This is a genomic window from Ruegeria sp. BG3 (assembly GCF_056538485.1).
The window spans coordinates 57,672-173,014 of sequence record NZ_JBQFTE010000005.1; the positions used below are offsets into that span (position 1 = coordinate 57,672).

Annotated in this window: 97 protein-coding genes, 1 tRNA gene and 4 pseudogenes (2 of these 102 cut by a window edge); 39 read left to right on the forward strand and 63 right to left on the reverse strand. The window is 57.1% G+C overall.

Features of this window, described 5'->3' with window-relative positions; genetic code table 11:
• Together ACR0AI_RS09350 and ACR0AI_RS09355 are read left to right on the forward strand one after the other, a co-directional pair.
• A protein-coding gene (locus tag ACR0AI_RS09350; RefSeq protein WP_480673723.1) for a proton-conducting transporter transmembrane domain-containing protein crosses the window boundary here: on the forward strand, positions 1–1,381 show its 3' portion. The gene continues 170 nt to the left of window position 1, outside the view; 1,381 of the gene's 1,551 nt are visible here — the last part of the coding sequence; its start codon lies off the left edge, out of view; its stop codon occupies positions 1,379–1,381.
• 15 nt (positions 1,382–1,396) lie between these two features.
• A complete protein-coding gene (locus ACR0AI_RS09355; protein ID WP_480673721.1) occupies positions 1,397–3,802 on the forward strand; it encodes a YbcC family protein in 2,406 nt (801 codons plus the stop codon).
• A gap of 42 nt (positions 3,803–3,844) precedes the next feature.
• Here the strand turns inward: ACR0AI_RS09355 and ACR0AI_RS09360 are convergent, their stop codons facing one another.
• The 13 genes from ACR0AI_RS09360 to hutI all read right to left on the reverse strand — a co-directional run bounded on the left by ACR0AI_RS09360 (position 3,845) and on the right by hutI (position 18,735).
• Entirely contained in the window at positions 3,845–4,990 is a 1,146-nt protein-coding gene (locus tag ACR0AI_RS09360; protein ID WP_480673719.1) for an iron-containing alcohol dehydrogenase, read from the reverse strand.
• The gene (locus tag ACR0AI_RS09365; RefSeq protein ID WP_480673717.1) at positions 4,987–6,369 is read right to left on the reverse strand and encodes an aldehyde dehydrogenase family protein; all 1,383 of its coding nucleotides are present in this window, start codon (positions 6,367–6,369) and stop codon (positions 4,987–4,989) included. Before ACR0AI_RS09365 ends, ACR0AI_RS09360 begins: the two co-directional genes overlap by 4 nt.
• 93 nt (positions 6,370–6,462) lie before the next feature.
• Entirely contained in the window at positions 6,463–7,824 is a 1,362-nt protein-coding gene (locus tag ACR0AI_RS09370) for a glutamine synthetase family protein (RefSeq protein ID WP_480673715.1), read from the reverse strand.
• Positions 7,825–8,009: 185 nt separating this feature from the next.
• The gene (locus ACR0AI_RS09375; protein WP_480673713.1) at positions 8,010–8,771 is read right to left on the reverse strand and encodes a methyltransferase domain-containing protein; all 762 of its coding nucleotides are present in this window, start codon (positions 8,769–8,771) and stop codon (positions 8,010–8,012) included.
• Positions 8,768–9,388, reverse strand: coding sequence for a pimeloyl-ACP methyl esterase BioG family protein (locus tag ACR0AI_RS09380; RefSeq protein ID WP_480673711.1), 621 nt, complete (start codon positions 9,386–9,388; stop codon positions 8,768–8,770). Before ACR0AI_RS09380 ends, ACR0AI_RS09375 begins: the two co-directional genes overlap by 4 nt.
• Complete coding sequence (gene bioA / locus ACR0AI_RS09385) at positions 9,385–10,671, reverse strand: adenosylmethionine--8-amino-7-oxononanoate transaminase (RefSeq protein WP_480673709.1); 1,287 nt, start codon at positions 10,669–10,671, stop codon at positions 9,385–9,387. The genes ACR0AI_RS09380 and bioA overlap by 4 nt, the downstream gene beginning before the upstream one ends.
• Positions 10,668–11,288, reverse strand: coding sequence for a dethiobiotin synthase (bioD, locus tag ACR0AI_RS09390; RefSeq protein WP_480673707.1), 621 nt, complete (start codon positions 11,286–11,288; stop codon positions 10,668–10,670). Before bioD ends, bioA begins: the two co-directional genes overlap by 4 nt.
• Complete coding sequence (locus tag ACR0AI_RS09395; RefSeq protein WP_480673705.1) at positions 11,285–12,418, reverse strand: 8-amino-7-oxononanoate synthase; 1,134 nt, start codon at positions 12,416–12,418, stop codon at positions 11,285–11,287. Before ACR0AI_RS09395 ends, bioD begins: the two co-directional genes overlap by 4 nt.
• Positions 12,415–13,395 (reverse strand): biotin synthase BioB, encoded by a 981-nt coding sequence (gene bioB, locus ACR0AI_RS09400; RefSeq protein ID WP_480673703.1) that lies wholly within the window; start codon positions 13,393–13,395, stop codon positions 12,415–12,417. The genes ACR0AI_RS09395 and bioB overlap by 4 nt, the downstream gene beginning before the upstream one ends.
• Before the next feature lie 126 nt (positions 13,396–13,521).
• Complete coding sequence (hutU, locus tag ACR0AI_RS09405) at positions 13,522–15,204, reverse strand: urocanate hydratase (protein ID WP_480673701.1); 1,683 nt, start codon at positions 15,202–15,204, stop codon at positions 13,522–13,524.
• Positions 15,201–15,992, reverse strand: a complete 792-nt coding sequence (gene hutG / locus ACR0AI_RS09410; RefSeq protein WP_480673699.1) for an N-formylglutamate deformylase — start codon at positions 15,990–15,992, stop codon at positions 15,201–15,203. The genes hutU and hutG overlap by 4 nt, the downstream gene beginning before the upstream one ends.
• A complete protein-coding gene (gene hutH, locus ACR0AI_RS09415) occupies positions 15,992–17,530 on the reverse strand; it encodes a histidine ammonia-lyase (protein WP_480673697.1) in 1,539 nt (512 codons plus the stop codon). Before hutH ends, hutG begins: the two co-directional genes overlap by 1 nt.
• Positions 17,527–18,735, reverse strand: coding sequence for an imidazolonepropionase (gene hutI, locus ACR0AI_RS09420; protein ID WP_480673695.1), 1,209 nt, complete (start codon positions 18,733–18,735; stop codon positions 17,527–17,529). Before hutI ends, hutH begins: the two co-directional genes overlap by 4 nt.
• 82 nt (positions 18,736–18,817) lie before the next feature.
• On the opposite strand from hutI, the gene ACR0AI_RS09425 reads away from it, so the two are divergent.
• Together ACR0AI_RS09425 and ACR0AI_RS09430 are read left to right on the forward strand one after the other, a co-directional pair.
• A complete protein-coding gene (locus tag ACR0AI_RS09425; protein WP_480673693.1) occupies positions 18,818–20,176 on the forward strand; it encodes a formimidoylglutamate deiminase in 1,359 nt (452 codons plus the stop codon).
• Positions 20,177–20,254: 78 nt separating this feature from the next.
• Positions 20,255–20,956, forward strand: a complete 702-nt coding sequence (locus ACR0AI_RS09430) for a GntR family transcriptional regulator (RefSeq protein WP_480673691.1) — start codon at positions 20,255–20,257, stop codon at positions 20,954–20,956.
• Positions 20,957–20,974: 18 nt separating this feature from the next.
• On the opposite strand, the gene ACR0AI_RS09435 is transcribed toward ACR0AI_RS09430, so the two are convergent.
• Positions 20,975–21,931 carry a LysR family transcriptional regulator gene (locus ACR0AI_RS09435; protein ID WP_480673689.1) on the reverse strand — a complete coding sequence of 319 codons (957 nt, stop codon included), beginning with the start codon at positions 21,929–21,931 and terminating at the stop codon, positions 20,975–20,977.
• 358 nt (positions 21,932–22,289) lie between these two features.
• Between ACR0AI_RS09435 and ACR0AI_RS09440 the strand changes: the two genes are divergently transcribed.
• From ACR0AI_RS09440 to ACR0AI_RS09450, 3 genes are read left to right on the forward strand one after another with little or no spacing between them, the layout of a single operon-like run.
• The gene (locus ACR0AI_RS09440; protein ID WP_480673687.1) at positions 22,290–26,027 is read left to right on the forward strand and encodes a beta strand repeat-containing protein; all 3,738 of its coding nucleotides are present in this window, start codon (positions 22,290–22,292) and stop codon (positions 26,025–26,027) included.
• A gap of 60 nt (positions 26,028–26,087) precedes the next feature.
• Complete coding sequence (locus ACR0AI_RS09445; protein ID WP_480673685.1) at positions 26,088–27,839, forward strand: type I secretion system permease/ATPase; 1,752 nt, start codon at positions 26,088–26,090, stop codon at positions 27,837–27,839.
• Positions 27,836–29,206, forward strand: coding sequence for an HlyD family type I secretion periplasmic adaptor subunit (locus ACR0AI_RS09450; protein ID WP_480673683.1), 1,371 nt, complete (start codon positions 27,836–27,838; stop codon positions 29,204–29,206). The genes ACR0AI_RS09445 and ACR0AI_RS09450 overlap by 4 nt, the downstream gene beginning before the upstream one ends.
• A gap of 77 nt (positions 29,207–29,283) precedes the next feature.
• Here the strand turns inward: ACR0AI_RS09450 and ACR0AI_RS09455 are convergent, their stop codons facing one another.
• A complete protein-coding gene (locus ACR0AI_RS09455; protein ID WP_170472485.1) occupies positions 29,284–29,901 on the reverse strand; it encodes a TetR/AcrR family transcriptional regulator in 618 nt (205 codons plus the stop codon).
• 147 nt (positions 29,902–30,048) lie between these two features.
• Here ACR0AI_RS09455 and ACR0AI_RS09460 point away from each other — a divergent pair, with 147 nt between their 5' ends.
• From ACR0AI_RS09460 to ACR0AI_RS09475, 4 genes are all read left to right on the forward strand, one after another.
• Positions 30,049–30,978: an AEC family transporter gene (locus ACR0AI_RS09460; RefSeq protein WP_480673681.1), complete on the forward strand. Its 930-nt coding sequence runs from the start codon at positions 30,049–30,051 to the stop codon at positions 30,976–30,978.
• Between the two features lie 105 nt (positions 30,979–31,083).
• Entirely contained in the window at positions 31,084–31,917 is an 834-nt protein-coding gene (gene fghA, locus ACR0AI_RS09465) for an S-formylglutathione hydrolase (RefSeq protein WP_480673679.1), read from the forward strand.
• Between the two features lie 3 nt (positions 31,918–31,920).
• Complete coding sequence (gene sthA / locus ACR0AI_RS09470; protein WP_480673677.1) at positions 31,921–33,378, forward strand: Si-specific NAD(P)(+) transhydrogenase; 1,458 nt, start codon at positions 31,921–31,923, stop codon at positions 33,376–33,378.
• Positions 33,375–33,830 carry a YaiI/YqxD family protein gene (locus ACR0AI_RS09475; RefSeq protein WP_480673675.1) on the forward strand — a complete coding sequence of 152 codons (456 nt, stop codon included), beginning with the start codon at positions 33,375–33,377 and terminating at the stop codon, positions 33,828–33,830. Before sthA ends, ACR0AI_RS09475 begins: the two co-directional genes overlap by 4 nt.
• 84 nt (positions 33,831–33,914) lie before the next feature.
• Here the strand turns inward: ACR0AI_RS09475 and ACR0AI_RS09480 are convergent, their stop codons facing one another.
• Positions 33,915–35,156, reverse strand: a complete 1,242-nt coding sequence (locus ACR0AI_RS09480; RefSeq protein ID WP_480673673.1) for an MFS transporter — start codon at positions 35,154–35,156, stop codon at positions 33,915–33,917.
• Between the two features lie 149 nt (positions 35,157–35,305).
• Here ACR0AI_RS09480 and zapE point away from each other — a divergent pair, with 149 nt between their 5' ends.
• A complete protein-coding gene (gene zapE, locus ACR0AI_RS09485; protein ID WP_480673671.1) occupies positions 35,306–36,364 on the forward strand; it encodes a cell division protein ZapE in 1,059 nt (352 codons plus the stop codon).
• Positions 36,365–36,438: 74 nt separating this feature from the next.
• Here the strand turns inward: zapE and ACR0AI_RS09490 are convergent, their stop codons facing one another.
• From ACR0AI_RS09490 to ACR0AI_RS09505, 4 genes are read right to left on the reverse strand one after another with little or no spacing between them, the layout of a single operon-like run.
• Positions 36,439–37,713: a bifunctional folylpolyglutamate synthase/dihydrofolate synthase gene (locus tag ACR0AI_RS09490; protein ID WP_480673669.1), complete on the reverse strand. Its 1,275-nt coding sequence runs from the start codon at positions 37,711–37,713 to the stop codon at positions 36,439–36,441.
• Positions 37,710–38,642 carry an acetyl-CoA carboxylase, carboxyltransferase subunit beta gene (gene accD, locus ACR0AI_RS09495; protein ID WP_480673667.1) on the reverse strand — a complete coding sequence of 311 codons (933 nt, stop codon included), beginning with the start codon at positions 38,640–38,642 and terminating at the stop codon, positions 37,710–37,712. The genes ACR0AI_RS09490 and accD overlap by 4 nt, the downstream gene beginning before the upstream one ends.
• A 60-nt stretch (positions 38,643–38,702) precedes the next feature.
• A complete protein-coding gene (locus tag ACR0AI_RS09500) occupies positions 38,703–39,593 on the reverse strand; it encodes a CPBP family intramembrane glutamic endopeptidase (protein WP_480673665.1) in 891 nt (296 codons plus the stop codon).
• The gene (locus tag ACR0AI_RS09505) at positions 39,586–42,693 is read right to left on the reverse strand and encodes an ABC transporter transmembrane domain-containing protein (protein ID WP_480673663.1); all 3,108 of its coding nucleotides are present in this window, start codon (positions 42,691–42,693) and stop codon (positions 39,586–39,588) included. Before ACR0AI_RS09505 ends, ACR0AI_RS09500 begins: the two co-directional genes overlap by 8 nt.
• A 204-nt stretch (positions 42,694–42,897) precedes the next feature.
• On the opposite strand from ACR0AI_RS09505, the gene ACR0AI_RS09510 reads away from it, so the two are divergent.
• The 3 genes from ACR0AI_RS09510 to ACR0AI_RS09520 all read left to right on the forward strand — a co-directional run bounded on the left by ACR0AI_RS09510 (position 42,898) and on the right by ACR0AI_RS09520 (position 45,634).
• On the forward strand, positions 42,898–43,659 hold the full coding sequence (locus tag ACR0AI_RS09510) for a DUF6478 family protein (protein ID WP_480673661.1): 762 nt from the start codon (positions 42,898–42,900) through the stop codon (positions 43,657–43,659).
• 11 nt (positions 43,660–43,670) lie between these two features.
• Positions 43,671–44,030 (forward strand): hypothetical protein, encoded by a 360-nt coding sequence (locus ACR0AI_RS09515; RefSeq protein WP_480673659.1) that lies wholly within the window; start codon positions 43,671–43,673, stop codon positions 44,028–44,030.
• 77 nt (positions 44,031–44,107) lie between these two features.
• The gene (locus ACR0AI_RS09520) at positions 44,108–45,634 is read left to right on the forward strand and encodes an MFS transporter (RefSeq protein ID WP_480673657.1); all 1,527 of its coding nucleotides are present in this window, start codon (positions 44,108–44,110) and stop codon (positions 45,632–45,634) included.
• A 31-nt stretch (positions 45,635–45,665) separates the two neighbouring features.
• On the opposite strand, the gene ACR0AI_RS09525 is transcribed toward ACR0AI_RS09520, so the two are convergent.
• Genes ACR0AI_RS09525 through gpmI form a run of 3 tightly spaced genes read right to left on the reverse strand, consistent with a single transcriptional unit; the run spans position 45,666 to position 49,651 of the window.
• Positions 45,666–47,003, reverse strand: a complete 1,338-nt coding sequence (locus tag ACR0AI_RS09525; protein WP_170377303.1) for a S41 family peptidase — start codon at positions 47,001–47,003, stop codon at positions 45,666–45,668.
• 6 nt (positions 47,004–47,009) lie between these two features.
• Positions 47,010–48,140 carry a murein hydrolase activator EnvC family protein gene (locus ACR0AI_RS09530; RefSeq protein WP_480673655.1) on the reverse strand — a complete coding sequence of 377 codons (1,131 nt, stop codon included), beginning with the start codon at positions 48,138–48,140 and terminating at the stop codon, positions 47,010–47,012.
• Positions 48,137–49,651 carry a 2,3-bisphosphoglycerate-independent phosphoglycerate mutase gene (gene gpmI, locus ACR0AI_RS09535; RefSeq protein ID WP_480673653.1) on the reverse strand — a complete coding sequence of 505 codons (1,515 nt, stop codon included), beginning with the start codon at positions 49,649–49,651 and terminating at the stop codon, positions 48,137–48,139. The genes ACR0AI_RS09530 and gpmI overlap by 4 nt, the downstream gene beginning before the upstream one ends.
• Positions 49,652–49,864: 213 nt before the next feature.
• On the opposite strand from gpmI, the gene ACR0AI_RS09540 reads away from it, so the two are divergent.
• Together ACR0AI_RS09540 and ACR0AI_RS09545 are read left to right on the forward strand one after the other, a co-directional pair.
• The gene (locus ACR0AI_RS09540) at positions 49,865–50,998 is read left to right on the forward strand and encodes a DUF819 family protein (protein WP_480673651.1); all 1,134 of its coding nucleotides are present in this window, start codon (positions 49,865–49,867) and stop codon (positions 50,996–50,998) included.
• A gap of 3 nt (positions 50,999–51,001) precedes the next feature.
• On the forward strand, positions 51,002–52,423 hold the full coding sequence (locus tag ACR0AI_RS09545) for a pyridoxal phosphate-dependent decarboxylase family protein (RefSeq protein ID WP_480673649.1): 1,422 nt from the start codon (positions 51,002–51,004) through the stop codon (positions 52,421–52,423).
• Here the strand turns inward: ACR0AI_RS09545 and ACR0AI_RS09550 are convergent.
• The 4 genes from ACR0AI_RS09550 to ACR0AI_RS09565 form a co-directional block, all read right to left on the reverse strand.
• Positions 52,420–54,090: a sulfatase-like hydrolase/transferase gene (locus tag ACR0AI_RS09550; protein ID WP_480673647.1), complete on the reverse strand. Its 1,671-nt coding sequence runs from the start codon at positions 54,088–54,090 to the stop codon at positions 52,420–52,422. The two genes, ACR0AI_RS09545 and ACR0AI_RS09550, sit on opposite strands and share 4 nt — an antisense overlap.
• A gap of 63 nt (positions 54,091–54,153) precedes the next feature.
• Positions 54,154–54,390, reverse strand: a complete 237-nt coding sequence (nqrM, locus tag ACR0AI_RS09555; protein ID WP_170377292.1) for a (Na+)-NQR maturation NqrM — start codon at positions 54,388–54,390, stop codon at positions 54,154–54,156.
• Positions 54,391–54,405: 15 nt separating this feature from the next.
• A complete protein-coding gene (locus tag ACR0AI_RS09560) occupies positions 54,406–55,431 on the reverse strand; it encodes an FAD:protein FMN transferase (RefSeq protein ID WP_480673644.1) in 1,026 nt (341 codons plus the stop codon).
• A gap of 66 nt (positions 55,432–55,497) precedes the next feature.
• Positions 55,498–55,683, reverse strand: a complete 186-nt coding sequence (locus ACR0AI_RS09565; protein ID WP_480673642.1) for a hypothetical protein — start codon at positions 55,681–55,683, stop codon at positions 55,498–55,500.
• A gap of 112 nt (positions 55,684–55,795) precedes the next feature.
• Here ACR0AI_RS09565 and ACR0AI_RS09570 point away from each other — a divergent pair, with 112 nt between their 5' ends.
• On the forward strand, positions 55,796–56,320 hold the full coding sequence (locus ACR0AI_RS09570; protein WP_170472451.1) for a CBS domain-containing protein: 525 nt from the start codon (positions 55,796–55,798) through the stop codon (positions 56,318–56,320).
• 43 nt (positions 56,321–56,363) lie between these two features.
• On the opposite strand, the gene ACR0AI_RS09575 is transcribed toward ACR0AI_RS09570, so the two are convergent.
• Positions 56,364–57,107, reverse strand: coding sequence for a metallophosphoesterase (locus ACR0AI_RS09575; RefSeq protein ID WP_480673640.1), 744 nt, complete (start codon positions 57,105–57,107; stop codon positions 56,364–56,366).
• Positions 57,108–57,232: 125 nt separating this feature from the next.
• Between ACR0AI_RS09575 and ACR0AI_RS09580 the strand changes: the two genes are divergently transcribed.
• Together ACR0AI_RS09580 and tviB are read left to right on the forward strand one after the other, a co-directional pair.
• Positions 57,233–58,246: an SDR family NAD(P)-dependent oxidoreductase gene (locus ACR0AI_RS09580; RefSeq protein WP_480673638.1), complete on the forward strand. Its 1,014-nt coding sequence runs from the start codon at positions 57,233–57,235 to the stop codon at positions 58,244–58,246.
• A 15-nt stretch (positions 58,247–58,261) separates the two neighbouring features.
• Positions 58,262–59,545 (forward strand): Vi polysaccharide biosynthesis UDP-N-acetylglucosamine C-6 dehydrogenase TviB, encoded by a 1,284-nt coding sequence (tviB, locus tag ACR0AI_RS09585; RefSeq protein ID WP_480673636.1) that lies wholly within the window; start codon positions 58,262–58,264, stop codon positions 59,543–59,545.
• Positions 59,546–59,593: 48 nt separating this feature from the next.
• Here the strand turns inward: tviB and nqrF are convergent, their stop codons facing one another.
• The 6 genes from nqrF to ACR0AI_RS09615 are packed head-to-tail and all read right to left on the reverse strand — an operon-like array spanning position 59,594 to position 65,466.
• Positions 59,594–60,817 (reverse strand): NADH:ubiquinone reductase (Na(+)-transporting) subunit F, encoded by a 1,224-nt coding sequence (gene nqrF / locus ACR0AI_RS09590; protein WP_480673634.1) that lies wholly within the window; start codon positions 60,815–60,817, stop codon positions 59,594–59,596.
• Between the two features lie 10 nt (positions 60,818–60,827).
• Positions 60,828–61,436 (reverse strand): NADH:ubiquinone reductase (Na(+)-transporting) subunit E, encoded by a 609-nt coding sequence (gene nqrE / locus ACR0AI_RS09595; RefSeq protein ID WP_170377273.1) that lies wholly within the window; start codon positions 61,434–61,436, stop codon positions 60,828–60,830.
• A complete protein-coding gene (locus ACR0AI_RS09600; RefSeq protein WP_152460184.1) occupies positions 61,436–62,089 on the reverse strand; it encodes an NADH:ubiquinone reductase (Na(+)-transporting) subunit D in 654 nt (217 codons plus the stop codon). Before ACR0AI_RS09600 ends, nqrE begins: the two co-directional genes overlap by 1 nt.
• Positions 62,089–62,916: a Na(+)-translocating NADH-quinone reductase subunit C gene (locus ACR0AI_RS09605; protein ID WP_480673632.1), complete on the reverse strand. Its 828-nt coding sequence runs from the start codon at positions 62,914–62,916 to the stop codon at positions 62,089–62,091. Before ACR0AI_RS09605 ends, ACR0AI_RS09600 begins: the two co-directional genes overlap by 1 nt.
• Positions 62,909–64,117, reverse strand: coding sequence for an NADH:ubiquinone reductase (Na(+)-transporting) subunit B (locus ACR0AI_RS09610; RefSeq protein ID WP_170472437.1), 1,209 nt, complete (start codon positions 64,115–64,117; stop codon positions 62,909–62,911). Before ACR0AI_RS09610 ends, ACR0AI_RS09605 begins: the two co-directional genes overlap by 8 nt.
• Positions 64,118–64,122: 5 nt before the next feature.
• On the reverse strand, positions 64,123–65,466 hold the full coding sequence (locus tag ACR0AI_RS09615) for a Na(+)-translocating NADH-quinone reductase subunit A (protein WP_480673630.1): 1,344 nt from the start codon (positions 65,464–65,466) through the stop codon (positions 64,123–64,125).
• Between the two features lie 296 nt (positions 65,467–65,762).
• Here ACR0AI_RS09615 and ACR0AI_RS09620 point away from each other — a divergent pair, with 296 nt between their 5' ends.
• Positions 65,763–66,878, forward strand: a complete 1,116-nt coding sequence (locus ACR0AI_RS09620) for a THUMP domain-containing class I SAM-dependent RNA methyltransferase (protein WP_480673628.1) — start codon at positions 65,763–65,765, stop codon at positions 66,876–66,878.
• A gap of 104 nt (positions 66,879–66,982) precedes the next feature.
• Positions 66,983–67,059: transfer RNA gene (locus tag ACR0AI_RS09625), tRNA-Pro, on the forward strand.
• Between the two features lie 406 nt (positions 67,060–67,465).
• Here the strand turns inward: ACR0AI_RS09625 and ACR0AI_RS09630 are convergent.
• Positions 67,466–67,825 (reverse strand): hypothetical protein, encoded by a 360-nt coding sequence (locus ACR0AI_RS09630; RefSeq protein WP_480673626.1) that lies wholly within the window; start codon positions 67,823–67,825, stop codon positions 67,466–67,468.
• Positions 67,826–67,928: 103 nt separating this feature from the next.
• Positions 67,929–68,690, reverse strand: a complete 762-nt coding sequence (locus tag ACR0AI_RS09635) for an FkbM family methyltransferase (RefSeq protein WP_480673624.1) — start codon at positions 68,688–68,690, stop codon at positions 67,929–67,931.
• A 46-nt stretch (positions 68,691–68,736) separates the two neighbouring features.
• On the opposite strand from ACR0AI_RS09635, the gene ACR0AI_RS09640 reads away from it, so the two are divergent.
• Complete coding sequence (locus ACR0AI_RS09640; protein WP_480673816.1) at positions 68,737–68,934, forward strand: SOS response-associated peptidase family protein; 198 nt, start codon at positions 68,737–68,739, stop codon at positions 68,932–68,934.
• A gap of 178 nt (positions 68,935–69,112) precedes the next feature.
• Here the strand turns inward: ACR0AI_RS09640 and ACR0AI_RS09645 are convergent, their stop codons facing one another.
• From ACR0AI_RS09645 to ACR0AI_RS09660, 4 genes are all read right to left on the reverse strand, one after another.
• Entirely contained in the window at positions 69,113–69,991 is an 879-nt protein-coding gene (locus ACR0AI_RS09645; RefSeq protein ID WP_480673622.1) for a peroxiredoxin family protein, read from the reverse strand.
• Positions 69,992–70,106: 115 nt separating this feature from the next.
• Positions 70,107–70,769 (reverse strand): peroxiredoxin-like family protein, encoded by a 663-nt coding sequence (locus tag ACR0AI_RS09650; protein ID WP_480673620.1) that lies wholly within the window; start codon positions 70,767–70,769, stop codon positions 70,107–70,109.
• A gap of 261 nt (positions 70,770–71,030) precedes the next feature.
• Complete coding sequence (locus ACR0AI_RS09655; RefSeq protein ID WP_480673618.1) at positions 71,031–71,600, reverse strand: carboxymuconolactone decarboxylase family protein; 570 nt, start codon at positions 71,598–71,600, stop codon at positions 71,031–71,033.
• Positions 71,601–71,624: 24 nt separating this feature from the next.
• Positions 71,625–72,533 (reverse strand): MBL fold metallo-hydrolase, encoded by a 909-nt coding sequence (locus tag ACR0AI_RS09660; protein ID WP_480701304.1) that lies wholly within the window; start codon positions 72,531–72,533, stop codon positions 71,625–71,627.
• Positions 72,534–72,678: 145 nt separating this feature from the next.
• Between ACR0AI_RS09660 and ACR0AI_RS09665 the strand changes: the two genes are divergently transcribed.
• Complete coding sequence (locus tag ACR0AI_RS09665) at positions 72,679–73,575, forward strand: LysR substrate-binding domain-containing protein (protein WP_480673614.1); 897 nt, start codon at positions 72,679–72,681, stop codon at positions 73,573–73,575.
• A gap of 319 nt (positions 73,576–73,894) precedes the next feature.
• On the opposite strand, the gene ACR0AI_RS09670 is transcribed toward ACR0AI_RS09665, so the two are convergent.
• Complete coding sequence (locus ACR0AI_RS09670) at positions 73,895–74,509, reverse strand: hypothetical protein (RefSeq protein WP_480673612.1); 615 nt, start codon at positions 74,507–74,509, stop codon at positions 73,895–73,897.
• Positions 74,510–74,843: 334 nt separating this feature from the next.
• Here ACR0AI_RS09670 and ACR0AI_RS09675 point away from each other — a divergent pair.
• Positions 74,844–75,743: pseudogene (locus tag ACR0AI_RS09675) on the forward strand (histone deacetylase family protein).
• A gap of 909 nt (positions 75,744–76,652) precedes the next feature.
• On the opposite strand, the gene ACR0AI_RS09680 reads toward ACR0AI_RS09675, so the two are convergent.
• The 5 genes and pseudogenes from ACR0AI_RS09680 to ACR0AI_RS09700 form a co-directional block, all read right to left on the reverse strand.
• Entirely contained in the window at positions 76,653–76,820 is a 168-nt protein-coding gene (locus tag ACR0AI_RS09680; protein WP_480701306.1) for a hypothetical protein, read from the reverse strand.
• Between the two features lie 130 nt (positions 76,821–76,950).
• Positions 76,951–77,409: a hypothetical protein gene (locus tag ACR0AI_RS09685; protein ID WP_480673608.1), complete on the reverse strand. Its 459-nt coding sequence runs from the start codon at positions 77,407–77,409 to the stop codon at positions 76,951–76,953.
• A gap of 131 nt (positions 77,410–77,540) precedes the next feature.
• Positions 77,541–77,881: pseudogene (locus ACR0AI_RS09690) on the reverse strand (transposase); the annotation flags it as partial.
• Between the two features lie 692 nt (positions 77,882–78,573).
• Complete coding sequence (locus tag ACR0AI_RS09695) at positions 78,574–78,948, reverse strand: DUF4345 family protein (protein ID WP_480673606.1); 375 nt, start codon at positions 78,946–78,948, stop codon at positions 78,574–78,576.
• Positions 78,949–78,965: 17 nt separating this feature from the next.
• Complete coding sequence (locus ACR0AI_RS09700) at positions 78,966–79,889, reverse strand: SDR family NAD(P)-dependent oxidoreductase (protein WP_480673604.1); 924 nt, start codon at positions 79,887–79,889, stop codon at positions 78,966–78,968.
• A 105-nt stretch (positions 79,890–79,994) separates the two neighbouring features.
• Between ACR0AI_RS09700 and ACR0AI_RS09705 the strand changes: the two genes are divergently transcribed.
• On the forward strand, positions 79,995–80,915 hold the full coding sequence (locus ACR0AI_RS09705; protein WP_480673602.1) for a LysR family transcriptional regulator: 921 nt from the start codon (positions 79,995–79,997) through the stop codon (positions 80,913–80,915).
• Between the two features lie 138 nt (positions 80,916–81,053).
• Here ACR0AI_RS09705 and ACR0AI_RS09710 read toward each other — a convergent pair whose 3' ends face one another.
• The 6 genes and pseudogenes from ACR0AI_RS09710 to ACR0AI_RS09735 form a co-directional block, all read right to left on the reverse strand.
• Positions 81,054–81,308 (reverse strand): SH3 domain-containing protein, encoded by a 255-nt coding sequence (locus tag ACR0AI_RS09710; protein WP_480673814.1) that lies wholly within the window; start codon positions 81,306–81,308, stop codon positions 81,054–81,056.
• 290 nt (positions 81,309–81,598) lie between these two features.
• Positions 81,599–82,828 carry a serine/threonine transporter SstT gene (sstT, locus tag ACR0AI_RS09715; RefSeq protein WP_480673600.1) on the reverse strand — a complete coding sequence of 410 codons (1,230 nt, stop codon included), beginning with the start codon at positions 82,826–82,828 and terminating at the stop codon, positions 81,599–81,601.
• Between the two features lie 614 nt (positions 82,829–83,442).
• Positions 83,443–83,796 (reverse strand): annotated as a pseudogene (locus tag ACR0AI_RS09720) (DUF3987 domain-containing protein); the annotation flags it as partial.
• A gap of 146 nt (positions 83,797–83,942) precedes the next feature.
• Entirely contained in the window at positions 83,943–85,358 is a 1,416-nt protein-coding gene (locus ACR0AI_RS09725) for an FAD-binding oxidoreductase (RefSeq protein WP_480673598.1), read from the reverse strand.
• A gap of 116 nt (positions 85,359–85,474) precedes the next feature.
• Positions 85,475–85,732, reverse strand: a complete 258-nt coding sequence (locus tag ACR0AI_RS09730; RefSeq protein ID WP_170376838.1) for a DUF4242 domain-containing protein — start codon at positions 85,730–85,732, stop codon at positions 85,475–85,477.
• Between the two features lie 27 nt (positions 85,733–85,759).
• Positions 85,760–89,359: an adenylate/guanylate cyclase domain-containing protein gene (locus ACR0AI_RS09735; RefSeq protein ID WP_480673596.1), complete on the reverse strand. Its 3,600-nt coding sequence runs from the start codon at positions 89,357–89,359 to the stop codon at positions 85,760–85,762.
• A 509-nt stretch (positions 89,360–89,868) separates the two neighbouring features.
• Between ACR0AI_RS09735 and ACR0AI_RS09740 the strand changes: the two genes are divergently transcribed.
• Together ACR0AI_RS09740 and ACR0AI_RS09745 are read left to right on the forward strand one after the other, a co-directional pair.
• Entirely contained in the window at positions 89,869–91,608 is a 1,740-nt protein-coding gene (locus tag ACR0AI_RS09740; protein ID WP_480673594.1) for a sigma-54-dependent Fis family transcriptional regulator, read from the forward strand.
• 148 nt (positions 91,609–91,756) lie between these two features.
• Positions 91,757–93,556, forward strand: a complete 1,800-nt coding sequence (locus ACR0AI_RS09745; protein WP_480673592.1) for an NAD(P)-binding domain-containing protein — start codon at positions 91,757–91,759, stop codon at positions 93,554–93,556.
• A 239-nt stretch (positions 93,557–93,795) separates the two neighbouring features.
• Here ACR0AI_RS09745 and ACR0AI_RS09750 read toward each other — a convergent pair whose 3' ends face one another.
• The 6 genes from ACR0AI_RS09750 to ACR0AI_RS09775 form a co-directional block, all read right to left on the reverse strand.
• Positions 93,796–94,482: an ABC transporter ATP-binding protein gene (locus ACR0AI_RS09750; RefSeq protein WP_480673590.1), complete on the reverse strand. Its 687-nt coding sequence runs from the start codon at positions 94,480–94,482 to the stop codon at positions 93,796–93,798.
• Positions 94,479–95,228, reverse strand: coding sequence for an ABC transporter ATP-binding protein (locus ACR0AI_RS09755; protein WP_480673588.1), 750 nt, complete (start codon positions 95,226–95,228; stop codon positions 94,479–94,481). Before ACR0AI_RS09755 ends, ACR0AI_RS09750 begins: the two co-directional genes overlap by 4 nt.
• Positions 95,225–96,202, reverse strand: a complete 978-nt coding sequence (locus tag ACR0AI_RS09760) for a branched-chain amino acid ABC transporter permease (protein ID WP_480673586.1) — start codon at positions 96,200–96,202, stop codon at positions 95,225–95,227. Before ACR0AI_RS09760 ends, ACR0AI_RS09755 begins: the two co-directional genes overlap by 4 nt.
• Positions 96,199–97,119, reverse strand: coding sequence for a branched-chain amino acid ABC transporter permease (locus ACR0AI_RS09765; protein ID WP_209255376.1), 921 nt, complete (start codon positions 97,117–97,119; stop codon positions 96,199–96,201). Before ACR0AI_RS09765 ends, ACR0AI_RS09760 begins: the two co-directional genes overlap by 4 nt.
• A gap of 51 nt (positions 97,120–97,170) precedes the next feature.
• The gene (locus ACR0AI_RS09770; protein ID WP_480673583.1) at positions 97,171–98,304 is read right to left on the reverse strand and encodes an ABC transporter substrate-binding protein; all 1,134 of its coding nucleotides are present in this window, start codon (positions 98,302–98,304) and stop codon (positions 97,171–97,173) included.
• Between the two features lie 505 nt (positions 98,305–98,809).
• Entirely contained in the window at positions 98,810–99,478 is a 669-nt protein-coding gene (locus tag ACR0AI_RS09775) for a TetR/AcrR family transcriptional regulator (RefSeq protein WP_480673581.1), read from the reverse strand.
• A 68-nt stretch (positions 99,479–99,546) separates the two neighbouring features.
• Between ACR0AI_RS09775 and ACR0AI_RS09780 the strand changes: the two genes are divergently transcribed.
• Genes ACR0AI_RS09780 through ACR0AI_RS09795 form a run of 4 tightly spaced genes read left to right on the forward strand, consistent with a single transcriptional unit; the run spans position 99,547 to position 103,503 of the window.
• Positions 99,547–100,902 (forward strand): flavin-containing monooxygenase, encoded by a 1,356-nt coding sequence (locus tag ACR0AI_RS09780; protein ID WP_480673579.1) that lies wholly within the window; start codon positions 99,547–99,549, stop codon positions 100,900–100,902.
• Positions 100,899–101,801: a bile acid:sodium symporter family protein gene (locus ACR0AI_RS09785; RefSeq protein ID WP_480673577.1), complete on the forward strand. Its 903-nt coding sequence runs from the start codon at positions 100,899–100,901 to the stop codon at positions 101,799–101,801. Before ACR0AI_RS09780 ends, ACR0AI_RS09785 begins: the two co-directional genes overlap by 4 nt.
• Positions 101,798–102,736, forward strand: coding sequence for an SDR family oxidoreductase (locus tag ACR0AI_RS09790; RefSeq protein ID WP_480673575.1), 939 nt, complete (start codon positions 101,798–101,800; stop codon positions 102,734–102,736). Before ACR0AI_RS09785 ends, ACR0AI_RS09790 begins: the two co-directional genes overlap by 4 nt.
• The gene (locus tag ACR0AI_RS09795) at positions 102,733–103,503 is read left to right on the forward strand and encodes an SDR family NAD(P)-dependent oxidoreductase (protein ID WP_480673573.1); all 771 of its coding nucleotides are present in this window, start codon (positions 102,733–102,735) and stop codon (positions 103,501–103,503) included. The genes ACR0AI_RS09790 and ACR0AI_RS09795 overlap by 4 nt, the downstream gene beginning before the upstream one ends.
• 128 nt (positions 103,504–103,631) lie before the next feature.
• Here the strand turns inward: ACR0AI_RS09795 and ACR0AI_RS09800 are convergent.
• From ACR0AI_RS09800 to ACR0AI_RS09815, 4 genes and pseudogenes are all read right to left on the reverse strand, one after another.
• Positions 103,632–103,964: pseudogene (locus tag ACR0AI_RS09800) on the reverse strand (DDE-type integrase/transposase/recombinase); the annotation flags it as partial.
• A 446-nt stretch (positions 103,965–104,410) separates the two neighbouring features.
• Positions 104,411–104,737, reverse strand: a complete 327-nt coding sequence (locus ACR0AI_RS09805) for an ion channel (RefSeq protein WP_480673571.1) — start codon at positions 104,735–104,737, stop codon at positions 104,411–104,413.
• 32 nt (positions 104,738–104,769) lie between these two features.
• Positions 104,770–105,996, reverse strand: a complete 1,227-nt coding sequence (locus ACR0AI_RS09810) for an HlyD family secretion protein (RefSeq protein ID WP_480673569.1) — start codon at positions 105,994–105,996, stop codon at positions 104,770–104,772.
• The gene (locus tag ACR0AI_RS09815; RefSeq protein ID WP_480673567.1) at positions 105,989–106,327 is read right to left on the reverse strand and encodes a hypothetical protein; all 339 of its coding nucleotides are present in this window, start codon (positions 106,325–106,327) and stop codon (positions 105,989–105,991) included. Before ACR0AI_RS09815 ends, ACR0AI_RS09810 begins: the two co-directional genes overlap by 8 nt.
• 437 nt (positions 106,328–106,764) lie before the next feature.
• Between ACR0AI_RS09815 and ACR0AI_RS09820 the strand changes: the two genes are divergently transcribed.
• Genes ACR0AI_RS09820 through arcC form a run of 5 tightly spaced genes read left to right on the forward strand, consistent with a single transcriptional unit; the run spans position 106,765 to position 112,859 of the window.
• Positions 106,765–108,252 (forward strand): YfcC family protein, encoded by a 1,488-nt coding sequence (locus ACR0AI_RS09820; protein WP_480701308.1) that lies wholly within the window; start codon positions 106,765–106,767, stop codon positions 108,250–108,252.
• Between the two features lie 9 nt (positions 108,253–108,261).
• The gene (locus ACR0AI_RS09825; RefSeq protein WP_480673563.1) at positions 108,262–109,641 is read left to right on the forward strand and encodes an amino acid permease; all 1,380 of its coding nucleotides are present in this window, start codon (positions 108,262–108,264) and stop codon (positions 109,639–109,641) included.
• Entirely contained in the window at positions 109,638–110,864 is a 1,227-nt protein-coding gene (locus tag ACR0AI_RS09830; protein WP_480673561.1) for an arginine deiminase, read from the forward strand. The genes ACR0AI_RS09825 and ACR0AI_RS09830 overlap by 4 nt, the downstream gene beginning before the upstream one ends.
• Positions 110,865–110,918: 54 nt before the next feature.
• Complete coding sequence (gene argF, locus ACR0AI_RS09835; RefSeq protein WP_480673559.1) at positions 110,919–111,917, forward strand: ornithine carbamoyltransferase; 999 nt, start codon at positions 110,919–110,921, stop codon at positions 111,915–111,917.
• 3 nt (positions 111,918–111,920) lie between these two features.
• Positions 111,921–112,859 carry a carbamate kinase gene (arcC, locus tag ACR0AI_RS09840; protein WP_480673557.1) on the forward strand — a complete coding sequence of 313 codons (939 nt, stop codon included), beginning with the start codon at positions 111,921–111,923 and terminating at the stop codon, positions 112,857–112,859.
• A 1,058-nt stretch (positions 112,860–113,917) separates the two neighbouring features.
• On the opposite strand, the gene ACR0AI_RS09845 is transcribed toward arcC, so the two are convergent.
• Positions 113,918–114,064: an Lrp/AsnC family transcriptional regulator gene (locus ACR0AI_RS09845; RefSeq protein WP_480673555.1), complete on the reverse strand. Its 147-nt coding sequence runs from the start codon at positions 114,062–114,064 to the stop codon at positions 113,918–113,920.
• Positions 114,065–114,305: 241 nt separating this feature from the next.
• Here ACR0AI_RS09845 and ACR0AI_RS09850 point away from each other — a divergent pair, with 241 nt between their 5' ends.
• Together ACR0AI_RS09850 and ACR0AI_RS09855 are read left to right on the forward strand one after the other, a co-directional pair.
• Positions 114,306–114,944 carry an alpha/beta fold hydrolase gene (locus ACR0AI_RS09850; protein WP_480673812.1) on the forward strand — a complete coding sequence of 213 codons (639 nt, stop codon included), beginning with the start codon at positions 114,306–114,308 and terminating at the stop codon, positions 114,942–114,944.
• On the forward strand, positions 114,941–115,343 hold the 5' portion of the coding sequence (locus ACR0AI_RS09855; RefSeq protein WP_480673553.1) for an RraA family protein. 200 nt of this gene lie beyond the right edge of the window; only the first 403 of its 603 coding nucleotides appear in the window; it begins with the start codon at positions 114,941–114,943; the stop codon falls past the right edge of the window. Before ACR0AI_RS09850 ends, ACR0AI_RS09855 begins: the two co-directional genes overlap by 4 nt.

Consider the following 115,343-nt stretch of genomic DNA (forward strand, 5'->3'; position numbering starts at 1 on the left):
CGGCTCCGGAACCTCTGGTTTGATCGGGTTTTGGGGAGTTGGCCTCTCCGTAAGGCTTGATGCGGTCAGCGCCACCATGCTTGTTCTAGTCAGCTTCATCGGATGGGTCGTCCTGCGCTACTCGGCCACATATATGGATGGAGAGACCCGTCAGGGCGCGTTCACCGGTTGGATGTCGGCAACACTCGCCTCGGTTCTGTTGCTGGTGATGTCGGGCAACCTGATCCAATTGCTTGCCGCGTGGATTGCGACCAGCCTGCTGCTTCACCAACTGCTACTCTTCTACCCCGATCGAACCACAGCCCGACGGGCAGCGCGGAAAAAGGCTGTTGTGGCGCGTATCAGTGAAGGCGCGCTGGCCCTCGCGGTGGTCCTGTTGATCGCAAACTATGGCACTACGGACATAGTCTCGATCCTGTCTTCGGCCGAACCAAACGGGCTGACCATCGCCGCTGCCCTGCTGATCGCGCTGGCCGCCATCATGGCCTCGGCCCAGTTCCCGGTCCACGGTTGGCTGACCGAGGTGATGGAGGCCCCGACCCCTGTCTCGGCCCTTCTGCATGCGGGCGTCATCAACGCTGGAGGGTTCCTGCTGATCCGCTTTGCCGACGTGATGCTGGCGGCACCGGGCATCATGGCGCTGCTGGTGATGCTTGGCGGGTTCACCGCGCTGTTCGGCGGTCTGGTGATGCTGACGCAACCGGCGGTGAAGACCTCGCTGGCGTGGTCGACCATTGCCCAAATGGCCTTCATGATCATGCAATGCGGGCTGGCCCTGTTTCCGCTGGCACTGCTACACATCGTGGCGCATTCGCTCTACAAGGCGCATGCTTTCCTCAGCGCGGGAGAGGCCGTGCGCAACGTAGCAGCCATCCGCAGGCCCGGCCCAGTCGCTGTGCCAAGCGCGCGGAACGTGTTGCTGGCATTTGCCACCGGCATCCTGATCTACGGCATCGTCGCCATGACGTTCGGCGTAGACGGCAAATCCGTTCAGGCGATTGCCCTTGGCGTGATCCTGATCTTCGGCGTCGCCTATCTGCTGGCGCAGGGCTTTGCCGATGCCGCACCCGGCGCGTTGACCCGTCGTACTGTTGTCTATGCTGGCGTAACCTCAATCAGCTACTTCGTCTTGCAGATCATCGCCGTGCATCTGACCAAGGGCGCCTTGCCCGCAGCGCCTGCGCCCGGGCCGTTGGAGTGGACGTTGATCATTCTCGCCCTGATCAGCTTTGGCGCGGTCGCTCTGGCGCAATCCACCTTCCCGCTTTGGGCCTCGCACCCGGCGGCGGCAGGCATTCGGGTGCATCTTTCAAACGGGCTCTATGCCAACGCAATCTTTGACCGGCTGCTGGACGGATGGTCCAAGCGCCAAACCGTGTAAGAAGGGTTTCTCAAAATGTATATGAAGCACGAAAGCTATCCTGCAGCCCTCCTAGAACTGGTCGCACTGGCCAATGACGCGGTGCGTCAAATCCCGCCGCTGTTCCCGCTTACCTCCAACGTCGCGGTGAACCCATTTCTGGGGCAAACACAAGAGACGCTGGCTGTGACGTCCGCCCGGTTGGCACGGGTTGCGGGCACGCGGATCACTCCGAACCGGGCGGTATTTGCGCAGAAACTGGCAAGCGGAGAGATTTCTGAGGTCGATCTGCGGGATGCCCTCGCCAGCGTCGAAAGCCGCTTTGACGCACCCAGTTTCGAAGATCTGCAAGCTGCGCTTGGGTCCGAGACCGCGAAGCTGTCTCCCCTGCCCACGGTTGCCGATTTGGCCGCCGAGGTCTCCGGGATCGACTGGCCCGGTCTGATTGACGAACGGATCGGGGCCTGGGCCGCCAGCCATTTCGATCAGGGTCAGGCCCTGTGGCAACCCAACCGCACAGGCGGTGCCTATAGCGCGTGGCGCGAGTTCGCATCTCGCGATCTGACCCCGGAAATTCACGGCTTGAAAGGGTTCGGAGCCTTCGTGGCTGGCACCAACCGCTCGCAATGGCGGGCGATTGGCCGCGCCTCTGAGGCACTGGGTGTCACCCCTGAGGCGGCAAGCACCGCCTTCCATCGCTGGCTGATGACACTGGGCGGTTGGGCGCAATATGCCCGCTATCTGCTGTGGCAGGCCGAGTTGAAAGGGCAGACGGATACGAGCACAACCGAACTGCTGGCCATTCGCATGGTGTTCGAAGAGGCTCTGTTTGGTCTTTACCACGATCAGATTGCCGATCGCTGGGCCGAAACCATTGCCCAGCATGAGGCCCCCATCACTCCGACTCGTGATCTGGTGATCGACGCGGTGCTACAGGACGCTTCGGAGCGCGCGCAACAACGCAAACTGGCGCAAACCCTCAGCGCACGTCAGCCGCGCAAGGTCGAAGGCCGTCCCGAGGTGCAAGCGGCCTTTTGCATCGACGTCCGTTCCGAAGTCTTCCGCCGCGCGCTGGAGTCGCAGGACAGCGGGATCGAGACCATTGGTTTTGCTGGCTTCTTCGGCCTCGCCAGCGCCCACAAGGCAGCCGGTTCCGACGTGACTGAAATACGGGGGCCAGTCCTGTTGAATCCGAACGTGTGCTCCCACGCGGCCGAGGGCGCGCAGGCCGACCTGAACCGCCGCTACACCGCACGGGCCAAACGGGCCTGGGGCCGGTTCAAACTGGCCGCCGTCTCCTCATTCGCCTTTGTCGAGGCAACAGGTCCGGTCTATGCGGGCAAACTGCTGCGTGACGCTCTGGGCAAGGGCCACGGGACCGCGAAGTTCGACCCCGCGCCGAAGCTTGACGACGGGATCGACCTGCCTACACGCGTCGCCTCGGCCAAGGCCATCCTTGGGGCGATGTCTCTGACTAGCAACTTCGCTCGTATCGTGATGCTCGTCGGTCATGGCGCGGATGTGACGAACAACCCCCATGAAAGCGCCCTGCAATGTGGCGCCTGTGGCGGTCATGCCGGTGACGTCAGCGCCCGCCTTCTGGCCGGGTTGTTGAACGATCATGCGGTACGTGAAGGGCTGCGCGCCGAGGGGATCGACATCCCTGCGGACACGCTGTTTCTGGCGGCTATGCACCACACCACAACCGACAAAGTCTCCCTGTTCGATCAGGATCAGGCGACGGGTCAGTGGGCCGCGCAGATTGCACAGTTGAAAACCTGGCTGACCTCGGCCGGGCAACTCGCGCGGTCCGAGCGCGCCGCGCGTCTGCCGCGTGCCAAAGGGGCGAATGACATCGCCCGCCGCGCCACCGATTGGGCTGAGCTGCGCCCCGAATGGGGTCTGGCCGGATGCCGCGCCTTCATTGCCGCGCCGCGGTCCCGGACTGATGGCACGGGTCTTGCGGGCCAGTCCTTCCTGCACAGCTATGACTGGCGCGCGGATGAGGGCTTTGGCGTGTTGGAACTGATCATGACCGCCCCGGTCGTGGTCGCCAGCTGGATCAGCCTGCAGTACTACGGCTCAACCGTTGCGCCCAGCCTGTTTGGCGGCGGCAACAAACTACTGCACAACGTGGTTGGCGGCATCGGCGTGGTCGAGGGAAATGGCGGCGCGCTGCGCCCCGGTCTGCCCTGGCAATCTGTGCATGACGGAGAAGCGCTCCAGCACGATCCGCTGCGGCTGTCGGTCATCATTGAGGCCCCACGGGAGGCGATGAACGACATCCTCAGACGTAACGAAACCGTGAAAGAGCTGTTCGACAATCGCTGGCTGCACCTGATCGCGATGGATGAAAACGGCGATCTGGCATGGCGTTACACCAAGGATCTGGAATGGGTCGCGATGGCGCGGGCCGAGATCAGCGCCATGGCGGCTGAGTAACACCTAAGAGACCCGGCGAGGAAATCCGCCGGGCCTTCTCACCTAAAGCGCGGCGTGGAACAGTTGCGTCAGGTTGTCTTTCGTCAGCTCAATCGGATTGCCCCCGCAGGAGGGGTCAATGATCGCACCTTCGACCAGTTCCGGAATACGATCCTCAGTCACGCCCAGTTCCGACAACTGACGCGGGATCCCAAGCGCATTATTGAACTCCTGCACGAAGGCGCGGAAGCCGTCGAAGCCGCCCTCGATCCCCAGATAGGCGGCGGCCTGTTGGAACCGATCCGCGATGGCGGGTGCGTTGAATTCCAGCACCACGGGCATGCAGACCGCGTTTGTCGTGCCGTGATGAGTGTTGAACACCGCGCCAATCGGATGGCTCATGGCGTGGATCGCGCCGAGGCCCTTTTGAAACGCCGTCGCCCCCATGGCCGCCGCGCTCATCAACTGCGCGCGCGCCTCAATATCGGTGCCATCCGCATAGGCGCGCGGCAGATAGTCCTTGACCAACCGCATCCCCTCAAGCGCGATGCCCTGAGACATCGGATGGTAGTGCGGGCTGGAATAAGCCTCGACACAATGGGCAAAGGCGTCCAGCCCGGTGCCTGCTGTGATGAATTTCGGCATACCCACAGTCAGTTCCGGGTCGCAAATCACCACGGTTGGCAAAACCTTGGGGTGAAAGATGATCTTCTTGGCATGGGTCTGGGAATTGGTGATGACACTGGCACGTCCTACCTCGGAGCCCGTACCGGCAGTTGTCGGCACCGCGATGATAGGCGCGATGACGTCGGCATCCGCACGGGTCCACCAGTCGCCGATATCTTCAAAATCCCAAACGGGGCGCGTTTGACCCGCCATGAAGGCAACCATCTTACCCAGATCCAGGCCCGAGCCGCCTCCAAAAGCAATCACCCCGTCATGCCCGTCCGCGTTGTAGGCCGCGACACCGGCATCGAGGTTCTTTTCATTCGGGTTTGGATCCACATCGCTGAACAGACCACGACCCAGCCCGGCGGCCTCAAGAATATCCAATGTCGCCGTGGTGATCGGCAAATCGGCCAACCCCTTGTCCGTCACCAGCAGAGGGCGCTTCATCCCTGCCGCCGCACAGGCCTCAGGCAGTTCGTTGATGCGGCCAGCGCCAAATTTGATCGCGGTCGGGTAGGACCAGTTTCCAACAAGGCTCATGATGTTACCTTCTTCAAATGGTAGGATTTTGGGCGGGTCAGGTTGTGATAGCCGATGACCGACAGGCCACCCCCTCGCCCGGTATTCTTGCAGCCGGTCCAGCACAGACCCGGGTCCAGATAGTCGGCCCGGTTCATAAATACAGTGCCGGTTTCGATCTGATCACCCACTCGCGCGGCCCGGTCCACGTCACAGGTCCACAAGCTGGCGGTCAGGCCGAATTCGCTGTCATTCATTAGCCCGATGGCCTCTTCGTCAGAGGGCACTTTCATAATCCCCACGACCGGCCCAAAACTCTCATCCCGCATCACGCGCATATCATGGGTGACGTTGGTCAAGATCTGAGGCGTCAAATAGGCGCCACCGTCATCCTCGGGGAACCTCTCGATATGGGCCACCGCGCCATCCGCTACAGCCTCGGCAATCTGAGCGCGCACTTCATCGGCAAAGCGCACATTGGCCATCGGGCCCAGCGTTGTCTCAGAGTCCAGAGGATTACCCAGATTGTAGCCCTTCACAATCTCGACCGCCTTGGCAACGAAATCATCGAAGAGGCTTTCATGCACATAGATTCGCTCAATTCCGCAACAGCATTGACCCGAGTTGAACATCGCCCCGTCGATCAAGGTATCCACCGCGACATCCAGATCGGCATCCTCCATGACATAGCCCGGATCTTTCCCGCCAAGCTCGGTTCCGACACCGGTAAACGTGCCCGCGGCTGCACGTTCCATCGCCTGCCCTCCGCCGACCGAGCCAGTGAAGTTCACGAAATCAAACGCATTGCCCGCGATCAGATCGTTGGTCACATCATGGCTAAGGAACACATTCTGAAACACATCCTCCGGCACACCGGCCGCGTGGAACGCCTGCGCCATCCTCTCGCCCACCAACAGCGTCTGACTGGCATGTTTCAGGATCACGGTATTCCCAGCAATCAGCGCCGGAGCCACCGTGTTGATCGCCGTCATATAGGGATAGTTCCAGGGGGCCACCACAAAGACCACCCCATGCGGAACGCGCTTGATGTACCGTCGAAACGTCTCATCCTCACCCACCGCAATATCGGCAAGCGCGCTTTCAGCAATATCCGCCATATGGCTGGCGCGTTCATTGAACCCACCAAATTCACCACCATAGCGTACAGGGCGGCCCATCATATGCGCAAGCTCAGGCACGATCTCATCATTCATCGCACCCACAGCCGCCACACCGGCCATCACCAGATCAACCCGCTCCTGCAAAGACCGCGCCGCCCAAGCAGCCTGTGCCGCGCGCGCCCGAGCCGCCGCCTCAAACGCCGCGTCCCGCGATAGCACCTCCCGCTCCGCATAAACCGACCCATCAATCGGCGAGACACATTTCAACATCTGCCCCATAGTCACTCCATTTCCGACAAAAACAGGATCCCTGCTTCTTCTGTTCAAAAATACCTCGGGGAGCGCGAGGGGCTGGCCCCTCGCTCCTGCCTTCTAAGCGCGCTCAAACCCACGAGCAACTTCCCAATCAGTCACCACACGCGCAAATTCTTCGATCTCCACCTCAGCGGCCCGAGCGTAGTGATCCACCACCTCATCCCCCATAGCAGTCCGCAACATGGCCGAACCACGCAAAGCGCCCAATGCCGCACCAAGATTGCCGGGGATCATCCCCGTATCGCCCTGGTAAACGTCGCCGGTTGCCGCAGGTTGCAATTCCAATCCCTCTTCAATGCCGGCAATTCCCGCCGCCAGCATTCCAGCCATCACCAGATACGGGTTCATATCTGACCCCGGGATTCGACATTCCACCCGAATGGCCTTGGTCCCATCTCCACACAGGCGAAAGCCAGCCGTACGGTTGTCTACGGACCAAATGATCCGTGTCGGCGCAAAGGTACCCTTCATGAAGCGTTTGTAGCTGTTGATATAAGGGGCCATGAAATACGTGTAATCCGGGGCGTATTTCAGCAGGCCAGCCAAATAGCTTTTCATCACATCCGACATGCCAAGCGGATCACTTTCATCATAGAAAGTAGGCGTGCCGTCCTTCCACAGGGATTGATGCACGTGGCTGGAGCTGCCGACCTTGTCGTGATGCCATTTCGGCAGGAAGGTCGCCGCATGACCACGCTGCCAGGCGATCTCTTTCACCGCATTCTTGGCGATCGAGTGGTACTCGGCCGTGTCCATCGCAGGCGCGTATTTGATGTTCAGCTCTTCTTGCCCGGTTTCGGCCTCACCTTTCGAGTTCTCAACCGGTATCCCCGCATCCCACAGATGGTTACGGATCGGGCGCATCACATGCTCTTCCTTGGTGGTCTGGAGGATATGATAATCCTCGTTGTAGCCTGAAATCGGCTCGAGATCGCGAAAGCCGTTTTTGCGGATTTCATCGAAACTCTTCTCGAAAAGGAAAAACTCCAGCTCTGTCGCACACATCGCCTCATAGCCCATGGCTTTCAAGCGGTTGACCTGCGCCTTCAACATCGCCCGAGGCGCGTGCGGCACCTCTTCATGCGTGTGATGGTCGAGAATATCGCACATCACCATCGCAGTGCCCTCAAGCCACGGAACCGGGCGCAAGGTCGAAAGATCGGGCTTCATGACATAGTCGCCATACCCCCGCTCCCAGCTGGTCGAGGCGTAGCCATCCGGTGTGCCCATCTCAAGATCAGTGGCCAGCAAGTAGTTGCAGCAATGGGTTTCTTCCCATGCGCCCGCAACGAAATGACCCGCGTGAAAGCGCTTGCCCATCAGACGGCCCTGCATGTCGACAAAGCACACCAGAACGGTGTCTACCTCACCCGCTGATACCTGTGTTTTGAGATGTTCGAATGTAAGTGTCGCGGTCATTCTGCCCCCTCCTTCAAATTCCTGATGGCGGGCCACAGCAACGCCAAAATCTCAAATGCTACCGTGGCGACCTGTGACCGCGAACGCAACAGATCATTGCGACGTTTCGGTATGAGATTTCACAATCTGCGCCTGAGTGACTGCAAACGCTGAAAAGACGGACGCGAGGTAGTAGCCGCAAGGCTTCAGTACTGCGGCTTGCGCGCGACGATCCAGACGGGGTGATAGCTGAGAGAGACGCCGTTTTTGGTCTGGAATTGGCGTGTGTACTCTGCCTCAAACCTGGCGAGTGCGGATTTGGTCCAGACGCTTTGCGCGCGCCCGTTGACGCCTGTCTTGCGCAGATGGCGCAGAACATGGCGCGGCGTGGGGAAGTACGAAGGACGAAGGGCCTCGCCTGTCGAAAGCACCTCCAGATGCGCCCTAACGGCGGCAGCCATTTGGTCAGGGTTGCACAAACCGGGGGCACGGGCCGAGGTGCCGATTTGGTTCAGTTCTCTATATTGTTGCGGCCCAAAGCCCGAAATCACCAACCAGCCACCAGGCGCCAGAGACCTCGCCGCCCGTTCCAAAAACGCCTGTGGGTCTTCCATCCACTGGATCATCGACGCCGAGGCAAATAGATCAGCCTTCTCGGGCCAGATGACCTGCCGCGCGTCCCCGCAGACAAATTGCGCGCCAATCTCATCTGCTGTTTGGCGGGCTTCGGGTGCGACATCATTCAATGTGAGGCAGCCGAAACTATGGTTCTGACACAGAAGCCGCGTGAAATGCCCCGTTCCGCACCCCAGCTCAAATCCGCGTTCAAACTTGGCCGGAGCGCCGTGTCGGCGCATCTCTTCCACCAGTTTCTCGGCCACCCAGGCCTGTTGGCTGGCGGTGTCGTGATAGCTTTGAAAGCTGCGGCTGAAGCTACGCTGAACCTGATCCGAGAGTTGCACTGTCATGCCAGCCACTCCGCCCAGCTTTGCCCCGCGCGGAACGGGAAATGAGGACCTTCGACCGTTCGAACACTATCAGAGCGTGAGGCCCATGCGGCATGTTGCGCGTTTGTTGACACGATGCGGTCTCGGGTGGGAACCCAAATACGATCAAAACCCGGATCTGCAGCTGGGCCACGGTCGATCACCGCGCGCAACTCGGCCCGAGCCGACGGGATATCCAGTTCGTCAACATCACCGCTGACGCCCGCGCGACGACAGAATTTGGCAAAGCTGGCCGGAGACAATTGATCTGCCGTTGCGCGGATCATATCGGGCGCGATCCCATGCTCGGCACTTGCCGGGTTCAGCGTGCCGCTGACTGCAACCAAGCGGTCCGGGCGCATCCCTGTTTGGTTCAGCCAATGCGCGGCCGAGGCGACGCCGAAAGAGAAGGCCAGCAAGTCTACGCCGTCGAACCGCGACAAGTCCGGCAGCGGGTCATCCAGCCGGGTATAACGCTCAACGAAAAGCACATTTTCCCCACCTGTGAGGCCAGAAAACGGCGCAGAGCCCAACGCCCACCCCCCGAACACGAGGATCAGATCGGGGTTATCCGAGCGTGCCAGCCAGCGATGCCTCATCCGACCCCTCCGGCGAGATCGACCATGGCGGCAGTGACGCGGCTCAACTCATCAGGCGAGATGATGTAGGGCGGCATGCAGTAAATATTATGCCCAAACGGACGCAACCAGACGCCGGTCTTAGGGGCGAGGCCATGGGCCACGGCAGGATCGACACGGTCCTTCATCTCGATCACGCCGATGGCGCCCAGAACCCGCACATCCGCAACACCGGGCAAGTCACGAGCCGGAGCGAGTTCGACCTGCATCTGTTGCGCGATCCCTGTGACCTCGGCCCGCCAGTCGCGTTGGACCAACTGATCGAGGCTGGCAACACCCGCAGCGCAGGCCAGAGGGTTGGCCATATAGGTCGGGCCATGCATCAGCACTCCGGCCTCGCTTTCGCCGATACCGTGCGCAACCGCCTCGGTCGCGACGGTGGCGGCCAGAGTAATGTGCCCACCGGTCAGGGCTTTGCCGAGGCACAGGATGTCGGGCACCACATCCGCGTGGTCCATGGCAAACAGCTCACCACTGCGGCCAAAGCCCGTGGCGATTTCATCGAAGATCAGCAGCACGTCATGCGCGTCACACAGCGCCCGTGCCCCCTTCAGCCAGTTCGGATGGTAGAAATACATCCCACCCGCACCCTGCACGACAGGCTCCAGGATCAGCCCCGCGATCCTGTCGCCTTTTTCATCCAGCAACTGTTCAAGTGCCCTCAGCCCGTTTTCGGCAGCATCCTCCGACCAGTCTTGATCGAACCGGATTGTCGGGCGCGGCAGAAAATGCTGGATGGACAGAGCGCCCTTGAACAGCCCATGCATCCCGTTCACCGGGTCGCAAACGCTCATCGCTTTCCACGTGTCGCCGTGATAGCCGCCCCGGATGGTGGCGAACTCTGACCGTGCGCTTCGGCCTTTTGCGATCTGGTACTGCACCGCCATTTTCAACGCGACTTCGATGGCGACCGAGCCGCTGTCACTGTAGAAGATGCGATCCAAAACCTCAGGCAGCATTCCGATCAGCCTGCGACCCAGCTCAACGGCGGGCTCGTGCGTCAGACCTCCGAACATAACATGCGGCAGTTGCGCCAGTTGGGCCTGCATCGCCTCGATAATGGCCGGGTGGCGATGGCCGTGAACGGTACACCACCAGGAGGACATGGCGTCGATCACCTGCCCGCCGTCCTCACGCGTCAGCCAGACGCCCTCGGAGCCGGTGATCAGATGCATCGGGCCGGGATCCAGCACATGGGTGTAGGGGTGCCACAGGTGGCGGGCGTCAAACTCCAGCGGGGTCATAGAGCCCTCCGGATCGTATTAAGGTCGATGGTCTGGAACGCATCCGACAGGTTTTCACGGGTCAGATCAGAGAGATAGGGCAGCCGCCCCAAATGGCGGGTCTTGCACATCTGCGCGATGGTTTGTTCGACCTCCGGTTCGGGATCGCCAACGAAGGCAACGCCAACGACATCGCACCCCGCATTGCGTAGGGCCATAAGGGACAAAGCCGTATGGTTGATCGTGCCAAGCGCCGTGCGTGCAACCAAGACCACCGGGGCTTGCCATTGCGCGAAGAGGTCCAGATAGAACACCTGCCGGTTCAGAGGGACCATCACCCCCCCTGCCCCTTCTACAACCAGAGGGCCATCGACCTGCGGCAGCGCCAGTTGGGAAAGGTCGATCTCGACCCCCATTTCCTCGGCGGACAGATGCGGAGAGGCGGGCATGTTCAGACGGTATGCCTCAGGCAGGACCTCGGCCCAAGACAGGTCGCGCACGATGTCGGTGTCGGTCGCATCCTCAAGCCCGGATTGCACCGGCTTCCAATAAGTGCCCCCCAAAGCGGCGGTCAGACCGGCAGAAAACACAGTCTTGCCGACGCCCGTGTCGGTTCCGGTGATGATCAGCGCGCTCATGCGGCCTCCGATTGATATACCGCCAAGGCTTTGAACAGGGACGAGATATCGGCGCGATCCACGTTGCAGGTGATGGATATCCGCAACCGCGACGTTCCGCGCGGTACGGTTGGCGGGCGGATGCCCCTGACATCGAACCCTTGCGTCTGCAAGCCCTGAGCCATCGTCATCGTGCGCGCGTCATCGCCCAGAATGACAGGAATGATCTGACTGTTGAGCGCAGCCTCGGGTATCCCAATTGCGCGCGCCGAATCATGGGCAACGCCAATGTGCTTCTGGGCGGCTTCGACCAGACCTGTCTGAGTAGCTAGCATCCCGAGGGCCGCACGAACCAAAGCAGCATTCAGAGGCGACGGCGCGGTGGCAAAGATGAAGGGCCGCGCGCGGTTGATCAGCGTGTCGATCATGACCTTGGGGCCGCAGATTAGCCCTCCGGCCACGCCCAAACCTTTGCCGCAGGTGTGCAACGTCAACAGAGGACAGTCGAGGTCATGCGCCATCCCCCGCCCCTGAGGTCCGAACACGCCGGTCGCATGGGCTTCGTCCACGACCAAAACGGCGTCTTCTTCCCGCGCCAAGCCCGCCAGATCGGAAAGAGGGGCCAGATCCCCTTCCATCGAATAGACGCTCTCGACTGCGATCCAAATTTGGCCCGCGCCGCCCTCGGTTCGCCACTCCTGCGCCTTTTCACGCGCGTCCTCGATATCATTATGCCGAAACGACCGCTGATCGGCTCGGCATGAGCGCATGCCCTCATGCGCGCTGGCATGAACCAGGGCGTCATATAGAACCAGATCCTCGGCCGCAGGAAGGGCTGCGAAAATCGCCTGATTGGCCTGAAAGCCGCCCCCCATGAACAAGGCAGCCTCGGCCCCGAAAAAGGTGGCTGCCTCGGCCTCAAGCGCTTCATGCTCGGTGTGGTTGCCGCGCAATAACCGCGAGCCGCTAGAGCCAACCGGAACACCGCGCGCCAAGGCTTCTTGCGCGGCCTCTTGCAGTAGTTGCGATCCGGCGAGGCCCAGATAGTCATTCGACGCGAAATCCAACCCCGACGCAGGCGTTAGGACCCGGCGGCGATGCCGGGCCTGCAATGCGCCGAGCATAGATTCGAGCCGAGCAGCAGCCTTCATTCAGCGGCTTCCCGGCCCGCCTGATCGCCGGCTTTCTCGGCCTGTAGACCAAGTTTGGCGAACAGGACCATATCGGTGTCCTCTTCGGGGTTTTCGGCCGTCAGCAGTGTTTCGCCAACGAAGATCGAGTTCGCACCGGCGAAGAAACACATCGCCTGCATCTCGTCGCTCATCTCGCTGCGGCCTGCGGACAGGCGAACGTAAGAGGTTGGCATCAAGATACGCGCCGTCGCGATGATGCGCACAAAGTCGATCGGGTCGATCGGCTCGGCATCGGCCAGAGGTGTGTCGGCCTGCGGCATCAGCATGTTGATCGGAACCGAATCCGGCGCAGGCTGCATGTTGGCCAGCGTCAACAGCATATCGATGCGGTCGCCCGTATGCTCACCCATGCCCAGAATGCCGCCGGAACACACTTTGATCCCCGCTTCCTGCACTCGGTTCATCGTATCGATCCGGTCGGCGAAGGTCCGGGTTGTGATGACTTCGGAGTAGTAGCGCTCGGACGTGTCGATATTGTGGTTGTAGTAGTCCAGCCCCGCATCGCGCAGCTGCACGACCTGAGTGTCGTCCAGCATGCCCAGCGTCATGCAAGACTCCATTCCCATGGCCTTGACGCCTTCGACCATCGCGACCAAAGCTGCCATGTCCCGCGCCTTGGGCTCACGCCAAGCAGCGCCCATGCAGAATCGCGTCGCGCCGCCATCCTTGGCCTTCTTCGCCTCGGTCAGAACACGCTGCACCTCGATCAATTTGGAAGCAGGTAGGGTCGAGCCATTGCGCGCCGATTGCGAGCAATAGGCACAATCCTCGGCGCAGCCTCCGGTTTTGATCGACAGCAGTTTCGAGGTCTGGATTTTGTTGGGATCGAAATGCTCACGATGGACGGTTTGCGCCCGGAACAACAGATCCATCAGCGGAAGATCATGAACAGCTTGCGCGGATTTTTTGGTCCAGCCGGAATGAGGGATGATCATTTTATCTATAAAACTCTCGGCAGCTTGCGTTGCGTCGAGTTTATTATCTACAAAATGTCACGACGCAACCCGGCATGCATCACAAGTTCAATATGACGCATCAATTCGCTGATCGCTGACCGAGGTCTATCCCAGAATACCCGGCAACCGCAGCCCGTGTTCGCGGGCGCAGGCCTTGGCATCCTCATAGCCCGCATCCGCGTGACGCCACACACCTGAGGCCGGATCGTTCCACAAAACCCGCTCCAACCGTTTGGCCGCTGCATCGGTGCCATCCGCGCAGATCACAACGCCCGCGTGTTGGCTGAAGCCCATCCCGACCCCACCGCCATGGTGCAAAGACACCCATGTGGCGCCCGAGGCCGTGTTCACCAGCGCATTCAGCAACGGCCAGTCCGAAACAGCGTCCGAGCCATCCTTCATCGCCTCGGTCTCACGGTTCGGTGACGCCACGGACCCGCTGTCGAGGTGATCCCGACCAATGACAACCGGGGCCTTTAGCTCTCCGGTGCGGACCATTTCGTTGAAGGCCAGCCCGGCCTTGTGACGATCCCCAAGACCGATCCAGCAGATCCGCGCAGGCAGGCCTTGGAAGGCGATACGCTCCTGCGCCATGTCGAGCCAGTTGTGCAGATGGGTGTCCTCGGGGAACAGCTCTTTCATTTTGGCATCGGTTTTGTAGATATCCTCGGGGTCGCCAGACAGGGCGCACCAGCGGAACGGGCCGACCCCGCGGCAAAACAGCGGGCGAATATAGGCGGGCACGAAACCGGGGAAGGCAAAGGCGTTCTCGAGCCCTTCGTCCTGCGCCACTTGGCGAATGTTGTTGCCGTAATCCAGCGTCGGCACGCCCGCGTTCCAGAAATCGACCATCGCAGCAACATGTTGCTTCATCGAGGCGCGCGCTGCGGTTTCAACCGCTTTGGGATCGCTTTCGCGTTTGTCCTTCCACTGAGCCATGGTCCAGCCCAGCGGCAAGTAGCCGTTGACCGGGTCATGGGCGCTGGTCTGGTCGGTGACGATATCGGGGCGCATGCCGCCGGCTTGCATCCGGGCGTAAATCTCGGGGAAGATCTCGGCAGCATTGCCCAACAGGCCGACGGATTTCGCCTCACCCGCCTTGGTCCAGCGGTCGATCATCTCAAGTGCTTCGTCCAGCGTTTCGGCCTTTTCATCCAGGTATTTGGTGCGCAGGCGGAAGTCGATGCTGTCGGGGTTGCATTCAACTGCCAGACAGCAGGCCCCGGCGAAAACCGCCGCCAAAGGCTGCGCGCCACCCATTCCACCCAAACCGCCAGTCAGGATCCATTTCCCGGTCAGATCACCGCCATAGTGCTGACGACCGGCCTCGGCGAAGGTCTCATAGGTACCCTGCACGATGCCCTGCGTGCCGATATAGATCCACGAGCCAGCGGTCATCTGGCCGTACATCATCAGACCCTTCTTATCGAGCTCGTTGAAGTGATCCCAATTGGCCCAATGCGGCACGAGGTTGGAGTTCGCGATCAACACCCGAGGCGCATCCGTATGCGTCCGCACAATGGCCACGGGTTTGCCGGATTGCACAACCAGCGTTTCATCCTCATCCAGATCATTGAGGCTGGCCACGATCGTATCAAAGTCGTTCCACGTCCGTGCCGCGCGCCCGATGCCGCCATAAACAACCAGCTCATGCGGGTTCTCGGCCACGTCCGGATGCAAGTTGTTCATCAGCATCCGCAGCGGCGCTTCGGTCATCCAGCTTTTGGCGTTCAACTCTGGCCCGGTGGGTGGATAGATATCACGGGTGTTCTTGCGAGGGTCGGTCATGATGCAAGCTCCAATGCTGTGTCTTGGACGGCGTCCAGAATGTCGAATAGCCAGCGGCGCAAACGGTCGGCTTTGCGGTCGTCATAGGACCATGGCGGGCGCTCGGTCGTCAGGTAGGAGGATTGGGCCAGCTCCATCTGAATGGCGTGGAGACCCTCGGCCGGGCGGCCATAGTGGCGCGTCGTCCAGCCGCCTTTGAACCTTCCGTTCAAGACGGTGCTATAGGGTGATGAAGCGGCAAACTCATGGGCCGCTGCCTCGATCTCAGGCGCGCAGGTCGTGCCGTTATTTGTGCCCAGATTCATATCGGGCAAAACTCCGTCAAACAGGTACGGAATGGTGCTGCGGATCGAGTGGCAGTCATAGAGGACCGCAATGCCGTGGATCGCCCTAACCCGATCCAATTCGGCGTTTAGCGCTGCATGGTAAGGCGCGTGAAACACGGCGAGGCGATCTGCGATGTCTTTGTCGGATGGCGGCTGATCCCAGACCCCATTCCCATCGAAATCGGTCAGCGGAACCAGTGTAGTCGTGTTCTGACCGGGATAGAGCGACACGCCCGACGGATCGCGATTGGCGTCGATCACATAGCGGTGGAAACTCGCTCGAACCGTCGTCGCCCCGGGCAACAACCCGTCGTAGAGCGTGTGGACATGCCAATCCGTATCCGTCAGCGCCCTGCCCTGCGCGTTCAGCTTGGCCTGAATCTCGGGCGGTACATAGGTGCCCGAATGGGGCAGGCCCAGAACGATGGGGCTGTCGCCTCGGGTGACTTCAAACGGATCCATCACGCGCCCAGCTCTGGCATGGCAACACTTGTGTTTCGCGCTATCTCGCCACTAGAAATCAGGATTGAGGCTGCCTCGATATCCGGCGCGGTATAGCGGTCGTCCCCCAAAGGCGGCACCACAGCGCGTAACCGGGCCATCACGCCTTGTAGCGTCTCACTAGTGGGCAATGGCGCGCGGAATTCGATCCCCTGCGTGGCGCAGAGCAGTTCGACCCCCAGAATACGCTCCAGATTGGTGACCATCTGACCCAGACGCCGCGCGCCATGGGCCGCCATTGAGACATGGTCCTCCTGATTGGCCGAGGTCGGCGTCGAATCCGTCACGCAGGGATTGGCGAGATGTTTGTTTTCGCTCATCAAAGCCGCCGTCGTGACCTCGGCAATCATCAGGCCCGAGTTCAGCCCGGGATTGGGGGTCAGGAACGGCGGCAGATCAAAGCTGAGGACGGGGTCCACGATCAGCGCGATGCGGCGTTGGGCGATGGCTCCGATCTCGGCCACAGCCAGCGCGATCATATCGGCGGCGAACCCAACCGGTTCGGCGTGAAAGTTACCGCCCGAGACGATCAGCCCGGCCTCGGACAGAACCAGAGGGTTGTCGGTGGCGGCGTTCGCCTCAAGCTCAAGCGTCGTGGCGGCTTGTCGGATCACGTCCATTGCCGCACCGACGACCTGCGGTTGGCAGCGGATGCAATACGGGTCCTGCACGCGGGTATCGCCGTCGCGGTGGCTTTCGCGGATCACCGATCCGGCCAGCAGGGCGCGCATGGTGGCTGCGGCCTCAATCTGGCCGCGATGGCCGCGCAAGCTGTGTATTTCAGGCTGCAACGGCGCGGTGGATCCCATGATGGCGTCCGTGGTCAGAGCCGAAGTAACCAGCGCGCTCTGCGCCGCTTGCCACGCCCCGAACAGGCCCGCCAAAGCAAAAGCGGTCGAAAACTGGGTGCCGTTGATCAGCGCCAGGCCTTCTTTCGGGCCAAACTCAACCGGCGTCAGGCCAGCTGCCGCCAGCGCCTCAGCACCCGGCATGACCTTGTCGCCATATTCGGCCTCACCCGCGCCCATCATGACAGCGGCCATATGGGATAGCGGAGCCAGATCACCAGAGGCCCCGACCGAGCCCTGCGCTGGGATCACAGGCGTGACGCCCCTGGCCAGCATCGCCTCAAGCATCGCGATCAACTCCAGTCGCACGCCCGAGGCTCCGCGCCCGAGGCTGAGCAGCTTCAAAACCATCATCAACCGTGCATGCGCCCGCGGGATCGCAGGGCCGACGCCGCAGCAATGCGACAGGATCAGATTGCGCTGCAAGGTCGCCGTATCCTCGGCCGCAATCTTGACATTGGCAAGCTTGCCGAAGCCTGTGTTGACGCCGTAGACTGCGGCCTCACCCGCAGCGGCATCCGCGATGCGCGCGTGGGCAGCCAGAATGCCGGGATGGCATACCGGATTTAGCTGCACGGCGCATTCGTCTAAGAACACCTGCTCCAACTGCGCCAGAGAAACAGCGCCGGGTGTAAGGGTCAGGGTGGTCAAACTGCGCCTCCGAAAATGCGAGCGTGTAGCGGGTTGAAGCCGATGCGATAGGACAGCTCGGCCGGGTGAGTGACGTTCCAGATCGCCAGATCAGCGCGCATGCCGGGTGCAATCTGGCCGCAATCGTGCAAACCCAGCGCGCGGGCCGCGTTGAGGGTCACGCCTTTCAGCGCCTCTTCGGGCGTCATGCGGAACAGGGTGCAGCCCATGTTCATCGCCAAAAGCAGAGAGGTCATTGGGGCAGATCCCGGATTACAATCCGTCGCCAAAGCCATCGGGACATTGTGCTTGCGCAGCAGGTCAATAGGCGGAGATTGCGTTTCGCGCAGGGTATAGAAAGCACCAGGCAGGATCACACCAACCGTGCCCGCGCGCGCCATCGCCGCTGCGCCCTCATCATCGAGATACTCGATATGATCCGCAGACAGTGCGCCATAGCTGGCCGCCAGCTTTGCGCCGCCCAGGTTGGACAACTGTTCGGCGTGCAGTTTGATCGGCAAGCCAAGCTCACGCGCCACATCAAACAACGGCACGAGCTGGTCGGGCAGAAAGGCAATTCCTTCGCAGAAGGCATCAACTGCATCAACCAGCCCCTCGACATGGGCGGCCCGCAGAGTCGGAATGCAAACCTCAGTTATATATTCGTCCGGATTGCCCTTGTACTCCACCGGCACCGCATGGGCGCCAAGGAAACTGGTTACGACCCGCACCGGACGGTGGTCTTGCAAAGTCCGCGCGGCGCGGAGCATGGTCAATTCGGTCTCGCAATCCAACCCGTAACCGGACTTCACCTCGATGACCGAGACACCTTCGGCCAGCATCGCGTCTACACGCGGCAGCGCCTGCGCAACCAAGTCATCCAGACTGGCCTCACGCGTGGCCGTCACGGTCGAGATGATCCCCCCGCCGGCGAGGGCAACCTCTTCATAGCTCGCCCCATTCAAGCGCATCTCAAACTCGACCGCGCGGTGGCCACCGTGGAAAACATGCGTGTGGCAGTCGATCAGAGCGGGTGTCACCAGACGCCCTGCGCAGGACGTCTCGGACAACCCGGCATAGGCTTCGGGCAATGCGGCCTGCGGCCCAACCCATCCGATTTTGTCGCCTTCGATCACAATCGCTGCTGACTCGATCATCCCATAGGGCGCGCCATTCTCCACCATGGTTGCGGCGCTCAAGTCCTTCAGGATGTGGGTTGTAGGCATTTGATTCTCGCAGTGGATGCAATTCTCTCTTTTCTAGTACATTCCAATGTGTTTTATGTCTATCCATAAAATGGAGAGCCGAATGACCATCTTCGCGAAGCGCGCATTGCTACCAACGGGTTGGGCAGAAAATGTCAGGCTGGATCTGAAGGACGGGCACATCGCCACTGTGGTCGCAGGCGCCAAAGCGCAGGACGCAGATGTCACGGTCGACACCCTGTTGCCCGCGCTCGCCAACCTGCACAGTCACGCCTTTCAGCGGGCCATGGCTGGCATGACCGAATACCGACGCGCCGGGCGCGACAGCTTTTGGACATGGCGCGATGTGATGTATCGCTTCACTGCACAATTGACGCCTGATCAGATTCAGGCCATCGCGGCACTAGTCTATATGGAGATGCAGGAGGCCGGGTTCGCTTCAGTCGGAGAGTTTCACTACCTGCACCATCAACCCGGCGGCGCGCCCTATAAGCGGCTGGCCGAGCTATCCGACCGCATCATGGAAGCCGCCGTCGATACAGGCATCGGCCTGACGCATCTGCCCGTCCTCTACTCCTATGCCGGGGTCGGAGAAGTCCCCTTGGAACCCGGCCAACAGAGGTTCGGCAACGACGTGACGCGTTTCCTGCGACTGGTGGACGAGGCCAAAGCGGCCAGCGCTTCACTTCCCAAGGATGTCCGGGTCGGTATTGCCCCACATTCGCTGCGCGCGACCTCACCCGCCGATCTGAAAGAAGTGCTGAGCTATCACACCGGTTTGGTCCATATCCATATAGCCGAGCAACCCAAGGAGGTTACGCAGGTGCAGGCTGGCCTGGGCGCGCGCCCGGTCGAATGGCTGCTGGGCAATGCCCCGGTCGACAGGCAGTGGTGCTTGATCCACGCCACCCACATAACGGATGAAGAGACGCGCGCATTGGCGGCCTCCGGCGCTGTCGCTGGCCTTTGCCCAATCACAGAGGCCAATCTGGGCGACGGCCCGTTCAATGGCGCGACGTATCTGGCCGCAGGCGGCGCATTCGGTGTGGGATCGGATTCGAACGTGCGGATTTCACTGACCGAGGAGCTTCGGATGCTGGAGTACTCCCAACGCCTGCACGACCTGTCGCGCAACGTGCTGGTGGTTGGCGAAGGGTCCGTCGGACAAGCCCTCTATTGCGGAGCCGCGACGGGTGGAGCGCAAGCGCTGGGCCGAAATGCGGGGCAGATCGCCGAGGGCGCTTTGGCCGACCTCGTTGCAATCGACAGCAGTGATCCGGCGCTGTGCGCTTTGCGACCGGACCAGTTGCTGGACGGGCTTGTGTTTGCCGCGCAAGACAGGGTTGTGACCGACCTCTGGTCGGCTGGACGACATAAGGTCAAGGAGGGGCAACACGTAGCACGCGACCAGATCGTGACGCGATACAGAAAAGCCATAGCCGAGATACTGCCTCACTTGTAACGCTCGGCATCCTCTTTACGCGAGGGTCACCTGCGATACATATTATGAATAATCTTATTGAGGAAACGGGATCAGATCTTGACGGAACAGAAGAACATCGGTTTTCAGGATATCCGTGACGAGGTGATCAACCGTATCCAAAGCCGCATCTGGCCTCAGGGAAGTTTGCTTCCGACCGAGCTGGAACTGGCCGCCGAGTTCGGCTGCGCCCGCGCCACCGTGAACCGCGCGCTGCGCGAATTGGCGGAACAGGGCATCATCACCCGCAAGCGCAAAGGCGGCACCCGGGTCGTCACGACCCCGGTCAAACAGGCAAAACTGCCAATCACCGTTGTCCGCCAGACGATCGAGGAGATGAATGCCGAATACCGCTATGCGCTTGTCAGCCGCACGCAGATCGACTGCCCCGCGTGGCTGCAGGCCAAGCTGGGCCTGCAGGAAGGCGCGCAAATCCTGCATTTGCAGTGCATGCATCACGCCGACAACCGCCCCTTTCAGTTTGAAGAGCGTTGGATCAGCGTTGATGCCGTACCTCACGTGGTTAACGAGAGCTTTCTTACCACCGGCCCCAATGAATGGCTGCTATCCGAGGTTCCCTTTTCCAATGCTGAGATCGCCTTCTCGGCGGTTCCGGCCACCGGGCAGTTGCAGGACTTTCTGTCAGTGCCACCGGGCACACCGTTGTTCCAACTGGAACGCACGACATGGTTCCAAAGCAAACCGGTCACATTCGTCAGAATGACCTTCCATCAAGGTTATCAGATGCGGACGACGTACTAACCCCTTTGCCGAAAACGCTCAGACCGTCGCTGGCTGTTTCGGCGGATCAACTTCCTCGGGTTGATAGGTCGGGATCACTCCGATCGGGGGTTTTTCGCAAATGTATTCTCCGATCCGCGCCAGCATCGGTTTGCGCGGGCAATTCGGTCGCGTCGCCGCCCCCAGATCGCGCAGATGGCCTGGCGCTTGGAACGGAATAAAGCAAAGCGGCCAGTTATCCCGCTTGAACTGCTCGGCGGCCAGAGCAGAGACAATCGTACAATCGTCTGAGTGGCAGATATGACGGCAGATCGTCTCGAACCGCAAAGCGGTCAGATCAAAGCGCTTACTGATACGGCTGGTGGGATCCTGCTTGGGCAACCGATCTTCCAGCGCATAGCCGAAGCTATGGGGCAAACGGATGAAATCATGCACTGGCACCTCATCGGCAGAAATCGAAGGCAGAGTATGCAGCGGATGCCCCTCGCGCAGCGCCAGAAACAGAGGCTCGGACCAGATCGAGGTGAAATCCAGCGCGTCGCTGTTGTTGATCTTGGCCACCAGCGCCAGATCCAAAGTGTGGTCTTCGACCATCTGCAACATGTTTTGCGGCAAGTCTTCGATCATTGTCACCCGCATGCGCGGAAACAAAGTGCTGAACAGCTCTGAGAAATACTGCGTCAGATATGGGGCCAGTGTGGGAGTCATGCCGATGGTGAAGGGCACCGCCTCGGGGTCGCGGAACTCGGTTGCTGTGTCACGGATCTTTTGCGCGTCATTCAGCATCCGAGTTGCGATGTCAACGATCCGCGCGCCGCAGGCTGTCGGGCGGACCTCATTGTTCAGGCGCAGGAATAGCTCGACCCCCAGCTCCTGTTCGAGTTTCTTGATCTGGTTGGACATTGCCGGCTGAGACACGTTGCAGGCCGAAGCGGCCTGACTGAACTGGCCGTGCTTGGCGATGGCAATGACGTATTCCAAGTCTCTCAGGTTCATGGTGGGGCAATTCAAACAAATAAATAGACCAAGGTACCTGTGACACTACGCGCTGCCCTCTTGTTTCAGAAGCCCGGACAGTGGTTTGAGGTGAATTTGACCCCCACAATTCGTCACAAATAGGTGAAACTTAGTCATCAAATAAGTGAGCGACCCGCGTTTTCCCATCGCATCGCCGTTTGAATCAAGGCTGCGGCCCGTGAAGACTTCACGAAATTCGTGACTATTCGCGCTGGTTATACCCCCGATTTGGACCATGAATTTCCGCTGACCACGGTCCAGGCCTACTGATTTGTTTCGTCGGTTGCCCGATCGAATGGGCCACCTGCATCACGCAACAAACCAGACGGAGTGACCCATGCTGTCCCAATTCGTAGAAAGCCTGCGCGCCCGTCTCTTGACCACGTCAACACTGGCGCAAGAGACCACACGTGACGGCCAAACCCTTTTCAACAACTTCTTCCAGAACTCGATCGTGGATGACACGCCCGCCTTTGTTCTGGCCAATGACTTTTCACGCCTGCTGAACTTTGGCGAGATCGTCACCAATAACGCCGTCGCAGCCGTTCAGGCGCAGGGCGAGGATGTTGACGTATTCAACTTCCGCTCGGGCGTCATTGAGGCGAATAACGGCCCCGATGCACTGGCGACCGGCGTTCAGGTCACCGGCAGCGCAGCCGTGCGCAACTTCGGTGAGATCTCGGGCGACTTTAACGGTGTTCAGTTTGCAGACCCTGACAGCTCGGGCAGCCTGGACAATTTCCGTGGTGGTGTGATCTCATCCGACAGCCGCGCCGTGGACATTCAGGGCCAGGGCATTGATGTTCGCAACTTCGGCGACATCCTTGGCACCGGAGATCAGCGCAACGGCACGATCTACACCAACAGCACCGCCGAGGATATCTCGATCTCGAACTTCACGGGGGGAACCGTGGATGCCGGTGAGGGCAATCAGGGCGCCGGGATCTCGCTTCAGGTCGGGGATGAGGTTGGCGACCGTGTGGAAACCGATATATTCAACGGCTTTGGCGGCACCATTCAGGGCCGTGGTCAGGCGGCGTCGAACACCGGTCTGGCCGGTGACGGTATCCGCATCAACAACGGTGCCGAAGGTACGATCCTCGAGACCGAGATCCTCAACAGCGGGCTGATCACATCAGAAAGCACCCAAGGCACCGCAGCCGGTATCCGCATCGCAGATGGCGCAAGCGCCGAGGGCGAGATCCTGAACACCTCGACCGGGGTGATCGAAGGTGCTGCAAACGGGCTCTACATCGGTCAGGGCACGCATGATCTGGATGTTCTGAACTTCGGCACGATCCAATCCGACAGCCGCGCGGTGAATATCGACGGCACGGGTGTGAACCTAGTGAACGGCGGCGATATCCTTGGCACGGACAGCCAGCGCAACGGCACCGTCTATGCCGACGGCACCGCCGATGATTTCGCAGTCGACAACCTGGTCACCGGCACGATCGACGCGGGTGAAGGCAATGAAGGGTCGGGCTTTGGCGTTGAAATCGGCGGAACTGCGGATGGCGCATCCTCGTTCACGCTGGACAATGCCGGCACCGTTCAGGGTCGCGGTAATGCAGCGGCAGGCTCCAACGCGGCAGGCGACGGTATCCGGGTCGGCAATGTGGGCAACATTGGCGTCACCGATGCGGTCATCAACAACTCGGGCACTATCGACTCGGAGGGTGCAAACGGCACCGTTGCCGGTGTGCGTTTCGTCAACGGTGTGTCCTTCCAGGGTGAGTTCAACAACTCGGGCCAGATTTCGGGCGTTCAGAACGGCGTCTATTTCGGCAACCCGGTTGCCGGTGAAGGTGCGGATCACACCGGTGGTGTGTTCAACAACCTCGAAACCGGGGTGATCTCGTCCGACAGCCGCGCGTTCAATATCGACGGCATCGGGTTGGAAGTGAACAACGCAGGCGAGATCGTCGGCACCGACAGCCAGCGCAACGGCACCGTCTATGCTGATGGCACTGCGCAAGACTTCACCTTCAACAACAAAGAAACCGGCGTCGTCGATGCGGGTAAAGGCAATGAAGGTTCGGGCTTTGGCGCCGAGATCGCAGGCGAGAATGCGTTCACGCTGAACAATGACGGTCTGATCCAGGGTCGCGGCAACGCGGCGGCGGGCACCAATGCCGCAGGTGACGGTATCCGCATCGGCAATGTCGGCAACGCTGGCACGTTCACCGGCTCCATTACCAATGCAGGCACCGTCCTGTCGGAAGGTGCAAACGGAACCGTCGGCGCGTTCCGCGCGGTGAACAACGTCAACTTCCAGGGCCAGTTGGTCAACGAAGAAGGCGGTGTTTTCGCGGGTGTACAAAACGGCGTCTACTTCGGGACCGGCGATCACACGGGCGGCTCGTTTGTGAACCGTGGAACAGTCACGTCGGACAGCCGTGCGGTGAACATCGATGGCGAAGGGCTTGAGGTCGTCAACGAAGGCGAAATCCTGGGCACCGGCAACCAGCGCAATGGCACCGTTTATGCCGATGGCACTGCCGACAACTATACCTTCAACAACACCGGTCTGGTTGATGCGGGTCTGGGCAACAACGGCTCGGCCGTGTCGCTGCAAACCGGCGATGTCGAAGGCGATATCGTGTCGGCGGCGGTTCTGAACGAAGGCACCCTGCAAGGTCGCGGCGACGCGGTTGAGGGCAATCAGGTCGGTGATGGCCTGCGCCTGTTTACCAGCCAGTCCGAAGCCGGATTTGCCGGAGTAGTCGTCAACGCAGGCCTGATCGCAGGGTCCGAGACCTCGGACGCCGCCGCAGGTATCCGCGTTGACGGTGGCCTGAACCTTCTTGGGGCGATCCTGAACGAAGGAGAGATCCGCGGAACGGTCAATGCAATAGACGCTTCGGATGCGGGTGACGTGACCATCGTCAATGACGACGAAGGCGTGATCAACGGCAACGTTCTACTGGGTGCTGGCGATGACATCTTTGTCGATCTGGGCACCACCAACGGCAATATCGATGGTGGCGCAGGCGACGACGTTCTGATCGCTGGCGATGCGGACAATGTTCTGACCGGTGGTCTGGGCAATGACTTCATCGACGGTGGCGACGGCATCGACACGGCCGATTTCTCGGATCTGGATGTCGCGGTCGAGGTGCAATTGGGCGCCAATGGCAATGGCACAGCAACACGCGACACGGGCTTCAATGTCTCGGTCAAGGACGCCGTGGTCTCTGCCCCCGGTCAGTTCGGAGCGGATATCGCCAATGGTGCGGCTTTTGTGGAACAGGCGCTTCAGGGCAACCTGTACTACAACATCCACACATCGGATTTCCCCGGTGGTGAAATCCGCGGGCAGCTGCTGGTGGACAGTGTCGAGACCGAGCATGGCATCCGCACCGTCACCCTGAGCGGCGGTCTGGACGCGGCGCAGGAACCGGGACCGACCTCGGACAGCGAAGCCACTGGCGAGGCCTCTCTGGTCATCACCCAGAACCTGAATACAGGTGAGGTGACCTATTCCAGCGAGCTGAGCGTTGTGGGCCTTAACGAAGCCGACCTGAACACCCCGATCCCGGGTGTTGTCTCGGCCATCCATCTGCACAACGCGCCGGCTGGTAACAATGGCCCGGTCGTGCAGGACACGCTGGTGGATGCGGGTGCCACGCTGGACGTGAACGCCACAGGCGGCACAGGTGTCATCGGTCAGGACGTCATCGACAACCAGATCGAGGTCGATGTTCTGCAGTCGATTGAGAATGTGATCGGGTCCGACGATGGAGACATCATCATCGGCAGCGATCTCGACAACAAACTCAGCGGTGGTGACGGCGATGACCTGATCTCGGGTGAGGGTGGCAATGACATCCTGATCGGTGGCGCAGGCTCGGATACCTTCACCTTCGGCGCGAACTTCGGGGATGACGTGATCCAGGACTTCGAAGTTGGCCTCGACCAGCTGCAGTTCGGTGACTTCGGTCCCGACTTCGGCGGCGCGGTGAATGTCGCTCAGGATGGCAACGACGCTGTGATCTCGTTCGGAACCGAAGGCTCGGTCCGTCTGGCGGGCGTCAACACCACCGACCTGACCGAAGACGACTTCGTCGCTTAATCGAAAACGGACGGGGCGGGTCACACCGCCCCGTTTGCCAAACCGGAAAAGGGCAAGACGATGTTTCAGAAATCCAACCCCGTACAAACCGCATGGGCCTCGTTGCGCAAAGGGTTTGTTGCCGTCGCTTTCTTCAGCCTGTTTCTCAACCTGCTGATGCTGGCCGGGCCGCTTTACATGCTGCAGGTCTATGACCGGGTCCTGACCAGCCAGAATGTCGACACGCTGATCGCGCTGACCCTTTTGCTGGGCGGCGTCTTTGTCGTGATCGCCTGTCTCGACCTGATGCGGATGCGCATCCTGGGCCGTCTGGCCGCCCGGTTCGAGATGGCCGTCGGCGCGCCTGTTCTGGGGGCCGCCATGCGCCGCCGGGTTCAGGGCGAGGCACAAAGCGCCGAGAATCTGGTCGATGACGTCAACGGATTTCGTGAGTTCATCTCGGGCTCGACCCTGACCGCTTTTTTCGATGCGCCGTGGATCCCGATCTACCTGCTGGTCCTTTATGTCCTGCACCCGCTGCTGGGTCTGCTGGGACTGGCCGGAGCCGTCACCCTGACCGTCATGGCGCTGATCAACAACGCCCGCGCGCAAAAACCGATGCGAAACGCGGCCGAGGCCCGAGGGCGCTCGGACGCGCTGTTCAAGACCTCGGATCGCAATGCTGAACTGGTCCACGCGCTGGGCATGAAATCCGATCTGGTGCGCCGCTGGACCGCCCTCCAAATCGACGCCCACGCGCACAAAACACGCGCAGCTGATCGTATCGCCGGTTTTTCGGTATTGTCGAAGACCATTCGCATGGGCCTGCAATCAGCCATTCTTGGCCTGGGCGCGGCCCTTGCCATTACAGGCGAATCCACCGCTGGCGTCATGATCGCCGCCACCATCGTGTTAGCACGCGCGCTGGCGCCGATTGATCAGCTCATCGGCCAATGGCGTGGTTTTCTGGCCGCGCGCGGTTCCTACGCCAAGATCAAAGCGCTGACAGAGGAGTTCGCCGAAGACGCTTCCAATCTGCATCTGCCGCGCGCCTTCAAAACGCTGGACGCGAAAATCGCTCAAGCCGGGCCGCCGCGCGCGATCAATGCCACCATTCGGGGTATCGACTTCGATCTGGCCGCGGGCGACGTTCTGGCTGTCATTGGCCATAGCGGCTCTGGCAAGACGACGCTGGGTAAGATGCTGGCCGGGATCTGGCACCCGCAACGGGGTGAGGTTCTGCTGGATGGCAGCCCGATGTCGAAATGGAACGCCGAGGATCTGGGCAAACAGATCGGCTACCTGCCGCAGGATGTCGAGCTATTCGACGGCACGATCCGCGAAAACATCGCGCGCTTTTCGGTCGCCATCGACGACGCTGAGGTTTTCCGCGTCGCGCAGGAGGCTGGCATTCACGAGATGATCAGCGCCCTGCCCGAAGGATATGAAACGCGCATCGGTCAGGGGTTCTTCCTGTCCGGCGGTCAAAGACAGCGTTTGGCCCTGGCCCGCGCGCTCTATGGTGATCCGTTTGTGCTGGTACTGGACGAACCGAACTCGGACCTGGATGCCGAAGGGGAACAGGCCTTGCGCGATGCCATTCTGGCCACTCAGGCCCGTGGCGCCATCGCCATCGTAATGACCCACCGCCCCGCAACCTTGCAGGCCGCCAACAAGGTCATGGTCATGCGCAACGGGTCCCAGACCCAGTTTGGCGACAAGGACGACGTGCTGAAAGTCAATCGCCGCAATGTTCTGGATAGCTCGGGCAAGGGCACCCGCCCGACCCCTCAGCCAGTTCCCGAAACGCAAATCACAGGAGCAGCCCAATGACACAGATTGTCCCGCACAACGCCTCTCGCAATGCGCTGTCGCTGAATGAGGCAGAGTTCATCGACATCTCGGACGCCTCCCCTCGGATCGGCCGCTATGTCTGGGTCGGCGTGATCACCCTGATGGCCTTTGTCGGAGGCAGCGCCTACTGGGCCTTCGCCTCGAAACTAGACGGGGCGGTGGTTGCCCCTGCCTCTTTCGTGGTCGAAGGCGATCGCAAAACGGTCGAGCATCTGGACGGCGGCATCATCCGCGACATCCTGATTGCCGACGGAGATTTCGTTCAGGCCGGTCAGCCCCTGATCCGGCTGGACAGCACCGATATCGACGTCGACCTGAATGTGCTGGGCAGTCAGATGGGTGAGCTTTCGGTGCGCCGCGCCCGCCTGCTGGCACAGATGAGCGGTCAAGATCGGTTTGATGAGGTCTCGGCCATGGTTGGCTTTCAGGCGGGAATGGAGCGCCTGCACTGGGCATCCGCATATCTGACGCAGAAGCAGCTATTTGACGCCGAAGCCCGCGCCCGCCAGACCGAAACCTGGATCAATGAGCAGCGGATTTCGGGCCTGAAAGATGAGGCCCAAGGGCTGGTCGAACAGCGCGTCAGAACCCAGAACCAGATCGAGATCACTCTAACCGAACTGGACAGCCTACAGACCCTTCTGGACAAAGGGTTGGTGGCAGCCACCCGCGTCAGCTCACGCCAGATTGAGCTGCAGCGGCTCTACGGTGTCGATGCCTCGTTGCGCACGCAGATCGCGCAGGCCGAAAATCAGGTCAGAGAACTGGAACTGACGCTGATCAGCCAGCAAAAGCTGCGGGATGAGGTGATCGCGGGTGAGCTTGCGGTGGTTGAAGCGCAGCTTGATCTCGTGCGCCCGCAATATGCAGGCACCTCCGAGCGTCGCAAGCGGATCGAGCTGTTGGCCCCGACCAGCGGGCGGGTGGTCAATCTGGCGGCCTCGACCACGGGCGGAGTCATTCGTCCGGGCGAACACATCATGGACATTGTCCCGGCGGATCAGGTGCTGATTGTCGAAGCACGGGTCAAAACCGGTGATATCGACAAGCTGCGGATCGGCCAGTCCACCCGCATCCGCTTGTCGGCCTTTGCACAGGCAGATGTCCCCGAGGCCAGTGGCAAGATCTTCGACATCTCGGCCGACGCGTTGGAAGACGAACGCACGGGCGAGCCCTACTACAAAGCGCGGGTCAAACTGGACGACCAGCAGCCCAAAGCGGTGGCAGCGCTGGAACTGGTGCCCGGCATGCCGGCTGATCTGTTCGTCAATACCGGCGAGAGGGCCGTGATCGCCTATTTGTCACAGCCCATCAGTGACCGGTTGGCCAAAACTTTTATTGAGTGAGTGGGTACTCAGGTAACGAGTAAAATTTCAACCAGTGGGAATGGTCTGCAGATGGGGCTGCAGGCCATTTCACTTCGTCACACGCCGTAGCGGGCCATGAACATGTCGACAGCTTGCAGGGCAACCTCGTCGATCTCGGCCTGGGAGAACTCTTCCTGAATGCCAAAGGCAGCGCGCAGCCATAGGCGCACTTTGCACAGCTCGGCGAATTGCTCGGCCGCGATCGTCACGTCCTCGATTACCAATTCGCCCTTGGCGACGGCCTTTTCCAGATACTCGACCATCTTGCGCTGACCGTTCTGAGGCCCAGCTTCGTAAAAGACGCGTCCAAGTTCCGGGAAACGATCCCGTTCAGCCACGCAAACGCGGAAAATCTGGCGATTGAAGTCCGACACGAAAAAGCTGACCAACTGCGTCGCGGTAATCGTCAGAACCTCACGCACGGGTTTGGTTTCGTCGATCATCGAGATCACACGCTCAGCCATGCGGCGGCACTCAGTTTGCGCAACCTCGATAAACAGCAGGCGCTTGTCGGGGAAATAGCTATACAGCGTCGCCTTCGAAACACCCGCCGCCCGCGCGATGTCATCCACACTGGCCCCCTCGAACCCATCCGCGAGAAAAACTTCTCGGGCCCCGCGCAGAACCTGGTCGAATTTTCGGCCGGTGCGCAGGATGGTGGCGGATTGGGTCATGATGGCTCCTTCAGCGGGTTGTGGATCGAATTTATAAACCGATCTGTTCAGACACAAGGATTCTTGGTGTTTTCTGACGGGCCGTCACCCAAAACGCCGTTCGATCCGTGACTTGCAGGTCGCGCAATCCATGCTAGGAGGGTACCCATGGTCGAGATTTTTCTGCGCACCCTTCCCTTCTTCGTGATCATCGGCCTGGGTTACTGGGCCGGGCGCACGCGGTTCTTCACAGAGGAAGCCACCGCCTATCTGACGAAATTCGTCTTTTTCTTTGCCCTGTCGGCCATGCTGTTCCGCTTTGCCGCCACCCTACCCTTTGCTGAGATTTTCAACGGGCGGCTGATCATCGGTTATCTGATTGGCACACTGGCGGTCTATGCTCTGGCGTCGCTGGTGGCTTGGATACGGGGCCTCGACATCCCTACCGCCGCGGTTGAGGCCCAGTGTGCCGCCATCGGCAATGTCGGCTTTCTGGGCCTGCCCATGCTGGCTATGCTGCTGTCCGAGGCCGCGATCGGACCCGTCATGCTGATCCTTGCGGTGGATCTGGTGGTGTTTTCCTCACTGATTGTGATCCTAATCAATGGCGGCCGGGACGGAAAGCTGACGGTCAAAACGCTGCGCCTGATCGGGGTCGGGTTGCTTAAGAATCCGATGATCGTGTCGATCTCGGCCGGATTGATCTGGTCGGCGCTGCAGATCCCGGTCCCCGGTCCGATGAACGATTTTCTGACTATTCTGGGTGGGGCCGCAACGCCCGGAGCACTGTTCGCAATTGGCGCCTCGCTGGCTGGGAAATCGGCCGAGCGGGTTCAAATCGCGGGCTGGCTGAGCATTTGCAAGCTGATCGTCCACCCCGCCTGTGTTGCCGTCGCCCTGCTTTGGCTGGTTCCAGTCGATACCTTCTCGGCCACGGTTGCGATTGCCGCCGCTGCGCTACCGGTTGCGGGCAATGTCTACATGCTGGCGGCGCATTACGGGGTTGCACCTCATCGCGCCTCGGCGGCGATCCTGCTGTCTACGGCGGCCAGTATTCTGACGGTTCCGCTGATCATCGGATGGCTTACCGCTTTGTGAGCGTGCAACCCCACCAAAAAGTCATGCACATGGCCGCCGCCGCACTTTACGCGGCGTCCTTAGGGCGATAGCCATGGCGCGACCCTAGATTAAGGACTCGACCAGATGGAAACCCTTTCGGAAAATGCCTGTTTTGGTGGTGTGCAAGGTGTCTACCGCCATGCCTCGACCGCCTGCCAATGCGATATGACCTTTGGCCTGTTTCTGCCCGCCGAGGCCAAGGACGGCCCCGTTCCGGTTTTGTGGTACCTGTCTGGCCTGACCTGCACCCATGAAAACGCGATGACCAAGGCCGGTGCACAGGCCTGGGCCGCCGAACAGGGCATCGCCATCGTGTTCCCCGACACATCGCCCCGTGGCGAAGGCGTCGCCGATCACGAAGACTATGATCTGGGCCAAGGCGCGGGTTTCTACGTCAACGCAACGCAAACCCCTTGGGCCCCACATTTCAACATGTGGGACTATGTGGCCGAGGAACTGCCCGCACTGATCGCCGAGAATTTTGCCATCGACATGGAACGTCAGGCCATCACCGGCCATTCGATGGGTGGCCATGGTGCGCTGACTCTGGCGATGAACCTGCCGGGGCGCTATCGCTCGGTCTCGGCCTTTGCGCCCATTTCGAACCCGACCGGCGCGGATTGGGGCCGCAAACAGCTGAGCGCCTATCTGGGCGATGATGAGGCCGTTTGGGCCAAGCACGACGCCTCGCTCCTGATGAAAGAGGTCGGTTTTGACGGCCCTGTCCTGATCGACACCGGTGCGAACGACCAGTTCATCGACCTCCTGCGCCCCGAAACTTTGGCTTCGGCCATCGCCGAGCGCCGCCAGCAGGCGACCTATCGTCTGCAACCAGGCTATGACCATTCCTATTTCTTTGTGTCCACCTTCATGGAAGACCACATCACGTTCCACGCCGAAGCGCTGTACGGAGACTGAGGCATGAGCAAGTATGACTATGACCTGATCATCATCGGGTCTGGCCCTTCGGGCCGGTCGGCAGCGATTCAGGCGGGCAAGCTGAAGCGTCGGGTGCTGGTAATCGACCGGCACGACCGTTTCGGAGGTGTGTCCGTACATACCGGCACGATCCCGTCCAAGACCCTGCGTGAAACCGTGCTGAACCTTTCGGGCTGGCGCGAGCGCAGCTTTTACGGCCGCTCCTACCGGGTCAAGGAACAGATCCGCGCCGAGGATCTGAAGGCCCGGCTGCACATGACACTCGACCACGAAGTTGACGTGCTAGAGCATCAGTTCAACCGAAACCATGTAGATACTCTGAACGGGCTGGCCTCGTTCACGGGCCCGCATGAGATCGAAGTGGCGACGGATAGCGGAGAGAAAACCCGCCTGACCGCTGCAAAGTTCCTGATTGCGACCGGAACCAAGACCTATCGCCCGGACTATGTGCCTTTCAACGGCAAAACCGTTGTGGATGGCGATGAATTCCTTGAAATGGCCGAGATCCCTCGGTCGCTTGTCGTAATCGGTGCCGGGGTGATCGGCGTTGAATACGCCACAATGTTTTCGGCCCTGGATGTCCGTGTCACCCTGATCGAGCCGCGCGACACCTTCCTGGATTTCATTGACAAACGGCTGATCCACGATTTCACACATCAGATCCGCGAAAATGGCGTGGATCTGCGGCTTGGCTCGGCCGTCGAAAAGATCGAAGATGCGGGCGAGCATGTCGAGGTCACCCTTGAGAATGGCCGTCACGTCCGGGCCGAGATGCTGTTGTTTGCTGCCGGTCGGATGGGCGCGACCTCAACGCTGAATCTGAAAGCTGTGGGTGTGGAAACAGATCACCGCAACCGGATCAGCGTGGATCGCAAGACCTACCAGACCGAAGTGCCGCATGTCTACGCTACGGGAGACGTGATCGGGCACCCTTCGCTGGCCTCGACCTCTCTGCAACAGGGGCGCGTGGCGGCCTGTCACGCGCTTGAAACCCCAACCTTGCCGGAAAGCCCTTGGTATCCGTACGGGATCTACTCCGTGCCCGAAATCTCGACCTGCGGCATGTCCGAGGAAGAGTTGCAGGAGCGCGGCATCCCCTATGAGGTTGGCGTGGCGCGGTTCCGCGAAACCTCGCGCGGGCATATTATGGGGTTGGAACATGGCATGTTGAAGATGCTGTTTTCCCTGAAAACCCGCCGGGTGCTTGGTGTGCAGATCGTAGGCGAAGGCGCGACGGAGCTGATCCATATTGCCCAAGCCGTACTGAACCTGAAGGGCACCGTGGACTACTTCGTGCAGAACACGTTCAACTATCCGACGCTGGCCGAGGCCTATAAGATCGCGGGTCTGGATGCCTTCAATCGGATGCCGATCCCTGAAGAGTTCAAGGTCAAGAAAAAGGCTGTTGAACCTGCAAAGAAAGAGGCGAAAAAAGCGTGACAACGCTCTATGTCGATGGGGACGCCTGCCCGGTTAAAGCTGAGGCTGAGCGGGTCGCGACCCGACACAAAGTGCCTATGGCGCTGGTATCGAATGGCGGGCTACGGCCATCGGCAAACCCTCTGGTACAGGTCGTCATTGTCGCCGAGGGCGCGGATGAGGCGGACAAATGGATCGCCGAGCGCTGCGGTTCCGGAGATGTCGTGGTCACCTCGGACATCCCGTTGGCCGCCAAGTGTGTCGAGGCCGGTGCCCGTGTGCTACGGCCCAACGGTGAGGCTTTCACTGCCGCCAATGTCGGCCAGCAACTGGCGATGCGCGACTTGATGGCGGATTTGCGCGCGGCTAGCCCTCTGGGCACAGGGGGTAGTGGCAAACCGTTTGGAAAGGCCGATCGCTCGCGTTTCTTGGATGCGTTGGAGCGGGAATTGCGGGCGGCGCAACGCAGCTGACCCTCCCGCCAGTTAAGGACTCATCAAAGATGCGCCCTCGCCTGTTGGGCTAGGCAGCGCGTGCCGCGCTGCGGGTGCGACCAGCTATGCAGCCGCAGGGGTTGGACCTCGGTTCTCGCGAATGGGCAAGTGGACAATTGCGCTGAACGCGCCCACGGCGACCCCGATCCACCACACCATCGTATAGTCGCCATAGATGTCGTACATCCGACCACCCAGCCAAACGCCGAGGAACCCTCCGATCTGGTGGCTCAGGAAGATGAACCCATAGAGTGTGCCCATATAGCGTAGGCCATACAGATGCGCGACGAGGCCCGATGTCAGCGGAACGGTTGCCAGCCACAGAGATCCCATAACGATCGAGAAGACGATCACAGACGTGGGCGTGATTGGCATCAGGATGAAGGCCGCGGCTGCCAGAGTGCGCGCGGTGTAGATTGCAGCCAGCAGGTACTTCTTGGGGAAGTGGTTCCCGGCCCAGCCAGCCAACAAAGTGCCACCGATATTTGCCAGGCCGACCAGCGAAATTGCCACAGCACCAAGGGCCGATGTCGTTGTAATCCCGAGGGAATGCAGGACACCACCGGGTTGGATCGGACCGCACATCTCAGTGACAAAGGCTGGGAAGTGCGCGGTGATGAAGGCCAGTTGGTAGCCGCAGCTGAAGAACCCTAGGAAGATCAGTGCATAAGATGGGTCTCGGAACGCGCGACCGAGGATCTGGCTCATGCTCTCTTCTAGCTCGGCTTTGCTAACCGGTTGCGGGGCCCGCATGAAGGGCAGTGTCAGCACAAGCGCAAGGATTGCGACCGCGAAGACAACGAAAACCTGTTGCCATGGCAGAAAGCTGAGCAACCATTCCGCTGTTGGGGCACCGATCACCTGACCAAAGCTGCCCGCCGCCGTAACGATCGCCAGCGACATTGACCGGTTCTTGTCGGATGAAGCCCGCCCGACCACGGCCAAGACGACTCCGAACCCGGTGCCAGCGATGCCGAAACCGACCAGCCACGCATATATCTGATGGCCGAATGGTGTGACTGACCACGCGGAAAGGACCATACCTGCCGCATAAGTCAACGCGCCCAGAATGATTGCCTTGCGATCTCCGACTTTTTCGGCGATGGCGGCAAAGATCGGCTGACCAATCCCCCAAGCCAGGTTCTGAATCGCAATCGCAAGCGAAAAATCTGTCCGCAGCCAGCCGAACTCAGAGGCGATCGGGATCTGGAACACCCCGAACGAGGCACGCACCGCGAAACTGACTGTAATGATGATACAGCCCACGATCAGAATTGGATTCAGCAAACGTGCGGAGTGCGGCATGGGGACCTCAGACAAACAAGTTTTGCGACGCTACTGTTTTTCGTCGCCCCGTCAATTCAGTAGATTTGCGGTTCGACATAAGGAAAATTGATGCGTGCCTGAAAATGCCCGCTTTTCAACGCGTAGTGCGGGCGCTATGGCTCAAACCCATGACGGATTTGATTTCGCTGTATGATGAACGTATCTCCAATGGGTCTCTGACGCGGGATGACGCGCAGGAAGCTGTTCTGCCGCATTTTGAACGTATCAGGGCCGAGTTGAGCGCACCGGTGAAGCGAGGCTTGTTCCGCAAGGCTCCGCCACCACCCAAAGGGTTGTACTTGTGGGGCGGGGTTGGGCGTGGGAAGTCCATGCTGATGGATATGTTCGTCGATGCGCTGGAAGATATACCGGCGCGGAGGGTGCATTTTCACGCGTTCATGCAGGAAATCCATGCGGGTATGCACAAGGCACGCAAGGATGGTGTTGAAGACGCGCTGGCTCCGGTCGCGCAGGAGGTCGTGAAATCGGTCAAGCTGCTGGCGTTTGACGAAATGCAGATCACCGATATTACCGATGCAATGATCGTCGGACGCCTGTTTGATCTGCTACATGCGGGGGGTGTGGTCATCGTAACGACCTCGAATCGGCATCCGGATGACCTGTACAAGGACGGTTTGAACCGACAGCTGTTTTTGCCCTTCATAGCCCATATCAAAGAGCAACTTCAGGTGTGGGAGCTGGTCTCACCGACCGACTACCGCCAGAACCGTCTTGAGGGCGCGCCGGTTTATTTCTCACCAATCGGCCCGGAGGCGCGTGAGAAGATACGCGCCGTTTGGGCGGATTTGTCGGGAGGCACGGCAGAACCCTTGGTTCTGCAGGTAAAAGGTCGCGCCGTTGAACTACCAGCTTTTCGCAATGGGGTCGCGCGGGCTTCGTTCTATGACCTGTGTGGACGGATGTTAGGGCCTGGGGACTATCTGGCCATTGCTGAAACGGTCAAGGTTCTGGTGCTAGAGGATATTCCCCGCCTGTCGCGCAACAACTTCAATGAGGCCAAACGCTTTGTAACGCTGATCGACGCGCTGTATGAGGCCAAGGTTCGGTTAATCTGTTCTGCAGCGGCTGAACCCGAGATGCTGTATGTCGAGGGCGAAGGTACTTTTGAATTTGAGCGTACCGCGTCTCGCCTACGAGAAATGCAGGATCAGGATTGGGGGAAGTAGGTGCGTTGCCCCTGCAGCGGCAAGCCGCTACTCCCCCGAGATATTTTCAGCCAGATAAAGCCTTAGGGGCAGGTCTAGCCGTTTTCACGTAGGATATTGCCCGCAAGGTAGAGAGACCCGCAGATCAGAATGCGCGCCTGCGGGTCTTTGGCGACGATTGAGTCGAGCGCCTCGGCCACGCTGTTGGCGGTTGATGCGGGCAGGTCGACCTTGGCGGCTGCTGCTGCTGTTTCTTCGGCGCTGAGGGTTGCGGCCTCACCCGGTATGGAAACAGCGGTCAGGCTTTGAGCCTGTTGGGCTAGCGGCGCGAGGTAGCCTGTCACGTCTTTGGTGTTCAGCATCCCGCAGATCATATGGGTCGGGCGCTTCGGCAGGTTCGACAGAACCTCGGCCAGAGCGATCCCTGCTGCGGCGTTGTGCCCTCCGTCCAGCCAAAGCTCGGCCTGCCCTGCGGCTTGCACAAGCGGGCCGGTTTTGAGGCGTTGCATCCGCGCGGGCCATTCAGCCTTGGTCACTGCGGCCTCACAAGCGGCGTCACTAAGGCCGAGGTGGCGCAGAACGGCCAGGGCCGCTCCCGCGTTCTGAATCTGGTGTGCACCCAAGAGGTTGGGCAGAGGCAGGTCACGCAGGCCGGTTTCGTCCTGATAAACTAGGCGACCATTTTCTTTGGTTACGTGCCAATGCTGGCCACATGCAACGAGAGGCGCGCCGAGGCGTGCGGCGGTCTGCTCGATCACGTCCATCGCCTCATCAGTTTGCGGGCCGACGATACAAGGCACGCCGCGTTTGATGATACCGGCCTTTTCAGCGGCGATTTTCGCCAGAGTATTGCCCAGAAACTGCTCATGGTCGATCGAGATCGGAGTGATCACTGTCACGGCGGGTTTTTCGATCACATTGGTGGCGTCCAGTCGTCCGCCGAGGCCGACTTCGAGCAGGGTATAGTCCGCTTTGGCCCGCGCGAACGCCAAAAGGGCCGCGCAGGTCGTGATCTCGAAATAGGTGATATTCTCGCCGCCATTGGCTGCGTAGCACTCATCAAGCACCGACGTCAGGTCGGGTTCCGAGATCAGCTCTCCGGCCAGACGAATACGTTCATGGAACCGGGCGAGATGCGGTGAGGTATAGGCGTGGGCCGACAGCCCTGCCCCCTCAAGCCCGGCTCGGATCATCGCTTGGGTCGAGCCTTTGCCGTTGGTTCCAGCGATATGGATCACTGGAGGCAGCTTGTTTTGCGGGTTGTCCAATGCCCCAAGCAAACGGCAGACGCGATCCAAGGTCAGGTCGATGATCTTGGGGTGCAGCGCCATCATCCGGTCGAGGATGGCGTCAGATGTTTGGGCGGTCATTTCTGATCCGTATCTTCAGCAGGCGCGTCTACGGCGGCCGCTTCCGGTTCCGGCGCAGGCAGATCGCCTTTGATCGCCGGCGGCTGGTTTATTAGCATGCGCGTAATAGTGATCAGTTCCTCACGCAGCTCGGTGCGTTTGGTCACGCGGTCGAGCATACCGTGATCCAGCAGGTATTCGGCGCGCTGGAACCCTTCGGGCAGTTTTTCACGGATGGTCTGCTCGATCACGCGGGGACCGGCAAAGCAGATCAACGCGTTGGGTTCCGAGATATGCACGTCGCCCAGCATCGCGTAAGACGCAGTCACACCACCGGTGGTTGGGTGGGTCAGAACGACGATATAGGGCAGGTTCGCCTCTTTCAGCATCTCGACGGCCACGGTGGTACGCGGCATCTGCATCAGGCTAAGGATACCTTCCTGCATTCGGGCGCCGCCCGCGGCAGAGAACAGGATCAGCGGGCGCTGCAACTTTACCGCCTCTTGCGCGGCGGCGATGATCGCGTTGCCGACATACATTCCCATCGACCCGCCCATGAACGAGAAATCCTGCGCCGCTGCAACAATCGGGGTGCGCCCGATCTCGCCAGTGGCCACAAGCATGGCTTCTTTCTCGCCGGTTTTCTTCTGGGCCGCCTTCATGCGATCGGGGTATTTCTTCTGATCGCGAAATTGCAGCGGATCATCCTTGGGCGCAGGCACCGCAACTTCGGTGAAAATCCCGCCATCGAACAGGTGGCCGAACCGGTCGCGCGGCGTGATTGCCATGTGGTGACCACATTGGGTGCAGACGTTCTGGTTTTCGGCCAATTCGCGATGGAACAGCATCGTTCCGCATTCACCGCATTTGTGCCACAGATTTTCTGGCACTTCTCGGCGCGAGAAGATCGAGTTGATCCGGGGGCGGACGTAGTTTGTGATCCAGTTCATATCAGAGCCTTGGATTGTGCGGCGTTGACGTCAAATAAGACGCTACGGAAAGAAATGCAATCAGCGCCTGATGACTAGTCGTGCTGTCAGCCAGCAAACCATCATCGAGCCGAAATCCACCCACAACCACTGCCGCAGCGCGCCACCGTCCGACATATCGTAGGGCAGCACGAAAAGGGCCAGACCACTGAGCGTATCGGGCAATGAAATAATCAGGAGAGAGATCACATTATTGAAGAAATGCAAGGCGATAGCTGGACCCAAAGTGCCAGAACGAGCCGTCAGATCAGCGGCCAGAACGCCGAACACACAGGACCAGACTGCAACCAGCAGCGCGTTGTCGCCAGCAATCCCCGGCGCATAGTGACCCGCTGCAAACAAGGCCGAAGGCACGCCTACCCAGATCAGCGGTGAGTGGAACCGCGCGGCTAAGGATTGCTGCAGGTAGCCGCGAAACAGGATCTCTTCGGCGCTGGTCTGAATCAGCACGGCCCCAGCCGCAATCGGGAGAAGCACGATCCAGGTCGAGAACGCCAGGTTCTGGGTCAGCGGATCCCCCATTCCGTAAGGCGGTAGGGTTGCCAGTACCAGACCGAGAACCACCAAGGCCACCAAAACCCGTGTGAATTGACTGATCGCCAAACGACGCTCTCCGAGAATCGCCCAAAGTGACCTTTGCTGCATCTGTTTTGCAGCAACAGCAACGCCAATCGTCAAAAACCCAAAACTGGCAAGCAGGACAAATGTCGCGAGGGGGGACGTTCCGCGCAAAAACCCTTGGGCCTGAGAGGGAGGGATTAGGGCTCCGATGATCGCAAAAAGAACAGTGTTCGCCGCCAAATAGAGCGCGCAAACAATCACCAGCCCGACCAGCAGCCGCCACAGATCAGGGCGCGCGCGGGCATCGCGCACCAGATGTTCATGCGCGGCATAGGCGGCGGGTTCAATCATTGTCACCGGCCTCATCAAAAACGGTTTCCTGCACCACGTCCGGGAAGACATCCGCCGGGTTGGCAACCGTGTTCACGCGCGTGGCGAGCGTGGTCAGGTATCCCGCGACGGTCTGCAGCAACTGCGTTGCGACCGAGGCATCGCTTTCGACCACGGCGCGCAGCTCCTCGGCCCCGATCCGCAGGAAGGCGCAATCTGTACTGGCGACCAGATCAAGTTGCCGGCGGTCACCGGTGATGATTGACAGGTCCCCGATCAGGCGACCCGGCTCAACAATCGAAATGGGACGTTTGTTGCCATCTTCATCCGACCAGTCCAACCGGGCCTGACCCCGGATGCACAGATAGGCTGCGTCCGCCGTCTGCCCGCGCGAGAAGATCACCTGCCCCGCGGCGACGTCATACCATTGTGCCGAGAACGCCAGCAGCCGTTGGTTCCGCGCGTCGATGCCCGAGAAAAGCTCGGTCGTCGAGATGATTTCGAGCTTTCTGCTGAGGTCGGCAGTCGCCCCCTCCTGATGCAAAACAGGCGTGCGTGAGACACCATCGATGCGGCCATCCTTGACCTCGACGAACAGGTCATAGGCTTCGGGATGGGCAAAGTGATCTTCCATGAAGATCATGATCGACTCGGGCAGCAATTCCCGCAGGCGCAGACGGGTGCGCAGGCGGCTTTCCGAATCGTGGCTGGCCAGCGCCTTATCGAGGATCAGGATATCGGGGCGCTTGATCCCTGCACGCGAGAACGATGCGCGTTCCTGGAACACTGTAGGCAGGTTGTTCCCCCCCAAGCCCGAGGGCAGATCGAACATGGTGGCCGCAGCGCGACGGCGCAGACCGGCCTCATTCACGGCCTGGGCAACCAGATCCTCAATCTCTTCGGCGTGGGCACCCGCCATGAGAGAAACGCGTCCGTAAAGGACATTCTCGATCACGGTCAGGCGCGGGAAGTAGGCGTCAGGCGACAGTGGAACAAACATCCCATCCAGCGCCTCATGCATGGCGGCAGATTGCTGTTTTCGGATCGCAAGGATCTTGTCCTTGTATTCATCCGGAAAGTCAGGGCCAATTTGCTCAGCCGTCAACAGAAACGGCACTGTCAGCATCATCGCACAATCCGGTTCTGAGACCGCATCGTCCCCTTTGGTCTTCAGGCGATCCTTGATATCCAAAAGCCTGTGATACATGTCCTTGGACATGCCCAACCGCAGGAACAACGGGTGATCGGTGCCATCGCGACCAAAGGCCTGGTCCAACGTCTCGATCACGGTGCTGGCCATGTTCATTGCTTCCTCGGCCAGATCATGGCTGCGCAACATGTTGCGGAACCGCTGATCACCAGCCAGCGACTCCGGTGTGATATCCCGCGCGGGCGTTGCAAACAGCAAGTTGCCACCCAAAGGCACTGCCGGATTAAACTGATCCGGGTCGAACCGGTAGACATAGCGATCGAGGCCCTTGTCCTGCAATTTCTGGGCCACTGTCTCGCGAAGTTTCACAAGCTCTTGCGCCAAGCCTGGATGCAATTTCGGGTCAAACTGCGTGCGCAGGGTGCGTCGCAACATGAACTCGTCAATGCCCATCGCCTCGACCAGTTGGAACCACCACGCTCGGATGTCGTCGATATCGTCCAGCCCGGCCAGCCCCGGATCGACCCACTCATCCTCGAGCGAATCTATCGGATTGCCGGACCGAACGGCCTCGATCTGGCGGTGGGTCGGAGCCTTCTTGGCCTCAGTCTCGTGCTGAGGATATGGGCGCAGCGGCATCAGCAGGTTGTCACCCAGAGTTCCATCGAACAGGTAGGGCCGCGAGTAGGCGTATCCGATCCGAGCAGCAATCACCGCCTGATGCAGTTCGTTCAGATTGTGCCCGGCCAGCAGGACCTCGCCCTGAACCGGCACCACCTCACGCGTCAGAAGCTGCGCCAAGGCGGTGCGTTCGGCCGCGTTGGTTGACTGAATCGCCACCCGCGCGCCCTTGGGAATTCTCAGATCGATATCTTCCAGAATGGTTTTGCCGTCATCATCGCGAACGGTGATGTTCCGCAGCTCAATATCACCGGTGAGGTGCGGAATGACCTCGGGCCGGCCTTCGAACAGGTGTTCGGGGATCATGTTGGATGGGGCGAAGCGTTCGGTCACGATCTCCCATCGCAGCGACATGTCCTGCACCTGATTGTAGTAGGTCAGCAGATCCTTCCACGGGCCACTCAGATCTTTGTACGCCCCCAAGGCAGCGACCAGAGCACCTACCGTCACCTCTCCAGTGATCGCCAAATACCCGCCGACCGAGTAGAACAGGAACGGCGTCATCTGAGTGATCAGATTGTTGAGGAACTTCATGAAGAACTTTTTGTTGTAGATCTTGAAGCGGATCTCGAACAGGTTCCCCAGACGGTAACTGAACTGCGCCAACCGGTAGCGCCAGCCACCATTGGTGCGCAGATCGCTGATCCCAGCGGCACTCTCGCCGATCTCGGAACTCAGGTGACGGACCTCCTGAATGCGCTCTTTATTTAGCAGGTTAATCTGGCGTTGCAGTTTCGGGATCAACCACGCCTGTAGCGGGATGAGGGCGATACTGGCGAGCCCGAACCAGACGCTCTGCATGAACAGGAAGGTGACGATGGTCATCATCTGACCGAACTGGAACACCGGCTGAGCGATAGCGTCGCCCATCAGACCGCCCATCGGCTCGGCCTCGGAGGTGATCATCGAAACCAGTTCACCCTGACTGGTGGTGGCGAAATACGATTTCGGAAAGCGCATCGACCGGTTGATCAGCGTAAATCGCAAGCGACGCAGCATCCGTTCCGCCAAAACGCCCTTCATCGTGTTGATACGCATCTTCATCAGGCCGCTGGCGATCACCGTGGCCAGAAAGGCAAAACACAGGATCATAAGGTATTGAATCTGCGTGACGGTCACACCCCAGATCGTGACCGTATCCGCGGGTGCACCAATTGCATCGTTGATGATCTGCTTGGGCAGCTCAAGCGAGGCATAGAGGAACGGAAACGAAAGAACCGTCAGAACCAACAGCACAAGCTGTTGTTTTTTGGAGTGTTTCCAAATGAACGAAAACAGGGTGGGTTCCATGGCCGGGCCTTGTCGAATGAAAAACTGATGCGTGGCGTGGTTGCTGGCGACCCGCTTTTTCAAGAGGCCCGACCCTAAGCACAGACCTGACGTAATGCAAGAACCGACGGTCGCCTCACGCACCGAAAACCGACAGATCTAAATTCCGGGTTTGTCCCCCGCCCGGTCTTTGACTAAAGAGGTGCTACGTCGGACGAATGGACCATGGGCAGGATTCTCGAACGCTATTTTCACCGCAGGGTTTTAGACCGCTGGCGCAGGGCTGCGCAGATGGCGGCCGACGCCCCTCAGGCCGAACTGCGACGCCAGCGCGATAGCGCGCGCGCCCTGCAAACACAGCTCAGGCAGGTGATTGACACTGCGGATATGCGGCTGCGCGACCCTCAAATCGGCTCGAACCAGTTTCCCAAACCGATCGGCACGGATTGGTGCTGGCGGCCCGATCTGTGGCGATGGCCCCTTGCCACACCTGGCCTTGCCTCACCATCGCGCAAGGCGTCCCTGGGCGATCAAGTGCAGGTGTTTCATGACTGCCCACAGGCCGAGATCGCCCTGCGTCAGAACCGCAACCGTCTGTCCAGTGATCTGGCCCCTTTCAACATGGGCGTGGAGGTTTTTGGCTTCGAAGGCAGCTTTCTGTCGCTTTCGATCCAACTGCCAAGCGATGCCTCTCAGGGCCTGAGCTTGCAGCACCTAATCCGTCTGGACACACAGATTGACGCGGAACACGAGGTCGACCTTTTCGCCCGGCTCAACATCCTCAGCGGTCCGAATACCGAACAGGTTCTGCGCAAGCTTGATCTGGCCAGCCCGTCGCCTAGCGTCGATTTCGATCTGGCCCATCTGCCTTTGAATGAGAAACGGATCGAGAAGGTCTGGTTGGACCTAATCCTTGAAAACCCCGGCATGAACAGCGTCACTCTGCGTGATCTGACTTTGTGCCGCCACCATCGCGCTGATTTGTGAGGTCCTTGGGAATGACTGAGCCACTACTGACCCGGACCCGGTTTGAGAACGGAATTTGGCAAGGGCATCTGCGCGCCCAGACCCAGCCGGATATCCAGGTGTTGTACCGGGGTGAGGACGTCGATGGCGTTGCCCTCTCTGATGTCGAGGACGGTTGGACCGTGACCATCCCTGTGCCGGTCACAGCTCTGTCGGACGGGGTCCATAGCTTTGTCATATCCGAGCGTTCAACGGCCCGGAAACTGGGTGATTTCACGGTTATATCGGGCGAACCTGCCGCCGATGATCTGCGCACGGAAGTCGAGCTATTGCGCGGTGAGCTTGACATGCTGAAGCGGGCTTTTCGCAGAATTTGCCGGGACCCGCGCTGAGCCGAGACCCGGGTTTTCCTATCTTTTTCGCCATTTACATGCATCATTGAGGCAGCCGCAACACTCCGGAAGCCGCCATGGATCGCAAAAGTATCATCAAAGTCATTGCCTTGATGGTGACCGCATTTGGCATCGGCATCGACTTCACCGGAGCCCTGATGCTGGTTCCGTCGATCGAAAGCAGCTTTGACAGCGATATCACCAGCACCCAATGGGTGTTGAATATTTACGCATTGTTCTTCGCCATGACCATGGTCGCCGGTGGACGTTTGGGCGACATGTACGGCCACCGCAAGGTGATGATTGTCGGCCTGTCGATCTTTCTGTTTGCCTCGGTGATGTGTTTCTTCGCGCCCGGCCTCGACTTCCTGATCGGCGCGCGCGCGTTACAAGGCATCGGCGCTGGGTGCGTCTGGCCCTGCACCTTGGCCTTTGGGGCCACCAAAGTCTCCAAACAGGAACACCGCGCGCTTGTCATGGGTCTGATCTTGGCGGGCGTGACCACGGGCAATGTGTTTGGCCCAATGATCAGCGGACTTGCCGTCAGTTTAGGCGAATGGCGATACTTCTTCCTCGCCAACGTCGTGTTCTCCTGCATCTCGATGGCAACCGCACTGATTTTGATGGAGCGGGAGACCCAGCACAAACAGGGCGAACACATCGACTTTGCCGGTATGGGAATCCTGTCCTTTGCTGTGCTTCTTCTCCTCTACGGGCTGGATGTGGGGGCCGATTGGGGCTGGTCGTCAATCCCGCTTTTGCTGCTCTTCTTTGTCAGCGCCGTTCTGTTCCTGCTGTTTCCGCGCGTTGAAAAGCGGGTGAAAGAGCCGCTCCTATTGCCGCAATTAATGCAGAATAGAGAATTTCTGATCACGCTTGGCCTGAATATGTTCAACGTCTCAGCCGCCTTCGTCGCGTTGCTGTATTTCCCGCAATACATGCAAAAGGTGCTGGGTTGGTCGACCTTCCAATCAGCGCTTGGATTGGCCCCTCTGACCATCCTGCTGGCGGTGGGGTCGATCGTCTCTGGCACGCTTTACAATGATTTCGGACCAAAACGCCTGTTGTTTTGGGGCTATGTGTTGGCGACTGTCGGATCGGCCAGTATCGTGATCCTGCCCAGCAGTTTGGGCTATTTCCACATCCTGCCGGGTATGGCGATGATCGGGTTGGGCGCGACCCTGACGGTCGGGCCGTCCGGAACCGCTGCGGTATGTGCGGTCAAACCCGAACGCGCCGGGCTGGTTGGTGGCCTCAGCTTCATGACGCATCTGGTCTATGGGGCAATTTCGGTCGCCTGTGCGACCGCTATCATGTATGCGGCGTCGCTGTCTACCCTACGAGACAAACTGGCCGCCGCCGGCATTGATCTGACCGATGCCGAACAACGGGCGATCAATGGCGGTTCCCTCAGCACCGACTCTGCACATGCGGTGATGGCAAAGCTGAGCGCGGATCAGGTCGATACGGTCAAATCCGCCCTAACAACCGCCTTTGACAGCGGCATGAGCATGGCCTTCATCATTTCCACGATTTCGGTCTCGTTGGGCATTCTTCTGGCGCTGATGCTGGACGAAGCCAAGCTGCACAAGATCGAAAGTTGAAAGGGCCGCGCCTGGCGCGACCCTTTGGATTTTACTGAGACGGACCGTCAGGATTGAACGCAGACAGACCTTTGAGGATGTCGATGGCATAAGCCAACTGGTAATCCTCTTCCCGCAGCTCAGCGGTGGCTTCAGCTTTGGCGCGGTCTTCTTCGATCTGGCGGATTTCATCCTCGCTGAGGCTGTCATTGTTCAGACTGCCGCGCAGATCCGCTTCCGAGCGTGCCGGACGATCATCCTCTTCTTCAGTTTCCGGAGCCGGGCGCGGTTGTTCCACGATAATGTCCGGGCTGACACCCAACGCCTGGATCGAGCGGCCAGACGGCGTGTAGTACCGCGAGGTGGTCAGACGCATCGCACCGTCACCGCGCAGCGGCATCACCGTCTGCACCGAGCCTTTACCAAAGCTCTTGGTGCCAACAACAATCGCGCGTCGGTGGTCTTGCAGGGCACCGGCAACGATTTCAGAGGCCGAGGCAGAACCGCCATTGATCAACACCACAATCGGCTTGCCTTCGGCCAAATCACCGGGGGTAGCGTTGAAACGCTCGCCGTCCTGCGGGTCACGCCCACGGGTCGAGACAATTTCACCTTCGTTCAGGAACGCATCCGAGACCTTGATCGCCTGAGTCAGCAGACCACCGGGATTGTTGCGCAGGTCAAGCACAAAGCCGTTGACCTTGTCGATCCCGCCTGCTTCCTCGATCTGCTCTTCCATTCCGGCCTGCAGGTTCGGGAAGGTCTGATCGTTGAACGTGGTCACCCGCATGACAACGCTGGTACCCTCGGTCCGCGCGCGTACGGCGGTCAGTTTGATCGTGTCACGAATGATGGTGACATCGAACGGATCAGGCTCACCCTCACGCACAACGGTGATCACGATTTCCGAGCCGACAGGGCCGCGCATCAGTTCAACCGCCTTATCCAGCGTCAGGCCCAGAATGCTTTCGCCATCCACATGGGTGATGAAATCTCCGGCCTCAATCCCGGCCTCATCAGCAGGCGTGTCGTCGATCGGAGAGACGACTTTGACAAAGCCTTCCTCTTGCGTGACCTCGATACCAAGCCCGCCAAACTCACCCCGGGTCTGGACGCGCATCTGTTCGGCATCATCGGGCGACAGGTAGCTTGAATGCGGATCAAGTGAAGTCAGCATACCGTCAATCGCGGCTTCGATCAGCTCTTCCGGCTCAACCTCTTCGACGTATTGCGCGCGGATGCGTTCGAAAATGTCACCGAACAGGTCGAGTTGCTGGTAAACATCGGCCTTGCTCTCGGCCTCCTGCGCCAGCAGGGGTCCTGCGATCTGAGTTGTTGCAATGATGCCTGCAACCGTTCCGGCCAGTCCGGCCATCACAAATTTCTTCATACTCGTTTATCCATCCTTGCTGGTCCGAAACCACGACTCGGGGTCCACGGGGCTGTTATCTTCTCTGACCTCTATATAGAGCGTTTCTGACCGGTCAGTTCCAGTGCCATCACCACGAGTTGACAAAATAGCACCGATTTCCGGCGTTTCACCGGGCATCAAACCGACCGGAGTGCCCTCTGGTATCACTTGACCTATGTCTCCGTAGACTTCCTGCAAGCCCGAAAAGACAAACAGAAGGCCGGGCTGAGGCTCAAGAATGATCAGATTTCCCAGGTCCAGAAGCGGCCCTCGGTAGCGAATTGTAGCCGCCGTGGGCGTCGTTACCAAGGCGCGAGGGCGCGCACCAAGCACGAGACCCGGCCGCGTTACGCCTGCTGCGTCTGTTTCCCCGGCCCGATGCAATAGGACGCCCTGAACCGGCAGTGGCACGTCGCCCTTGCGGCTTTGAATATTGTCGTCGCTTTCCGCGATCTCCCCTTCCGAGATTTCCGACAGGCCTGTAGCAAACCCATCCAGTGTTTCGGTCGAAGAGATCAGGATCGCCGTTTTGATCGGGTCTTCAACAAAGCGCTGCGGCAACCCGGTGCGATCCGCGATGGCTTCGCTCAGGCGGGTGCGGGCGGACTGCACCCCGGTCAGACCTTCTGTCAGGGTTTCCGCCGCATCCTGCTGCAACAGGCGCAGGGTTTGAACCTCTTGCAAATCCTGTGCCAAAGCCTGCGCCTTGGCATTCAGGCCCGGTGTCACCTCGGACAGCATCATCCCGGCCCGCGCAGCCCCCAAGGGGCCCGAAGGGTGCAACATCAGCACCGGCGGGGTGGTTGTTTCAATGGTCTGCAACACGCCCAGCAATTGCGCCACATCCTGTTCCCGTGCGCGCAACTCGGCAGACAGCTGCGCCTCGCGCGTGGCGGCCATGCGCAATCCGTCCCGCATGGCAGACAACCCTGCTTCGTAGGCTTGGATCGTCTCGGTCAGAGCGCGCACCCGGTCGCGGGCGCTTTCTGCTTCGGACAGTGAGATTGACGCCTGTTCCAACATCTCGGCCGCCGCCAGCGCCGCCTGAGACGGCGTATTCTGCGCCTCCGCCGGGCCACACAAAACCACCGCCAAGGCTGCGGCCAGAATCTTCATGACAACAAGCTTTCCCCAGTCATCTCAGGCGGTTTGGGTAGGTTCATCAGTGCCAGCAAAGTGGGCGCAAGGTCCGACAGACGCCCGGCACGGAGCGTCGCCCCTACAGGCCCGCCGACCAAAGCCACCGGCACCGGGTTCAATGTATGCGCGGTATGCGGGCCACATGTCTCCGGGTCCACCATCACTTCGCAGTTCCCGTGATCGGCGGTGACGATCATCGCCCCCCCGACTTTTTCCAACGCAGCAACCACGCGAGCCAGACCTTGATCCACGGCCTCGCAGGCTTTGATCGCAGCGCTCAGGTCTCCGGTATGGCCGACCATATCGGGGTTGGCATAGTTGGTGACGATCAGATCATAGCCAGCCTCGATTGCCTCAACGAACTTGTCCGTCACCTCGGCCGAGGACATCTCGGGCTGTAGATCATAGGTGGCCACTTTGGGCGATTTGGGCATGAAGCGATCTTCGCCAGCTTCGGGGGTCTCCTTGCCGCCGTTCAGGAAGAAGGTGACATGGGGGTATTTCTCGGTTTCGGCCAGACGGAACTGACGCAAACCCTGTTTGGCCACCCACTCGCCCAGAGTGTTCACGATGGCTCGTTTTGGGAACACCGTCGTCATATAGGCATTGTGGCCGTCGGAGTATTCAACCATGCCAAGTAAAGCAGACAGCGCTGGACGTGTGCCGGTTTCGAAATCGTCAAAGCCCGGTTCGGCAATCGCGCGCAGAATTTCCCGCGCCCGATCGGCGCGGAAGTTCAGACAGAAAAACCCGTCACCATCTTTGATGCCATCATAGCCTTCCAGCACGGTCGGCACGATGAACTCATCCGTTTCGGATTGGTTGTAAGCGTAGTCAACCGCTCCATGCGCCGAGTTACCGGCTCGGCCCTGACCTTTGATCATGGCGTTGTAGGCTTGGCTGACACGCTCCCACCGATTGTCGCGGTCCATGGCGAAGTAACGCCCGCAGACGGTGACGATACGCGCGCCTTCGGGCAGACGTTCCTCAAGCTCGGAGATGTAGGTGAAAGCCGATTTCGGAGCGACATCGCGCCCGTCGGTCACTGCATGCAGAGCCACCGGAACGCCGGCATCCGTGATCGCTTTGGCCGCTGCAACGATATGGTTCACATGCCCATGGACACCGCCATCCGAGGCTAGCCCCATCAGATGCGCCGTCCCGCCCGTCGCTTTCACCTTAGCAATGAAAGCTTGCAGCGCTGCGTTGTTAAAAAATGAGCCATCCTCGATCGCCAGATCAATCTGGCCCAGGTCCATCGCCACCACACGGCCCGCGCCGATATTGGTGTGCCCAACCTCGGAATTACCCATCTGACCGCTGGGTAAGCCCACATCCGGGCCATGCGTAATCAGCGTGGCATGCAGGCCCTGCATGATCGCATCGAATGTAGGTGTATTGGCCAAATATGGCGCGTTGGCCTGAGTGTCTTCGGACAATCCCCAACCATCAAGAATACACAGAACTACGGGTTTGGGCGTGGCCATTTTGGTCTCCGGTAACTGCTCTTGGCGAACCTTCTATCGCCTGACCGCTTTGGGGTGAACCGCCTTTGCGCCCATCGGCGCAGATTTAATCGTTTCGTAAAATGACCCTGACACCCGGAATTCCCTACCCGAAACGAACGTGAACCTTACGTCAGACCACCTTGTGCGAACCGCGCGGTGCTGCCTAGTCTCACCTTCAGGGAGAGGGAACCTATGCAACCAGAGATCGCAGTCTTTGCACTGATCTACCTTTTGGCGCCCGCCGCGATGATGCTGCTTACGCGGCATTCGACTTTGGCCGGGCGGCTGGGGCCGATTGTGCTGTGCTATATGGCCGGATTGGCGCTGGGGCTGTCTGGTCTGCAGCCTGACGTGGCTGGTCAGGTCCGTGACGGGGTCATGGAGGCCAGTTTGGGACTTGCCCTGCCGTTGCTGCTGTTTGGAGTCGACCTTGGGGCATGGGGGCGGATCGCAGGTTCTGCGCTCTTGTCGATGGCGCTGGCCGTCGTCTCGGTCACACTAGTTGCGACGGGCCTTTTCTTTGCGTTTCAAACAGGCGGTACAGCGCAAAGTGAGCAGCTGTCCGGCATGGCTGTAGGGATGTACACGGGCGGCCTTGCGAATATGGGCGCGATCAAACTGGCACTGGATATCCCCGAGAACCGATATCTGCTGTTTGCAACCGTCGATACAGTTGTCGGCGCAGGTTACCTGCTGTTTGTGCTGACGCTCGCCCCGTTGGTTTTCGCCCGCTTTCTCAAGCCGTTCCCGGGTGATCGCGACACACAAGTGCCCGACACGGACGAGGTCAGTGCGCCGAATATGCTCCGTCAGGGACTGGTCGCTTTTGTGGTTAGTGCATTTTGCGTGGCCGCAGCGGTGCTACTGACCCCTATGTTCAGCTTTGCGCCATCACAGGTCATGACCGTGGTTCTTCTTACGTCGCTAGGTCTGCTCGGCTCGGTCACGCCGTCTTTGCGCAAAAACCGGGCCGCATCTCATATGGGCATGTACCTGCTCTACGTATTTTCATTCAGCGTCGCGGCTTCGATGGATCTGGCGGAGTTGCGCGACATGGATCTGTCCGTCCTTGGCTTTGTGCTGATCGCCACCTTCGGCAGCTTCGGTCTGCACGCGCTGCTTGCACGTGCCGCCGGGGTCGACAGGGATACGTTCCTTATCACCTCGGTCGCTGCCGTTATGTCGCCTGCTTTTGTGCCCATGGTCGCGCGCAGCTTGCGCAACCCTGCGATCTTGATGTCCGGCATGGCGACCGGCATTCTGGGCTTTGCCATCGGGAACTATCTGGGCATTTCACTGGCGCTGCTTCTGGCCGGGAAAGGATAGGATATGGATCATCAGAAATTGCCAGAGACAGGCCGCCCCGAGGGCGAGATCCTGGACCAGTTAAAATCCTTTGCCGAAAACGACCCGAATTACCGCGAGGGCCGGACGTGGAGCCTTGTGTATCATCTGGACGATGACCACGACGCCTTCACAGCCAAGGCCTATAGCGCGTTCTCCTCGGCCAACGGGCTGAACCCGGCCGCGTTCCAAAGCCTCAAGCGGATGGAGACGCAGATCATCTCAACCATGGCTGGGTTGCTGAAGGGTGGACCGGACACCTGCGGCGTGGTCACTGCGGGCGGCACCGAGAGCTGCCTGATGGCGGTCAAAACCTACCGGGACATGGCGCGCAAAAAGCGCAAGGTGACCCGCCCGAACATGATCCTGCCCAAGACCGCGCATGTCGCATGGTTCAAGGCGGCCGAATATTTCGGCGTCAAGGCGCGCCTTTTGCCGATGACACCGGACTACGCCACCGATATCTCCAAACTTAGAAGGATGATTGACGCGGGCACGGTGATGATCCTCGGTTCCGCGCCGGAATACCCGCATGGAACCATTGATCCAATCGCCGAGATGGGCGCAATCGCGCAGTCCAAAGGCATCCCCTTGCATATCGACGCCTGCGTCGGCGGGCTGATCCTGCCCTTCATGGAGCGGAACGGCGTTGACCTGCCCGATTGGGATTTCCGGGTGCCGGGGGTGACGTCCATCTCGGCCGATCTGCACAAATACGGTTATGCGGCCAAGGGGGCGTCGACCATCCTCTATCGCAATCTGGACCTGTTGAAGCACCAGATGTTCGTCTGTCAGGACTGGCCCGGAGGGGTCTTTGCCTCACCCGCCCTGCTGGGTACCAGACCGGGCGGAGCCTATGCCGCCGCCTGGGCGGTGATGCAGAAACTGGGCGAAGACGGCTATTGCCGGTTGGCGAAAGAGACGACCGAAGCGGTCGAGACGTTGAAGGCGGGAATAGCGGCGATAGACGGCCTGCGCATTCTGGGGAACCCACAGGGACCGTTGCTGGCCTATGGTTCAACCGATCCGCAACTGAACATCTATGCCGTGGCGGACCAGTTGGAGCGCGCCGGTTGGAGCATCAACCGCGTTCAGAACCCCGACGGCATACACTGCATGGTCACCGCCAAACACCGGCATGTCACCGATGAATACCTGAGCGATCTAGCCCAGGCGGTTGCGACCGTTCGCGCCAACCCCGAGCTCGCAAATACCGGAGGGGCCGCGACCTATGGCATGATGGCCCATGTCCCGCTGCGCGGCATGGTGAAATCCAAGGTGCTGGATGTGTTTGCCGAGATGTACCGGGCTGGTGGAGGAGATTTGCATCTGGATGACGGCAAAGCCCCGAACCTGCTAGAACGCGGCATGGCCCGGTATGTTCAGTGGAAAGCGCGGCGCAGCTAGTCCTTCAGATAACTCTTGTACGGCTTGGCTTTGCGGTTTCGGTATTTGACCGTCAGGTCCAACGGCATGTCATTTTCGTCGTAGATCCCGACTACGACCCCCCTGCCCCGGCTTTTGGTTCGCATCTCGATCAACTGCTGTTCAGACCGCGTCGTGCGCTGTGACGGGCGGCGCGCCCAGGCAAACAGGTGGTCATACATTTCTCCGATCACCTCGGCATGATCTTCGCTGTCGCCCAGATCAACCAGCTCTTCCGGGTCGTTTTCCAGATCGAACAGAATCGGACGGTTCCCGCCCTCACAATGGATCAGCTTCCAGCGTTTGTTGGCGACCATAAACATCACCGCATCGCGGACCGAGGCGTTCATCCGCTTGGCAATTGGCGACGCGGAATAGTCGTATTCGCAGATCACCACATCCCGAGGCAGCTCCTGCGCCTGTCCATGCAGGATCGGCAACAGGGAATGGCCTTCGAGGATATGGCTGGCGACGTCGCCTTCGGCCACCTCGACAAATGTCGGAGCAAGATCAATGGATTCGACCAGCGCATCGTTCACCATGCCTCGGGTCGCGTCGGCCTCGGACGAGGGATCGTAGATAATCAGCGGCATTTTGGTCGAGGTATCGTGGAAGAACGTCTTTTCGCCCATCCAATGGTCGCCGAGAAAATCCCCGTGATCCGAAGTCAGGACGATCATCGTATCGTCCATCCGACCGGTCTGCTCCATCCAGTCGAACAACCGGCCCATTTGATCATCGGCCTGCTTGATTAGGCCCATATAGGCCGGGATCACCGCCTCACGCACATCCTGGCGCGAGAAGGTCTCACCGATTTTGGTCTCCATGAACGCTTTCAATACCGGGTGCGCTTTCTGGCGTTCCTCGTCGGATCGCACCACCGGCAGCACATGCTCAGGTCCGTACATCGAGGTATATGGCTCTGGCACGATATAGGGCCAGTGCGGTTTGATGAAGCTCAGATGGCAGCACCATGGGGCGTCATGGGTCTCCATGAACTCGATCCCGCGCCCGGTCAGATAGGGAGTCTCGCTGTCTTTTTCGGCAATGTTCGCAGCCTCGGACGAGTTTTTCAGGAACCAGCCAGACAGAACATTGCCATCTGCGTCCAACCCGGAATTTGCGAAGTCATGCCAGGGGTTGTCGCTTTCATAACCTTTGTCTCGCAGATACTCATTGTAGGCCTTGGCCCCATCGGGGTCATAAAACCCATCCGGCCCTTCAGGGCGCATCCCGTCATCGCGTTCGAACACGTCAAAGCCGCATTCCGCCACACGGGCACCAATCAGGCTATCCGGTTCAAGGCCGAGCCGCGCCATGCCCTCCGCATCTGCGCGCATATGGGTTTTACCAACCAGCCAGCATTCCATCCCCGCCTTGCGCAGGTGGTCTCCCATGGTCATCTCGCCGACTTTCAACGGGATCCCGTTCCACGAGGCACCATGCGAATGCACATACCGTCCCGTATAGGTTGACATGCGCGAACTGCCGCAGATCGGCGATTGGATATAGGCGCGATTGAATCGCACACCCTGCGCGGCCAGACGGTCGATATTCGGGGTGTGCAGATGCGGATGCCCGTAGCAGCTCAGGTAATCCCAGCGCAGCTGGTCGAACATGATGAACAGGATATTCTTGGCTTTGGCCACATGCGCCTCCGGTCTGGTCCGGAGGCTATCTAGCCAATTCCCGAAGGGCAGCGCAAATGCTGATTAGGCCTGACGCTCCATCTGCTCCAACATCTTCTTGGCGCGTTTGCATTGCAGCTGATCGCGCAGAGGGCTGTCCGGGTCGATGTCCTTTTGGCAGACCACGCATTTATCCGCGCCCGAGATCGCGTTCAAACCGCCGCAGCTGCCTTTGATGGTTTTACCCATCAACATCACACCCAGCGACATGCCGACCATGACCAGAGACAGAAGAATAAAGGCCAGAATGAATGTGCTCATTTCGGTTCCTACCAATCAGTTGGTGCCCAGTGCGTCTTTGAACGCGCTGCTGTGCGAAGTTATATAGGCATCATCGCCGCCTGTCACATCCCGCGAGATGAAATACACGGCAAGTTTATGCTCTTCGGCCAGTTGCATACCCTTTTCCTGACCAAGCGCCAGCATTGCAGTCGCCCAGGCATCCGCCATCATGGCGGTTTCCGCCAGAACCGTGACCGAGGTCGTCCGGTGCGTGATCGGACGCCCGGTTGTCGGGTCGATGATATGCGAATAGCGCACGCCGTCTTGTTCGAAGTAGTTCTTGTAATCGCCCGAACTGGCCATACCGCGATCGTCCAGCGACACGATCAACTGCAGGCTCTGGGACCCGGCCTGAGGCTTTTCGATCCCGATCTGCCAAGTTTCGCCCTTGTCGTTCTCGCCTTTTGAGACCAGATCACCGCCGATCTCGACCAGATAGTTTTCGATGCCTGCGTCCCGCAAGGTCTCGGCGACGGCGTCAATGCCATAGCCTTTAGCGATAGCCGACAGATTGATCCCAACGCCAGGTTCGGATTTTGCCAGCGTTCCTGCCTCAGCATCCAGCGTCAAAAGCCGATTTTGTCCAACGCCTGCCAGCGCGGCCTCGATATCAGCATCCGACGGCACAGGGTCTTCGGGTTTGCGCGGGCCAAAGCCCCACAGCTCGATCAATGGGCCGAGGGTGACGTCAAAGGCTCCATCGGTTTTGTCGTGGACGTCATTTGCAGCGGCCAGAACCAGCGCGAATTCCTCTGATACAGCAACCGGGTCGGTGCTGTCGGACGCCGAGAAGGTCGAAACCTCGGAATTCGGATCCCAGTTCGACATCTTGGCGTTAACTGCGGCCAGAGTCTCTTCGACCGATGCAGCCAACGCGGTTTCGTCCAGATCCTCGCCAATCGCGGTAACATTGAAGGTCGTGCCCATGGTCTCACCCGACAGGCGCACCACATCGGGTTCCTTGTCGAACAGGCAGCCAGTCAAAAGGGCGGCAAGGGCCAGCGCAGGCAGTAGACGCATGGATCAGTCTCCGGGAAAAGCAGTGCCCGGCATATGCCAGCCACCCCGGTCAGAGTCAAACCGGCTTCACAGCTTTAGCGGCAAAAAGCCCAACATCAAAAGGCCGATCCCGGCTGGAAGCCCGAACAGCCAGGCCCGCTTCAGCCACCCGTCCGGCTGCTGTTTCCACACCATCCGGAAATTATGGCCGCAGACGACCACAACAAAGAAAATCAGCGCCGCAATGGGGGGTGTCAGATAGATTTCACTCAAAGGCTAGGACTCCGGGTTTTCGCCGATGCGGGCATTTGCACCCTATACAGGCCATTTAGCTGCGCTAAGGTGAAAGGGAAAGACTTTGCAAGAACCAAAAAGGAGATTGCCCATGGCCCCAACCTCATACCAGGCCCCCACACGCGGCGACAAGCAGGACAAGTCCACCTACAGCCAGTCGACGGGATCGAACCTGTCGCAGTCGCAGACGACCGTGGCGAAACTGCTTGAGGGGAAAGGCGACGCGGTGTTCTCGGTCCGTCCGAACGAGACGATCCACACGGTGGTCAATATTCTCAAGGAAAAACACATCGGTGCCGTTTTGGTCACTGATCAGAACGGAGCGCTGCAGGGCATCCTGTCCGAGCGTGACATCGTGCGCCGTATGGCTGACACGCCCGGCCAGACCCTGCCGCAATCGGTCGAGGATCTCATGACCAAGGAGGTTCAGAGTTGCTCGCCCGACGATACGTTGAATGCGGTTCTGAAAACCATGACCGAAGGCCGGTTCCGTCATATGCCAGTCGTCCGCGATGGTCTGTTGTGCGGCATGATCACCATCGGTGACGTCGTGCATTTCCGTCTGAAAGAGCTGGAATACGAAGCGCTGCGCATGAAGCAGATGATCGTGGGCTAAAGCAACCCGGCCCGCGGCGACCTGACGCCTCGGGCCAGACAAGCTAAGCTGTTGCCGTGAACGTGACCCCTCCGGGGTACAACTCAGCAGCGGTCAGGCAGTTTGTCGCGAAAGCGCCGGTGTCGATCGAAATCACCCCGTCCCGAACCTCGGCCTGATCCACGATCGTGTGCCCATGCACCACCCATTGACCATCCCGGCGCGGCTGCTGTCGGAACTTGGGATGGCCCCAAAGACAGGTTTTCCGGTCCTGTTTTTCCGCTGATGCCCGAGGGTCCAGAGCGGCATGAACGACCGAGACATTGCCGCTGGTCCACATCAACGGGCGCTCCGACAGCCAGTCCACAAGCTCATGCCCCATGGCAATGCGCAAACGCTCTGCCAGATCGCCCTTATCGGCGTCGAATTCCTTAATGCCAAAGGAGGCAAGCGTCTGGACGCCCCCGTTGTTCATCCAAAGTGGGCCTATGCCGAACGGGTCTTCGAGAAACCGCAGCAACATCTCTTCGTGATTGCCCAGCAGGCAGGTTACCCGCCCATTCGAGGTCAAGCTCAGGTGTTTCAACTGCCGCAACACCTGCGCGCTGTAGTCGCCCCGGTCGATATAGTCACCAACAAACACCCAGGGCAGGCCCTCATCGAGCTTCGGCAGCAGGGCTTGCAACAGATCCAGACGTCCGTGGATATCTCCGACGGCCACGAAAGGCGCCTCGGGCCTTATGCCCGACACATCCGCGCCGCGCATTCCGCCCGGCCCAAGCAGCCCTCTGATCCAGCCCTTCACCATGCAATGACCTCTACTCTGACCGGCGGCCACGGACAATCAGCAATCGGTCCGGAAACGGGCGGTTGACCAATGGGCGCGCAACCTTGATAGACAGTGCAGACGGGTCGCCGAAGTGTGAGGGATGTATGAAGCGGGTTTTGATCACGGGCACGGCCGGATTTATTGGCTTTCACCTGGCGAAGCTGTTGCTGTCCGAAGGGTTCCGTGTGCATGGCTATGACGGGATGACCGACTACTACGACGTCGCCCTTAAGCAACGCCGCCACCAGATGTTGCTGCAAAATCCCGGCTTTACCACCATTGAGGACATGCTGGAAAACCATGAACGGCTGATGCAGGTCGCGGATGAATTTCAGCCCGAGGTGATCATCCACCTCGCCGCTCAGGCCGGTGTGCGCTACAGCCTTGAAGAGCCGCGCAGTTACATCAACTCAAACGTCGTCGGCACCTTCAACGTGATGGAGGTCGCGCGCCAGCTCAAGGTTCAGCACCTTCTGATGGCCTCGACCTCTTCGGTCTATGGCGCGAATGAGGACATGCCCTTTACCGAGGTTGAAAAGGCCGACACGCAGCTGACGATCTACGCAGCGACCAAGAAGGCCAATGAGGCGATGGCGCACTCCTATGCACATCTTTGGGAGCTACCAACCACCACGTTCCGGTTCTTCACAGTCTATGGCACCTGGGGGCGGCCCGATCTGGCGCTGTACAAGTTCGTGGACGCGATCCTCGAGGATCGCCCGATTGATATCTACAACCACGGCGACATGTATCGTGACTTTACCAATGTCGAGGATCTGGTCTGTGGCATCCGTTTGTTGATCGACGTGCCTCCGGTGCGACCTGCCAATGCGGATGAAATCGAAAACGGCGACAGCCTGTCTCCGGTCGCGCCATACCGCGTTGTCAATATCGGCAATGGTGACAAGGTGCGCCTGTTGGATTTCATCGAAGCCATTGAGGCGGCGGTCGGGAAAAAGGCCATCCGCAACTACATGCCCATGCAAATGGGCGACGTCCCCGCCACATGGGCCAATACTGACCTGTTGCAACGCCTGACAGGGTATCGCCCGGAAACCAATTTCAAAGACGGGATTGCGCAGTTTGTCGCGTGGTTCCGCGACTATCACGGCAAGTAGAGGGCCAAGACCGGAATGCTGGAAACCAATCCTGACGCCCGCAAAATCGCCGTGATTGGGTTGGGCTATGTCGGCCTGCCGCTGGCGGTCGCTTTTGGAAAAATCGGCCCCGTGGTCGGGTTTGATATCAACGCGGCACGTATCGACGCCTTGCGAAATGGCATGGACGCAACGCAAGAGGTCGAGCCCGAAGACCTTGCCGCCGCATCGGGCCTGAGTTTCACCACGCAAGCGTCCGACCTTGCGGCATGCGACACCTTCATCGTCACAGTGCCCACCCCAATCACCGCAGGCAAACAACCTGATTTGACACCTCTACTCGCGGCCTCAGAAACCGTGGGAATGGCCCTCAAACCCGGCGATCTGGTGATCTACGAATCCACCGTCTATCCCGGCGCGACCGAGGAAGATTGTGTGCCAGTGCTGGAGCGTACCTCGGGCCTGAGTTTCAACACTGATTTCTTTGCCGGCTACAGTCCCGAACGGATCAATCCCGGCGACAAGACCCATCGGATCGCGGATATCTGCAAGGTGACCTCGGGCTCGACCCCGCAGGTGGCGGATCTGGTCGATGCGCTTTATGCGCGGATCATCACTGCCGGAACGCACAAAGCTGAAAGCATCCGCGTGGCTGAGGCTGCAAAGGTGATTGAAAATACCCAGCGCGACCTGAACATCGCGCTTGTGAACGAGCTGGCGATGATCTTCGGTCGGATGGAGATCGACACCGAGGCCGTTTTGCGCGCGGCGGGAACCAAGTGGAACTTCCTGCCTTTCCGCCCCGGTCTGGTCGGCGGGCACTGCATAGGCGTGGACCCCTACTACCTGACCCACAAGGCCGAGGCCGTGGGCCATCACCCTCAGATCATTCTTGCTGGGCGGCGGCTGAACGATCGGATGGGCAGTTACGTTGTGTCTCAACTGGTCAAACGCATGACCCGCAACGGCATAAACGTCGGCGCGGCACGGGTTCTGGTTCTGGGCCTGACCTTCAAGGAAAACTGTCCGGACCTGCGGAACACGCGCGTCGTTGATATCATTGAGGAATTGCAGAGCTATGGCATCAGCGTTGATGTCCACGATCCCCATGCCGACCCCGCCGCAGCCGAGGCTGAATACGGCCTCTCGCTTTCAAGTTCCCCTCAAGACGGAACTTATGATGCAGTCGTTCTGGCCGTCGCGCATCAGGAATACAAAGACGCTGATCCCTCAACATTCCGAGCTTTCGGCAAACCCAACAGCGTGGTATTCGACATCAAGTCCTGCCTGCCAAAGGACGCGAGTGACTTGAGGCTCTAACCCAGTTCCACAAAAGAAAACCGGCGCAAAATGCGCCGGTTTATTTTTTTACCCGCCGAAATCGTCGAGCATGATGTCTTCGCGGTCCACGCCCAGATCCAGCAGCATGTTGATGACCGACTGGTTCATGATTGGAGGGCCACACATATAGAACTCGCAGTCTTCGGGCGCGGGGTGGTTCTTGAGGTATTCCTCGAACAGAACGTTGTGGATGAAGCCGGTATAGCCCTTCCAATCGTCCTCGGGCTGCGCGTCCGACAAGGCGACGTGCCAATCGAAATTGTCGAACTCTTCGGCCAGCTGGTCGAAATCCTCGACAAAGAACATCTCTTTCTTCGACCGGGCACCGTACCAGAAGCTGATCTTGCGATCGCGGTTTTCCAGACGCTTGAGCTGGTCGAAGATGTGGCTGCGCATGGGCGCCATGCCAGCGCCACCGCCGATAAAGACCATCTCTTTTTGGGTTTCGCGGGCGAAAAACTCACCGAACGGGCCGGAGATGGTGACCTTGTCACCCGGTTTCAGGTTGAAGATGTAGGACGACATCTGACCCGGAGGGATGCCATCGGATCCCGGAGGGGGCGAGGCAACACGGACGTTAAGCATGATCATGCCCTTTTCGTCCGGATAGTTCGCCATGGAGTAGGCACGCTCAATCGGTTCAGCGACGACAGACTCATACTGCCACAGATTAAAGCGATCCCAGTCCTCGCGATATTCCTCTTCCACGTCGAAATCGGTGTATTTCAACTGGTGCGCGGGGGCTTCGATCTGAATGTAACCACCCGCGCGGAAGTTCACGTCCTCGCCTTCGGGCAGGTCCAGCGTCAGAGCCTTGATGAAGGTCGCCACGTTCTCGTTCGAGCGAACGGTGCATTCCCATTTCTTGACACCAAAGACTTCCTCGGGGACTTCGATGTCCATGTCCTGCTTGACCGCAACCTGACAGGACAGACGGTCACCACAGGAGGCCTCACGCTTGGTGATGTGGCTTTCCTCGGTCGGCAGGATCGACCCGCCACCGGAATGCACCTTTACCCGACACTGCGCGCAGGTACCACCGCCACCACAGGCAGACGGAACGAAGAGTTTTTCGGCCGCCAAGGTCTGTAGCAGCTTGCCACCGGCAGGGACCGAGATAGTCTTTTCGCCGTTGATGGTGATGTTCACATCACCGGTCGAGACCAGTTTCGAACGGGCCGCCAGAATGACCGTCACCAGCGCGATGACGATCACTGTGAAAAGGGCGACGCCTAAACCAAAAGTTTCCATTTTGCCCTCCTTACAGCTTCACGCCCGAGAAGGACATGAAGGCCATCGCCATCAGACCCGCGGTGATGAAGGTGATCCCCAGACCTTGCAGACCGTCGGGAATGTCCGAGTATTTCAGCTTTTCACGAACGCCCGCCATTGCGGTGATCGCCAGTGCCCACCCAAAGCCCGAAGACAGTCCATAGGTGGTTGCCTCGGCAAAGTTGTAATCCCGTTCCACCATGAACAGCGAACCACCCAAGATGGCGCAGTTCACCGTGATCAGCGGCAGGAAGATCCCCAGCGCGTTGTAGAGCGGCGGGAAGTACTTATCCAAAACCATCTCGAGGATCTGAACCATCGCCGCAATCACGCCGATATACGAGATCAGGCCAAGGAAGGTCAGGTCCACATTCGGGAACCCGGCCCAGGACAGCGCACCCGGCTTGAGAAGGTAGTTCAGCAGCAGATTGTTGGCAGGAACGGTGATGGCCTGCACGACCATGACCGATATCCCCAGACCCAGCGCGGTCGAGATCTTCTTCGACACGGCGATGAAGGTACACATCCCCAGAAAGAAGCTGAGCGCAAGGTTTTCGACAAAGATGGCCTTTACGGCCAGTGAGATCAGACCTTCCATCAGTGGGCCTCTACCTGCTGAATTTTGTATTCACGCTCTTCCACCTGGTTCGGCTTCCATGTGCGGAAGGCCCAGATGATCAGACCGATGATGAAGAACGCCGACGGGGGTAGCAGCAACATGCCGTTGGGCACGTACCAGCCGCCGTTGTTGACGGTCTCCAGAATGGTGACACCGAACAGCGACCCGGCACCGAACAGCTCACGAATGAAGCCGACGAGCAGCAGGATCAGGCCGTAGCCCATACCGTTGCCCATGCCGTCGATAAAGGACGCAACCGGAGGGTTCTTCATGGCAAACGCCTCGGCGCGGCCCATCACGATACAGTTGGTGATGATCAGACCGACGAAAACCGACAGGGTTTTCGAGATCTCAAACGCATAGGCCTTGAGGATCTGGTCCACCAGGATCACCAGCGAGGCGATGATCACCATCTGCACGATGATCCGGATCGAGCCGGGAATTTGGTTGCGCAGGCATGAGATGAAGAAGGACGAGAACGAGGTCACGAAGATCACCGCCAGCGCCATCACCATCGACACCTGCAGCGACGAGGTCACTGCCAGCGCCGAACAAATGCCCAGCACCTGCAACGTGATCGGGTTGTTGTCGACAAGCGGGTCGACCAGCATCTCTTTCTTGGTCTGGGACATCAGAGCTCTCCTGCTTGCAGTTTGGCCAGAAACGGTGCGTAACCCGCATCGCCCATCCAGAATTTCACCAGGTTATCGACACCGACCGAGGTCAAAGTGGCACCCGCCAAGGCGTCGATATAGAAGTCGGGTCCGGCGGCAGGCTGGGATTTCGACACGGTGATTTGCAGATCACCATTATCGTCGCGCAGCTTCTTACCATTCCACAGGGCCTTCCAGCGCGGGTTGTCCACCTCGGCCCCAAGGCCCGGGGTTTCGCCGTGCTGATAGAATTGCAGGCCATAGATATCGTTGCCGTTATTTTCCAGCGCGATAAAGCCATAGAGAGTGGACCACAGGCCATAGCCGTGCAGAGGCAGGATCACCTTGTCCAGATCACCTGCAGCGTCACGCAGCAGGTAGATCACGCGGTAGTTCGACTTGCGGCCAATGCCCGCCGGGTCATCATCCAACGCGACGCTCAGCTCAGGGTCGCTAGCGGCTGCGATATCGTCGAATGTGGCCGGATCAAACTGATCGTCGACAAACTCACCAGTCGCCAGTTCCAGCACATGAGGCTCAAACGCGGCGAAGGCTTCGGTCACGTCGATGCCAGGCTCATAGACACCCGCTACCTGCAAAACGTTGACCTGTTTGTCCTTCAGGCGGTTGGTCTCCTGCACCGGGCGCAAGCTAACGGCCGCTGCGGACACGACCATCGAAGCGACCAGACAGACAGCAACCGCGATGATAATCGTCTTGCCGACAGAGTCTGGCGAGGCTGCCAGAAACTTGGCAATTGCGCCTTTAGGTGCCTCGTTTTGATCTGGGGATTGCGTATCAGACATGGCGACGCGCCCTCCGTTTGATGTTGGCTTGAACGACGAAGTAGTCGATCAGCGGAGCAAAGACGTTGCCGAACAGAATCGCAAGCATCATGCCTTCGGGGAAAGCCGGGTTGATGACACGGATCATCACAACCATGATACCGATCAGCGCGCCGTAGATGTAGCGGCCCATGTTGGTGTGGCTGGCTGAAACCGGCTCGGTCACCATGAAGGCCAGACCGAAAGCATACCCACCAATGACCACGTGCCAGTACCAAGGCATCGCGAACATCGGGTTCGTGTCCGAACCAATTAGGTTCAGCAGCAGGGTAAAGCCGATCGTGCCTGCTAGACAGCCTACAATCAGGCGGTAGTTGGCGATCCGAGTGGCCAGCAGAAAGGCCAGACCGATCATACAGGCAAGGGTCGAAGTCTCACCGAAACTGCCTTGGATCGAGCCGAAGAACGCGTTCCACCAGGTGATGCCATCAGCGGCCAGCGCCTGAAAGCCCTGCGACGCGGAGACGGACAGCGCGGTTGCGCCCGAGAAGCCGTCAACCGGCGTCCAGACTGTGTCTCCGGACATGCTCGCCGGGTATGCAAAGTACAGGAAAGCACGACCGACCAGAGCCGGGTTCAGGAAGTTCTTGCCGGTGCCGCCAAAGACTTCTTTCCCGATCACGACGCCGAAGATGATGCCCAAGGCCACCTGCCAAAGAGGCGCGGTTGCGGGCATGATCAGCGTATAAAGCATTGAGGTAACAAGGAAACCCTCGTTCACCTCGTGGCCCCGCACGGTGGCAAAGATGACCTCAAAGATACCACCCGCGACAAGCGTCACGATGTAGATCGGCAGGAAATAAGTGAGCCCGTGCATCACGTTGGCAAAGACGCTGGAGGGGTCCAGCGAGATACCAAACATCTGCAACAGAGCAATCCGCCATCCGGTCGCCGATTCAGGCCCCAACAGCGCAATGGCCGAGTTCGCCTGATAGCCGGTATTGTACATCCCCCACAGGATACAGGGGATCGTCGCGATCACGACGTAGGTCATGATCCGCTTCATGTCGATATACGACCGAGCATGCGGCGCGGCGGTGGTTACAGTTTTCGGAGTGTAGATGAAGCTTTCCACCATCTCGTAGATGGGGAAGTACTTCTCGTACTTGCCGCCCTTGGTAAAGTTTGGCTCGATCCGATCAAAGAAGCTGCGCAAACCCATTTGGATTAGCCCTCCTTTTCAATCTTGGCGAGGCAGTCGCGAAGCGCCAGCCCATATTCGTATTTCGCCGGACAGGCAAAGCCGACAAGGCCCAGATCCTCTTCGTCCAGCTCCAATGCACCCAGTGCCTGAGCGGTATCGGTGTCCATCACAAGCAAGGCCCGCAGCAGCTGCGTCGGCAGGTAGTCCTGCGGCATCAGCCGCTCGAACACACCTGTCGGCACCATCGCGCGACGGCCACCATTCAGGTTGCTGGTCAGATTATACAGTTTATTGGACCATGCCGAACCCAGAACCGGTTGGAACGAGTATTTCGAGGGCATCGGACGGATCCAGCCCATCGGAATCTGATCGTGGTCTTCCCGTATGATGGTGATCTGACGCGCGAACCGGCCCAGATAGGCCGTCGGCCCCTCGGCCTGAGTACCCGACAGAACCGAACCCGAAATAATCCGGGGTGTCCCGTCCACATTGATCTCATCCTTGGTCAGTTCATCGATCGAGGCACCCATTGCGGTGCGGATCAAACGCGGCTGACGTGCGCCAGGCCCGGACAGAGCGATCACAATGTTCGGGTCCAGATGGCCGGACTGCATCAGGCGACCAATCGCGATGACGTCCTGATATCCGATGGTCCAAACCTGCTTGTCGCCTGCAAGCGGCTCCAGGAAGTGGATGTGAGTGCCCGCCAGGCCAGCAGGGTGCGGACCTGCGAAGGACGCCATTTCCACTCCGGCAACGTCTGCACCGGAAATTGCGTCGCCATCCTTGTGGCACAGGTAGGTCTTGCCATCCGACAGCTTGGCAACCGCCGCCAGACCGGCGGCGAAGGCTTCCCCTGCATCGGCGATGACTACGGCGGCATCGGCTGCCAGCGGTTCGCTGTCCATCGCCGTTACAAAGATCGCCGCCGGTTTGGTGTCGGGCCCCGGCATTTTCGAATAGGGCCGTGTGCGGAACGCCGTCCAAAGACCCGCCGCGCAGAGTTTCTCTGCCACGCCCTCGGCCGTGTCGCCATTGCCCACGCCCGAGAAATCGACGCCCGCGTCATTTGGGTCGGAGATTTCAATCACAACGCTTTGCAAAACGCGGCGCGCACCACGGTTGATTTGAATGACCTTGCCGGTCATCGGGGCAACCATCATCGCCTCGGGGATATCCTTGTGGCAGAACAGAGGGGTGCCACGCTGCACCTCATCGCCTTCCTGCACCAGCATGCGGGGTTTCAACCCCAAATAGTCGCCGCCCAAAGCCGCAACCTGGCTGAATTCCGGCCCTGGCTGGATCGTTTGATCCGGGGCACCCTCGATCGGCAATTCCAGCCCTTTTTTCAGTTTGAAAGTTTGCATCTCGCTACTGTCTTCCAAGCCTCTCTCCTGCGCCAGCTATCATCGCCCAATTAGAAGAGGCATCTGATAGCGCGGATGATAAACCGACCGGGTCGCAAAGAGCTATTTGCTGGTCGGAATCCGCAGGCGTGTGTCTGATGTCGGTCCTTTACGCGCCGACGACCAGAAACGCAAACCCGTTAGGCTCGAAATTATCTATTGTTTGTCACTTTGTCTTAATCGAATGTTCATATTGGCGCTAACACACCGATATTTTGCCGGTCGCACCTCTGCCGCATCCGGTGTAAGCAACAAAAATGAGCATGACCCACGATCTTGATATCTTCCTGGTGGCAACACCGGGCCTCGAAACCCCGCTCTGCGCCGAGGCCACCCAACACGGATTCGCAGGCGCGCGTATCGTGCCGGGCGGCGTCAGCTGTACGGGCAACTGGTCTGAGGTCTTGCGGGCCAATCTTGTCCTGCGCGGTGCCAACAAGGTTCTGGTGCGCATCGGCAGCTTTCCTGCCGTCCATCTGGCCCAGCTGGATAAACGCGCGCGTAAGTTTCCCTGGTCGAACTTTCTTCGCCCCGACGTGCCCGTCAAGGTCGAAGCTACAAGCCGCAAGTCTCGCATTTACCATGCCGGGGCGGCGCGCCAGCGTATTGAGGGCGCAATCTCTGACACCCTGGGCGCAGCGATTTCTCCCGAGGCCGATCTGCGTGTTCTACTGCGCATCGAAAAGGATCTCTGCACGCTTTCGATCGACAGTTCAGGCGAGCCGCTGCACAAGCGCGGTCACAAAACCGCTGTTGCCAAGGCCCCCATGCGCGAGACCATGGCTGCGATGTTCCTGCGTGAATGCGGGTTCGAGGGGACGGAGCCGGTTGTCGACCCTATGTGCGGCTCGGGCACCTTTGTCATTGAAGCCGCCGAGATCGCCCTTGGGCTGGCGCCGGGACGTTCGCGATCCTTCGCTTTCGAGCAGCTGTCCGGGTTCGACAAAGCGGCATGGCAGGCAATGCGGAGCGCGTGCCACCCATCCGAAAGCCCCCTTCAGTTCTACGGCTCCGACCGAAACACAGGCGCTGTCGAGGCCGCCTCTGCCAACGCCGAACAGGCTGGTGTGGCGGAGCACACCCGTTTTCAGCATCGTTCAGTCAGCGATATCAAACCACCCCATGGGCCCGCTGGTCTAGTCATCGTGAATCCCCCATACGGCGCACGGATCGGTGACGAAAAACGTCTGCGTTCGCTATATGGCAGCCTTGGCAAAACGCTGATGAACCGCTTCCAGGGTTGGCGCGTCGGCGTCATCACCAGCACCCCTGCCCTCGCCCGCGCGACGCGCCTGCCTTTTCTGCCCACTGGTCCGTTCGTCGATCACGGCGGCACGAAAATTCGTCTGTATAGAACCGAGATTCTACAATAGTGCATTAAACGCAACCCGGCTGAGCGCGCCAAGACTTTTCCGATTTCGCGCACAAGAACCCCCTTGCGCATCCCAACCCACGCGTATAGACCCGCCGCCACGGTCGGAGTGTAGCTCAGCCTGGTAGAGCACTGTCTTCGGGAGGCAGGGGTCGGAGGTTCGAATCCTCTCACTCCGACCAATAAAATCAAGAACTTACGCGGAAATTGAAACTTGCAACTTGTGCAACATTGCACGAGCTGCATTAAATCGCGAGGATGTTCTTATGAAGAACTCTGCCCCATATGTGCGCCAACGATCTGATTCTTAATGGGAAATCGTCTTTGACGATCCCACTACAGGTAAAAAGAAGCGCAAAGCCACAGGCACCAAAGATCAAGCCGAAGCGGACGGGCTCTTTTCAGATTTGATCACAGCGGTCTTTTAATCACATTGGAATCTTGAGAACGCTGATAACAGCACCCGCAGCCCATCCATCAGCTACCAGCTTAGTAAACATTTGGCGCTTAGAGAGGTTGAGCTTGCTCATCTGGCCCACAACGATTGAGAGATCGGAAATAACGCTTTGTTTATTCAAGAAAACTGTCTCACTCACAAAAAACACGTGTTGTACCACGGTTCTGGAGCATATTGTCGAATAAATTGGAAACAAACTGATTACAGGACTTGCCATTCCACAGAAGAAGGCCCGCAAGCGCGAAGCCGGGGCGAGTCGGGGGGGATGGTTGTTTTGGATATCGAAGCTCGTCTGTCGGTTCCGCGATAAGCTGTAGCTTCTGCCTGTCGGTTAGATGAACCTCTGTTAACAGATGATGGTCGTTGTAGATTTGCAGCTTGCCGCCGAATACCTTCACTGTCCCGACTGACTCGCGGATTATGCCAAATCCCCCAACGTCGACGTTAAGGGTTTGATCGGTGTTCCACTCTGCTACGGAGTTGATTGGCATTCCGTGTCTCCAAAAAAAAGGCCCCGCAAAAGCAGAGCCCTGAGTTCTCCAACAAATCCCCGTCAGAGAGGAGTCTTCTTACCTTAGTTTCGTGCCCGAGACGTCAACGGTTCTTTAGCTTATTCTTGAGTTTGCGTAGCCCGCGTTCGATAAGGGGTGGACGCTGCAACTTAAGGGATCGCCAATCATCCATTGTCTCCGGCCCTGCAAATGCAGAAGCGAAACCCTCTGTCGCAAAAGACGGATTGATAAACACAAGGTCGACTTGCCACAGATACCCCCTATTGTAGCAGATATCCACGATGTCCAGCATCTCAAAACCCGCTGCCGTCACTGTCGCGATACGTTCGGGTATTTTGTCGCGAGCAGCCTCAACGATTAGTATCGAACACTGCTCCAAGGCCCTACGTGCGCCCGCCAGAACAAGGTCTTCTGCCCCATCCACGTCAATCTTCATAAGGTAGGGTGCAGACACTTTGTTTTCTGAAACAAACGTATCTAACTTAACAGTCGGGACCTGCCGGACTGCTCCGGTCGGGCTGGAACCCGTTACAATATTAGAATGGGTAACAGCCGCGTCGCTAGTGATAGAGGTCAGTTCCAAATCAACAACACCATCGCGGTCGGACACCGCGACAGGGTTCAATTCGTAGTTGATACCGGCAGCGGTATAGTTCGCATTGATTTGCTCGAAGTGCTCGGACACCGGCTCAAATAGATAGTGTTTCTGAGTTGGGAAAGATTTCATCAATTCTGATGTCGCGTGGTGAATACCAACGTCGACGATGCTTTTAACTGGTATTCCACTATCAATGATCTGATGCAGAGCCGATAGCTTACTAGGCTGCCGCTTTTCGCTTTTCATTTCCTGTAATGCCTCGTGATCCAAATCCGCTGTAAGACTACTATGGATTCCCCTTAGCGTTGCAAGGCATAACCTACACCCGCAGAGAATGCCGGTCATCCTCAAGCCGGAGGACTATGAACAATGGATGGATGGCAGTGCGGAGGACGCGTTTAAACTGTTGAAGCCCTACAATTCAGATGAAAAGCAAATTGTTCGATCTGGTGAGCGCGAGAAATCGGATCCCGCAGGAAAATGGCCATGAAAATCGTGTCCCATCGGCAAACTGGCGCAGATGTCTGCTAAGAGCCCAAAGTTACCGGGTGCTGCGGCCCGCGCTAACGACGGCAATGCGCAGAAAGCGGACTTTGCAAAGTTGAGCCGACGACCCTTGAAGTGCCGCGCTGTGATACGCGGCACTAAGTGATGGGTCGTAGCATTTCTTACGCTGCTGAGAATGCGCGGACGCTGCCTCGCGGTTCGAAGACATGTAGGAACGCATCGGGATGAGGGCGAATGCGGTAATTGTCCGTCTCGTCTCCAAAGATCACCGTTCCGTCTTCATCCAGTGCAGTGACAGTCGCCTTGACTGTGTCGGAAGGGTAGCCCGGCATACCAGACGGAGCGCCACCCATATCTTCGATACCCAGTGCTTTGGCAGCGGCCAGATCATTGTCTTGCAGGATTTCGTACTGCGCCGGAAGGTCCAGGTTTTTGGCGAGCTTCTTTGAGTTTTCGATGCCCTGATTTGAGATGAACTTTACTTGCACGCCTGCCTTTGCCAGTTGATCCGCCTTCGCTTTGACTTCTTTGAGCTGGTTCATGCAAAAGGGGCACCAATTTGCACGGAAGAACACCAGCAGGGTCTTTTCGCCGACAAAGGACGCAGACGTCGTGGTGGTCTCGTCCAGGCGTTGCAGCCGTAGTTCGGGCAACGCCTTGCCTTTCACGATGGCCGCGCTCGGCTTGCGGCCATAGTTCGAGAAGATGTGGATGTACCATTGCATGGTGATGGCACCGTACAACGCCAGACCCACGGCCACGTATTCGCTGGTGGCTGCGAAACCCCCGCGCGCACTGATTTTGTAGATCACCCACGCCACTGCGGCCAGGTTGATGATTTGAATGACAGGCAGGTTCTTGGATGTCCGGGAAATTCCCAACGCACCGGCAAGCACCATCAGGAAGAATGGCATGGTGAACGTGGCAAAGAATGTACCGATCCAGATCGGATCGAAGCCAGACAGGTAGAACATAACGGCCGAACCAACGCCCGAGAGCAGGTTCGACATGATATAGGGGAGTATGAGTTTACCCTTCATTTTCTTATTCCTTTCAAGGTCCTAATCGAGTTGCAAGCAGCGGTGCTTGAGCAAGTGTTTTCTCGCGTGGATTAAGTCGAACGGCGTGCGCCTCAATGCGAGGCGCGCGACCAAATCAGGCAGTGGCTGTTGCTGCCAGGCTGTTGAGAACAGGGAACAGGTCCGCGGGCTCAGGGCGACGGGTATAGTCAGGGTTCACTTCCGCGTAGACGATTTTGCTATCCGTATCGATGACGTACCGTGCGGGCATCGGAAGGTTCCACTGACCGTCTCCGTGGATGCGCGGCAGGTGGACGCCAAAACCGTCGTGAACCGGAATGACGTAGTCTTGCAGCGTCCAGCGAATACCCAGCTTTTCAGCCAATTCGCCGTTTTTGTCCGTGAGGATCGGGAAGCTCAGTTCATTGTCCTTCTGAGACTTCCGGCTGTCCGCCGCGCCCTGCATCGAGATTGCGACCAGGGTTGCGCCACGTGAGCGGATGTCCTCGGCAACGGCCTCAAGGGCTTTTAGTTCGATGTTGCAGTAAGGGCACCAAACGCCGCGATAAAAGGTCAGAACGACCGGCCCATTGGCCAGCAGATCTTTCAACGCGACATTGTTGCGGTCTGAATCCGTCAGAACGAAGTCGGGCACCGCGTCACCAGCTTTCAGGGCGCGTTCAGCTTGGCCGCTGTCAATCAACTCTTGGGTCGAACGGGCAAAAGCTTCGAAGGCGCCTTCAGGGGCCATTGTTTTGAACTGTGCTTTGAAATCGTCGAGTTGGTTCTGGAGGGTCATGTTGTGTTCCACTTCGTAAGTTGCGTTCTCTGGCTGGCTTAGGGGTTTTCCTGCCGCCTGTTTCAATAATTGGCCAGTTGAGAGAGAGGTGGTAGCCGCCCATTTCGTGTAACGGTTATCCACAAAATGAATGAATGGGATTATGCCTTGCTTGTTCGGCGAACTCGGTCGCACAAAAAAAACCGCGCCAAAAGCGCGGCGTTTGCATGCTCGCCTGACTACAGGCAGTTGGAAACTACGGGACGCAAGTCTTACTCTGAACTACTCCGCCACCACGTCGGCTTTAGGAGTCCACGCCATCGGTTCGAAAGCTCTGTCGAGCGGTGGGTTCACGATGTGGGTCGTGTAGTTTGATAAAACCTTGAGGGCGGTTCCGGCGATGACTTCCAGAACGGTCTGCTTTGAATAGCCGGCTTCGATCAGTGCATTGACTTGCGCATCGCTGGCCCACCCGCGTGTCTCGTTGATGATCTCAGCGAAGCTGCGCAGCGCCTCGAGCTTTGGGTCCGATATTGGCGTGCCTGCACGCAGCGCCTCGATGACACTGTCGTCCACAGCGGCCATCTTCGACACGGCTGTGTGCGCAGCCATACAATAGGTGCAGCCATTCAGGCGATTGTTTGTCATCAGAATGATCTCGCGTTCGGTTGGCGTCAGATCAGTCTTCTCGAAAATACCCATCATGGTCATGTAGCTTTCAACCAGAACGGGGGATTCCGCCATTGTCGCCATCAGGTTTGGAATAAAGCCCACTTTGCCCTTGATCGCTGAGAGGATAGGCTTTGAACCTTCGGGTGCTGTGTCCACGGTGTGCTGGGAATACGTCGTCATTTGTTTTTCCTTGAAAGAGTGCGGTTAAAGAGGAAGGAAGCGGAACCCGGAGCCTTTGCGCTCCACGCGGCCTAGGCCGGGCTTGGTGATATGGGCGGCGCCCATGATCAGACCATCGGTGCTGATCATGTCGAGCATGGTGATCCGCGTAGCCACGGCCTGCTCACCATCAACGTCCAAAGCCCACCCGAAGTTCGGATTGGCAAAATGAACGTCTTCGTGGACCGTGAGGTCACCAACAGCAACGAATTGTTCGCGACCGCCATCAAGGACGATAGCAGTATGTCCAGGGGTGTGACCCGGCGCGGGCAGAACACTCACGCCATCGCCCAAGTCGGCCGATCCACTATGGAGGGAAACATTGCTTTCGATGATATTCGAAAGCGATTGAACATTCTTTACCATAGGCCGCATCGGTTCCGGTGCGCCGGTTGCAAAACCGCTCGCATTCCAGAAGTTCCATTCAGCAGCCGCGATGTGGATCTGAGCGTTCGGAAACGCCATCCGATCACTGATGGCAAGACCACCAGCGTGATCCGGGTGCATATGCGTGATCACGATGTCGGTTACATCTTCGGCAAAGACACCAACTGAGCCGAGCTCGTCGGGAAGCTCGCCCACTGTCGGGAAGGCTTTGGTGATGAAGTCGCTAGTGCCAGCGCCAGCGTCGAACAAGATGGTACGGTTCCCAATCCGATATGCGTAGGTGTTGGCGGCGATCCGGGCGGGATCGCCAATCCGCGCTTTCAGGCTTTCAGGCGTGCCCAGAAACATGCTTGCAGGCATGTCGAAGTGACCATCGGACAGGGCAAAGATCTGCTTTTCACCCAAATTGATGCGGGTTGCTGCAATGGCTCGCGACGCCAATGCAAGCGTCGTCCCGGCCAGCGAAGTGGTAAGAAAATGCCGTCTGCTCATTGGTGAGTTTGCCATGTCAAATGATCCTTTTCGAAAAACCTTCTTAGCCACAGTTTCCGAATGTGACCTTCTGGGTGAGCTTGCTGTTGCGTTCAAATGTTGCTCATAAGAAAGTCGGACGGTAGCCTGTTAAAAAGTCTAACAGTTATTCGAAAAGCAAATGTCCGATAACTTCTCCACTCTCCGTTTGTTCGCACGAGTTGCGCGCACCGGTAGCTTTACCGCTGCGGGCAAAGAAACTGGCAAGTCTCAGCCGTCGGTATCCCGCATAATTTCCAATCTTGAGAAAGACCTTGGGGTTCAGCTTTTTGTGCGCTCCACCCATGCCGTTCGACTGACGGAAGCCGGGGAAGAATATTTGACTCGCATTGAGCGGATCCTCTCGGACATTGAGGAGGCCAATCACTTCGTCAGGGGCACTGGCGAGCTGCGTGGTCGTTTGCGAGTTGGGTCAGCAGCGAGTTTTGCGCAACGGGAAATCATACCCGCTTTGCCTCCGTTCTTAGAACAACACCCTCAGTTGAAAGTGGATCTTGTTCTGACGGATTCGATGCAGGACTTGATTGATGAGGCTATCGACGTCGCCATCCGATTTGGTCAGCTTGAAGATTCAACAATGGTCGCCCGCAAATTGGGTACGACACCTAGGGTCGTTGTTGCCGCACCTTCATATCTGGCAAAAACGGGCACCCCGAAACAGCCCTCTGATTTGGTGGACCACCAAGTTATCCTCGGTCCATCTAGCGTCGGAAAGGCCGGTTGGAGTTTTGAGAAGGCCGGTAAGGTTCAGTCCATTCGTGTCGAAGGCCAGTTGATGATTTCCGTCAATGAAAGCACGACGACTGCGGCGGTCGCAGGTTTGGGTGTTGTAAGCACCTCCTACTGGAGTTGCAGGAATGAGTTGGAAGCAGGGACTCTCGTCCAATTGTTGCCTGATTGGAAAATCGGAAACGTTGAGGTGAATGCGTTGCTGGCGGGTGGTCGTCACACGAAGCCTTCAGCTCGCGCATTCACAAGGCACTTACAGGAGGCCTTAGTAAAGAGAACAGGTTCTTGAATAGTGATTGTCGAATGCCAGGTTTTGCGAAAGCTGATATTGTAAAGCCTTGTTTTGTAAGTCCGGTTTGGGCTGATTGCGGTCCTTTGGAGAAAAAATGCGATTGTCCGCAAAGTCTGCAGAGCCGACCTCTGGCACACTGGGTACCCTTTGAATGCTGACTGAAGTTGTCAGATGACCGCTCTGAGCCCAAAGTTCCGGATGCTGTACCTCACGCGTATGTTTGCTAACAATAAGCGATTTCATCATAAATCTATTTTTCCGTCTTACGAGAGCAACCTGCGAGGCTCTCAAATCTGAACCACCAGTTCTACTGTTCTTAGTTATTTTGGCAGCCATGTGACTCAGCATAACTGCTGATGCTTTCCTTCAAGTCAATCAGCGTATCTTTGTCGTCGTCATTGAAATTAATGTTTGCATAGAAGAATATAACTTCTCCATAGTTTGATCTATCCAATCTCATGTTTAAGCCGAGGTTCATGACGCCAGAATCAACTATAAATTCGCTCAGCCAAGGAACAGATTCAGACTGATAATACGGATGTGTGAACGGCCAAACTTGACCGTTGAGCCTCCTGTTTATTGAGACTGCTAAATCTTCAACCTCCTTGTATTCCTCTATGTACCAATCATCGAGTAGAACCCTAAAAGCAAAAAGCTTTCGGCCTTGAGCATTGATTTCTTCTATTTCTGACCCATCGAAACGATTGAAAGAGTTCAGGTTTAGCAACTTGGTCGTAAAGTAGAATCCACTACTTCTATCAGTCGGCTTGATGTGACGGGAGTATTCCAAAATACAGTCTTCAAGACGAACATCGACCATTCCCATGTTTTCCAGAACACTGGAGACCTCTTCACTGACTTGCGAGTAAGAAGCACAAGGTAGCAATGCAGTCGCAAACGCAACTTTGACTGTTGATAGAAGGAACTTCACCTCAAACCCGCCTATATGCCAGAGTTGCGGATAGAGTCGTAGCTGCCACGCCAAGGCTTAGCCGCCCGTTGGGTTTGCTATTCAAGTTCTCGGAAAGAAGCAATATTTGAGGGATTGTTAGGTAGCTGGCAGGAAAGGTCGACCCTTGATGCTGCGACGCAGCGAACGTCGACTTTGTCCCGCAAAACAGACATTCGCATTAGATTTCAACTCTAGCTTTCCCTTGCATTCGCCCACCATTTGAAACGCAAAGCTATCAGCGGCCGAAGTTGCAGACCAGTAACGAGTTCAGCTATGCTTTGGCGAATTGCCTGAGTTTCTCTTCACCCAAACCATGAGATTTTACTCTCCTCACAGATCTTCCCTTAGTCTGCCTTCCGGACATCGGTTTCCGAAGGGCAAGTACAAAATGCTCCACACGCTACTGCTGAAGGACAGTATTCTTCAGGAAGCGCAGTTGGCGGAGTCTTTGCCCGCCAGCGATGAATCAATACTGCGCGCGCACGCCGTCGATTTTGTCGCGCAGTTTGAAAACGGAGAACTGGAAGAAAAAGCCATGAAACGGATTGGCTTCCCGTGGAGTCCGGAGCTTGTAAGGCGGGTTCGCGCCACGGCCGGTGGCGCAATTGCTGCTGCCGAGACAGCTCTGGAGTACGGCATCTCGGGGCAGCTCGCTGGCGGCACGCACCACGCCCATCCGACTTTTGGATCTGGCTATTGCGTCTACAACGATCAGGCCGTCGCGGCGCTCCACCTGCTCGCGGCTGGCATAGTCAAAAGGGTCGCGATCATCGATCTTGATGTCCATCAGGGCGATGGCAGCGCCGCCATTTTCGCTACCAACCCATCGGTCTTCGTCTTTTCGATGCACGGCGAAAAGAATTTTCCGTTCCGAAAGTTTCCAGCGGATCTCGATGTTGCCCTGCCGGATGGCACCGGCGACGAGGATTACCTTCGCACCTAAGCCGATCACTTGCCGGCTGTGTTCGAATTTCGCCCCGACCTCATTCTATACCAGGCAGGCGTTGATCCGCTGGCAGAAGACAAGCTAGGGCGGCTGGCGCTGACCCATGATGGCCTTATCCAACGCGATCAGGCGGTACTGAACGCCTGCAAAGGCCGCGGCATCCCGGTCTCGATGGCAATCGGCGGCGGCTATGCCGACCCCATTGAGGCGTCCGTCACGGCTTACGCCAATACCTACCGGGTCGCAAAGAAGCTTCACCGATTTTGACGACAGATATGATCATTCAAGCATTTGAAGACTCAAACTTCGAGCTTTCAGCCATTTCAGATTGGAGCGCGTTTCTTTCGTCTCTTTCAGAGCGTGTCGATTTGCATAGTTGGCAAATTTGGTATTGGTCTTGTTGGGGCAACGAGTTGGAACCAGCATGGAGGGTTAGTTCTCCCATGCGTAGATTGCGCGAAACACACTTTGTGGAATAGAGCTAACTCACTCAGCCTCAACGGCAGCAAAGTCCGCGTAGCCGACACTCACTCCAGTTCATCACCTACATTAGCCCCGACTATGGCGGCTGGTTGAATGCCATCCAGGCATTAATACTACTGTCGCGCCATGAGCGCTATTGTAAGACTCGTCCGCGATTTCACCGTTCAGCGATCTCTAGAGAGCGTTGCCCAATACCCGTTCAGACCTAGACAATTAAGCTTCCTTAACCGGCAGGTCATGCGGCTCAAATGTCTTTGGATTAACTGTTTCGCACCAGTACAAACGGAGGAAAGACTATGAAGTCACCTTTTGTAGCATCGTGCGCTTTGATTGGGGCGCCCAGAACAATCACTTTGGAAAGCATGAAAGGCAGAGGCAGGTCATTTGAAAGAGCCAAGATGAAGAGATTCTTTCGTCGAGAAGCTTCAACAGAAACCCTGAACCCGAAGACAACAAATGACCGAAAACAGACCCACGCTAGCGACCCACTCTAAAGAAGTGATACTGAAGGCACCTGCTGCCACTGGTGCCTCCGCGTATCCAATGCCGCGCCAACCCTGTGCGCGGAACTTTCCGGAAGGTCAGGATTTGACTGTGGCGACGCATTGATCGAAGTACTGATTTCGGCATCGATGAAAGATACTAGAGTACAATCGGAAAACAAATCTGGCGGACGTCCTGACGGATTGGATTTCAAACGACGTAGATGTTGTAGCCCATCTCGTTCAGATCAATGATCCAATCGACGGCTTCATCAATCCAATCAGGTGAATACTTCGAAATCTGAGGTGAGGCGCCTTCCTTGAATGCACTCACTTGAAAGACAGCGGCTTCAGGAAGTTCGCCCCAACGCGCGACCATGTACTCAAGTCACGGCGAATTTATTGTTCTTCCGGCGTTGTAATTGTCACTGCCACCACTTTCCGCGCCCCTGCAATTCATGCTTTGTTGGCCCCGGCCCTTTTGGGCCGAGACGCGTTGTTTTGAGGGATTAGAACGACACGTAAGCCGGTACTGCGGCCTGTGCGGCAGGCTGCGGTGCCGGTGCCGGCTGTTGAGCAGGCTGTGGCGCGGCCTCAGATGCGATACCAGCTGCTGCGCCCTCTTTCGAGCAATCCGGACGATCGACCCACTGCGCTACGGTTCGAATGGGCTCTACAGTGCTACCTCGCTTGAACTGCACCGGCTTTGCACCGGTTATCTGTACCAACGGTAGTTTGCTTTCTTGACCCTGCTGCAATTGCGGAACTAGAGCCGTCAGGGCACCCCATACAGCAGCACCCGCCTGCTGCCAAGTGGCCGTGGCGCCATCGCCAACAGCGCACCGAATTTCAAAGCCCTTTTTGTAGTCATCGCCGGGCTGAGGCATCATCTGCGAAACGCTTGCGTTCCACTTCCAATCGGGTGCAACACCCTGGATGCCGGCCGACTTTTGCCAACCTGTTTTCATGTTGTGGATGTCCATCACAACACCGGTCGAGAAGACGAAAGTGGACTTGTTGCTTTCATCACGAATGTAGAACGACTGCGCTGGGATGGTGCCGTCTTGCGTGCCCCGTGCCGACCACGAAAGCCAGGGCCCTTCTCGGAAACGTTCAGCCGGTTGCGTACATGGCTGATGTAGGCGCGACGACGAGCGGGGCTCACTAGTTTCCCTTGGCCGCCTCCGTAAGGATCAGTTTGTCCAACGTCAGATCTGAAACCGCGCGTCTCAACCGCTCGTTCTCTTTCTGAAGCCGCTTCAGTTCTTTCAACTGATCTACACCCATTCCGCCGTACTTCTTGCGCCAGCGACAATAGGTTTGCTCGGCAACACCGATCTGCCTGATTGCATCAAGACGGGACATGCCTTGCCCCATCAGAACTTCAACCTGCCGTAACTTCGAGACGATCTCTTCGGGCTTCGGTCTTTTGTTTGCCATTCGTGGTCCTCCGTTTCCTAAATACAACGGTGGAGCAGTTCAGTTGGGGAGGCTCAATGGCCTTTGGTAGGATCACGGGTGTTGTCGATCCAAAAAACACAACTCTTCAAGACATCGGGCTCTTGATGGCCGCAGCGCTAGTGTGTTCAACATAGGTGGCGAGGGTCAGATCGATATAGGCGGGTTTTTCGACGCCGTCTTTGCTTTGGCGATCCCGATCTGCGCGGTAAATTGGGCGTGCCGCTAAGTACAAGTCTAGCCGCAGCGGCTGTATTGACTAATAACAAAAGAGAAAGACAGGCCACCTGCTGGGCGGATTTCCGAGCTCTTTAACCGCAACAGATCGTGGCTTTCGCTTGCGCATTTTTTTGTCGTCGGTTCGCAAAAAATCAGCGCCACAGCCTAAAAACGTATGATCCGCCAGGTAGGGGTCACAAGACTTCTTTGCGAAGTCTGCGGCAACCGATTTCGCACACCGCCGAAAAAAGTGGCCCTTACCGGACATCCACCTCACATTCCCGCTGCTGCTGCGCGGCCTGTCAAAGAAGACATTCGCTGCATGAGCGAGGTTGTACGCCCGACGGAGGTCCGAAAAGCGGATATCTCGAGAATGCCAACTCATAGAGTCGGTGCTTGGTTGATCGGACGGCGACTATTCCAACTTCGCCACCGTCTGATTGAAGCAAACCCGGCTACGCGGCAAGGTCGTAGTACGCGGTGACCAACACTCCGATGATCACTAGTTCAGCGACCAATGGTGGCAAAACTGCTTTGTCAAACCCATCCGCAAGAATTCCGACAATGCGTCCGGCAACTACGACAGCCATCAGGATCGCAACAGCCACATAGCCCAGTATTTGCCCGGTGGTCAGACCGATCACTAGCAAAGCCACAGACGCCAGAAAAAGCCCGCCAATCACCGAGCGGATCGTACTGAGTCCGGCGGTTCCCACCGGCTCGATAGCAAAATTGACTACCATGCGCCGGGGCGCAAACATCGACATGATGCCGAGACCCGATAGCATGAGGGTTGCGAGGATGACGAGAATGTTCAGTGTGGTTTCCACTTTGTTTCTCCTTTGATTCAGGCAAACTGGCGCAATGCTTGGTTCGCGTTGTCTTGAGTGGTGATGTCTGACAGGGCTCCATCAATGCCAGCTTGATCTACGACTGGCCCAGTGGGGTAACCGGATTGACTGGCGTAAAAGTGGCCGGTCTTGAATTCCGGGTTCAGCAACCCGTCCAGATACCGTTTTGCTCCGGCTTCAACGCTGTGCATCATGCCGAAAAGGGGCATCAACACTCCTCCCACATGTTTGAAGACAATGCGTTTCATGAGTGGCAGGTCGTCGAAGCCAGCAGTTCCTGTGGTGCCTCCCGGGCTCATGGTGACAAAGCGAATATGGGGGTGATGACGCGCCATCGCCCCCATCCACAGTGTCGCGGTGAGCTTGGCATAGCCATAGGTCTGCATCGGGTCGCCTTTTGGTCCGAACTTGCTTCCGTCGGCGATTGATTGGAATTCCTGGACGGTTCCATCGGACAGGTCGGGGCGGTGCATACCCATTTTGGGAATACCACGAGCAGCCTCGGACCCAGCGTATAGAATTGTGGATGTCACCAACTGACGCTCGAGCAACGCGTCTACCAACACCACGTGGCCCAGAACGTTTGTTGCGAAAATGTTGGTCACGCCATCGCTAGTGAGGCCGTTTGGGTTCTGCCCGCCCGTTCCACCCGCATTCAGGATTATAGCGTCAATCGGGGTGGAAAGTTCGGCCACAGCGGCGCGGACCGAAGCCGGGCTGGTCACGTCCATCAGGACAACTTCAAAGATCTTGCGCCCGGTCTCACGTTCCAGCGCTGATTTTGCGGCTTCCGCTTTGATTGGGTTACGGCAAGCCAGATAGACTTGGGATATACCTTTCTGAAGCGCAAGCTGCCGGGCTGCCTCGCGACCCAATCCGGCATTTGCGCCGGTGATCAACACAGATTGTATATGGTTCATCGGTTATAGTCCTTGAGTTTGATTAGCCCATTGTATTCCGCTCGAAAATTGATCTGTAGATAGGTATTTCTGGACACGCTGCTTCAAAAATGAAACACAAAGCTCATGTCGATCAAGGAAAGCCACTCTCTCAACTGGGATGATTTGAAGTATTTTCTTGCTGTTGCAAGAACTGGGACATTGCGGGGCGGCGCCGATAGCATTCAGGTCAACCATACGACCCTGACCCGGAGGCTATCGGTTTTGGAGGAACGCGTCGGAAGCCGCCTCTTTGATCGCTCAAAGCAAGGCATGGCGCTGACCCAACTTGGGGAAGACCTAGTGCCTCACGCCGAACGCGTTGAGGCGGAAATGACAGCGGCGTCTCGAATGATTGTCGGCCGCGATGCTCAACCTTCTGGCACGGTCTACATCACATTGCCCCATGGTCTGGCAATGACATCTCTGATGGATGATTTCACCACCTTCGCCGATCTCTACCCAAACATCACCCTGAACATGAACTTCACAAATGACGTTCGTGATTTGACGCGACGGGAAGCGGACGTATCGCTCCGAGTTGCGAGTGAGGTGACGGAGGATGTCGTGGGCCGAAAGCTCGTGCAAATGTCGCAGGCTGCCTATTGCACACGAGAATATGCTGATCGGGTCACCGATAACGGTGGCGAGGGGCTCCACCTAATTGGCTGGCATGAGCCAGAAGAGGCGACTACGGCGAACTGGGTTAAGGACAGCTGCTACCCAAAAGCCACGCTTAAACACCGAGTATCTGAACTTGTCCCATTGATAACGCTGGCTGCATCCGGGCTTGGCATGGCTTACCTTGCGTGCAATCTGGGAGACCGGCACCCTAGCCTGATCAGAGCACCGTTTCAGAAACCCATGCCCTACAGAAGCATCTGGTTACTGCTACATCGCGACTTGAAGAACACGGCCCGGGTCAGACTATTCGTAGATTTCTTGGCTGCGAGTGTCCAATCGAGGCGGAATGAGTTCTGGGTCGCCGGAACGAAACTGCCCCAATAGAAGACATTCGCTTCAATCTGGTTCAATCGCTGCTGGTAGTGAAGTATTGGTCTAGGTTAAGGGAACATCCTAACCAACCCAATTTGAGTCGTCTTAGCAAAACCTGGGCATCTATGAGCCTCCTCCACAAAGCTAAAACTATAGTTTTCTCAAATATGCCCAAGAGACAAATCCCTTTAGACCACGCGCACGTTTCAAAGACACGCGGCACCAACGGGTGTCGCCAGTCTGTTCGCAACTATGAACTCGTAAAGCGGTTCCATTTGGAAGGCCGACTATAACGTTGAACCCTATTCCCGGTCCTGCACGCAATTTCAGCATGTCTCCGTCTTCAACGCCAAAAACCTCGTATTGTCCAAGAGAAGCTGCCGTTGCGGATTGAGCAACGACCATAGCGCCTAGGAAAAATGTAAATAAATGTGGGAAGATAGTACTGCGCATAACGTTAACCTGCCTGTTTTCTTAACTGCAATCTTAGCGTCTTTGATCATCAAGCGTAACTACCCGACCAAAGTAAGCGTGTGTCTAGACCGAAAATTGAACAAAATTTTCTAAAGTAAGCCGAAACTAAGGTTTAGGCTCGATACGATCGTTCAGTGCCTTGCACCGAATGCCTGTCTTGCGTACCGATCCGTTCTTCAACCGCCGACCAGTGCCAGCGGTCGAAGTGTTTCACGCAATGCCTAAGCGATTAGCTGTGCCTCGGTCAGCTTTAGTGGGTAAGGATCTCCTTGTTTGTATGATCCCGCTGCGGTGAACAGAACGTCGGTCGATGAGTTCAAACCGGTTTCCGCAGAGTCTTGTAACACACCGATAATGAAGCCGATGCTCACCACTTGCATGGCCGTTGCATTGTCGATGCCGAACAAGCTGGCGGCCATTGGGATCAGCAACAGTGATCCTCCTGCTACGCCCGAAGCCCCGGTGGCAGCAATCGAGGCAATGATGCTCAGGAACACGGCCGAGATGAAATCAACCTGAATACCCATTGTGTGAACGGTTGCCAGCGTCATGACAGTGATGGTGATCGCAGCGCCAGCCATGTTGATCGTAGCACCGATTGGAATCGTGACAGAGTAAGTCTCTTCATCCAAATCCATACGGCGGCAAAGTTCCATGTTCACAGGAATATTGGCCGCCGAACTGCGCATGAAGAAAGCGGTAATACCCGACTCTTTCAGGCATGTGAAAACCAGCGGATATGGGTTTTTGCGGATGCGCAGGAACACGATCAGCGGGTTAACAACCAGCGCCATGAAAGTCATGCAGCCAAGCAGCAAAGCCAGGAGTTGGCCATAACTTGCAAGTGTTTCAAAACCGGTTTCAGCAATCGTCGAAGCCACGATACCGAAAATACCGATTGGAGCCACCCGGATGATTGCTGCGACGATCTTGGTGATCGCGCCGTCGAGGTCCGACATCAGGGTCTTGGTCGAGTCACTGGCGTTACGGAAAACAAGTCCAAGACCAACGGCCCAAGCTAGAATGCCGATGTAATTTGCGGTTGCCAGAGCATTCACTGGATTGTCCACGATTTTCAGCAAGATATTCTTAGCTACCTCAGCAAGACCGCCCGGTGCATCTAAAAGCTCGGGCGTGCCGGTCAGATGCAAAGTAACCGGAAACATGTAGCTCGCCGCAACCGCAACTAGAGCAGCTGCGAAGGTTCCAATTAGGTATAACAGCACCACGGGGCCCATACGCGCATCGCTGCCCTTTTTGTGGTTGGTGATTGCAGCGCAAACCAGGATCAGCACCAGAACGGGTGCAACGGCTTTTAGTGCGTCGACGAAGAAATCGCCGAGCAAGCCGACGGCTGACCCGGCAGTCGGCCAAACGGTGGAAAGCAGAACACCCGCGACCAGGCCTATGGTGATTTGGGTAACTAGGCTACCACGCAGAATAAAATTCATGGGGACCATCCTGTTTGAGTAGAGGCCATACGAGCGAAGCTCACGCCCGCGCAGGCACGGTTGAAGTTCAAAGGCTGGTGGCTATTTGGAGGTCTTGGCGCAGAATTAAACCTCTCTAGATGTCCCAAGACTTTTCTGCGCATTTCTGAAGTATTTGTTTTTTCGAACAAATGCATGATTTACTGATACATTACAGAGGCTTACCTAGCGTCACCCTGCTCACACAGTTCACTTAAATATAAATGATTATTTATGAATTCCCCAAAGTGCTTGGACACTAAACCGGCTTCAAACTTACCTGTGCAGTCCAAAAAAGAGCCAATGACAGAATTGGCAAAAGTGTGTTGAAATCTCATTTGGAACCGCGCAGACCTTTCTTTGTCTGCCATAGGTTTTGGCAAGGAAAACATGCCGAAAACGCCCGCTTTGGGCTCAAAGCGGGCGTGCGGTGGCTTTGATTAGATTACTGGTTTGTGGTTGCGAGCGGTCATCGGAACCGCTCGCAGGATTGGCCCGAGAACACCACTCCCAGCACTTTTCAACCAGATTTCAAGCTTAACTATGTTGGCTTGCCATAGCCCAATTCTAGTCTTTCGTATCGTCAGACATGATCCTTACGGTGATACTGAGAGCTTTCCGATGAATGAAAGCATCAAGCTTTCCGAATCGCGCACGGCGTGACGAAATGTGTCGAGGTGATCCCGCGCCGCGCCCGAGAACGGGACAAGCCACGGGCGTAACTCGTCGCTTTCATTGGTCGCCATATTCAGGTTGTGCAGCCTCGACAACGCGGTTTCAATGAAAGCCTCATAGGGCAGCATCTTGGGGCGACGGATGGGGACAGCGTCCGGCCAGAGTGGTAGAGGGCGAGCAAGTAAGCCATCGTCATCTGACTTGAGGAGTAAGATGCGCAGCAGGTCGGGTTGAGTGCCGCCCAACACGCCAATCGAAAGGCGATCCACAGGAACAAGAGGGCGCCCATGCGTTCCACAGTATTATCACTCCAGGCGGAGTCGCGGTTTCTGAGAGTATCGCGCATCGGGCGAAAGCCACTTTATCTTTTGGCAAAACGCTTAATATCTATCTCGACCAGTTTACACAGTTTTGAATTCTATCACGCGGGCAAGATATTGTGGTTTACCCTGAACAAATTGGCCGGGTCATATGTGCCTTTGATCCTAGAAAGCTTGCCACCGTTATCGCCATATGCCCCGGCCATGTGGTCTGCTTCGTCTTCTGGCATGAAGTTGACATACGCACTTCCGCTCGCGTGCGGTTGCATCTGGACGTAAAGTCTTCGCGCCCAATCAATACACTCGGCATCCTTGCCGGGATCCTCCCAACGCGTGTGAACATTCATGATGAAGTGAGCAGATCTTTGGGGATAGGCCGTTGAACCGGCGTCGACGCGCGCCATCGCTCCGCCCACATGGGCAATAAAAACTTCGCACGCCGGGTCAGGAAGATTTGCAATCGCTTTCAGTAAACTTGAGATGGCGTCCGAAGAAAGTTCATCTAAATCATGGCTCTTCCAATAGTTCCTAGCACCTGTTGTTAGAAGCGGGTCAAAAGCGGCCTGCCAGTCTACAAACTTGTGGGGAGAGATCACATCAGCAATTGGTTCGCCAAGCGCGCGTAGTGCCGCCATAGCTTTTTCACCTTCGCCCATGGGCCCGCTATAGCAGGCAGCAAAGATCAACACCTCTCGTCCGTGCCACTCAGCTGGTAGAAACGGTAGAGCAGGCGCTTTCCGCATCACGCTCCAGACGGTCAGCTCATCCGGGGAATTGTCCGCAATGATGGCAAATTCAGCGAGCAGTTCTGGAGCATTTTCTATCGGATGAACAATGAGGCCAGACAGGACCTCGGGCCCTAGCTCATGCAGTTGAAACTCAAAAGAAGTCACCACACCAAAGTTTCCACCGCCTCCTCGGATGGCCCAGAAAAGTTCAGAGTGGCTTTTGGGAGAGGCGGTTACAATGGCTCCGTCCGCGGTCACGACTTCCGCTGAGAGCAAATTATCGATCGTCATACCAAATTTCCGAGTGGTCCATCCAAAGCCGCCGCCAAGTGTGAGGCCTGCGATGCCCGTAGTCGAATTTATGCCAACGGGAACGGTAAGTGCATGTGCCTGAGTTTCGCGATCCACATCTCCTAGCAGTGCTCCTGGCGCAACCCGAGCAGTTTTGCTGACAGGGTCGACGTGAACCGACCGCATCTGGGACAGATCGAGCATGACCGTTTCATCTGCGACTGCATGTCCTGCTATCTGATGCCCACCTGAGCGAATGGACATTATGAGGCCATTGTCGCGTACGAAGTTCACGGCCTTCTGCACATCGCTTGCACCCAAGGCGCGGATCACGAAACCGGGGTAACGTTCGAACATGCTATTCCACGTCGTCCTGGCATCTTCGTATTCCGCAGTGCCTTTATGGTAGACTCCGCCGCGAAGCGATAAATCAAGAACGTCTAAAGCGTCTTGATTCACAGTTGCCGTACTACCATCGAGTGTCTTTAGGTCAAACATGCATTGGCCTCCCTATTGTCAGGTCGGGCTTCTTGCAGGGTTGCCTCAAGTAATTGATATTTCCGTCGCGTTGTCTCGCGACGGCGTTTCATTGAATTAGGAAAATACGATTCTGATCAGGCGAAAATTGCCGGATCAATCCGATCCACAGGCGTTATGACATCGGCGGGAATGTTCAGGCGTTCGGCCGCCTTTCTCAGGCTTTCCTCATCCGGGGCTTCGTACAAGCAGTAGGTTTTGCGCTTGTCTGCGCTGAGAAACGAAAAAATCCACTCGACGCCGACTTCGTCATTGATCTCTTTGATGTGAATCTTGTCATCGTCTGTGACGTTGAGCTGCTCGGCGAAATTTCTTTCAATTATGTACCTTGGCATAAAGTCCCCCAAACCAGATTAATTACCTTAACTCGCTACTCCTTCGAGCTTTGACCTAAGGGAAACCATACTCAATTTCTGTGAAATTGCCAACGCTTCCCCTTCCAGTTGAAACGCCTGTTCCACATCATTCTGGCGCCCACGTCGTCTTAATGCAGTTGCATATGCCGCCTTGCTGTGCGCGACCCAAGGGGGGCATTTCATGCGCGTGTCAATTTCTATGGCCTTCTCGAACATCTTCTCAGCGGCATCCCAGTCCTTCAGAACCGTAGCCAGACGTCCGAGGCGTCGCGCAGCGGCGCCGGTGCACACTGTAGTGGCCCCTGCGGTGATCGTCAGGTCTTCATAAGGAGCAAGTATTCCATAGAGTGTTTTGGCATGTTTCTGATGCTCAATGGCGACACATATGTCGGCCAGATAGGACAATGTCGTTGAATACATGGCGTCGGGTGGAAGGTCGAAGCCATTGGCGGCCATTTCATTCAGTATTCGTTCGGCGGGTTCTTTGTACCCAAGTTCTGCAGCGATAAGACCAAAACCGGGCTTCCATGAAATGTCTTCGGGGCTGTCTGTCATCAGTTTCTTAATCACAGGCGCAACTTCGTGCAGTCGGTTTTGCTCGCGGCGGATCGTGAACATCTGAACTCCAAAGACGCCCTCAACATGTTCGCCGTGGGTCTTTCGACCAATTTTAACCGCCTCGGTGGCGTGTTTCTCGGCTTGCTCAAAATCGCCGTCCATAATTGCAACCATGGCGCGTGCGTGTTTCTGAACCCAATAGAGCTGCAGATGATTGTCCTTTTCCGAAATCTCAGTAAGTAAACCCAGAGAATGGTCCATCAACTCACGGTCGGCCATCTCGGCGCCTACAAACAAGCTCAGAGTTCGGTCCCGCCCTTGATCGATACTACCAAGATGCTCGGCCACACCGTGCATCGCCTCCAGATTTTCGCGCCAATGTCGGGTCTCTCTTCCCTTCCGCGCAACGAATGGGGCCCCAAAATGCATCATCATTACCGAGAACTGCGATTTATAGTCTCCCAGTTTTGCGGCCAGTTCCATGGACTGCTGGCCGAAACGCGCACCTTCGGAGAACTGACCGACGAACATGTGCGCGCGCGCGAGTTGGCTCATCAATCTGCACCGACGGACTTCATCAGCATCGGGCAAGTCTTTTAATGCATTGTCGCAAAGATCGATTGCTTCATTGTGCCTTTCGCTGGACATCATGCATGAGTCAGCGAAATGGTTGGCCGCGTCAGCAGCCAATTCCACATCGTGCACCGCCCGCGCCGCGTTGGAGGCGTCTTTCAGAACTGCTATCCCTTCAGGTAATTGGCCCAGGCTGTCATGGCTGCGGCCAACCAGTATTTTGCCTTTGATCAATTCTGTTTTGGAGTCTGAGCCAAGTTTTTCAGCAGCTTGCAGCGTTTCTCTTGCGTGCGTCATCGCTTCTTGGCTGGCAGATCGCGCCAACGCCATTTCTGTCGCAATTTGCCATTTTTCGAACGCAGCCCTCCAATCCTCAGCTTCTGAAAGGTGTCGGGCGACCAGTTCGGGACGACGCGCGATCTCGGCGGACCTTGTCTGTATCAACGCATGCGCCACATTTGCGTGTTGTTGTTTTCTAGTTGAGCTTAGCATGGACTGATAGGCGGTATCGCGAATAAGGGCATGACGGAACACAAAGTGCCCGCGATTGTGACCGCTTTCGAAGACTATGCCTGTTCGCGAAAGTTCTTCGAGGCAATCGTTGATATCAGAATCTGTAAGGCGCATCGCCGCATTCAATATACTCGGCTCAAACTCTCTGCCAACAATAGACCCTGTAAGCGCGACTTGTTTTGCTTTAGGCGAAACCGCATCGAGACGCGCCATCAATGCGCCTTTCAGAGACGAGGGTATATGGATTTGCCCTTGCTCGCCAGCCTCCACAATCGTTCGCGTCAATTCCTCCACGAACAAAGGTACACCGTCGGTCTTTTCAATGATTTTAGCAATCAGGGCATCGTCCGGTTTTTTGCCTGTGATGTTTGCGACAAGGTGTGAAACATGCGCAGAATCGAACCGGCGCAATACGAGTGACTGAACGTGCGTGTCCCCATCCTCGCGGGCCAATTCCCACCCAGGCCTGTGGGTAATCAAGATCATTAGCGGAAGGTCGCTGGATATCGACTTAAAACGCTCCAACAAAGCTTGTGTGGAAGGATCGATCCAGTGCGCATCTTCGACACACAGAACAACTGGGCACACGTCTGATCGCACCTGCACTGTGTGAATCAAAGTTTGGATTGTTGTGTCGCGCTGCTCCTGAGGTGACATCTCGAGCACCTTTTGGGCCAGCGCACTACGAGGTGCGACCAACGCTGCGAAGACAGGCAGAACTTGTTCCCAGTCCAGTCCCGGCCGTCTTTCCAGCATCTTCCTGACATGTTCAAGGATCAGATTGTCATCGAAGTCCGGTTCGACGCCTGCGTCCTGAGATATCCGTTGGGCAACCGGATGAAAGGGGCTACTGCTGAGATAAGGAGAACAATTCAGCCTTATGATATCAGCTTGGTCATTCGCGGTGATATCTGTAAGGAATTCCTCTGTAAGTCGCGATTTCCCAATCCCAGCTTCACCAGACAGCAGAACAACCTCTCCATGACCATTCTGGGCACGTTGCCATGATTGCAGCAGAATACCCTTTTCGTAGTCCCGGCCGATCATAACACTGTCGACTTCATCGCGATGTGCGGCTCGGAAACGGCTTTCCGCACTGCGTTCCGACACCACTTTCAGCAGAGTCCGAGGCTCAACAAAGCCCTTTAGCTCTTTCTTCCCAAGAGATTTGTATTCAAAAATCCGATGCAACGCTGTCTCGGTTTCCTCTGCCGACAACACGACCGAGTTTGGTTCCGCAAATTCTTGAATTCGCGCCGCAAGATTGACAACTGGGCCCGTCATGGCCCCTTCTTCATATGTGTTTTCACCGATATTATCGCCGACAACGGCATCACCACTCGCAATGCCCAGCCTTACTGACAAGCGCTCTCCGTCCGGGGTTTTGAGTTCGCTGACGCGATGAACGGCGTCAAGACCGGCTTTGATCGCCCGAATAGCGTGATCTTCGTAGGCCCTTGGCCAGCCAAAAAACACGAGAAGACCGTCGCCCAAGTATTTTGCAACATAGCCACCAAATCGACTTACGGCGCCCGCAACGGCGTCTTGGTAGTTCTGTAGCAAGTCCCGCATATCTTCGGGGTCGAAACGATTGGTGAGTTCCGTCGAGCCGACTAGATCGGCAAACAAAACAGTTACGTGGCGCTTCTCTGCAGTGGCCGGCTCACCATGCTTACTTTTGAGTGGATCGTCACTTTGTGAATGGTTTGAGATGGGCGCGTTTACGTTTTCCGGGGGGTGTTCACGGGATGCTTGTGGCGATGAAGTTGCGCGTTGCTGGCCACTTAGCTCTTGCACTGCGGCGAGGATGATCTTGCGGTGGCCAAGGCTCACCCCAAGCTCTTTTAGGTCGTCGTCTGACAGAAGTGGTAAAACACGCGCATCGATATCATTTGCCGCAAAAACATCTGCGTACTGACACAGTTCGAGATCTTTCAACCACTTTTCAATTTCGACCGACATCTTTGGATCATGCTGGGATACGCATCACTAATCAAGAATACGTATTAAAATCGGGATGACCTTCGATACAAAGCTACAGTATACCTTTGCCTTAGGATCAACAGGATAGGTTGGCTCTCGCTACAACATCTTAGAAAAAAAACTTACAAATTGGCTGCACGTACACGTTGATTTGTCTTTGAAGAGAGCTTTGTCCGCGATGTGTGAGTACGCTCAACACTAAGCCATCTAGCTCAGTGAATGTCTCCTTTGACAGTCCGCGACATAGCATATGGTCGCAGCAATGGAAGGCGGATTTAGGTCTTCCAAGGTGAACCGATCCGCCACGCCGCTACAGATGCTGCGCCGTCTCTGAGGTCGGTTGTCAGCCCACATCGACCCATACGTCGCGTTCAACAAAGTTCAGCGTGACGAGGTAGAGCGTCAAACGTTTGCCAGGCGAAATTTGAACATAGGCGCGAAGCCATAATCATGCTATTTTTTAGAAGGATTTGTAGGACGGGAAGCTGTTGGATCGCCAGCACTCAAAAGAGATTGACCGTGTCTTAAGCGGGTTCGATACGGGGCGGGACCGACTTGTCGCGGATAGCTGGCAGCGCTGTGTTGAAACCTATGGTATGGATCCTTCACGACAGGAACCCGCGCACATCTTGCCTGATACCAAATTCCGTGAACATCTGGAACAATCCGAGCGTCTGATCGCAACGGCGCGCTCGGGGCTCCATTCGCTGTTTGCGCAAGTGGCAGGGCAGAACTACGTCCTGCTGCTTGCGGATGCGGATGGCGTCTGCGTCGATTTCTTTGGCGACCGGAACTTCGAAGACGAGCTCAGAACTGCGGGTCTTCATCTGGGTTTCAAGTGGACGGAAGAGTTGGCAGGAACGAACGGAGTGGGGTCGTGCATCGTTACAGGTCAGCCGGTGACGATCCATCAGGGCGATCATTTTTCGATCACGCATACGCCGCTGTCTTGCACGGCAGCGCCTATTTTTGACACCAAAGGTGCCCTTGCGGCTGTTCTGGATGTGTCCTTGTTGCGTGGACCCTCACCAAAGGCGTCGCAAAATCTGGCCATGACATTGGTGACGAACTCCGCCCGTCGCGTCGAGATGGCAAACCTGATGGCATCGACGCGGCGTGATTGGGTCCTGCGCTTTTCAGCCAGCCCTGAATTTCTTGAGGTCGATCCCGAAGCGGCGGTTGCAGTGGACGGAGGCGGCAAGATCATCGGTATGACCTCGGGGGCCCGACGTGCGCTGGACCCGGACGGTTCGGGTCACCTGTTCGGGTCGCAATTGCAGGAGTGGCTTGAAATCAGTGTTGATGACATGCCCGAGTTCATGCGCGGCAGACCGTCCGAAGACCGCGTTCTACACCTCAAGGATGGGCGCGCGCTCTATGGTCATGCCGTTGCTCCGCAGACGCCGCAGATGACGGCAGCTCTGCGCAAACGGGAAAAGGTTCTGCCTGGTGCCCTTGGTAGTTTTGCAGGGCCGGATGCGGGCCTTCAGCAACTTTTGAACAAAGCTGCGCGTCTTGCGTCGACCAATCTGCCGCTTTTGCTAACCGGTGAAAGTGGGACGGGCAAGACCAAGCTAGCGCGCGCGATCCATATGGCTGATCCTGCGACACAGGATTTCCACACCGTGATCTGTTGCGACACGCCAACATTCAATTTCTGCCATGGTATCGAACCCGGCACACTGTTCCTGCGTGGCGTTGAAGACCTGAGCGAGCCTGCTCAGGCCTCTCTTTTGGCAGTGCTTGAGCGTCGGGCTGATCTGAGGATCATCGCCTCATGTCGACAGCCCCCTGCGGGATTGCAGGGCAGTCTGCGCGAAGATCTGCTGCACCGGATTGTGGGGGCTACATTGTCTCTGCCGCCTTTGCGCCACCGTGCGGATCTGGATTGGTTGCTTGATCGTCTGCTTCGACGATTTGCCAGCCATGACATTCGCCTGTCGACCGCTGCCCGCGCCGACCTGAAGTCACGGTTGTGGCGCGGCAATATTCGTGAACTAGAACATCTCCTCCACAGTTCTGTCGCCCTGTGTCAGGATAACATCATCGACTTAACGGATTTGCCCGCCCCGGCGCTCGCCCCTACGCAAAAGCAGGACTCAGATGATCTGGAAGCACTTTTGCGTGCCTGCGATTGGAACATGTCCCAATTGGCAAGGCGCCTTGGTGTGAACCGATCGACGATCCTGCGCCGTATGCGAAAGGCCGGGCTTAGACCGCCCACTTAGACGCATATGTACCCGTGTTGCGCCCTTGTTGCACGCGCAACAAGCCCTTGCATTTTTGGACTGAACTAAGTGTTGAGGCGCCAAATCCGCTTGCCCGAAGGGTCGCGGATTTGCCAGCCTTCTGCTCCGTGGAGATAGGGAGGATGACATGCTCGACACAACACTCTCGGATCAAGTTCAGGGGTTTCTGGATGACTTCGGTGCGGCTTTGTCCCAAGGCGATATCGATGCCGCCTGCGATATGTTCCAGGACGATTGCTATTGGCGCGATCTGGTCAGCTTTACCTGGAATATTAAAACGGTTGAAGGAAAAGCGCAGGTTGCAGATATGCTATCGCATCAGCTGGCCACAACCAAGCCGAGCGGTTGGAAAATAGCCGAAGGTGAGGTTCCCACTGAAGACGGCGGAATAACCACCGCATGGATCGAGTTCGAAACCGAAGTGGCACGCGGCTACGGGTTGATCCGCCTCAAGGATGGCAAGATATGGACCCTGCTGACCACGATGGTCGAGCTGAAAGGTCATGAAGAGCCCAAAGGGTTCAACCGCCCACTTGGGGCCAAGCATGGTGCGGGTAAACACAGGACCACATGGGCAGAAGAACGGGCGCAGGAAGAGGCTGAACTGGGCTACGAAACACAGCCCTACTGCGTCATCATCGGCGGTGGTCAGGGCGGGATCACTATGGGCGCGCGGCTGCGTCAGCTGGGTGTGCCGACGATCATCGTCGAACGGAATGACCGGCCCGGCGACAGTTGGCGCAATCGCTACAAATCCCTCTGCCTGCACGACCCGGTTTGGTACGACCATCTGCCCTATATCAAGTTCCCGGAAAACTGGCCCGTGTTCTCGCCCAAGGACAAGATCGGTGACTGGCTTGAGATGTACACCAAGGTGATGGAGCTGAACTATTGGACGCGCACGACGGCCAAATCCGCCACGTTTGACGCAGACAAGGGCGAATGGATCATCACGGTGGACCGGGACGGCGAAGAGGTTGTACTGCGGCCCAAGCAACTGATCATGGCGACGGGGATGTCCGGCAAGAAACGCATGCCTGATTTTCCGGGTATGGATGTTTTCAAAGGCGAACAGGTGCATTCGTCGGAACATGAAGGTCCCGACAAATGGGCCGGCAAAAAAGTCGTTGTGGTGGGGTCCAACAACTCGGCCCACGACATCTGCGCGGCGCTTTGGGAAAACGATGCCGATGTGACAATGGTGCAGCGGTCGTCAACCCATATTGTCCGCTCTGACACCCTCATGGAAATCGGACTGGGCGATCTCTATTCTGAACGTGCGGTGCAGTCTGGCATGACGACCGAAAAGGCCGATCTGATCTTTGCTTCGCTGCCCTATCGCATTCTTCATGAATTCCAGATTCCAGCCTATGCCGCGATGAAAGAACAGGACAAAGAGTTCTATGACGGGTTGGAAAAGGCCGGGTTCTGGCTGGATTGGGGCGATGATGACAGCGGGTTGTTCATGAAATACCTGCGTCGCGGATCAGGCTACTACATCGATATCGGGGCCAGTCAGTTGATCATTGATGGTGAGATCAAGCTGAAACGCGGTCAGGTCACCGCGCTTGATGAAACCGGAGTTATCCTTGATGACGGCACGCATCTGGATGCCGATCTGGTGGTCTATGCGACCGGGTATAACTCGATGAACGGCTGGGTCGCGGACCTGATGGGTCAGGATATGGCAGATCGCCTTGGGAAATGCTGGGGTCTGGGCTCTGACACAACCAAGGACCCAGGGCCTTGGGAAGGCGAGCAACGCAATATGTGGAAGCCGACACAGGTTCCAAACCTATGGATGCATGGTGGAAACCTGCATCAGTCCCGGCACTATTCACAGTTCCTGTCGCTGCAGATAAAGGCCCGAATGGAGGGTATCCCGACGCCGGTCTACGGCCTGCAAGAAGTGCAGCACCTCAGTTAGAGCATGCACTACCACCAAGAAGCGGACTTTCAATTTTTTCGATTGAAAGTCTGCTTTGTCCGCATCTCGAAAGTTGGCTGCGACTTCCTTGAATTGCTGCTCTGCGGACGAAGCAGCCATCCCATCCGGTTAAAAACAATGCGGTTCGATTCTTGATAGCTGTTCTGATTTTGCGTCGAGCCATCAGTAGCGCTTTGGGGACCGCGTGGTAGCTTTAAAGGCTTGGGCATTTGTACCGACTACACGCCGAGATGCCGCTGGCTGATTTCACTATCCAGATCACCCATTGCGCCTGACCAGACCGATCTGCCTCGCTCAAGGATTGTCGCGCGATCACAGACCGCTCGCAACTCGCTAAGCGATTTGTCAATTACCAGAATTGAAAGACCAGATTCCCGTTTCAGTTGCTCCACAGTCTCCCAGATTTCTCGCCTGATATTTGGCGCGAGCCCTTCCGTGGCCTCATCCAGTATGAGCAAGCGTGGATTGGTAACTAACGCGCGCCCGATGACCAACATTTGCTGCTCTCCGCCTGACAATGAGCCCGCAAGCTGATCGGCGCGTTCGCTGAGTCGCGGGAAAAGCGCAACGACCTTGTCTATATCCCAATGGCCAGGTCGGGACACAGCTACGAGGTTCTCACGCACCGTTAGATCGCGAAATGCGCGGCGGCCTTCGGGGACAAGGCCGATGCCCAACCTTGCCACTTGGTGGCTCGACAGTCTGCGAATGTCGGTGCCAGCAAACTCCATCGAGCCTTTGCTTCCGATCATTCTGCAAATAGCGCGAACGGTGGTCGTCTTGCCCATACCATTGCGCCCCATAAGGGCGACGACTTGGCCCGCTTCGATCGTCAGATCAACGCCAAAGAGGGCTTGGCTCTTGCCATAGCTTGCGACTAGGTCGGAGATGGAAAGAAGGCTCATGGGTTCTCTCCAAGATAGGCGCGCTGAACTAGTGGATTTTTGCGAATATCTTCGACTGATCCGGTTGCAATCACGCGTCCGTAATCAAGAACCGTTATTCGGTCAGCCAATTTGAAAACGACATCCATGTCGTGTTCCACAAGTAGGATCGGGGCCTGATTTCGCAAGTCGCTCAGCAGGTTCGTAAGCATCTTCGTGCCTTCCGCGCTTAAACCGGCCATTGGCTCGTCCAGTATGAACACCTTTGGTTCAAGGGTCAGCGCAACTGCGACTTCCAGTTGGCGGCGCTGACCATGGCTGAGTTCGCCTGTTCGCTTGTCTGCAAAGTCGATCAGGTCCACGCGACGCAATGCATTCTCTGCGTGATCGCGCAGGTTTTTGTCGCCAAGAACGGGCAGGAAGAATTGCCAGGGTCGGCCTTTGGCCCCAAGCGCGCCCAGCATGGCGTTCTGCAAGACGGTGTCCTCTGATGCAAGAGCGGAAATCTGGAAGGTGCGTCCGAGCCCGAGCCTTGCCCGGTTTTTCGTTGTCTCATGGGTGATATCCTGGCCCAGAAGGCGAACCGAACCCGCGTCAGACTTCAGGCCGCCGCAGATCTGAGCGATGAGCGTTGATTTACCAGCCCCGTTTGGGCCGATCACAGCGTGCACTTCGCGGGGCCTCACGTCCAATGTCACGTCGTCATTTGCAATCAGGGCGCCAAAGCGTCTAGTGAGACCTTCAACTTCCAACACGGGCCGCATCATCGGTCAGACCTTCCCGTAAAGACGCCGTACAGGCCGCCGCGGGCGAAAAGGACGACCACCAGCAAAAGCAGACCAAGAAAGAATAGGAAATATTCGCTAATGCCTCCAAGCGCGTGCTCGAGTACGACGAACAGAGTCGCGCCTGCAACTGGCCCGAACGTCCGGCCCAACCCTCCGAGGACTATGAAAACGATCAGTTCACCTGACATCTGCCAGCTGAACATCGTCGGACTGACGAAGCGATTAAGATCGGCAAAAAGGGCCCCCGCGAGCCCACAGATCATGCCGGAAATCACCAACGCTATCAGTCTCAGCCGAAACGGATCAAGCCCGACCGCCTCCACCCGCTCGGGACTTTGCCGCGCTGCGTTTAACGCAAGCCCAAAGGGAGATTTTACGAGCCGCACGTTTAGCCAAAGGACTAGGCTCAGAATTGCAAAACAGATCCCGAAGAACTGTATGGGATCAAGCGTGTTCGTCCCCGGGAACGAATTTCGAATGTAAATGGAAAGGCCGTCTTCTCCGCCATAGGCAGGCCAGCTGATTGCGAAGAAAAAAAACATCTGTCCGAAGGCAAGCGTGATCATGATGAAATACACGCCGGAAGTTCGAAGCGACAGAAGCCCGATTATAAAGGCGGCAACACCTGAAAACAGTATTGCCACCAACCAGATCACAGGCATGAGCTTGGTTCCAGAAATCGTGAAAGGCCATTCCATCAATGGCGAATACGTCTGAGCGTGAAACGCCAGAATACCCATCGCATAGCCGCCAATCCCAAAGAAGACCGCGTGCCCGAGGCTCACGAGCCCTCCTAGACCAAGCGCGATATTGAGACCAACCGCGGCCAGAGCGAAGATGACCGCGCGGGTCGCCAACGTAATTGTGAAGGGTTCATCCGAGACCCAAGCCCAAAGCGGCACACAAAGAAGCAGGCTCATCAGAATGGCGTTTAGTGCTTTTTCCGGGATCATGCGCGCGCCCCGAACAGCCCGGTGGGTCTCCAGATCAGCACGCCAGCCATAAGAACGTAAATCGACATTGACGCTAGTGCCGAACCAGTCGACGTCGCAACGTCCGGCGCCACGAACAGTTTGAACAGTTCCGGCAAAAAGATGCCGCCCAGGGTATCGGTCAATCCAACCAGCAAACTGCCGATAAGCGCCCCCCGAATGGACCCGATACCCCCGATCACTATAACGACGAAAGCGAGGATCAGGATCGGCTCACCCATTCCGATCTGGACCGACTGGATAGCACCTACAAGTGCTCCCGCCAATCCGGCGAGCGCTGCTCCGAGCGCGAAGACAAACGTGTACAAGCTCCCAATATCAACGCCGAGTGCTGCAATCATTTCGCGGTCATTTTCTCCGGCACGAATCTGAATGCCAATGCGGGTCCGTGAGATGAAGAGCCACAGCCCAACCGCCACCAAAAGCCCTACTAGGATGAGCACGAGGCGATAGAGCGGGTACTGAATGCCGCCTGGCAATGAAACGGGACCGGACAGATAGCTCGGAATATCGAGAAACAGCGGGAATGAACCGAAGATCCATCGCGTACCCTCAGAGAAAATCAGTATCAGCGCAAAAGTCGCAAGCACTTGCTCGAGGTGATCGCGGGCATAGAGCCGGCGAATGACTGCCAATTCGACGATAACCCCGGCCATAGCCGCCGCAGCAATGGCGGCCGCAACAGCCGCCAAGAAAGACCCCGTCGCCGCAGCGGCCGCCGCAGCCGCAAAAGCCCCGACCATGTAGAGCGATCCGTGCGCAAGATTTATTAGACCCATTACGCCGAAGATAAGCGTCAGGCCTGCTGCCATGAGAAAGAGCATGAAGCCGAACTGTATTCCGTTCAGAATCTGCTCGGCGATAAGGATGAAAGTCACGGTTCGAACAAAACCGGGCCGCCGCCATTTAGTTGGGGGCGGCCCTTCCGATTACATTTTACAATCTGCCGCGTAGGCGTCCGAGTGGTTCTCCAACGCCACACCAATGATCCGGTTGGTGAATACATCCCCTTCCTGAATGACTTCGCGCGCATAGATAGTCTGAATTGGATGGTGGTTTGGACCAAACGCAAAGTCGCCACGTGTGCTGTCGAATTCAGCCGCACGCAATGCATCTCTGAACGCGTCTTGATCCGAGACGTCAGCCGATCCGAGCGCCGAAACGATCAACTGTGCCGTGTCGAAGCCCTGGCTTGCGTAGAGAGACGGAAGCCGCCCGTACTCGGCCACAAAGCTTTCAACGAACGCGGCATTTGCTGGATTGTCGATATCCTTGTTCCATTGGCTGGTATTCACAATCCCAAGTGCTGCGGGCCCGACGGCTTGAAGGATGCCCTGATCGAACGAAAACGCCGGTCCCACCACGGGCAAATCAACGCCGCTATCCGCGTATTGCTTAAGAAACGAAATCCCCATTCCACCCGGAAGGAAGAAAAAGACACTGTCTGCGCCGGACGCGCGGATTTGAGCAATCTCGGCCGCATAATCCGTTTGGCCAAGCTCGGTATAAATCTCGCCGGCAAGATCGCCTTGGAAGAACCGCTTGTACCCAGTCAAAGCGTCCTTGCCCGCCGGATAATTCGGGGCGAGGATGAAGCTGTTGCTATGCCCTGCCGTGTTGGCATAGGCGCCGGCTGCTTCGTGCAGGTTGTCGTTCTGCCAGGCGACGTTGAAGTAGTTTTCATGACAGCCCTGACCGGCCAAAGCAGACGGTCCGGCGTTCGGCGACAAATAGAACTTACCTTGGGCCGTTGCCGCCGGAACAACCGCCATTGCGAGGTTCGACCAGATAATGCCCGTCAGGATATCAACCTTCTCGGATTGGATCATCTTGTCAGCAAGCTGCACGGCGACGTCGGGTTTACGCTGATCATCTTCGACGACGACTTCGATGTCATCCCGCCCGGATTGCTTGATACCCAGCATGAAACCGTCGCGCACGTCGATCCCCAAGCCGGCTCCACCACCAGACAGAGTAGTAATCATGCCGACCTTGGTCTCAGCAAATGCCCCTGTGGCCAGCAACCCGATGGATGCGGCAATGGCAATCGATTTATACGTCATAAGTTCCCCCCATGTTATTTCTTACTATCACCGGCTGGATTTACCTGGTCGAATCTGAAGTTGCTACAGCGAGGACCGCTTTCGCAAACAGTTTTTATTGAAATGCTTTCCGCTTCCGAATGGCAATGTCCATTGCAAGCTTTGATTCTTAGAGTCTGAAGTTGATTATCAACACCTAAATCCGCAGATTTTGAGGCCGCATAGCAAGGTGGCGAGGTAAATTAGAGCCCATGATTCCTGATCGCAAGACCATATTTTTTTGCCGAGTCGCGACACGGAGACAACTGTTTCAGTCACCTATTGTCCTACCGGCTAGCCTTAGTCATTCGAGTGATTTGCTCAGATGACAGTTAAGCGCCGCTGAGCGATCGTATAAAAACACAAAACCGAACTTTCAGCTTCCAATGACAGCTTCGGGCGATCGCAGACGCTGTCGAAAGTACGTCCATGCCAGCAACGCCCACTAACACAAGTTCTTCTGGCAAGACCGAGGCGCTGCTGTCAATCACTCCGCTTTCTGCAAACTGCCGATTAAGCCTGCCTCACAGAAACTCAAAAGGTTCAAGGTCATGCTCTCGCGATCCGCCTCGCCAATGTTTCCGCTTAGGGCCAAAATTCGCCACTGCGACGTACACAGGGCGAGCATTGAAGACACGGCAAACACCAACGCACCCGCAACTCGTTCTGGACTAGCCTCAGGGTGTTTTGAGCACAGCTTTTCTACAACCCTCATGGCCACCGGATCAAAGTGGGTTTGAGCCAATTCTCTCCACCGCGTATCAGCTGAGACAATCGCCACTATTCGTGCATAAGCAAGCCACTGAGGATCTCCACTGAAGGCTCGCGAAACGAGCGGCAGCATGAAGGCTGACAACAAATCACCGACACTCCAGTCCGACTGCGCGTCCAACAATTCAATTCTAGAGAGTCGCTCTTCAGAAAGTTCGGAAGCTCGACGCGCCACTATACGCTCGAACAACTCTTCTTTAGGACCCCCGTGAAAATTCACGTTGGCTTTCTGAACACCTGCGCGTTCAGCAATGTCTCGAATTGAAGCGCCCTCGAATCCCCTCTCAGCAAAAACCTGTTCTGCAGCGTCGAAGATTCGTTCTCTCGCGGCGACGGATCGCTGCGACGGAGCTCTTTTTCTTTCTTTTACAGCATGTTGTGGCATCTCAAAAACCAGTTTGCCTTATTTAGAACGTTCGTTCAAGATAAATACTGTCGCAGGAGGAGACGCGAATGGAACAGGCGCAGGTGAGAGCGGGCCAGCTGGTTGAGGCAAAGGCCCGCCCCGAAGAGTGTTTTGCTTTGATCGGTGCGGGGCCAATGGGCCTTGCAATGGCAAAGACGCTTGTCGAGCAGGGAGTGCCATTTCAAGGATTTGAACTGGCCGATGATGTGGGTGGTCTGTGGAACATCGATGCACCTCGGTCCACGATGTACGAGACCGCCCATCTCATTTCTTCCAAGCGCATGACGGAATTCACCGATTTCCCGATGCTAGAGGATACGGCAGAATATCCGTCACATCGCGAAATGAAGACCTATTTCCAAGACTTCGCAAAAGCGTTTGACCTGTATCAGCACTTTCATTTCGGAGCCGAAGTTCTGAAGACCGAACCATTGGAACGCGGCGGATGGGAAATAACCTGGCGAGACAATACCGGCACCCATCATATCCAAAACTTCGCAGGGTTAATGATTGCCAACGGTACGCTGTCGGAACCGAACATGCCGGATTTCCAGGGTGAATTCACAGGTGAGCTCATCCATGCGTCCGAGTACCGCTATCCCACCCAATTTGCCGGTAAGCGCGTTCTGGTTGTTGGTGCGGGCAACTCCGGTTGCGACATCGCAGTCGATGCCATTCACCACGGCGTTTCTTGCGACCTCTCTATGCGCCGCGGGTACTACTTTGTTCCCAAATATGTCTTCGGAGTCCCCGCCGACACAATGGGGGGTAAGATCCGCCTGCCCATGTGGCTGAAGCGAAAAGTCGACGGCGCGATCCTGAAATGGTTTGTCGGTGATCCGCAGAAATACGGGTTTCCGAAACCGGATTACGCTCTCTACGAGTCGCATCCTGTGGTCAATTCCCTCATTTTGTTCCACGCGGGTCATGGCGACCTGAAAGTCCGTCCGGATATCGAGCGCTTGGGCGGCAAAACCGTTCATTTCAGCGATGGAACCTCGGCTGAATACGACATGATAATGGCCGCGACTGGGTATCAACTGCACTACCCATTCATCGACCAGAAACATCTGAATTGGAAAGGTTCCGCACCTCACCTCTATCTAAATTGCATGCACCCTGAACGAGATGACCTGTTTGTTCTCGGCATGGTCGAAGCGTCGGGATTGGGCTGGCAAGGACGTCATGAGCAGGCCGAAATGGTCGCTCGCTACATCGCTGGATTGCGGTCAGGCAACTCCGCGGCGCAGGCAATCCGCTCTACCAAGTCCGATGGGTATGAGAGAGCGACAGGAGGTATGAACTACATCGACCTTCCGCGCATGGCCTACTACGTGGACAAAGCGACCTATCGGCGGGAGGTAACGGGTCAAATCGCGGCACTCAAGGCGGCCCGAGCATGAACGGAATAGATCAGGTCGTTCTGAATTTTGATGCCGGAAATCTTAGAGTTCTCAATGCCATCCTAGCGATCGTAATGTTCTCGATTGCGCTGGATTTACGTACGGATGACTTTCGGCGCATTGCAGGTGCACCCAAGCCCCTCATTGTCGGTCTTGCGTCGCAGTTTCTGGTACTTCCAGCGCTTACTTTTCTTATGATTGTCGCACTGCGACCGATGCCATCTGTAGCGATGGGCCTTATCCTCGTTGCTGCGTGCCCTGGTGGGAACATATCAAATTTCATGACCCATCGGGCGAAAGGGAATGTGGCGCTATCGGTTTCAATGACCGCTTTTGCGACGGTCGGAGCCATCCTTGTCACACCGGCAAACATTGCATTTTGGGGTAACCTATATGGTCCGACACGCGAAATCTTGCAGCGCACCGAAATTGACCCGGTCGCCGTCGCAACAACGGTCGGGTTCATGCTGATCCTACCATTGGTTCTCGGGATGCTAGTAAACGCGCGGTTAAAACAATTGGCTGATCGCATCCGCCGCCCAATGCAATGGCTCTCAATGGCTATCTTTATTGCCTTCATTGTGCTCGCGCTGGCTGCCAATTGGGCGAACTTCCTTCAGGTCGCCGGAACAGTCATAGGTCTCGTTATTGTCCACAATACGCTGGCATTCCTCGGCGGGTATACAACGGCGACGATCACAGGGTTGTCCGAGCGGGATCGCCGTTCAGTTACCATCGAAACAGGTATTCAGAATTCAGGACTGGGGCTCATCCTGATCTTCGCCTTTTTTGGCGGGATGGGCGGTATGGCTGTTGCCGCTGCCTTGTGGGGCATATGGCATGCGATTTCTGGATTGGCGCTTGCGGGCTACTTCGCAAGGCGGGAGGTGCCGGTATGAGGCGCCTTCTCATCACTGGCGCTGCAGGTGCAGTTGGAACAGCGTTGCTAAGTCGACTGGCGCAGAAGGACAACTACGCCGTCATAGCTACGGATATCCGAGAACCCGTGAATTTGCCGCCAAACGCGCGGTTCATCCAGATGGATGTGACCAGTAGCGACCCACACGACGTCATCATGTCAGAACGCCCCGACACGGTCGTGCATCTTGCTTCGATCGTAACCCCCGGGCCAGACACAACGCGAGACCTCGAGTACCAGGTCGATGTTGAGGGCACCCGCAAAGTTCTCGATGCCGCCATCTCCGCGGGAGTAAAGCGACTGGTCGTTACGTCCTCAGGCGCGGCCTATGGCTATCACGCCGACAATCCAGCGCTATTGCGAGAAACAGACGCAATTCGCGGCAATCAGGAATTCGCCTATTCTTGGCACAAAAGACTGGTCGAGGAGATGTTGGCAGACGCGAGAGAAACGGCCCCAGATTTAGAGCAAGTCGTATTGAGGGTTGGGACGGTTCTCGGGAACCATATCGAGAATCAGATAACGTCTCTGTTCCAAAAGCCTCGCCTACTTGGGCTGAAAGGTTCTGAGAGCCCCTTTGTCTTCATATGGGACAAGGACCTGGCAGAAATACTGCTGCGCGCATCGACAAACGGGCCTGCGGGAGTTTTCAACGTCTCTGGCGACGGTGCGCTTACTGTTTCCCAAATCGCCAAGGCCATGGGCAAGACTGTGCGCTGGTTGCCGCCAAAGTTGGTCAAGATGGCACTGGCCGTGGCCCGACCCGTAGGGCTTTCTCGCTATGGTCCTGAACAAGTTCGATTTCTGCAGTTTCGGCCAGTGCTGGACAACACTGCACTTAAGGTGAAGTTCGGCTATCAACCCAAATACTCAAGCGCCGAAGCATTTAAGCTCTGGTGGGAGCACGCGAAGTGAAAAAAACTGCAGCCATAACTGGTGGTGCTGGCGGCCTGGGGCAAGCTTTTTCTGAAGCATTGCGAGAACAAGGTTGGCATACCGCTATCATTGACCTGCCAGGCCCGCGCCTGGACGGTTTGGTGGATGGCAAAAATCTTAGTCTCTACGCTTGCGACCTAACAAAACCTAAGCAGTGTGCTGATACATGCTCTCAGATTTTGAAGGACAGGCCTTCAATTGACATGGTTATTTACAACGCAGGGGTTACACAAATCTCGGCGTTTGCCGACAGTGACATGAACTCACATCGCGACCTTTTTGAGATCAACTATTTTTCAGCGGTTGAGTGCGCTCGGCATTTCTTACTTCCATTAAGGAAGTCCAAGGGAACGCATCTGGCGATCTCATCAGTCGCGGGGTTTGCGCCGCTTTTCCATAGAACTGCCTACGCCGCCAGCAAGCATGCAATGGAAGGGTTTTTTAAGTCTCTGAGAGCCGAGGAAACCAGTCACGGGGTGTCCGTTACTATTGCTGCTCCCTCCTTTGTTGCAACGAACATCGGGCAAACCGAAAGAGATGCTAAGGGTTTCGCCCGTCCGGGATCCGCAACTGACGGTGTTGACTATATGACGCCACAAAACGCAGCCCAGATCATTCTTCACGGGTGTCGAAAACGAAAAGCATTTGTGCCCGTTGGTCGAGTTGCAACTCTATCGAACGCTATGAACCGGCTAGCTCCTGCGCTCTTCTTCCGCCAAATGATGCGAACAATTGGAAAGAGCTAGCTCTCGGAGGATGCTGTCAGAGGAATTCGAACTGGTCTCAACTGAGCCAGCAGAGCTTTCCTTCATGCCTCGCCAAGTTTGGGCCACTTGACGAGAGCAGTGGCGCGTTTCAGCTTGAAGGCACCTCAACTGGTGAGAGATCGCTCCGGCTTAAAGTGGTTGTAGACGGAGGAGTGGACGGCGCCGAATTTCTGAAAACTTTGCAAACGCCTGAATCGCTGTATTGCGCATTCCCTTCATTGGAACGGAAGGTGTGAGTTCTCACCCTCTGTTATTAAACCAACTGCCCGTCTTCTGATTTTCCGTCGCACCGAGATCTCTGAGCGCGGCTCGGTTTATCGCGAAGCTATCAGTAACACTTTATACGCAGCACCATATCGGCGCATCAATTTCCAGGTAAGCTTCAGTGCTGCCCGCTTGTTATGAAGTTTGACGACAACGGCTTCAAAAACCTCGCCCTTCACACTCCGGCAGACAGTTTGGTTTGATCTGAGTTCTCTTTCAGAGAGTCAGAGTTGACTTATAGGTGGTATTGCGAAGCAGACTGCTACTGCTGATCTGCCATGTGGCGAACGCGGGAGGGGGCGAGGCAACGCTATTCGACAGCGGTGTCGCTTTTCGCAGGTACAACCGAAGACACGGCGCTGTCACAAAGGTTGCTCAAGAGGGAGCGCAGTGACCTCATCCTGACGGTCAAGGGCGTTTGGCTTGCCCAAATTCCGTTGGCCCGCGATAGAAAAATGATGGGAAAAAGGGCCTGCCACCATTTACGATTGAACCCTTCTGCCAACATTCAAAAGTTAATAGGGCAACACAGCCGGCACTCGTTACGGGTGCAGCATTAGCCGTCATTGACGGCCGCCACGCAGATAAATCGGTCATTCGCGGTTCTTGAAACCTACACATATCAAAATTCGATATTCATCGATGTCTCGACTGCATGTACACCTATTCCTACAACAATCCCTGCAAAGATAAGCCCAACAAATGCGTTAATAACCGATAAAGCTCGGCTCGCGGGTTTCTCCGGCTTTATGTCTCCGTAGCCAACGGTAGTTGCGTTTATGAAGGCATGGTAAAGGCTCGCTCCGGTCGACCAGCCTTCGATCCGACCAATTGATATCCCGAGCACGCACACCAAAACCAACAAGAATACGAGTATCGGTGACAGGTAGATCAGGTCCCAAAGGAAAACTGAAAGAAACGTGCAAATGTAGCCGGCGTCGCAACCCATAGCGAAACTCTACCTCACTGCCAGTTGTGGGCCTAGTTGAATACCAATGTCTTAACAGGAAGCAGAATGGCCTGCGCACGCAAGACAATTGCATTTGCTATACCCATGCCATCCACAATCCTTGCGATGAAGGCAGACAGGCCCGTGATCTCACCAGCGTCGATCTCCTTTGCTCGGCTCGTGTACGCAACGCCCACGCACGCACTACCTGGCGGGAAGCTATCAAGATGCTGAGGAAAAATAGGTGCTAGGAACGCTGTAACTGTACCGGGTCGCGCTCGATCCTGCTGATCCAACAGCGTATCACCCGGTCGGAACTGCCCCGCGGCAATCGCCCCTTGCACGTCATCGACAACCATCGGGACTATGGTCAACGGTTTAGACGCGCAGGTAATTTCCACCAGCATACCTGGCTTTAGTACACTGGCAGAAATCTGACCAAAAGCTGCGATAAAACGCCCCTGTCCCGTAACCTCAGGCACCAAAATCCCGGCAGGGCGTAGTATTGGATTAACGATATCACCCGGCTTGAGGAGAAATTGTGTTACCGTCCCATCCACCTCGGCAAAAACGGTGGATTTTGATATCTCGTTCTCAGCCTCTCTCAAAACCGCACGCGCAGTTTCAAGCTGTGCAGGGAGAAGGGTGGTTTGGCGCAATTTGGCACCGTCTAACGAGGCAATAGCGGCTGCGCGCTGACTTTCTGCGCCGGTCACTGCGGTTTGCAACCGTTCCAGTTCCTGCTCACTAACAACGGTGTTGTTTCGCCCCGCAAGCTCCAGGCGTCGCTCCAAATCACTCGTCGCCTGAGCAAGGTCAGCTTCTGTCGCTTCAACCCTGGCGGTGGCATTCGCAACTTCCGTTGCGGTCAGGCCTAAAGCCGCCTCAATCTCTTCGATACGTCGCTGCGCCGTTTCCGCTGCCGCCGCCTGCCGTGTGGTGTCCAGTCGGAAAATCGGCTCGCCAGCCATAACGTCCTCATTATTGGCAACGTAGACCTCCGCGACCCGCCCCACGCGATCTGACAGAATGGTAACTGTTCGAAATGCAGCTGAGACATTCCGCGTTGAAGGGTGGAAATAGAAGATCACCGTGATCAGCGTCACAGCCAATATTGCACAGGCGGTCAAACCCCACCGCAATTCATACCAGACATTGAAGAGGGTAATTTCCTGGCCCCACCGCTTGCCCTGCTTGTAGCGGCGATAAAGGTAGTCCGGGACGATTGTAATCAGTGCAGAGAAGACCAACTCAAGCATCGTGGCTCTCCGACAAGTCTACTTCGGTCTTGAGCGGAAAGATTTCATGCAAGGGCACGGCGGCGATCAGAATTGCTGCGATCCAGAAAGCGTTGTTGAGGGTGAAGAGGGAGATCAATCCAAGCACACCGACTAACTGCATTTGCACTTTGTGAGCACCTGCTGCCATGCGGTCTGGAATGGCCTGTACGGTGAAGTAAAGCGCACCAAAACCCAGCAGCACTATGACTAGAACCAACCCAACAACGATCAGAAAACCGTCTGTCTCCCCCGGGGGTGTTACCCAAAATGGGAGCCTTGCCATTGCCTCATCAGAAATAGAACTGTTCACCTGCCCCTTCCCCGCATTCAGGTAATCACATTCGAATATAACTTATTGAAATCAAGAAAACCAATTTGCCTTGACGCTTTGGGATTTTTTCAAACGCATCATAGCAAACTTGGCTAAACCACTAGGCTTTGAAACTCGGTTGCAGACCATATACCAGGAAAATGTTCAGAATATTGTAGGGTCCGCTTTGGGGTCGGACCTGCCGAATGCGTCCGTAGCATTCAACTGGCACAGCAGTGGCCGCTCAGGGCTCTTGCGACCAGCCGAGGCAAACCGCGGAGAAAGTCGTTTTTGAGTTCGTGGCAGACATTGCTCGAGTGTTCGACTACCTCGCGTTTTACGAAAGTGACAAGTCGCCGCGTTAGTACTAAGTTGAGACATAAATATTCAAATATTTGACTGCCCAGTTTCTCAGCTTCACCCAGCGCGAGTTTCATATGTCCAAGTTCAAATTTCCTACCGCCTTTACCATTCTGTTCATACTGATTGCCGTCGTGGCCGCCCTTACATGGGTTATTCCGGCCGGTGAGTACGACCGTCAGCTGAACGAAGCTCTAGGCAGTGAAGCGCCTGTCCCGGGCACCTACCACGAAGTCGAGCCGAACCCCCAAGGACTTACGGCAGTTATCCTTGCCCCGATTGCAGGTATGTACGATCCTGGTCTTCTGGGAAGTTCATCCAGCGCGGCGATTGATGTCGCTTTGTTTGTTTTAGTCATCGGCGGTTTCCTGATGGTTGTCACCAAGACAGGAGCTATCGACGCCGGCATCGGTTGGTTGCTGCACAGGTTGGCAGGGCGGGAAATCCTGATGATCCCAATCCTGATGATCGCCTTTGCCTTTGGCGGGACAAGCTATGGCATGGCCGAAGAATCCCTCGCGTTCTACGCTCTGATCATTCCGGTTTTTATTCGGGCAGGGTACGACTCCTTGACCGGGGTTGCGGTGATCATGCTAGGCGCAGGCATTGGGACCCTGGGCTCAACCTTCAACGCATTTGCGACAGTTGTTGCCTCGCAAGGTGCGGGTATTCCGTTCACGAACGGGATCGTTCTTAGGTTCATTATCCTTGTCCTTTGTCTTGTTGCGGGCATCGCATTCGTCATGCGATACGCATCACGCGTGAAAGCCGACCCGTCATTGTCCGTGGTGGCCGATCAGGCCGAGGAAAACCGGGCGCATTTCCTAAAGGGTTCGGAAGGCGATGATACGTTCCCCGAGATGACCAAGACGCGTTCGATCATTCTGGTTCTTTTCGGGATTACCTTCGCCATCATGATCTATGGTGTTGTCGCGCTGGGGTGGTGGATGGCCGAGATGTCCGGTCTCTTCCTGGTGATGTCCATCATCGTTTGGTGGGTCGGGAAAACGGATGAAGGGTCCAGAATGGACGAAGGGACCTTTGTGGAAACCTTCGTTGATGGCGCGCGCGATTTGCTGGGCGTTGCCCTGATCATTGGCGTCGCGCGCGGTGTTGTCGTCATTATGGACGCGGGCAAAATCACCGACACAATCCTCGCCGGAGCCGAGGGGTTTGTCTCGGGGCTGAGCGAGTTTGCTTTTATCAACGCGATGTTTGGCATTCAGATCTTGATGTCATTCCTGGTGCCGTCCTCGTCAGGGCTGGCCACGCTTTCGATGCCGATCATGGCACCACTGGCAGACTTTGCGGGCGTCGGTCGTGACCTGGTGGTTACAGCGTATCAGTCAGCAAACGGATGGGTGAACCTGTTCAACCCGACATTTGCCGTCGTCATGGGAGGGCTAGCCATTGGTCGTGTGTCATATGACCGGTGGCTGCGCTTTGTTTTCCCGCTGCTCGTAATTCTAGCCGTGATCATCTGCGCCGCGCTCACCGTTGGCGCCATAACTGATCCGGGGATCGACGGGCCCGCAACCGAGACTTCAGACACAACATCGAACTGAGCCGTCGCAATGACCGATCGCTCCGCTCCAGAGACGACTTCGAAATCGGGTGCCCTTGGGGTGACGGCTTGTATCGCTTTGGTTGTCGGAAACATGATTGGGTCAGGAGTGTTCCTTCTGCCGGCCTCACTTGCGCCGTTTGGGCCAATTGCAATCGGCGGATGGATCCTAACATCGGCCGGGGCACTGGTTCTGGCGATAATTTTCGGCAGGTTGTCACGGATCGTTTCAAAACCCGGTGGCCCTTATGCCTATTCGCAAGAAGCATTCGGAGACTTTGCAGGTTTCATAATTGCCTGGGGGTATTGGATCGCGCTTTGGACCGGGAACGCAGCTGTTGCTGTCGCGTTGGTGGGTTATTTGGGGTTCCTGTTTCCAATTATCATCGAAGTGCCAATGTACGGCCTATCGACCGCGTTGGTCGCGATTTGGACGCTTACTTTGGTAAATATCCGAGGCGTTGAAGGGGCCGGTTTGGTTCAGATCGTGACCACCGTGCTCAAACTCGCGCCTCTGATCCTGATTGGCACGTTGGGTATCTTCTGGATCGAAACAGAGAACTACATCCCGGTTAACCAAAGCGGTACGACGGCCTTTACGGCGATCTCGGCTGCGGCAGCCCTGACGCTCTGGGCCTATTTGGGCCTCGAGTCTGCGACCGTTCCATCTGGCGACGTTATCGAGCCGGAAAAGACCATCCCGCGCGCCACGGTCATCGGCGTGATTATCGCGGCCAGCGTCTATATAGCGGTGACCGCCGTTTCGATGGGCGTCATTCCTGCCGAGTTGCTGGCTATTTCTGCCGCACCGCTGGCAGCAGTCGGCGAAGTTATGTTTGGCACCGTTGGTGGTATACTCGTGGCCGTAGGTGCGGTGATATCTACCTTCGGAACTCTGAACGGTTTCACACTGCTCAGTGGCCAGGTCCCCTATGGCGCTGCTTTGGATCGCGTTTTTCCTGCAGCCCTAGGCCGGAAATCCAAATTCGGAACGCCTGCTAACGCTCTGATATTGTCGAACGCCCTGGCCTCCGTTCTGATCATAATGAACTATGCTCAAGGGCTGGTCGCCGCATTCAACTTTGTTATTCTACTTGCTGTTGTCGCAAGCCTATTGCCCTATGCCATCTGTTCCGTGGCCGAGATCATGATCCGGCTAAAAGGTGGGCAAGTCCTGCATGGCCCAGAATTGGCGAAGGTCGTTGTTCTGGGCGCCCTTGGCTTCATATATTCCGTGTGGGCCTTCGTCGGTTCGGGTGCGGAAACCGTTTTGGTTGGCTCTGTCTTGCTGCTTTTGGGCGTTCCCATCCATGTCTGGGTCCGCTGGAGCCAGGCCAATGACGTTGAAGACATTCAAAAAACAAATAGTTCGAAAGGAGAGTTACAATGAAGCTCGGCGTTCATTCCGAGATCGGAAAGCTCAATAAGGTGATCGTCTCGCGGCCGTCATTGGCGCATGACCGACTGACACCGCGAAACTGCGAAGAGCTTCTTTTCGATGATGTCATCTGGGTCGAACAGGCTCGTAAGGATCACGCTGAATTCTGTTCCTTGATGCGTGAGCGCGGGGTCGAAGTTTACGACATTCAGGACCTTCTGGCAGACGCGATCAGATCAGACCCCTCGGCGCGCGCTTTTCTTCTGGACCGCCTGATCACGCCCAACATGGTCGGTCTGGGCTTCTCCGTCGAAATGCGCGCATGGCTGGACGAGATGGATGCCAAGCTGCTTGCTCGGCATATGCTAGGCGGCATCGTCTTCGCAGACCTTCCCAAAGGCATGATTGATGAGCAGTTCGGCGATCTTGTGTCGCTGGGTGATTTCATTCTTCCGGCCATCCCTAACGCCCAGTTTCAGCGAGACCCCTCCTGCTGGATTTTCGATGGTGTGACCACGAATCCAATGTTCTGGCCTGCTCGTAAGCCGGAAACCTTGATCATGCGAACTGTGTATCGGCACCACAAGATGTTCAAAGACGCCGATTTTGAGTTCTGGTGGGGCGACAGCGACGACGATTTTGGCCTCGCCTCGGTCGAGGGTGGCGATGTGCAGCCGGTGGGCAACGGCACAGTGTTTATCGGCATGGGCGAGCGCACGACCCGACAGGCCGTGGCACAGGTTTCAGAAGCGCTGTTCCGCAAGGGCGGCGCCGAACGTGTTGTCGCCTGTGCGATGCCCAAGAGCCGTGCAGCCATGCATCTGGATACTGTCTTCACTTGCCTCGACCATGACAAGGTCACCGCATTCTCAGAAGTTGCGGACCAGATCACCTGCATCTCGATCCGCCCGGGTGACAGGGGAGATTTAGATATCAACGTTGAAAAAGGGCACCTGTTCGACGTCTACAAAGAAGCCCTGGGGCTGAACTCGCTGGAAGTCATTTCTACCGGTGGCAATGAATTCCAGGCCGAGCGCGAACAATGGGATGACGGCAATAACGTCGTCGCCCTCTCGCCAGGTGTTGTTGTCGGCTATGCGCGCAACACGTTCACGAACGGAAAGATGCGCGCAGCCGGTGTCGAGGTGATCGAAATCTCGGGTCAGGAACTGGGGCGTGGTCGCGGTGGCGGCCACTGCATGACCTGCCCGATCGACCGCGACCCCGCCTATTGAATTTACCATGGGCGCAGCCCCTGCGCCCTCTGATTTTTGTTAGGGAGAGATAAAATGGCATTCAATCTCAAAGGCCGTAGCTATCTGAAAATTGCCGATTTCAGCCAGCGTGAAATGCTGTATCTGCTGGATCTGGCCCGCGACCTGAAGCGCGCGAAATACGCCCGCGCCGAGCAGCCGTCGCTGACCGGCAAGAACATCTGCCTGATCTTCGAGAAAACCTCGACACGCACCCGCTGCGCATTTGAAGTGGCCGCCTACGATCAGGGCGCGAATATCACTTATCTTGATCCGTCGGGCTCACAGATCGGGCATAAGGAGTCGATGAAAGACACCGCCCGTGTTCTGGGACGTATGTTCGACGGAATTGAATTCCGCGGTGCGGGTCAGGACATGGTCGAGACACTGTCAGACTATGCCGGCGTCCCGGTCTATAACGGCCTGACGGATGATTGGCATCCCACCCAGATGCTCGCAGACATGCAAACCATGATCGAGCATGCAGACAAGCCCCGCAAGGACATCGTCTACGCCTATTCGGGTGATTGCCGATCGAACATGGGCAATTCGCTTTTGATGCTGGGCGCGATCATGGGTTGCGATGTTCGAATGATCTCGCCAAAAGAAACACAGCCCCATGACGATGTACGAGAATTGGCGATGGAGCGGGCCGAAAAGACGGGCGCACGTGTGACCATCACGGACGATACGACTGCTGTCGAAGGCGCGGACTTCATTCATACCGACGTCTGGGTGTCAATGGGTGAGCCAAAAGAGGTTTGGGCCGAGCGGATCAAATTGCTGAGCCCCTATCAGGTCAACATGGATCTGATGAAGAAAACGGGCAACCCGAGCGTCAAGTTCATGCACTGTCTGCCAGCCTTCCACAATCTGGAGACCAAAGTTGGTCAGGACATTCACGAACAGTTTGGCATCACCGAGATGGAAGTGACCGAGGAGGTTTTCGAAAGCGATATGAACATTGCGTTCGAACAAGCAGAAAACCGGATGCACACCATCAAGGCGATCCTCGTCGCCACACTGGGGAGCTGATCCATGGGACGTGTTGTTGTAGCACTCGGCGGCAACGCGCTTCTCAAACGGGGTGAGGCTATGACGGCAGACAATCAGCGCAAAAACGCAAAGATTGCTGCCGAAGCCCTTGCTCCGCTTTGCGAAGCGCATGAAACCGTCATCACCCACGGGAACGGTCCGCAGGTCGGAATGCTGGCCCTGCAAGAGATCATGTACACCGATGTCGAGGAATACCCACTGGACGTCCTCGTCGGCGAGACAATGGGCATGATCGGCTACATGATCGAGCAGGAGCTTGGGAACATTCTCCCTTTCGAGCATCATATTGCCACCCTGCTGACCATGATCGAGGTCGACCCGAGCGACCCGGCCTTCGACAACCCGACCAAGTTCATCGGGCAGGTTTATTCTGAAGCGGACGCCAAGAAAGAAGCGGTTGAAAAGGGCTGGACAGTAAAACCGGACGGCGAGTACTGGCGGCGCGTGGTGCCCTCGCCCCGCCCAAAACGTATCTTTCAGGTCGAGCCGATCCGTTGGATCCTTGAGAAAGGCGCAACTGTGATCGCTGCTGGCGGAGGCGGCATTCCCACGATGTACCAGGCAGGAGCTGAACGGAAACTGGTTGGAGTCGAAGCCGTCATCGACAAGGATTTCGCGTCCTGTTTGCTGGCACAGAATCTTGGCGCAGACTTCTTTGTTGTTGCAACGGACGCCGAGGCTGTGTTCCTCAATTGGGGAACGCCTGAACAAACGGGTATTCGATCGATCACTCCTGATGCGTTGGATGAATATGATTTTCCTGCAGGATCAATGGGCCCTAAGGTACAAGCCGCGCAAGACTTCGCGCGATCTTCGGGCGGTCGAGCGATCATATGCGCACTTGCTGATGTCCCTGCTGCCGTTCGTGGTGAAAAAGGAACTACGGTCTCGTTGGAAGCCGGGCAAACACAGTTTCACTAGGCTCGAAAAATAGGTAGTTCATCGTCGTGCCTTCTATGGGACGCTCCGGTGGGCAATGCGCGCTGCCAATCACGGGATCGCGCGTACGGGTTGCCACGTCACAAATTTCGACTGTCTCTCTAAAATTCTAGTGGGCGGAATGCTGGCTAGGCGCGAAGCAGATACTCTGCCAAGATAACGTGGTGACTATAGTGCGGGGCTCGGCAAACTATATAAATTAATAGCCATAAGTACTTTTTGCTTTGCTGGCGGATGAGTACTTAGACGCTGACGTCGCGAAACGAGCAATAGGCACTAAGCCGACCATCGAGCAAAAAATGGTTGATCCGTCGCGCAATCGTGACGCCGTCAGAATGGAACCCTAGGCACCAAATCGGTTTCGTCTGGAATTAGATTATTGCCAAACTTTGCAAGGATATTTTTTCGGCAATACACCATATCGCAAAACCGCGATTCCGTTGAAATTTAAAAAGTTATCAAATTAGTAAATCTTGCATGAAGGCCGACCGCGTTGTCAGCGAAGAAGGCATCAGGCACTGAGCTACGAAAATCTAGAATGCAACTTTTGCGATCTGTTGCATGAAAAAAAGTTCGAAGGGCAACCAATAGCCCGTGGGAGCTCTCATTCACTATCGATGCTCGCCGTATAGTTGTCTGCATCGAGCCCAAACTCACCAAGCTGCTGCGATGCTGCGAATGGCAGACTCATAGAACATAGAAGCTATCGGACGACATCGGCAATTGAGCGTCAAATCTCGTGACCCGCCATACATGGTCGCTCCATTACCGCGCTCAATTCGATTGTTGTGCGCACGCGGGTCACAGACTACACTGGGTTAACTTGGGTTTCTATGATTTCGTTCAACTCATCCATCTCCGAGGCGCGTGTCGTAAGAAGATGGCAAACATCGCCTGCGATCTTGTGCAATTCTTCAAGCCGGTCACGTGGGACAAGGCGGAAGCGGTATCAAACCCTGGACTTGGCTTGGCATCGGTTACGAAGACAAAGGCAAGGAGCTGCTTGCCGTGGGTCTCAGGGTTCAGTCGGACTTCGTACCCTAGATAACACCGTCGCTTTCTAAACGGAGCACACGTTCCGATATTGCCGAGGGTGCCAACCCAACCCGAGGCGCGATATCGGCATTCGAGAGCGCAGCATCACCCAGAAGGTGTGACAGTATCTCTTTGTCTTTAGCATCGATCATGCTCTGCTCTTACCTTATGCTAGCGAAGCATCTATCGATATGAATGATCGTAGTCGAAACGTCGTTTTGGATTTCGGCGTGGACTCAGGAACGCTTAATCTTGTCATTGAAGATATACCGGAGCGCCTCGCCTTTCTGAATCGTGGCGGGACGAAAATGCCCCTGGTTTGCTAGCATGGGTTCGGCTCCACCAAAGAAGACTATGCCGATCTGGTGACGCTCTGAATTCAGCGACCACCCTATAGTCTTCTGGGATGCGTCGGGCTGCGGCGTGTCCCACGTCGCGGACCCAAGTGCGTTTTCGATCCCGTTTCTGGTGCAAGTCGCGCTCGCAGCCTGCGATGCTCTTAGCCTTGAGGGGTTTCAACTGTCCGGGCATTCGATGGGCGGGCTCACACCGATAGTTTTTGCCCATGACCACCAAGGTCGCGTAGTGAGCTTTGTCGATATCGAAGGAAATATCGCACCTGAAGACTGCTTTCTATCACGGCAAACTATCGAACACCCGGCAAACTCTAACGCTGATTTTGTAGTAGGATGTATCAACCCAGTGCGGCAGCGCGCGGAATACGGTTCTTTCCTCTATACAACCTCCCTGCCATTAAAGGTGAGTGAAACAATCTGTGAGCCAATTTTTCGATCAATAGTGGAGCTGTTGGATGATGCTCCGTTTATGGAGGTGTTCACCGGGCAGCGTTGTCCGAGATATTTCATTTTTGGCGAGCAAAACCGACGCTTATCCTTTCTGGGATATCTCCTTATGGCAAGTGTCGAGTTCATACAGATCCCGCATGCAGGACACTTTCCAATGTACTCAATTCCACCCGCGCGATGGGCCGCGATGGCAAACTTTCTGGAAAAGCACGATTTGCAGCCATGACCCCTTCTGATTTCGCCACCTATCCAAGGGATAATTTGTGCAATACCGGCCCGCGTGTGCGTGCCCTTGCCCCCGTTGTCACACCCCTCATCCCCGGGATGCGTATTGCGGGCTTTGCGCACACGGAGCGGATAACCCCGGGCGAGAACAGCGCCATCCAACGCGCTTTTCATAACGCGCAAGCTGGGGATTTACTCGTCGTAAGTGGCGGCGACTCGATGCGTTTCGAACCCTTCAGTGATCTTCTTGCTGTTGGCTGCATTGCCAAAGGGATGGTTGGGGCCGTTTTCGACTGTACGATCCGGGACAGCGCCGATATCGCGGCTTTGGGCTTCCAGGTGTTTTATCGCGGATTTCATCCCGAGGCGACAGCCAAGACCGAGCCAGGCGAACCGGATA

What these genes read in the sequence shown, in the direction of transcription:
- ACR0AI_RS09355 (WP_480673721.1), top strand. Translation starts at nt 1,397, where the DNA reads ATGTATATGAAGCACGAAAGCTATCCTGCAGCCCTCCTAGAACTGGTC.
- ACR0AI_RS09360 (WP_480673719.1), bottom strand. Translation starts at nt 4,990, where the DNA reads ATGAGCCTTGTTGGAAACTGGTCCTACCCGACCGCGATCAAATTTGGC.
- ACR0AI_RS09365 (WP_480673717.1), bottom strand. Translation starts at nt 6,369, where the DNA reads ATGGGGCAGATGTTGAAATGTGTCTCGCCGATTGATGGGTCGGTTTAT.
- ACR0AI_RS09370 (WP_480673715.1), bottom strand. Translation starts at nt 7,824, where the DNA reads ATGACCGCGACACTTACATTCGAACATCTCAAAACACAGGTATCAGCG.
- ACR0AI_RS09375 (WP_480673713.1), bottom strand. Translation starts at nt 8,771, where the DNA reads ATGACAGTGCAACTCTCGGATCAGGTTCAGCGTAGCTTCAGCCGCAGC.
- ACR0AI_RS09380 (WP_480673711.1), bottom strand. Translation starts at nt 9,388, where the DNA reads ATGAGGCATCGCTGGCTGGCACGCTCGGATAACCCCGATCTGATCCTC.
- bioA (WP_480673709.1), bottom strand. Translation starts at nt 10,671, where the DNA reads ATGACCCCGCTGGAGTTTGACGCCCGCCACCTGTGGCACCCCTACACC.
- bioD (WP_480673707.1), bottom strand. Translation starts at nt 11,288, where the DNA reads ATGAGCGCGCTGATCATCACCGGAACCGACACGGGCGTCGGCAAGACT.
- ACR0AI_RS09395 (WP_480673705.1), bottom strand. Translation starts at nt 12,418, where the DNA reads ATGAAGGCTGCTGCTCGGCTCGAATCTATGCTCGGCGCATTGCAGGCC.
- bioB (WP_480673703.1), bottom strand. Translation starts at nt 13,395, where the DNA reads ATGATCATCCCTCATTCCGGCTGGACCAAAAAATCCGCGCAAGCTGTT.
- hutU (WP_480673701.1), bottom strand. Translation starts at nt 15,204, where the DNA reads ATGACCGACCCTCGCAAGAACACCCGTGATATCTATCCACCCACCGGG.
- hutG (WP_480673699.1), bottom strand. Translation starts at nt 15,992, where the DNA reads ATGGATCCGTTTGAAGTCACCCGAGGCGACAGCCCCATCGTTCTGGGC.
- hutI (WP_480673695.1), bottom strand. Translation starts at nt 18,735, where the DNA reads ATGCCTACAACCCACATCCTGAAGGACTTGAGCGCCGCAACCATGGTG.
- ACR0AI_RS09425 (WP_480673693.1), top strand. Translation starts at nt 18,818, where the DNA reads ATGACCATCTTCGCGAAGCGCGCATTGCTACCAACGGGTTGGGCAGAA.
- ACR0AI_RS09435 (WP_480673689.1), bottom strand. Translation starts at nt 21,931, where the DNA reads ATGAACCTGAGAGACTTGGAATACGTCATTGCCATCGCCAAGCACGGC.
- ACR0AI_RS09440 (WP_480673687.1), top strand. Translation starts at nt 22,290, where the DNA reads ATGCTGTCCCAATTCGTAGAAAGCCTGCGCGCCCGTCTCTTGACCACG.
- ACR0AI_RS09445 (WP_480673685.1), top strand. Translation starts at nt 26,088, where the DNA reads ATGTTTCAGAAATCCAACCCCGTACAAACCGCATGGGCCTCGTTGCGC.
- ACR0AI_RS09450 (WP_480673683.1), top strand. Translation starts at nt 27,836, where the DNA reads ATGACACAGATTGTCCCGCACAACGCCTCTCGCAATGCGCTGTCGCTG.
- ACR0AI_RS09455 (WP_170472485.1), bottom strand. Translation starts at nt 29,901, where the DNA reads ATGACCCAATCCGCCACCATCCTGCGCACCGGCCGAAAATTCGACCAG.
- ACR0AI_RS09460 (WP_480673681.1), top strand. Translation starts at nt 30,049, where the DNA reads ATGGTCGAGATTTTTCTGCGCACCCTTCCCTTCTTCGTGATCATCGGC.
- fghA (WP_480673679.1), top strand. Translation starts at nt 31,084, where the DNA reads ATGGAAACCCTTTCGGAAAATGCCTGTTTTGGTGGTGTGCAAGGTGTC.
- sthA (WP_480673677.1), top strand. Translation starts at nt 31,921, where the DNA reads ATGAGCAAGTATGACTATGACCTGATCATCATCGGGTCTGGCCCTTCG.
- ACR0AI_RS09480 (WP_480673673.1), bottom strand. Translation starts at nt 35,156, where the DNA reads ATGCCGCACTCCGCACGTTTGCTGAATCCAATTCTGATCGTGGGCTGT.
- zapE (WP_480673671.1), top strand. Translation starts at nt 35,306, where the DNA reads ATGACGGATTTGATTTCGCTGTATGATGAACGTATCTCCAATGGGTCT.
- ACR0AI_RS09490 (WP_480673669.1), bottom strand. Translation starts at nt 37,713, where the DNA reads ATGACCGCCCAAACATCTGACGCCATCCTCGACCGGATGATGGCGCTG.
- accD (WP_480673667.1), bottom strand. Translation starts at nt 38,642, where the DNA reads ATGAACTGGATCACAAACTACGTCCGCCCCCGGATCAACTCGATCTTC.
- ACR0AI_RS09500 (WP_480673665.1), bottom strand. Translation starts at nt 39,593, where the DNA reads ATGATTGAACCCGCCGCCTATGCCGCGCATGAACATCTGGTGCGCGAT.
- ACR0AI_RS09505 (WP_480673663.1), bottom strand. Translation starts at nt 42,693, where the DNA reads ATGGAACCCACCCTGTTTTCGTTCATTTGGAAACACTCCAAAAAACAA.
- ACR0AI_RS09510 (WP_480673661.1), top strand. Translation starts at nt 42,898, where the DNA reads ATGGGCAGGATTCTCGAACGCTATTTTCACCGCAGGGTTTTAGACCGC.
- ACR0AI_RS09515 (WP_480673659.1), top strand. Translation starts at nt 43,671, where the DNA reads ATGACTGAGCCACTACTGACCCGGACCCGGTTTGAGAACGGAATTTGG.
- ACR0AI_RS09520 (WP_480673657.1), top strand. Translation starts at nt 44,108, where the DNA reads ATGGATCGCAAAAGTATCATCAAAGTCATTGCCTTGATGGTGACCGCA.
- ACR0AI_RS09525 (WP_170377303.1), bottom strand. Translation starts at nt 47,003, where the DNA reads ATGAAGAAATTTGTGATGGCCGGACTGGCCGGAACGGTTGCAGGCATC.
- ACR0AI_RS09530 (WP_480673655.1), bottom strand. Translation starts at nt 48,140, where the DNA reads ATGAAGATTCTGGCCGCAGCCTTGGCGGTGGTTTTGTGTGGCCCGGCG.
- gpmI (WP_480673653.1), bottom strand. Translation starts at nt 49,651, where the DNA reads ATGGCCACGCCCAAACCCGTAGTTCTGTGTATTCTTGATGGTTGGGGA.
- ACR0AI_RS09540 (WP_480673651.1), top strand. Translation starts at nt 49,865, where the DNA reads ATGCAACCAGAGATCGCAGTCTTTGCACTGATCTACCTTTTGGCGCCC.
- ACR0AI_RS09545 (WP_480673649.1), top strand. Translation starts at nt 51,002, where the DNA reads ATGGATCATCAGAAATTGCCAGAGACAGGCCGCCCCGAGGGCGAGATC.
- nqrM (WP_170377292.1), bottom strand. Translation starts at nt 54,390, where the DNA reads ATGAGCACATTCATTCTGGCCTTTATTCTTCTGTCTCTGGTCATGGTC.
- ACR0AI_RS09560 (WP_480673644.1), bottom strand. Translation starts at nt 55,431, where the DNA reads ATGCGTCTACTGCCTGCGCTGGCCCTTGCCGCCCTTTTGACTGGCTGC.
- ACR0AI_RS09570 (WP_170472451.1), top strand. Translation starts at nt 55,796, where the DNA reads ATGGCCCCAACCTCATACCAGGCCCCCACACGCGGCGACAAGCAGGAC.
- ACR0AI_RS09575 (WP_480673640.1), bottom strand. Translation starts at nt 57,107, where the DNA reads ATGGTGAAGGGCTGGATCAGAGGGCTGCTTGGGCCGGGCGGAATGCGC.
- ACR0AI_RS09580 (WP_480673638.1), top strand. Translation starts at nt 57,233, where the DNA reads ATGAAGCGGGTTTTGATCACGGGCACGGCCGGATTTATTGGCTTTCAC.
- tviB (WP_480673636.1), top strand. Translation starts at nt 58,262, where the DNA reads ATGCTGGAAACCAATCCTGACGCCCGCAAAATCGCCGTGATTGGGTTG.
- nqrF (WP_480673634.1), bottom strand. Translation starts at nt 60,817, where the DNA reads ATGGAAACTTTTGGTTTAGGCGTCGCCCTTTTCACAGTGATCGTCATC.
- nqrE (WP_170377273.1), bottom strand. Translation starts at nt 61,436, where the DNA reads ATGGAAGGTCTGATCTCACTGGCCGTAAAGGCCATCTTTGTCGAAAAC.
- ACR0AI_RS09600 (WP_152460184.1), bottom strand. Translation starts at nt 62,089, where the DNA reads ATGTCCCAGACCAAGAAAGAGATGCTGGTCGACCCGCTTGTCGACAAC.
- ACR0AI_RS09605 (WP_480673632.1), bottom strand. Translation starts at nt 62,916, where the DNA reads ATGTCTGATACGCAATCCCCAGATCAAAACGAGGCACCTAAAGGCGCA.
- ACR0AI_RS09610 (WP_170472437.1), bottom strand. Translation starts at nt 64,117, where the DNA reads ATGGGTTTGCGCAGCTTCTTTGATCGGATCGAGCCAAACTTTACCAAG.
- ACR0AI_RS09615 (WP_480673630.1), bottom strand. Translation starts at nt 65,466, where the DNA reads ATGCAAACTTTCAAACTGAAAAAAGGGCTGGAATTGCCGATCGAGGGT.
- ACR0AI_RS09620 (WP_480673628.1), top strand. Translation starts at nt 65,763, where the DNA reads ATGAGCATGACCCACGATCTTGATATCTTCCTGGTGGCAACACCGGGC.
- ACR0AI_RS09630 (WP_480673626.1), bottom strand. Translation starts at nt 67,825, where the DNA reads ATGCCAATCAACTCCGTAGCAGAGTGGAACACCGATCAAACCCTTAAC.
- ACR0AI_RS09635 (WP_480673624.1), bottom strand. Translation starts at nt 68,690, where the DNA reads ATGAAAAGCGAAAAGCGGCAGCCTAGTAAGCTATCGGCTCTGCATCAG.
- ACR0AI_RS09645 (WP_480673622.1), bottom strand. Translation starts at nt 69,991, where the DNA reads ATGAAGGGTAAACTCATACTCCCCTATATCATGTCGAACCTGCTCTCG.
- ACR0AI_RS09650 (WP_480673620.1), bottom strand. Translation starts at nt 70,769, where the DNA reads ATGACCCTCCAGAACCAACTCGACGATTTCAAAGCACAGTTCAAAACA.
- ACR0AI_RS09655 (WP_480673618.1), bottom strand. Translation starts at nt 71,600, where the DNA reads ATGACGACGTATTCCCAGCACACCGTGGACACAGCACCCGAAGGTTCA.
- ACR0AI_RS09660 (WP_480701304.1), bottom strand. Translation starts at nt 72,533, where the DNA reads ATGGCAAACTCACCAATGAGCAGACGGCATTTTCTTACCACTTCGCTG.
- ACR0AI_RS09665 (WP_480673614.1), top strand. Translation starts at nt 72,679, where the DNA reads ATGTCCGATAACTTCTCCACTCTCCGTTTGTTCGCACGAGTTGCGCGC.
- ACR0AI_RS09680 (WP_480701306.1), bottom strand. Translation starts at nt 76,820, where the DNA reads ATGGTCGCGCGTTGGGGCGAACTTCCTGAAGCCGCTGTCTTTCAAGTG.
- ACR0AI_RS09685 (WP_480673608.1), bottom strand. Translation starts at nt 77,409, where the DNA reads ATGAAAACAGGTTGGCAAAAGTCGGCCGGCATCCAGGGTGTTGCACCC.
- ACR0AI_RS09700 (WP_480673604.1), bottom strand. Translation starts at nt 79,889, where the DNA reads ATGAACCATATACAATCTGTGTTGATCACCGGCGCAAATGCCGGATTG.
- ACR0AI_RS09705 (WP_480673602.1), top strand. Translation starts at nt 79,995, where the DNA reads ATGTCGATCAAGGAAAGCCACTCTCTCAACTGGGATGATTTGAAGTAT.
- ACR0AI_RS09710 (WP_480673814.1), bottom strand. Translation starts at nt 81,308, where the DNA reads ATGGTCGTTGCTCAATCCGCAACGGCAGCTTCTCTTGGACAATACGAG.
- sstT (WP_480673600.1), bottom strand. Translation starts at nt 82,828, where the DNA reads ATGAATTTTATTCTGCGTGGTAGCCTAGTTACCCAAATCACCATAGGC.
- ACR0AI_RS09725 (WP_480673598.1), bottom strand. Translation starts at nt 85,358, where the DNA reads ATGTTTGACCTAAAGACACTCGATGGTAGTACGGCAACTGTGAATCAA.
- ACR0AI_RS09730 (WP_170376838.1), bottom strand. Translation starts at nt 85,732, where the DNA reads ATGCCAAGGTACATAATTGAAAGAAATTTCGCCGAGCAGCTCAACGTC.
- ACR0AI_RS09735 (WP_480673596.1), bottom strand. Translation starts at nt 89,359, where the DNA reads ATGTCGGTCGAAATTGAAAAGTGGTTGAAAGATCTCGAACTGTGTCAG.
- ACR0AI_RS09745 (WP_480673592.1), top strand. Translation starts at nt 91,757, where the DNA reads ATGCTCGACACAACACTCTCGGATCAAGTTCAGGGGTTTCTGGATGAC.
- ACR0AI_RS09750 (WP_480673590.1), bottom strand. Translation starts at nt 94,482, where the DNA reads ATGAGCCTTCTTTCCATCTCCGACCTAGTCGCAAGCTATGGCAAGAGC.
- ACR0AI_RS09755 (WP_480673588.1), bottom strand. Translation starts at nt 95,228, where the DNA reads ATGATGCGGCCCGTGTTGGAAGTTGAAGGTCTCACTAGACGCTTTGGC.
- ACR0AI_RS09760 (WP_480673586.1), bottom strand. Translation starts at nt 96,202, where the DNA reads ATGATCCCGGAAAAAGCACTAAACGCCATTCTGATGAGCCTGCTTCTT.
- ACR0AI_RS09770 (WP_480673583.1), bottom strand. Translation starts at nt 98,304, where the DNA reads ATGACGTATAAATCGATTGCCATTGCCGCATCCATCGGGTTGCTGGCC.
- ACR0AI_RS09775 (WP_480673581.1), bottom strand. Translation starts at nt 99,478, where the DNA reads ATGCCACAACATGCTGTAAAAGAAAGAAAAAGAGCTCCGTCGCAGCGA.
- ACR0AI_RS09780 (WP_480673579.1), top strand. Translation starts at nt 99,547, where the DNA reads ATGGAACAGGCGCAGGTGAGAGCGGGCCAGCTGGTTGAGGCAAAGGCC.
- ACR0AI_RS09785 (WP_480673577.1), top strand. Translation starts at nt 100,899, where the DNA reads ATGAACGGAATAGATCAGGTCGTTCTGAATTTTGATGCCGGAAATCTT.
- ACR0AI_RS09790 (WP_480673575.1), top strand. Translation starts at nt 101,798, where the DNA reads ATGAGGCGCCTTCTCATCACTGGCGCTGCAGGTGCAGTTGGAACAGCG.
- ACR0AI_RS09805 (WP_480673571.1), bottom strand. Translation starts at nt 104,737, where the DNA reads ATGGGTTGCGACGCCGGCTACATTTGCACGTTTCTTTCAGTTTTCCTT.
- ACR0AI_RS09810 (WP_480673569.1), bottom strand. Translation starts at nt 105,996, where the DNA reads ATGCTTGAGTTGGTCTTCTCTGCACTGATTACAATCGTCCCGGACTAC.
- ACR0AI_RS09820 (WP_480701308.1), top strand. Translation starts at nt 106,765, where the DNA reads ATGTCCAAGTTCAAATTTCCTACCGCCTTTACCATTCTGTTCATACTG.
- ACR0AI_RS09825 (WP_480673563.1), top strand. Translation starts at nt 108,262, where the DNA reads ATGACCGATCGCTCCGCTCCAGAGACGACTTCGAAATCGGGTGCCCTT.
- ACR0AI_RS09830 (WP_480673561.1), top strand. Translation starts at nt 109,638, where the DNA reads ATGAAGCTCGGCGTTCATTCCGAGATCGGAAAGCTCAATAAGGTGATC.
- argF (WP_480673559.1), top strand. Translation starts at nt 110,919, where the DNA reads ATGGCATTCAATCTCAAAGGCCGTAGCTATCTGAAAATTGCCGATTTC.
- arcC (WP_480673557.1), top strand. Translation starts at nt 111,921, where the DNA reads ATGGGACGTGTTGTTGTAGCACTCGGCGGCAACGCGCTTCTCAAACGG.
- ACR0AI_RS09845 (WP_480673555.1), bottom strand. Translation starts at nt 114,064, where the DNA reads ATGATCGATGCTAAAGACAAAGAGATACTGTCACACCTTCTGGGTGAT.